Below are 90,288 nucleotides of genomic sequence, written 5' to 3' on the forward strand. Positions count from 1 at the left end.
AGGGAATGGCGACCGGCGCCGTGCCGGCAGCCACGCTGGCCGGCAGCTCGGCAAAGAAGTGGTAGGTGCGCGCGATGGCGCCCGAGCAGCCGGCGGTCAGGCGCACCGTCAATACCGGTTCATTGACCACGACCGATGAGCGCACGCGCACCGTGGGCGCCTGTCCAGCCACAACGGGCTGGAATGCCAGGCGCAGGCGCGCGCTGTCGATTTGGGTTTCGCCCTGCAGGGCATCGGCGGCGAAACAGGCCGCATCGAGGCCGACACCGGGATCGGTGCGGACTTCGAAGACGAGATCGATCGGCTGGCCCAGCACCACCCGGCCCTGGGCAGGGCCCAGCGACAGCGCAGACGCATGACCTGCCGCCAGACCCCAACCAATCCCGATTAATGCGTTACTGAATTTCACATTTATTTCTGATATTTCGTCAGCATTCTTGCATACGTCGATTGGCGCGGGCCACAGAGATAATGCCGCCATGACTATCGAATTTTCCACCGTAGGCGTCGTTGGCTCTGGGGCCATGGGACGCGGCATCGCCCAGATCGCAGCCCAGGCGGGCAGCCAGGTCTGGTTGCACGACGTGTCTCCCGGCGCCGCCGAGGCCGCGCGCAGCAGCATCCAGGCCCAGTGGCAGCGGCTTGCAGACAAAGGGCGGATGGAGGCCGCCCAGGTGGCCGAGCTGGGCCAGCGGCTGCACATCGCCGGCGGCATGGCCGACTTGGCGCCGTGCACGCTGGTGGTCGAGGCCATCGTCGAGCGGCTGGACGCCAAGCAGGCCCTGTTTGCCGCGCTGGAGGGCGTGCTGGCCCCCGGCGCCGTGCTCGCCACCAACACCTCTTCGCTGTCGGTCACCGCCATCGGCGCCGGCCTGAAGCGCCCCGAGCGCCTAGCGGGCTTTCACTTCTTCAACCCCGTGCCCCTGATGAAGGTGGTCGAAGTGGTGGCTGGCCTGCAGACCGACCCGGCCGTCTGCACCGCATTGGCGCGCTTTGCGCAGCAAATGGGCCACACGCCCGTGCAGGCGCAGGACACGCCGGGCTTCATCGTCAACCACGCGGGCCGCGGCTTTGGCACCGAGGCGCTGCGCATCGTCAGCGAAGGCGTGGCGGACTTCGCCACCATCGACCGCATCCTGCGCGACCAGGCCGGCTTCAAGCTCGGCCCGTTCGAACTGATGGACCTGACCGCGCTCGACGTGTCGCACCCGGTCATGGAGTCGATCTACCGCCAGTACTACGACGAGCCGCGCTTTCGCCCCAGCCCCATCACCGCCCAGCGGCTGGCCGGCGGCATGCTGGGCAAGAAGACCGGCGCCGGGTTTTACCGCTACGCCGATGGCGTGGCGCAGCTGCCCGCGGAGCCGGCCACCCCGGTCGTGGCAGAGATCCCGCCCATCTGGGTGTCGCCGCGCGCGGCGCGCCGTGCCGAGCTCTACCATCTGCTCAAGGACCTGGGCGCGCCCATCGAGACCGGCACCTCGCCCTCGCCCACGGCACTGACCCTGGTGGCGCCGCTCGGGTTTGACGTGACCACCGTGGCCGTGGTCGAACGGCTCGACCCGGCGCGCACCATCGGCATCGACATGCTGATCGACGACGCCAGCACGCGCCGGCGCGTGCTGGCCACGAACCCGGCCACGCGCGTGGACATCCGCAACGCCGCGCACGCGCTGTTCGCGCGCGACGGCAAGGCCGTGAGCGTCATTCGCGACAGCGGCGGCTTCGTCACGCAGCGCGTGGTGGCGACTATCGTCAACATCGCCAGCGACATCTGCCAGCAAGGCATCTGCAGCCCCAAGGACCTCGAAACCGCCGTCACGCTGGGCCTGGGCTACCCGATGGGGCCGCTGGCGATGGGCAACCGTTGGGGGCCGACCAACATCCTCGAAGTGCTGTTCAACCTGCAGACCGTCTACGGCGACCCGCGCTACCGCCCCAGCCCCTGGCTGCGCCGGCGCGGCGCCATCGGCCTGAGCCTGCTGCACGAAGAAGAGTGATGCGCGCCGAAGCACCGCGCCCACCCCACCGCCCACCCCGCCCATGCCCGCAGAACTCCACAGCACCAGCGAGGGCCAGACCCTCGTCCTGACCCTGAGCAACCCGGGCCTGCGCAACGCGCTCGACCCGGCCCTGTACGCCGCCGGCGTCGAGGCGCTCAACGGCTGCGAGCGCAGCGCCGACGTGCGCTGCGTGGTCATCACCGGCGCAGGCGGCATGTTCAGCGCGGGCGACGACCTGCACCGCCTGCAGGCCCACCGCGCGCTGGGCGCCGAGGTGCCGGCGCAAAGCCTCGACGGGCTGAACCACTGGATCGAAACCCTGCGCACCTACCCCAAGCCCGTGATTGCAGCGGTCGAGGGCGCGGCGGCGGGAGCGGCCTTCTCGCTCGCGCTGGCCTGCGACCTGATCGTGGCCGGGCGCGACGCGGTGTTTTCGACGGCCTACAGCCGCGTGGGCCTGTCGCCCGACGGCGGCGCGAGCTGGAGCCTGGCGCAGGCGCTGCCGCGCCAGCTCGCGGCCGAGCTGCTGCTGTGCGGCGACGGCATCGCGGCCGAGCGGCTGCACGCGCTCGGCGTGGTCAACCGCCTGGCCGCGCCCGGCCAGGCCCTGGCCGCAGCCCTGGCCCTGGCGCACGAACTCAACGCCCGCGCGCCCAACGCGCTGGCCAGCGCCAAGGAGCTGCTGGCCGAGGCGCCGCAGCAGACCCTGGCCGAGCAGCTGGCGGCCGAGCGCGCGCACTTTCTGCGCAATCTCTACCACCCGCATGCCGGCGAAGGCATCGCCGCGTTCCTCGAAAAGCGCGCTGCGCGCTACTGAATAAATAGCTCCTCGCGCTTACACCATAAGCGCCAGAGGCCTATTCATTCAAACTCCGGAAAACCTGGCCGGCACCGCCCACGCGGCGCGGCGGGCCGGCAGGGCGCGCCAGGCACGCTGGCGACAGGCCGCGCCACGCCGCGCCGGTCCCCCGCGTGACAATGAAGCCCTCCCCAGTCACCCACAAGACAGCCCATGGACGACCCGATTCTTACCATCGATGAACGTGAAGCGATCAACTCCGGTCGCTGGTTTTCTTCCCTCTCCCCCTCCCTACGCCACGACATACTGCGATGCGCCTACGTCAAACGCCACAAGGATGGCAGCCTCATCGCTGCACGCGGCGACCCGCCCGAGGAGTGGGTGGCCTGCGCCAAGGGCGCGGTGCGCGTGAGTTCGACCTCGATCTCGGGCAAGCAGATCACGCTGACCTATGTCGAGCCGGGCATCTGGTTTGGCGACGTCTCGATCTTCGACGGCGACCGGCGCACGCACGATGCCTATGCGCACGGCGACACGACCACGCTGTGCGTTGCCAAGGCCGACTTCAAGAAGATCCTCGACACGCATGTCGAGCTCTACGACGCACTCTTGCGCCTGCATGCGCGGCGCATCCGCCAGCTCTACGGCCTGGTCGAAGACCTCAACACGCTGCCGCTGCGCGCGCGCCTGGCCAAGCAGCTGCTGCACCTGGTGCGCAGCTACGGCATTCCCAGCCTGGCGCACGGCGACGAGGTGCGCATCGGCCTGCAGCTGGCGCAGGAAGAGCTGGCGCAGTTGCTGGGCGCCTCGCGCCAGCGCGTTAACCAGGAACTCAAGGCCATGGAGCGCGAGGACACCATCCGCATCGAGCCGGGCGGCCTGGTGGTGCGCGACCGCAGCGCCCTGATGCGCATCACTGAAATGGAGCACTGAATCCCCATGGGCAATTTCGACCACTTCATCGGCACCCGGGCGGTCTCGGGATCGCACGCGTTTGACACCGCCGCCCTGAGCGCCTGGCTCGCGCAGCACCTCGAAGGCTTTGCCGGCCCGCTGGAGGTCGAGATGTTCAAGGGCGGGCAGTCCAACCCGACCTACAAGCTCAACACGCCGGGCAAGAGCTATGTGATGCGCTCCAAGCCCGGCCCGGTGGCCAAGCTGCTGCCCTCGGCGCACGCGGTCGAGCGCGAATTTGCCGTGATGCGCGGCCTGCACGGCACCGGCGTGCCCGTGCCGCAGATGCATGTGCTGTGCGAGGACGAGACCGTGATCGGGCGCGCCTTCTACATCATGGAGTTCATGCAGGGCCGCGTGCTCTGGGACCAGGCCCTGCCGGGCATGGCGCCGGCCGAGCGCGGCGCCATCTACGACGAGATGAACCGCGTCATCGCCGCGCTGCACACCGTGCCGTTTGCCGAGCGCGGCCTGGCCGGCTACGGCAAGCCGGGCAACTACTTCGATCGCCAGATCGGGCGCTGGAGCAAGCAATACCTCGCCTCGGTCACCCAGCCCATCCCCGAGATGGACCGGCTGATGGAATGGCTGCCCGCGCACATGCCGGCGAGCGCGCGCGATGAAAGCAAGGTGTCCATCGTGCACGGCGACTACCGCCTCGACAACCTCATGTTCCACGCAACCGAGCCGCGCGTGATCGCCGTGCTCGACTGGGAGCTGTCCACGCTGGGCCACCCGCTGGCCGACTTCAGCTACCACTGCATGGCCTGGAACATCCCGACCGGCATGTTCCGCGGCATCGGCGGGCTGGACCTGGCGTCGCTGGGCATTCCGAGCGAGGACGACTACATCGCGCGCTACTGCGAGCGCACGGGCCTGGCCACGCCGCGGGAGCTGCGCGCCGACTGGAACTTCTACATGGCCTACAACATGTTCCGCATCGCCGCCATCCTGCAGGGCATCGCCAAGCGCGTGGAGGCGGGTACGGCGTCGAGCGCGCAGGCCAAGGCCTCGGGCGAAGGCGCGCGGCCCATGGCCGAGCTGGCCTGGGCCTTTGCGCGGCGCGGCTGAGCCGCAGGCCACCCATTTTTTTCACGGAGGACCCCATGGACTTTGACTATTCACCCAAAACCAAGGAGCTGCAGGCCCGGCTGCTCCAGTTCATGGACGCGCACATCTACCCTGCCGAAGCCCAGTACACCGCCGAACTGGCCGCCAACACGGCGGCGGGAAAGCGCTGGAGCGCGCTGTCCACCATCGAAAACCTCAAGCCCAAGGCCCAGGCCGCCGGCCTGTGGAACCTGTTCCTGCCGGTCGACAGCGCCGCCGCCTCGGGCTACGAGGGCGCGGGCCTGACCAACCAGGAATACGCGCCGCTGGCCGAAATCATGGGCCGCGTGCCGTGGGCCAGCGAGGTGTTCAACTGCTCGGCACCCGACACCGGCAACATGGAGACCATCGCGCGCTATGGCGACGAAGCCAACAAGGCGCGCTGGCTCAAGCCCCTGCTCGAAGGCAAGATCCGCTCGGCCTTCGCCATGACCGAGCCCGACGTGGCGTCGAGCGACGCCACCAATATCGAAACGCGCATCGAACGCCAGGGCGACGAGTACGTCATCAACGGCCGCAAGTGGTGGATCTCGGGCGCCGCCGACCCGCGCTGCGCGGTGTTCGTCACCATGGGCAAGACCGACCCCGAGGCCGCGCGCCACTCGCAGCAAAGCATGGTGCTGGTGCCCGCCGACACCCAGGGCATCACCATCATCCGCCCGCTCAACGTGTTCGGCTACGACGACGCGCCGCACGGCCACGTCGAGATGACTTTCGAGAACGTGCGCGTGCCGGTCAGCAACATCCTGCTGGGCGAGGGCCGCGGCTTCGAGATCGCCCAAGGGCGCCTGGGCCCCGGGCGCATCCACCACTGCATGCGCCTGATCGGCCTGGCCGAGCGCGCGCTCGAACTGATGTGCAAGCGCGCCAGCAGCCGCACCGCGTTTGGCAAGACCGTGGCCCAGCAGACGGTGACGCAGGAGCGCATCGCCGAAGCGCGCTGCAAGATCGACATGGCCCGCCTGCTCACGCTCAAGGCCGCCTGGCTGATGGACACCGCCGGCAACAAGGTCGCGCGCACCGAGATCGCCATGATCAAGGTGGTGGCGCCGAGCATGGCGTGTCAAGTGATCGACTGGGCCATGCAGGTGCATGGCGGGGGCGGCATGTGCGACGACTTCCCGCTGGCCTACGCCTACGCGGGCGCGCGCACGCTGCGCTTTGCCGACGGCCCCGACGAAGTGCACCGCAACGCCATCGCCAAGTGGGAGCTGGGCAAGTACGGCGCCTACGGCAGCGACGCGGGCGTCCCCGTGACGCGCGGCGCCTGAGCCTTCCCGTCGCACCCGGCCCCGGCCGGGCGGCCCGGCAAAAACCCCTGGCGCTGCCACAGCCCAGGGGTTTTCATTTTTGATAGCTGCCAGCGCTTGCCAGTCCAGCGTTTGAAGCACTTTTCGCTCATATTTCAGAGCCAGTATTCCCACAGCCGCGCAAAGCCCTCCTGGAAGCGCAGGTGCAGCGGCCGGCGCTCCCACTGCTCCAGCGTCACCGCGTCCGACGCCGCCAGGTCCTTGCGGAACATCGCGTCCACCTGCTGGCCGAACTCCGTGCCCAGCACCACAGCATTGAGCTCGTGGTTGTGCAGGAAGCTGCGCCAGTCGAGGTTGGTCGAACCCACCGTGGCCCACACACCATCGACCAGCGCGGTCTTGGAATGCAGCACGCGCCCGCGCCGCTCGTAGATTTTCACGCCCGCGCGCAGCAGTTGGCCGTAGTAGTTGCGCCCGGCATGGAACACCAGCCACGAGTCGGTCTGGCTCGGCAGGATCAGTGTCACCTCGACGCCGCGCCGCGCCGCCCCTTCAAGCGCCGCGAGCAGCTGCGGGTCGGGTGCGAAATAGGCATTGGTGATCTGTATGCTGGTTTCGGCACTGTCAATGGCCGACAGCAGCGTGGCGTAGATCAGGCTGAAAGGCTCCTCGGGCGAGCTGCCAATGGCGCGCACGACGTCGTGCCCGACACGCTGGGGCTCCGGAAACCACTGCCGCACCTCAAGCGGATCACCGCCCTGCTGCACCCAGGTCGCCAGGAACAGCTTTTGCAGCTCGGCCACGACCGGCCCCTCCAGCTGCAGATCGGTGTCGCGCCAGGCGAGCTGGCCATTGGGGCGCGCAGGCCTGAGCCCCTTGAACGAACCGCTCGAATACACGCCGCTGATATTGATGCCGCCGAGGAACGCGGTCCGGCCGTCCACGACCAGCAGTTTGCGGTGGTCGCGCTGGTTCAACTCCCACTGCTTGCGCGCCATCAGCGGATTGATCGGGTTGAATTCGAGCACGCGCACGCCAGCGTCGGCCATTTGCGCAAAGAAGTCCGTGGGCGTGCGTATGGTGCCGACGCTGTCGCGGATCAGATTGACCTGCACACCCTCGCGCTGCTTGGCCACCAGCGCGCTGGCAAACCGCTGGCCAACCTCGTCGTCGTCGAAGATGTAGGTCTCCATGTGGATGTGGTCGCGCGCGCCCTCGATGGCGGCGAGCATCGCGGTGTAGGTCGCGGGTCCATCGCGCAGCAGCTGCACGCGGTTGCCGGTGGTGAGCGGGCTGCCGACGATGGCCTCTTCGAGCGCCAGGTGGCGTTCGAAGATGTCGGTGTTCGGGCTGCGGCTGCGCAGGCGATCGAGCACGGCCTTGCTTTGCGCGGCCGACAGCGGGCCCTGCACGCCCTCAAGCAGCACAGTATTGGCGGGCCGGGCCAGGTCTGGCACGACCCTGGGCAGGCTGCTGCAGGCGCTCACGCCCAGCAGGCAGCAGGCCGCCAGGGCACGCAGCGCGCGCCATGCGGCTGGCAGCTGTGCGCGAATCGGGAAAGAAGGCAACATGCGCAGTCCTTGTCGAAGCGGTCCGGAAAGCAAAAAACTTTCGTCCCGAGATGCATCTTAGGACGTGCGCAGGGCCTTTTCAGCAGGGCACTCCCAAGCCGGGCACATGCGCTTGCCCGGCAGCCCAGCCACGGCCCGCGGCACGCCTTGCATTTCGCTCTTGGCGCGCTGCCTGAACACGCCCACCGCTTTCAAGCGGCCCGGTCCTGCCGCCGCGTCAGGCGTCCCCTGCGCCGCGCTGTGCCTGCAGCCAGTGCGCCGCGCCCTGCCCGGCCTTCCACCCTGTGGCCATGCAGGCGGTGAGCAGGTAGCCGCCTGTGGGTGCCTCCCAGTCGATCATTTCTCCGGCGCAGAACACGCCGGGCAGCGCGTCCAGCATGAGCTGTTCATCGAGCGCCTCGAAGGCCACACCGCCGGCCGTGCTGATGGCTTCGTCGAGCGGGCGGGCGGCCACCACGGTGACCGGCAGCGCCTTGATGGCGGCGGCCAGGCGCGCTGCATCGGCCACCCCCTCCTTGCCCAGCTGCTCGTAGAGGATCGCCATCTTGATGCCGTCGAGCCCCAGGCGGCTCTTGAGATGGCTGGACAGCGAGCGGGTGCCGCGCGGATGGCGCACCTCGGCCAACACGCGCTCGGGCGAGTGGTCGGGCAGCAGGTCCAGCGCGAAGGTGGCGCTGCCGTGGGCCTCTATTTCATCGCGCAGCAGCGCCGACACGGCATAGATGAGGCTGCCTTCCACGCCCGTAGCAGTGGCCACGAATTCGCCGCGCCGGCTGAAATGGCGCCCCGCGCTGTCCGTGAACGCAAGGGCCACCGACTTGAAGGGCTGCCCCGCAAAGCGCTCGGTGAAGTGCGGCGTCCATCCGACGGCCGGGGCCATGCCCTGGCCCACGAGCTCCTTGAGAAACGCGCGGCGGGTCTCGCCCGCGGGTTCCAGGCCCTGCCCGAACACGTCAAAGCCGCAGTTGGCCGGCCGCAAGGCGGACACCGCAATGGCACGCGCCGCCAGCCAGGGCGCCCAGGCGCCGTCCGAGCCCAGGCGTGCCCAGCTCGCGCCCCCGAGCGCCAGCACCGTGGTGCGTGCGGTCACCCGCACGCTGCCGGCGGGCGCCGTGAATTGCAGTGCGCCGCTGTCGTCCCATCCCGTCCAGCGGTGGCGCATGTGAAAGCGCACGCCCAGGCCGCGCAGGCGCTGCAGCCAGGCCCGCAGCAGGGGGGCTGCCTTCAGGTCGGCAGGGAAGACGCGGCCCGAGGTCCCGACGAAGGTGTCGATGCCCAGCCCGTGGGCCCAGGCGCGCACCTGCGGCGCGCCGAAATGCTCCAGCAACGGTGCAATCCAGGCCTGCCGCTCGCCATAGCGCGTGGCAAAGGCGTCCTGGGGTTCTGCGTGCGTGAGGTTCAGGCCGCCCTTGCCCGCCAGCAGAAATTTGCGCCCCACGGTGGGCATGGCATCAAACAGGTGCACCGCCAGGCCGGCTTGCGCCAGGGTCTCTGCGGCCATCAGCCCGGCGGGCCCGGCGCCGATGACGGCCGCCTCGCAGGTGAAGGGGGCGGATTCGGAGGAAATTAGGGTGTTCATGGTTGGATGTGCGCCTGCGCCACGGGCATTTTTTGCTATCACGCTCATAGCGCTCAGCCCTAGGGCCACTGCGGTGCAGACGCTGGTTTCTGTCACAATGACCGCACTTTATCCCGACCGCCCCCCATCTAAGGAAAGCGCCATGGCAAGCGAACTGATCAAACACCTTTCTGACACCAGCTTTGAAGCCGACGTGCTGCAAGCCGCCACCCCCGTGCTGGTGGATTACTGGGCCGAATGGTGCGGCCCGTGCAAGATGATCGCGCCGATCCTCGACGAAGTCGCGGGCGCCTACCAGGGCAAGCTCACGATCGCCAAGATGAACGTCGACGAGAACCGCGAAATCCCCGCCAAGTTCGGCATTCGCGGCATTCCCACGCTGATGCTGTTCAAGGACGGCCAGCTCGCAGCGACCAAGGTCGGCGCCATGAGCAAGGCGCAACTGACGGCCTTCATCGACCAGCAATTGGCCTGATACCGCGTCCTTGCTGTCCGCTGCGCCCCTGCCGGTGCAGTGGATGCCCAGCCCCATCCCTCCCGCACTCCCCAGCATTTACGGTGCATCGTCCCAGCGACAACCCAGGCCCACCACTTTTCCTGTCATAATCTGCGCTGATCACGGGCTCGCACGCATTGGCAGCCCTTTCGAGATCCCAGGCATGCCGGGGCTGCAAACAGCAGCCACTCCAGCACCTCGCCTTCCCCCCTGATTCACACCAGCTCCGCCAAGGAGTCACCCCATGCACCTCAACGAACTCAAGGCACTGCACGTGTCTGAAGTCCTCAAGCAGGCCGAAGAGCTTGAAATCGAAAACGGCGGCCGCATGCGCAAGCAGGAATTGATGTTTGCCATCATCAAGAAGCGCGCCAAGGCGGGGGAGCAGATCTTTGCCGACGGCGTGCTCGAAATCCTGCCCGACGGCTTTGGATTCTTGCGCAGCCCCGACACCAGCTACACCGCCAGCACCGACGACATCTACATCTCGCCCAGCCAGGTGCGCCGATTCAATCTGCACACGGGCGACATGATCGAAGGCGAAGTGCGCACGCCCAAGGACGGCGAGCGCTACTTCGCCCTGACCAAGCTCGACAAGGTCAACGACGGCCCGCCCGAGCAGAACAAGCACAAGGTGATGTTCGAAAACCTGACGCCGCTGTTCCCCAAGGAGCAGATGCGCCTGGAGCGCGAAGTCAAGAGCGAAGAGAACATCACCGGCCGCATCATCGACATCATTGCGCCCATCGGCCGCGGCCAGCGTGCCCTGATCGTCGCCCCGCCCAAGAGCGGAAAGACGGTGATGATGCAACACATCGCCCACGCCATCACGGCCAACAACCCCGACGTGCACCTGATGGTGCTGCTGGTGGACGAGCGCCCTGAAGAAGTGACCGAAATGCAGCGCACGGTCAAGGGCGAGATCATCGCCTCCACATTCGACGAGCCCGCCGCGCGCCACGTGCACGTGGCCGAGATGGTGATCGAGCGCGCCAAGCGCCTGGTCGAACTCAAGAAGGACGTGGTGATCCTGCTGGACTCGATCACCCGCCTGGCCCGTGCCTACAACAACGTGGTGCCCTCGTCGGGCAAGGTGCTCTCGGGCGGTGTCGATGCTGCAGCGCTGCAGCGCCCCAAGCGCTTCTTCGGCGCCGCGCGCAAGGTCGAGGAAGGCGGTTCGCTGACCATCATCGCCACGGCGCTGGTCGACACCGGCAGCCGCATGGACGAGGTGATCTTTGAAGAGTTCAAGGGCACCGGCAACTGCGAGATCCACCTGAACCGCCGCCTGTACGAAAAGCGCGTATTCCCCGCCATCGAGCTCAACAAGAGCGGCACGCGCCGCGAAGAGTTGCTGCTGGCGCCCGAGATCCTGCAGAAGACCCGCATCCTGCGCCAGTTCATGTACAACATGGACGAGATCGAGTCGATGGAACTGATGATCAAGAACATGAAATCCACCAAGAGCAATGTGGAGTTCTTCGACATGATGCGCCGCGGTGGCTGAGCCTTGCTCAGGTGTGCAATAATCGAGGGCTTTTTCTGCGGAAAGTACGCACAATGCTCACCGGCGCAAGGGTTGCACCGGGTTGTGCACGGCTACCGCACTTGACCCATAAGGATTGATCATGAAAGAAGGCATTCACCCCAACTACCGCGAAGTTTGCTTCCAGGACATGTCCAACGGCTTCAAGTTCGTGACCCGTTCTTGCGTGAACAGCAAGGAAATGATCAAGATGGAAGACGGTCGCGAACTGCCGCTGTTCAAGCTGGATACCACCAGCGAATCGCACCCCTTCTACACCGGCACGCAAAAGTCGGTGGACAACATGGGTGGCCGCGTGGAACGCTTCCGCAACCGCTTCGGCAAGACCGCGGCGAAGTAAACCCCGCTTCTCCCGCCAAAAAGGCAGCCCGGGCAACCGCGCTGCCTTTTTGTTTGCGTTTATTCTCGACCGGACCTCCATTTGCCCCTTTGAGCGCGTGAACCTGCCTACCCCTGCCATCGTCCCCCAAAGCGCCGTGCGCCGGCTGCCGCGCTGGGCACTGCTGCTGCTGTGCCTGGCCTACATCGTTCCCGGCTTCGTGGGGCGCGATCCCTGGCGTGGTGCCGACATGGCCGCCACGGGCTACATGCTGGAGCTGGCGCAGGAGCGCAGCAGCTGGTGGGCACCGCTGCTGGGCGGCATGCCCCCCGACACCGACGGCCTGCTGCCCTACTGGATGGGCGCCTGGGCCATGCAGCTCGCCCCGTCAGGCATTTCGCCAGAACTGGCGGCGCGCCTGCCGTTTGCCGCCTTGCTCGCGCTGACGCTGGTGGCGACCTGGTACGGCGTGTACTGCCTGGCGCGCAGCCCGGGAGCGCAGCCCGTGGCCTTCGCGTTTGGCGGCGAAGCCCAGCCCCGGGACTACGCACGCGCCATGGCCGACGGCGGCCTGCTGGCGCTGCTGGCCTGCCTGGGTCTGGCGCAGCCCTCGCACGAAGCCACGTCCTACCTGACCCAGCTGTGCTGCACGGCGCTGGTGTTCTTTGCGCTCGCGGCTGCGCCGTACCGCACCGCCGCCCCGCTGCTGGCGCTGGTAGCGGGCCTGGCGGGCCTGGTGCTCAGCGGCGCGCCGGCGCTGGCGCTGCTGTATGCGCTGGGCGGCGCGGCGCTGTGCCTGTGCTCGCCCGCCAGCAGCGGCCAGCCCCAGCGGCAACTGCGCGCCATGGGCCTGGTTTTGCTGGCAGCGGCACTGGCAGCGGCCGTCCTGGCGTGGTCGCTGCAGCTGTGGCGCTGGCGCATCGACAGCGCCTATGACGACCCCAGCGAGTGGGCCAGTTTTGCGCGCTTGCTGCTGTGGTTTTGCTGGCCCGCCTGGCCACTGGCGCTGTGGACGCTGTGGCGCTGGCGCAAACAGATTGCCAGCCGCCAGCTCCACCGCCACCTCCTGCTGCCGCTGTGGTTCGCCCTGGTGGCCGTGGCCGCGGCGTTCACTACGCAGCCATCGGACCGCGCGCTGCTGCTCGGTCTGCCTGCCATGGCGACCCTGGCGGCGTTTGCGCTGCCCACGCTGCGCCGCAGCGTGGCGGCGCTGATCGACTGGTTCACCCTGCTGTTCTTCTCTGCCTCGGCCATTGCCATCTGGGTGGTCTGGACTTCCACGCAAACCGGCGTGCCGGCCCAGCCTGCGGCCAACGTGGCCAAGCTCGCGCCGGGCTTTGTACCGGAATTTTCGGCCTTCACGCTGGCCGTGGCCCTTGCGGCCACCGCGGCCTGGTGTGCGCTGGTGGCCTGGCGTACCGGCCGCCACCGCGCCGCGATCTGGAAGAGCCTGGTGCTGCCTGCCGCCGGCGCCACGCTGGGGTGGCTGCTGCTGCTGACGCTGTGGCTGCCCATGCTCAACTATGCCCGCAGCGATGCGCCGCAGGTCCAGAGCATCCTGCAGGTGGTCGGACAGCCGCCCTGCGTGCTCGGCGCAGGGCTCAACCGCAGCCAGATCGCAGCGCTGCGCTACCACGGCAAGCTCATCGTGCAGCCGGCCGAAGGCACGGCGCACTGCCCCTGGCTGCTGGTGGCGGACCGCCGTACCCCCAGCGCGCCATCAGCCGGTGTGGATGGGCAGCAGTGGACACTGGCGGCCCAGCTCGCGCGCCCGACCGACAGGAGCGACTTCATCTGGGTGTACCGGCGCAGTAGCCCCTGAATGTCCGAGCGCGGCACCCTCATCCGCCACGCGCTCACCGTGCTGGCTGGGCAACTGGCCGTCATGGCGTTCGGCGTCACCGACACCATCGTGGCGGGCCGGCATTCCGAGGCTTCGCTGGCGGCGCTGTCCATCGGTTCGGCCATTTTCGTGAGCGTCTATGTCGCCCTGATGGGCGTGCTGCAGGCCCTGCTGCCGGTGTGGGCCGAGCAGCGCGGTGCCAAGGCGCCCGCCCGCATGGGCGCGTCTTTCCGCCAGGCCCTGTACCTGTGCGCGATGGCGTCGGCGCTGGGCATGGCCCTCCTGCTCTCTCCCGCTGCCGTGCTCGAATGGACCAGCGTGCCGCCTGCCCTGCGCACGCCGGTGACCCAGTACCTGGCCGTGCTGGCGCTGGCCCTGCCGCCGGCCTTGCTGTTCCGCATGTTCAGCACACTCACCCAGGCGCTGGGCCACCCGCAGCTGGTCACCTGGCTGCAATTGGCCTCGCTGTTCATCAAGCTGCCGCTCTCGGTCTGGTTCACGTTTGGCGGTGCCGGCGTGCCGTCGCTGGGCGCCGTCGGCTGTGCCTGGGCCACGCTGGCGGTCAATTACGCCATGCTGGGCCTGGGGGTGTGGCTGCTGCGCACGCAGGAGCTGTATGGCCCACTGCGCATCTGGCAGCGCATGGAGCGCCCCGACTGGCGGCAGATCGGTGCGCTGGCGCGGCTGGGCATACCGGCAGGCCTGGCGGTCACGGTCGAGGTCACCTCGTTCACGCTGATGGCGCTGTTCATCGCACGCCAGGGCATGCTGGCATCGGCAAGCCACCAGATCGCGGCCAACCTGGCCGCCGTGCTCTACATGGTGCCGCTGTCGCTGGCGATTGCGGCCAGCGCGCGCGTGGGGTTTTGGCGCGGCGCGGGCGACGACGACCGGGCACGCGCCGCAGCCTGGATGGGATTTCGGCTTGCAGCGCTGATGGGCATTGGGCTCTCAGCTCTGTTATTCATAGCAAGAGGCCGCATTGCAGCGGTCTATTCGCCACAGGCAGAGGTGATTGCGCTCACGGCACAGCTGCTGGTGTGGGTGGCGCTGTACCACCTGGCCGACGCCGTGCAGACGGTGTGCGTGTTTGTGCTGCGCTGCTACCGCATCACGGTGGCGCCCCTGTTGGTGTATGGCGTCTTGCTGTGGGGCGGTGGCCTGGGCCTGGGGTATGTGCTCGCCTACCGGGGCCTGGGCGCCTGGGCGCCGCGGCCCTCGCCCGCGCCGTTCTGGGCTACCAGCGCGTTGGCGCTGGCGGTCACGGCGGTGTTCTTCACGGGAATGCTGCGGCGCGCGGTCAGGCCGCAGCCGCGCTGACGACACCCGGTAGTTGGGGAACGCTCAGCCGGTTGGCCGGGAAATGCACGGAAAAGGTCGCGCCCTTTCCGGGCACGCTCTCGATCTGCAACGAAGCGCCATGGCGCTGCAGCACATGCTTGACGATGGCCAGCCCCAAACCCGTGCCGCCGGTCTCGCGCGAGCGGCTGCGGTCCACACGATAAAAGCGCTCGGTCAGGCGCGGGATGTGCACGGGATCGATGCCCGGGCCGGTGTCGGCCACCGAAAACACCGCCCCGCCATCGGGCGCCCGGGTCCACGACACCCGGATCGTGCCGGGGGTCGGTGTGTAGCGCACCGCATTGCCGACCAGGTTCGACAGCGCGCTTTGCAGCTCGGCCGGAACACCTGCGATCTCTCCGAGGCTCTGCAGCACCTGCGGCGGCGGAAACTCGAGTGCATGCACGCGCCGGGGTTCGGGCGCCAGCAGGGCCGACAGCGCGCGCGCCTCGTCCTCGCAGGCCCGCAGCAGCTGTGCCACAGGCGTCCACTCGGCCAGACCGGGCAACGGGCTGCCTTCCAGGCGCGAGAGCGCCAGCAGGCCACTGACCACGCTTTGCATGCGCGCCGCCTGCTGCGCCATCAGTGCCAGGTAGCGCTGCTGCTCCTCGGACGGCAGGGCCAGTGTCTGCAATGTTTCGACAAAGCCGCTGAGCACGGTCAGCGGGGTGCGGATCTCGTGCGAGACGTTGGCGACAAAATCGCGCCGCATGGCGTCGGCCTGCTCCAGCGTCGTCACATCGCGCGACAGCAGCAGGCTGCGTCCCTGGCCATAGGGGTGCAGCTGCACCGACAGGCGCACCGGGCGCGAGGGCGTGCTTTGCCGGCCCGCGATCACCACGGCCGAGGCGAAGTCACGTCCGGCGTAGTAGGCGCTGAAATCGGGGTGGCGCACCAGGTTGCCAATCGACTGCAGCAGATCGCGCTCGGCATCGATGCCGAAATGCGCCGCTGCGATCTGGTTGCACCACTCGATGCAGCCTTCGGCGTTGAGCAAAATCACGCCGTTGGGCGAAGCCTGCAGCGCAGACAGCACTTCCTGCAGGCGCTGCTCGCTTTCTTGCACCTGGCCCTGCATCTGCCGCAGCAGGCGGCGCACCCGGTCGCTGGCCTCGCCCCACAGGCCGTAAAGGCGGGGTGCCTGCGCCAGGTCACCATGGCGCAGCCAGCGCAAGACGCGCCCACCGCGCACCATGTCCCAGACAAACCAGATCCACGCCGCCGCCGCTGCGCCCACGGCCGCGCCCCATGGCCCTGCCTTCCACCAGCCCACCAGCCCACCCGCGAGTTGCCACGACAAGAAAACCACAAAGCGAAAGAACATAGAGGCCTGGACGGATAGAAAAAACGGCGGCAGGCCCAGCCGTTCAGGCCCGCGCCAGCGCCTGCGGCTGCGCCGTGAGGCGGTAGCCTGCGCCACGCACCGTCTCGACCATCACACTGCCCCCACCCAGCGACTCGCGCAGGCGCTTGACGTGCACATCCACGGTGCGTTCCTCGATGAACACATGGTCGCCCCACACCTTGTCGAGCAGCTGCGAGCGGCTGTGCACGCGCTCGGCATGCTTCATCAGGAAGTGCAGCAGCTTGAATTCGGTCGGCCCGACCTTGAGCGCCTGGCCCTCGAACGTGACGCGGTGCGTGGCCGCATCGAGCGCCAGGGCGCCGATGGCCACGCTGTCGGCCACCTGCTCGGGCGCACGCCGGCGCAGCACGGCGCGGATGCGCGCCAGCAACTCCTGGGTGGAAAACGGCTTCGTGATGTAGTCGTCCGCGCCAGCGTCCAGGCCTGCCACCTTGTCGGGTTCGTCGCCGCGCGCGGTCAGCATCAGGATGGGCACGGCCTTGGTGCGGCCATCCGCGCGCCACTTGCGCGCCAGCTGCAGGCCGCTCTGGCCCGGCAGCATCCAGTCGAGCAGGATCACGTCGGGCAGCACGGCATCGAGCTCGCGCTGCGCCGACTCGCCGTCCTCCGACCAGATGGGGGAAAAACCGTTGTGGCGCAGGTTGACGGCGATCAGCTCGGCAATCGCGGGCTCGTCTTCGACGATCAGGACGCGGGGCAACTTTTTCATGGGTGTCGGCCGACCTTCACAGTACGGCCGATTCGATCTGGTCGAGCGAGGTGTGGCGCACGTCCTTGCCCTCGACCAGGTAAATGATCAGCTCGGCCATGTTCTTGGAATGGTCGCCGATGCGCTCGATGGCCTTGGCCAGGAACAGCAGGTCAAGGCTGGCCGAAATGGTGCGCGGGTCTTCCATCATGTAGGTGATGAGCTTGCGCACGAAGCCGTCGAACTCTTCGTCGATCAGGTCATCTTCCCGCAGAATCGCCACCGCCGCCTTGGTATCGAGGCGCGCAAAGGCATCGAGCGCCTTGCGCAGCAGGCCCGAGGCCAGATCGGCCGCCACGCGCAGGTCCATGGTGGGCAGCGAGCGCGGTGCGCCACCCTCGATGATGGACTGCACCATGCGCCCCATCTTGTGCGCCTCGTCGCCCATGCGCTCGAGGTTGGCCGTGGCCTTGGAGAACGCCATCAACAGGCGCAAATCGCGCGCCGTCGGTTGGCGCCGGGCGATGATGGTGGAGAGTTCATGATCGATCTCGACCTCCATGGCGTTGACGCGGCTCTCCAGCGCCACCACCTGCTGCACGGCCTCGAGGCTAAAGTGCGACAGCGCATAGATCGCGTGCTGGATCTGCGACTCCACCAGACCGCCGAGCTCCATGACCCGCGCCGAGATGTTCTTGAGTTCGCTGTCGAACTGCGATGAGAGGTGTTTTTCAGCCATGCCAATCCCTTTCAGCCAAAACGGCCGGTAATGTAGTCCTCGGTCTCCTTGCGCTGGGGCTTGAAGAACATCTGCTCGGTTTCGCCGAACTCCATCAGGTCGCCCAGGTACATGTAGGCCGTGTAGTCGCTGCAGCGCGCCGCCTGCTGCATGTTGTGCGTCACGATCACCACTGTGTACTCGCTCTTGAGCTCGGCGATCAGTTCCTCGATCTTGGCGGTGGAAATCGGGTCCAGCGCCGAGCACGGCTCGTCGAGCAGCAGCACCTCGGGCTTGATGGCAATGCCGCGCGCAATGCACAGGCGCTGCTGCTGCCCGCCCGACAGGCCCGAGCCGCTCTGGGCCAGCTTGTCCTTGACTTCGTTCCACAGCGCGGCCTTGCGCAGGGCCCACTCGACGCGGTCGTCCATGTCGGTGGCGTTGAGGTTCTCGAACAGCTTCACGCCAAAGGCGATGTTGTCGTAGATCGACATCGGAAACGGCGTGGGCTTCTGGAACACCATGCCGATCTTGGCGCGGATCAGCGCCACATCCTGTTTGCTGGTCAGCAGGTTTTCGCCGTCCAGCACGATCTGGCCTTCGGCGCGCTGCTCGGGATAGAGCTCGAACATGCGGTTGAAGGTGCGCAGCAGCGTGGACTTGCCGCAGCCCGAGGGCCCGATGAACGCGGTCACCTTGTTCTCGGGAATATCGAGGTTGATGCCCTTCAAGGCATGGAACTTGCCGTAGTAGAAATTGAGGTCGCGCACCGTGATCTTGGGGGCGCTTGTCGCTTTGGGGCTGGGGGACATGGAAGCTTCCTTGTTTTATTTCTGGCGCGTGAGAACGCGCGCCAGAATGTTGAGCCCGAGCACGGTCACGGTGATCAGGAACACGCCCGCCCATGCCAATTGCTGCCAGTTTTCGTAGGGGCTCATCGCAAATTTGAAGATGGTCACCGGCAGGCTGGCCATGGGCTTGGACAGGTCGGAGTTCCAGAACTGGTTGTTCAGCGCGGTAAACAGCAGCGGCGCGGTTTCACCCGCAATGCGCGCCACGGCCAGCAGCACACCCGTGATCACGCCGGCCCGCGCCGCGCGCAGGGTCACCAGCGTGATCACCCTCCACTTGGGCGCGCCCAGGGCATAGGCGGCCTCGCGCAAGCTGGCCGGCACCAGCACGAGCATGTTCTCGGTGGTGCGAATGACCACCGGAATCACGATCAGCGCCAGGGCCACGATGCCCGCATAGCCCGAGAAGCTGCGAAAGCGCGCCACCACCACGGCGTAGACGAACAGGCCGATCACGATGCTGGGCGCCGACAGCAGGATGTCGTTGACGAAGCGCGTGACCGACGCGAGCCAGCCGCGGGGGTCGTATTCCGCCAGGTACACGCCGGCCATGATGCCGATCGGCGTGCCGATGAAAGTCGCCATCAGCACCATGACGAACGAGCCAAAAATGGCGTTCGAGATGCCGCCGACCTCGTTGGGCGGAGGCGTCATCTCGGTGAACAGGGCCAGGCTCAGGCCGCCCAGGCCCAGGCGCACGGTCTCCCACAGGATCCAGACGAGCCAGAACACGCCGAACACCATGGCCGCCAGCGACAACGCCAGGGCAACGCGGTTGACGCGCTTGCGCCGCGCATACATGGCCTGCCGCGCGCGGGTCTGCTCGGCGGCGGAGATCAGCTTCTGTGCCGTGCCGCTCATGCGCGCGCTCCTTCGTTCTTTTGCAGGCGGGCCAGCAGCACCTTGGACAGCGCGAGCACCACAAAGGTGATGAAAAACAGCACCAGGCCCAGGTAGATCAGCGACGCCTGGTGCAGGCCCTCGGCCGCCTCGGCAAACTCGTTGGCCAGCGCCGATGTGATGCTGTTGGCGGCCTCGAACACCGACAGCGAATTGAGCTGGTTCATGTTGCCGATGACAAACGTCACCGCCATGGTCTCGCCCAGCGCACGCCCGAGCCCGAGCATGATGCCGCCCAGCACTCCCGTCTTGGTATAGGGCAGCACCACCTTCCACACCACCTCCCAGGTGGTCGAGCCCAGTCCATAGGCCGACTCCTTGAGCAGCGGCGGCGTCACCTCGAACACGTCGCGCATCACGGCGGCGATGAACGGGATGATCATGATCGCGAGGATGATGCCCGCCGACAGCACGCCGATGCCCACCGGCGGACCCGACACGAAGGCCCCCAGGAAGGGCACGCCCGACAGCAGGCTCTGCAGGGGCTGCTGCACAAAACGCGCCAAGATGGGGCCGAATACCATCAGGCCCCACATGCCGTACACGATCGACGGCACCGCCGCCAGCAGTTCGATGGCGGTCCCCAGGGGACGCTTGAGCCAGGCCGGCGACAGCTCGGTCAGAAACAGGGCGATGCCGAAACTCACCGGCACCGCGATCAACAAGGCAATGAACGACGTGACCAGCGTGCCATAAATCATGACCAGGCCGCCATAGTCATTCTGCACAGGGTCCCACACGCTGCGCGTGAGAAAGCCCAGGCCATACTTTTCGATGGAGGGCCAGGCACCGATGACCAGCGACGTAAGGATGCCCAGCAGCAGCGCCAGCGTCAGCAGCGCCGCGCACCGGGCCAACAGACCGAACAGCTTGTCTGCCAGCCCGCCCGAAATGAGCGGCCGCGGCCGGGGAGGCGCGGTCTTCACCGCGCCTGTCCCGGCGATGTCGGGAGGCGGAATCTGGTGGGCGGGCAGTGGTGTGGACACGTCGGTGCCTTGAAAGAATGCAATGGAACACAGGCCGGCACCAGGCCGGCCCGGGGAATCACTTCAGCGCAATGGCCTTGCCCGAAGTGTCCTTGATATCGCCCCATGACTTCATGATCTGGGTCTTTACGACATCGGGCATGGGCACGTAGTCCAGGCTGGAAGCCGTCGCATCACCCGATTTGTACGCCCACTCGAAGAACTTCAACGCCGTGGCGGCCTGCGCGGGCTTGTCCTGCGATTTTTGCATCAGGATGAACGTGGCCGACGTGATGGGCCACGATTCCTTGCCGGGCTGGTTGGTCAGGATCTGGTAGAAGCTCTTGGCCCAGTCGGCACCGGCCGCGGCAGCCTTGAAGGAGCCTTCGGTGGGCGACGCGAAGGTGCCGGCGCTGTTTTGCAGCAGGGCATAGGTCATCTTGTTTTGCTTGACGTACGCATATTCCACGTAGCCGATGGAGTTGGGCAGGCGGCCCACGAAAGCGGCGACGCCTTCGTTGCCCTTGCCGCCCGCACCCGTGGGCCAGTTCACGGCCGTGCCTTCACCGACCTTGGTCTTCCATTCGGCATTGACCTTGCTCAGGTAGTTGGTGAAGCCAAAGGTCGTGCCCGAGCCGTCGGCGCGGCGCACGGGAGCGATGGCCGCGTCGGGCAGGGCCAGGCTGGGGTTCAGGGCCTTGATGGCCGCATCGTTCCACTGGGTGATCTTGCCCAGATAGATGTCGCCCAGCACCTGGCCGCTGAGCTTGAGCTGGCCGGGTTCGATGCCCTTGATGTTGACCACGGGCACGATGCCACCGATCACCGTGGGGAACTGCACCAGGCCCTTCTTGCTCAGCTCGTCGTCCTTGAGGGGCGCATCCGAAGCGCCGAAGTCCACCGTCTTGGCTTCGATCTGGCGCAGACCCGCGCCCGAGCCCACCGACTGGTAGTTGATCTTGACGCCCGTGGCCTTGTGGTAATCGGACGCCCACTTGGAGTACAGCGGCGCCGGGAAGCTCGCACCGGCGCCCGTGGCCTCTTGCTGCGCCCAGGCGCCAGAGAATGCACCGGCGGACACCACGCCAGCCACCAGAATTCGAATCGCGGACATTTTCATGAAAAGACCTTTGGGTTGAGAAAGTGGGGTTGAGGCGACTCTAAAAGGCCTGTGTGACATTGTTGTGACACACGGAAATGCCGTCATATCCCCGGATGAAACAGATGTCACAGCCCTGTCACAGCACCTGCCTAGGCTGCCGCCACGGGCCGCTCCCGCAAAGGCTGGCCTGCAAGAAATTCAAAAACCATAGCTGAATGCGCTCGTTTTCATTGGTTTTCAGACACAAAACTATCTGAAACACAGAAAAAACCAGCGCTGGTAGCTCACTTTTTTGAACCTTCCTATCCGGCCACCGCAGAAAACGTCCACCGTGTTCACCCCTCCGCCCCTGCCCTCCAAGCGCCCCGCCCTCCCCTCCCTGAGCCGCCGGCGCTGGCTGCAGTGCACGGCGCTGGCCGGCGCTGCGCCCGTCGCCTGGTCGGCGCCGGCGCCGGCGGGCCGCGCCGTCACGATCGCCCAGATCGCCGACCTCTCGGCCGCGCAGCAAGACGTGAGCCGCGATTTTCTGACCGGCTCGCGCGCCGCCTGGCAAGAGCTCAATGCCCAGGGCGGCCTGGCCGGCCGGCCGGTACAGCACCTGGTGCTGGAGACCGACGGCAGCGCCGCCGGCCTGCAGGCCGCATGGCACAAGGCGCAGGCCACGGCGGACTGCGTGGCGCTGTCGGGCTGCGTGGGCAACGCCGCCGCCGCCGGCCTGGCCACCCTGCAAGCGCGCTCGGGCACCGGCACGCCGCTGGCCCAGGTGGCGCCGTGGCTGCACGGCACCGAAGCCTGGCCAGACGACACGGTGTTCGACATCTTTCCGGGCTACCAGGCGCAGATCGCGCACGCCCTCAAGACGCTGGCCAGCATGGGCGTGCAGGACATGGGCGTGGCCTACGGCAGCGCCAGCATCCAGCAGCAGTCGCAGGCCGAGATCGCGCGGGCGGCGCAAACCCTGTCGGTGCGCATGCAGCCCCTGCCGCTGGCACGCCGCGACGCGGCCCGCGCCGCGCAGCGCCACGCCCTCATCCTGTTCGTCGGAGGCACGCCGGAGCTGCACGACTTCACGCGCCAGATCCAGCTGCCGCCCGGGCGCCAGTGCTATGTGGTGGCGCTGGCCGATGTGAACCTGCAGGTGCTGGCACAAATGAAAGGCATGCCGCACAACACCTCGGTGATTGCCACGCAGGCCGTGCCCCTGATCACGTCTCCCCTGCCAGTGGTGCGCGCCTACCGCAGCGCCCTGGCGCGCTTGTACGACGAACCGCCCACGCCGCTGGGACTGGCCGGCTTCATTGCAGCGCGCTACACCGCCGAGGCCCTGGCGCGCGCCGAAGGCCCTTTGACGCGTGCCAGCGCGCTGGCGGCCCTGCGCCGGCGCACCGACACCCACATCGGCGGCTTCACCGTCGCCTTCCAGGGCAAAAGGCGGGCCAACGCCTACGTCACGCAAACCATGCTGACCCCGGACGGCCGCATCGTCGGCTGACGCCCTCGGCGAATGCTATGCTGCGCCGCCACAAAGCCGGCACCCCAGGCACCCCCCATGCACCACGGAACATTGCTCGCCGCTGTCGATCTCGGATCGAACAGCTTTCGCCTTGAAATCGGCCGTTTGGAGCACGGCCACATCCAGCGCGTCGAATACCGCAAGGAAACGGTGCGCCAGGGCGCGGGGTTGGACGAGCAACTCAACCTCAGCGCGCAGGCCATGCAGCGCGGCTGGGACTGCCTGGCCCGCTTTGCCGAGCGCCTGGCCGGATTTGCCCCCGCGCAGGTGCGCGCCGTGGCCACGCAAACCCTGCGCGAGGCGCGCAACCGCGACGCGTTCCTGCAGCGCGGCAGCGAAATCCTCGGCCACCCCATCGAAGTGGTGTCGGGCCCCGAGGAGGCGCGCCTGATTTACCAGGGCGTGGCACGGCTGCTGCCGCAGTCGGACGAACGGCGCCTGGTGGTGGACATCGGCGGACGCTCGACCGAGCTGATCGTCGGCCAGCAATACCAGGCGCACGCCGTGGCGTCGTTCCCGGTGGGCAGCGTGGCCTGGTCCTGGCGCTACTTTGCCGATGGCGCTTTCACCCCGCAGGCGTTCACCGCCGCCGAGGTCGCCGCCAAGGCCGTGCTGGACGAGGCACAGGAGAGCTTCTGCCGCGGCGCCTGGGACGTGGCCTATGGCTCCTCGGGCACGGTGGGCGCCGTCGGCGAGATCCTGGCCGCGGCCGGACAGCCCGCGGGGCGCATCCAGCGCGCCGACCTCGACTGGCTGCAGGAGCGCCTGCTGCGCGCCCAAAGCGCGGATCGCGTGCGCCTGGACGGCCTCAAGGAAGACCGCCGCCCCGTCATTGGCGGCGGCATCAGCGTGCTGCGGGCCGTGTTCGACCTGCTGGAGATCGACGAGATGCGGGTGGCGCAGGGCGCCCTGCGCCAGGGCGCGCTGTACGACCTGGTCGACCGCGAGCAGCCGGAGACCGACCTGCGCGCGGCCACCGTGCGCGCTTTGATGCTGCGCTTTGGCGTGGACGGCGCCCAGGCCGAGCGCGTGCGCCAGGTGGCCTGTGCGCTGTTTTCCCAGCTGTGCCCAGGCGACGCGAGCCCAGCGCTGCGCAAGCTGCAGTGGGCCGCGCAGTTGCACGAAGTGGGCTGCCGCATCGCCCACAGCGACTACCACCGGCACGGCGCCTACATCCTCGACAACACCGACGCCGCCGGCTTTGCCATGCCCGAAATGCACCGCCTGGCCCTGCTGGTGCTGGGCCACCGCGGCAAGCTCAAGAAAATCGAAGCCGAGCTGGGCGATGCCGGCACGGCGCTGCCGCTGCTGTGCCTGCGCCTGGCCGTCGCGCTGTGCCACGCGCGGCGCGACCCCGATATACAGGGGCTGGCGATCGCGCAACAAGGGCAGCGCATCGTGCTGAGCGCGCGCGCCGGATGGGCGGCGGCGTTTCCGCAGTCGGCCCACCTTCTGCGCGAAGAAGTGCTGGCCTGGCAGAAAACGCCGTGGGAGCTGGCCCTCACGGTGCCCTGAACAAGGTCCTTGAACGCGGCCGCAGGCACCTTGCGCGCCACGGCGCGGCACAGCGGGCGGCGTTGGAACGTGGTTACAGGAAGTCGGCCGACTGCACGGCCAGCACCACGGTTTCGAGCTGGTCCATCCGCTGGCGCTGGCGCAGCCACCACACCGAGCCCTTGCGCACCGCGCACTCGCCGGACGTCTGACCCAGCAGCTGCGCAATCGTCTGCCCGAGCACCGGCTGGTGCCCCACCACGAGCACCGCGCCGCGCGCACGCGGCCACTGCGCGAGCTCCAGCAACTCCGCGGGGCTTGCGCCGGGCAGCAACTCGGCGCGCAGCTTGTATTTGCGGCCCAGGGCCTGGGCGGTCTGCTCGGTGCGACGCGCCGGGCTGCACAGCACGCGCAGGCCGTTGGGGAGTTGGCGGTCCAGCCATGCCGCCATGCGGGCGGCCTGCTTTTCACCGCGCGCGGTCAAGGTGCGTTGCAGGTCGTCCATGCCCTCGGGCGCATCCTGCGCTTCGGCGTGGCGCCACAGGATCAGGTCCATCATGCGGGCCCCCTCAATCCGCCTGCGCGGTGGAGCGCGACACGGGGCCGTAGCGTTGCATCAGGGCGTCCTGCGCCCCCGTGCCCCCGTCTGGCCCGTGGACGCGCTCATACCGGCCATCGGCCTGCAGACTCCAGGCATCGCGGTCATCGCAGAGGTAGGCCACCAGGCACTCGTCAATGATGCGCTGGCGCAGTTGCGGGTCGGTCACGGGCCAGGCAATCTCGACGCGGCGCAGCATGTTGCGGTTCATCCAGTCGGCGCTGGAGAGGTAGAGCTCTTCGTCTTCCCCGCAGCGGTAATAGAACACGCGCGAGTGTTCCAGGAAGCGGCCAATGATGGAGCGCACGCGGATGTTGTCGCTCAGCCCCGGCACCTGCGCCGGCAGGATGCAGGCGCCGCGCACGATCAGATCGATCTGCACGCCGCGCTGGCCGGCCAGCAGCAGCGCATGCACCAGCGCCTCGTCGGTGAGCGCATTCATCTTCGCCACGATGCGCCCGCCCTGCCCCCGGCTGGCGGCCAGGCCGACCTGCTCGATTTTTTCGAGCGTGCGCCGGTGCAGGTGGAACGGCGCCACCAGCAGGCGGCGCATGCGCGGCAGGCGGTTCTGGCTGGCCAGGTGGTTGAACACGCTGTCCATGTCGGCCGTGGTGTCCTCGTCGGCCGTGAAGTAGCTCAGATCGGTGTACAGGCGCGCCGTGCTCGGGTTGTAGTTGCCGGTGGACAGGTGGCCGTAGCGGCGCAGGTGCCGGCCTTCGCGGCGCGTGGCCAGCAGCATCTTGGCGTGGGTCTTGAGGCCGACGACGCCATAGACCACCTGCGCACCCACGGACTCGAGCGCCTCGGCCCAGTTGATGTTGGCCTCTTCGTCGAAGCGCGCCTTGAGCTCGACCACGGCCATGACCTCTTTCCCTCGGCGCACCGCTTCCCGCAGCAGTTCCATCATCTGCGGGTCGGACCCTGTGCGATAGATGGTCTGCTTGATGGCCACCACCTGCGGATCGTTGACCGCTTCGCGCAAGAATGCCAGCACGCCGTCGAAGCTCTCGAACGGCTGGTGGATCAGCACGTCGCGCCGGCGCATCTCGGCCATGATGGATTCGCCGGCCAGCATGCGGCGCGGCGCGGCCGCCTGCCAGGGCGCAAACAGCAGCTCGGGTGCCTGCACCAAGTCGACCAGCTGCGCCAGGCGCACGAGGTTGACCGGCCCGTGCACGCGGTACAGCGCGCCGGCCGGCAAACCGAACTGCTGCAGCAGGAAGTCCGACAAAAACCGGGAACAGCCGGACGAGACCTCCAGCCGCACGGCCTCGCCATAGTTGCGCTGCTGCAGGCCTTGGCGCAGCACGGTGCGCAGGCTGCGCACATCCTCTTCGTCCACCGCCAGATCGGAGTGGCGTGTGACGCGGAACTGCGAAAACTCCGTGACCTGCCGGCCAGGAAACAACTCCGCCAGGTGTGCGCGCACCACACTCGACAGGCTGACGAACTGCGCCCCTCGGGGCGCCACGCCGGCGGGCATGCGGATCAGGCGCGGCAAGACACGCGGCACGCGCACGATGGCAATCTCGTTCTCACGCCCAAAGGCGTCGCTGCCCTTGAGGCGCACGATGAAGTTCAGCGTCTTGTTGGCCACCTGCGGAAACGGGTGCGCCGGATCGAGCCCCACGGGCACCAGCAGAGGGCGCACTTCGCGGTGGAAATAGCCCCGCACCCAGCGGCGCTGCGCCGCGCTGCGCGCGCCCTGCGAAACGATGCGGATGCCCTGCGCCTCGAACGCCGGCACCAGCACGTCGTTGTAGAGCGCGTACTGGCGGGTTACCAGGGCGTGCGCCTGGGCGGAGATGGCTTCGAACGAGACCGCAGTGCACGCCCCCTTGGTGTCGCCGTTGCGGGCCGCTGCCACATGCGGGGCTGCGCGCACCTCGAAAAACTCGTCCAGGTTGGACGACACGATGCACAGGTAGCGCAGGCGCTCCAACAGGGGCACATCGGGCCGCACGGCCCAGTCGAACACGCGCTCGTTGAACGCCAGAATGCTGTGGTCCCGGTCCAGCAACGCAGCCGCAGGGCGATCTTCCGCCCCCTCGCTCACCGGCTCGGCCCATTCTGGCTCTGCCTCTGGCGTTCCAGCAGGCACGGCGTCCGGTGTGGATGGCGCATCGCCGGTGGAAAACGGCGGTTCGGTTCTTTGGGCGCACTCGACGGGCATGGACACATTCCAGGACACTGACAAGCTGGAAGTATCAAAAGCAGATATGACAACTTCATGACATGACATATGACACCCCTGCGGGCGCGGTGCGCCGCGGCGGACCGCCGCCCCCAATCACTGAGCGCCCAGGAAATGCTTGCGGTAGCGCGGCGCCAGGTCGGCAATGCGCATCATCATCGGCAGGTCCGCCGTGTTGAAGTCGGGGTCCCACGCGGGCGCACCCAGCACCCGGGCGCCCAGGCGCAGGTAGCCCTTCAGGAGCGCGGGGGGCTCGATGCGCAGCGAGCCATCGAGCCGCTCCACCGGCAGCGCCAGGCGCGGCAGCACCTGGTGCTCGATCGGCGCCAGATGGGTCTGGCGCAGCTGCTCCCAGATGCTGGCTGCGGCATGGCCACTCACCACCCCCTGGTGCAGCATGGGAATGCTGGCGCACCCCATCATCGTGTCGAGCCGGTTGCGCACCATGAAGTCCGCCAGCGCCCCCCACAGCGCCAAGATCACGCCGCCTTGCCGGTGCCCGGGGTGCACGCAGCTGCGCCCCAGTTCCACCATGCGATCGCGCAGGCCCCGCAGGCGGGTCAGGTCGAACTCGGTGTCGCTGTAGGTGCAACCCACACGGCGCGCCTGGGCTGGCGTCAACACGCGGTAGGTGCCTATCACCTGCTGGCTGCGCGCATCGCGCACCAGCAGGTGCTCGCAAAAGTCGTCAAACAGATCGATGTCGTGGCCCGGCTCGGGGCTGCTCAAGCGCGCGCCCATCTCGGTGGCAAAGACATCGAACCTCAGGCGCTGGGCCTCGCGCACTTCGTCCTGGTGCCGCGCCCAAGCCACCGCATATTCCGTGCGGCCCTCGGCGGGCGCCGGCACGCCCGCCACTCTGGGCAGCGGATGAAGCGCCTCCCGCACGGCAGGTGCCAAAGGCAACGGCCCGGCGGGGTGGGGTAAATCGTCCATCAGGTTCTCCTGTTCTGCCGGACGCCTGCTGCGGCATCCGCCGTGTGACCCACAGCCCGGCACCACGCCCGGCCTCTCGATCAACAGTCTGAAAGACGGTCATGACGCGCCCATGTCCGCTGCGCGGCAAATTCATGACACCCATAACACTTCGGTGCGGCACCCAGCGGCTCCAACACAAGGCGAAAAACCCGGGCCATGCCTGCGTAACAATTGCATGCGCCTAGCCCAAAATCCCCCTGCGCTGATACACTTTCGTACACTTTCCAGCCCACTTGCGACCGCCAGCGGCGACATGTCCTTTTTGCACGACGCACCCGTTTTTTCGGAAGTTATCGACCCTGTCGACGCCCCCTTGCAACGCGCGCTGCGCGAGCAGCAAGTGCTGCTCGACAGCGCGGGCGCCGGTATCGTTTTCATCCGCAAGCGCCGGGTGGTCCGCTGCAATCCGCGTTACGCAGAGATTTTTGGCTACCGCTCGCAGAATGAGCTCGTCGGCTACAACAGCGAAGGCTTCCACCCCCACCGCGCCGCGTTCCAGGAGCTGGGTCGCGCGGCCTACCCGGTGCTGTCGGGCGGACAAACCTACCGCACCGAGCGCACCATGCGCCGGCGCGACGGCGCGCTGTTCTGGGCACGGCTCACGGGCAGCCTCATCAACCCGCAGGACACATCCGAGGGCTCCATCTGGATCATCGACGACATCGATGACCAGCGCAGCGCCCAGGCCCTGCTGGACGCAGCCCTGTGGGAAAAGCAGGCACTGTTCGACAACGCCATGGTCGGCATCGTATTTCTGCGCGAGCGCCGCCTGACGCGCTGCAACCAGCATTTCGAGCAAATGCTTGGCTACAGCCCGGGCGAACTGCTGGGCAGCCTCTCGCGCCGCTGGTACACCAGCGACGCCGAGTGGGAGCATGTCGGGCAGCGCTGCTATGGCCCGCTGTCGCAGGGGCTGTCGTTCGAGGGCGAACTCACGCTGCGCAAAAAGGACGGCTCGACCGTGGTGTGCGAGGTGCGCAGCAAGGCCGTGGACCCCGCGCACCCGCAACGCGGCACGGTGTGGATCACCATGGATATCACCGAGCGCCAGCGCTCACAGGCCGCATTGGCGCGTGTCCACGAGGAACTTGAGCAACTGGTGCTGGAGCGCACCCGCCAGCTCAGTGAAACGGTCGACAACCTGCACCGCGAAATCAACGACCGCCGCCAGGACCAGGAGCGCATCTATTGGCTGGCCCATTACGACGCCCTGACCGGACTGCCCAACCGCGCGCTGCTGGCCGAGCGCAGCCAGCATGCCATCCACGCGGCGCAGCAGAGCCAGACCCCGCTGGCGGTCATCTTTCTGGACCTGGACCACTTCAAGCATGTGAACGACTCGCTGGGCCACCGTGTGGGCGACGCGCTGCTCGTGGCCATTGCCAAGCGCCTGCGCTCGGTCGTGCGCGACAAGGACACGGTGTGCCGGCTCGGGGGCGATGAGTTCATCCTGCTGTTGCCCGGCGCCAATGCCCGGGGCGCGGCGCGCGTCGCCGACAAGCTGCTGCAGGCCTCGCGCCTGCCCTACCAAATCGACCACCACGAACTGACGATGGCGCCTTCGATGGGCATCGCACTGTTTCCTGATGATGGCGCGGACTTCGACACGCTGAGCCAGTGCGCCGACGTGGCCATGTACCGCGCCAAACTCGACGGGCGCAACACCTACAGTTTTTTCACGCCGCAGATGCGCGCGCTGTCGGTGCGTGCGCTGCAGCTGGAGAATGCGCTGCGCCGCGCCCTGGAGCGCGGACAGTTCACGCTGGTCTACCAACCGCAGATTTGCCTGGACTCGGGTGTTATCACGGGCGTCGAAGCGCTCCTGCGCTGGCACCATCCCGAGTTGGGGCCCATCGCGCCGTCCGAGTTCATTCCGATCGCCGAAGATTGCGGCCAGATTCTCCCGATTGGCGAGTGGGTGCTGCGCACGGCGCTGGCGCAATTGCAGGCCTGGCGCGCGCAAGGCGTCGAGCTCAAGACCATGGCGGTCAACCTCTCTGCGGTGCAGTTCCGCCAGCCCCAACTGCCCGAGCTCATCACGCGCATCCTGGAAGAAACCGGGCTGCCCGCCGACTCGCTGGAGCTGGAGCTGACCGAGGGCGTGGCCGTGGACGACCCGCGCGCCGCCATCGACACCATGGACCGCCTGCACGCGCGTGGCGTGCGCATGTCCATGGACGACTTCGGCACCGGCTATTCCTCGCTGAGCCAACTCAAGCGCTTCCCGATCTACAAGCTCAAGATCGATCAGTCGTTCGTGCGCGATTTGGGCGAGGACAACAACGACCGCGCCATCGTCAGCGCCATCATCCGCATGGCGCAGGCCCTGGGCATGCAGACGACCGCAGAAGGCGTCGAGACACACGAGCAGCTGAGCTTCCTGCGCGAGCAAGGCTGCACCGAAGCACAAGGCTATTACCACGGCCGCCCCCTGCCTGCCGCCCAGCTGCTGGAGAGGCTGCGCCGCTAGCCAAGCGCAGGTCCCCAGCCGGGATAGGCGTTCAGTGCCCCAGGATCTTGGACAGGAAGTCGCGGCTGCGTTCGTTTTCGGGGTGGTTGAAAAATGCCTCGGGCGTGTTCTGCTCGACGATCTGCCCCTGGTCCATGAAGATCACCCGGTCGGCCACGGCCTTGGCAAAGCCCATTTCGTGCGTGACGCAAATCATGGTGATGCCCTGGTTGGCCAGCTCGATCATCACGTCGAGCACTTCCTTGATCATTTCCGGGTCCAGCGCCGAGGTGGGCTCATCGAACAGCATGATTTTGGGGGTCAGGCACAGCGCGCGCGCAATGGCCACGCGCTGCTGCTGCCCGCCCGACAGCTGCAGCGGGTACTTTGCGGCCTGCTCGGCGATGCGCACACGCTCCAATTGCTGCATGGCGCGCGCCTCGGCCTCCTTCTTGGGCAGCTTGCCCACCCACATGGGCGAGAGCGTGAGGTTTTCCAGCACGGTGAGGTGCGGAAACAGGTTGAACTGCTGGAACACCATGCCGACCTTTTTGCGCACATCGTCAATGACACGCACGTCGTCGCTCAGCTCCACGCCATCAACCACCAGCCGGCCCTGCTGATGCTCTTCGAGGCGGTTGATGCAACGGATCAGCGTGGACTTGCCCGAGCCCGATGGCCCGCAGACGACGATGCGTTCGCCGCGCGCCACATCCAGGTCGATATCGCGCAACACATGGAAGCTGTTGCCGTACCACTTGTTGACTTTGTCGAAGGTGATGATGGATTCAGGCATGGGCATTGGTGGCGGGGCTCAGCGTTGCCGGCCCTTGTTGGCCTGCTTTTCCACCCAGCGGCTGTAGCGCGACATGGAGAAGCAGAAAATGAAATAGATCAGCGCAATGAACAGGTAGCCTTCGATCTTGAAAGGCCGCCAGTTCGCGTCGGAGTTCAGCGCCAGGTCCAGCGCGCCGGTCAACTCGTACAGGCTCACGATGGCCACCAGCGACGTGTCCTTGAAAATGGAGATGAAGCTGTTCATGATGCCCGGCACCACCAGCGCCAGCGCCTGCGGCAGCACGACCTTGCGCTGGGTCTGCCAGTACGACAGCCCCAGCGTGGCCGCGGCCTCCACCTGGCCCTTTGGAATGGCCTGCAGCCCGCCGCGAATCACCTCGGCCAGATAGGCCGCGGCAAACAGCGTGATGCCCACCAGCACGCGCACCAGAACATTGACCGTGAGCCCTTGCGGCATGAACAGTGGAAACATGAACGAGGCCATGAACAGCACCGAGATCAGCGGCACACCGCGCACCAGTTCGACGTAAATGGTGCAGGCGCTGCGAATGGCAGGCAAGGACGACACCCGCCCCAACGCCACGAGCAGCGCGATCGGAAACGCCAGCGCAATCGACAGCGTGGACAGCAGGATGGTCAGCGGCAGCCCCCCCCAGCGGTCGGTCTCGACACGCGACAACCCGGCCACGCTGCCATGCATCAAGGCAAAAAACACCGACAGCACCAGCACCCACAGCACCGGCAGCCAGGGCCGCCAGAACGCGCGTGTGCAGCTGGCCACCAGCAGCGCCATCACCAGCAGCGTGGCCACCAGAGGACGCCATTGCTCTTCGTACGGATAGCGGCCAAAGAGGATCAGGCGGTATTTTTCGGCGATCACGCCCCAGCAGGCGCCCGCACCCGGTGCGCGGCAGGCCTCGACCTGGGGCAGCCAGACCGCCTTGACCAGCGCCCAGTACAAGACTTGCGGCACATACCACAGCAGCAGGCCACCGACCAGCACGGTGGCCAGTGAGGTCTGCCAGTCTCCCAGCAGATTGGTGCGCACCCAGGCCAGCGCTCCCTCCGTTTTGATGGGGGCTGGACGCGGTGGAATCGGGACAAAGGTTTGGGCGGCCATGGTTCAGCGCTCCCGGATGGCGGCGCGCGCGTTGTACCAGCCCATCAGCAGCGAGGTGAGCAGCGAAGTGCTCAGATACACCGCCATGACGATGGTGATGCACTCCACCGCCCGGCCCGTCTGGTTCATGGCGGTGTTGGCGATCGACACCACGTCGGGGTAGCCGATGGCCACGGCGAGCGAGGAATTCTTGGTCAGGTTGAGGTACTGGTTGGTGAGCGGCGGGATGATCACGCGCAGCGCCTGCGGCAGCGTGACCAGGCGCACCTCCTGCCCCCGGCTCAGGCCCAGCGCAGCAGCCGCCTCCCCCTGCCCGCCCGGCACCGACATGATGCCGGCACGCACCACCTCGGCAATGAAGGCCGTGGTGTAGACCGTCAGGCCGAGCAGCACGGCCGTGAATTCGGGGGTGACGGCGCCACCGTTTTCGATCGAAAAATCCCCTTTGAAAGGCACGTCGAATGCCGCCGGCGCCCCGCCCAGCCACCATCCCAGCAGCGTCGCCAGCAGCACGATGGCCGCGGGTGCAAGCCACAGGCTGGGCGGCTGGCCCGTGGCCTCGAAGCGCCGCAGGGCCCAGCGCCTGTACCCCCAGGCCAGCACGACGCCCCCCACCAGCCCGCCCACCGCCCAGCCATGCCCGGCAGACCAGACAGGAATCGGAAAGTTGAATCCGCCCTTGCTCAGGAAGAACGGTCCGAGCTTCCAGGCGTCGACCGTGGAAGGCAGAATTTCGGTGAGCAGCAGGTACCACATCAGCAACTGCAGCAGCACCGGAATGTTGCGAAAGCACTCTACATAGGCGGTGCACAGCCCGCGCACCAAGGCGTTGCGGGAAAACCGCCCAACGCCGATGAGCGTGCCCAGCAGCGTGGCGAGCGCGATGCCCACCACGGCCACGCGCAAGGTGTTGGTGATGCCCACGCCGAAGGCGCGCCAATACGACTCGGCGGAGTCGAACGGGTACAGGCTCTCGCCGATGGAGAACCCCGCAGGCTGGCTCAGGAAGTCAAAGCCGCTCTGGATGCCCCGCACCCGCATGTTGAGCAGGGTGTTGTGCGCCAAAAACCAGATTCCAAGGCCGATCAGCACTACGGCCAGAAGCTGGTACACCGCGCCCCGGAAGGCTTGGCTGCGCCAGGACCATGTGCGCTTTTTGGGCGGGGCAGTTGGAAACATGGGCACCAGATCTCGTTGAGAGCAACAGCGCTGCAGAGCCTGCAGCACCCTCCGTGGCCTGGGCTGCGCCGGCGCACACCGGCTGGCCAAGGCCCGCTGTATGCGCGCTCAGCGCACGGGATCGGCGTACATCAGGCCGCCGTTGTTCCACTGGTTGTTGAGGCCGCGCGGCAAGCCCAGGGCCGATTTGGGCCCGACATTGCGCTCGAAGATCTCGCCGTAGTTGCCCGTCGCCTTGAGTGCGTTGGCCATCCAGTCCTTGCCCAGGCCCAGCAGCTTGCCCATGTCTTCCGTCACGCCCAGGATGCGCAACACCACCGGGTCCTTGCTGGTGGTTTTCATCTGCTCCACATTGGCCTGGGTGATGCCGTATTCCTCGGACTCGATCAGGCCGTAGATCACCCACTTGACGATGGCGAACCACTCATCGTCCCCGCGGCGCACCATCGGTCCCAGGGGCTCCTTGGAGATCAGGTCGGGCAGGATGGTGTGGTCCGCCGGGGTGGCGGCCTGCTTGTTGCGGATCGACGCCAGGCCCGAAGCGTCGGTGGTGTACGAGATGCATCGGCCCGAGAAATAGGCCGCCACGGCGGCCTCCTCCTTCTCGAACACCACGGTCTTGATGTTGAGGCTGTGGGCCTTGGAGTAGTCGGTCAGGTTCTTTTCGGTGGTGGTGCCGGACTGCACGCACACCGTCTGGTTCTTGAACTGCTTGGCGCTCTTGATGCCACTCTTGACTGGCACGATGAAGCCCTGGCCGTCGTAGTACGTGACGACCGTCTGGTTCAGGCCCAGCGATGCATCGCGCGTGAGCGTGAAGGTCGTGTTGCGCGAGAGCACATCGATCTCGCCCGATTGCAGCGCCGTGAAGCGCTGCTGCGCCGTCAGCGGCACGTATTTCACCTTCTCTGCATCTCCAAGCACCGCCGCGGCCGTCGCGCGGCAGATGTCCACGTCCAACCCCGACCATTTGCCCGTGGAGTCGGCCGCCGAAAAACCCGCCAAACCCGTGTGGACGCCACAGACCACCTGCCCGCGCGACTTGATGCCGTCGAGCGTTTTGCCCGCATGGGCTGGCAAGGCAAGCAGCGTGCTGGCCGCTGCCAAGGTGATTGCTGCCCACTTGAATTCGCTGATTTTCATGGCGGTCTCCGATGTGTGAAATGTCACAAAAAGCCGCCGCGGTGCGCGGCAGCCCTGGAGTCGCACCTTAACGAAAGCACTCTGTTACTTGCATCGGGGTTTACACGCGCGCCGGTGCAAACCCGCACAGCCGACGCTTTGAACCCTTGACCAGGGTGAGGATGCCAGGCCCGCCATGCGCGCCCGCGCATCCACCGCTGCGCCGGCAGAATTCAAGTCAAATGGGCCTCAAACGCTGATGGATAAAGCGTTGATAGCTATCAATATGATTGCAATCAACCGCGCCGGGCGGCGTCGGCCAGCCGCTCTGCGCAGGCGCGGGCCTGGGCTGCGTCGCGCGCCTCCACCATCACGCGCAGCAGCGGCTCGGTGCCACTGGCGCGGATGAGAATGCGGCCTGAGCCGCCCAGCTCGGCCTCGACGGCCCGGGTTTCTTCGGCCAGCAGGGCATTGCATTTCCAGTCCTGGTCCGGCGGCAGGCGCACGTTCAACAGCACCTGCGGGAACAGCACCAGATCGGCCAGCGCCTGTGCCAGGCTCTGGCCCGTGCGCACGCAGGTCTGCAGCACCTGCAAGGCGCTGACCAGGCCATCGCCGGTGGTGTGCTTGTCGAGCACCAGCAAGTGGCCCGAGCCCTCTCCGCCCAACATCCAGTGGTGCTGGGCCAGCGCTTCGAGCACGTAGCGGTCGCCGACCTTGGCGCGCACGAACTTCACGCCGCGCGCCTGCAGGGCCAGCTCCACCGCCATGTTGGTCATCAGCGTGCCCACCACCCCGGGCACATGCTCATCGCGCCCCATGCGCTCGCACACCATCAGGAACAGCAACTCATCGCCGTTGTACAGGCGGCCATCCGCGTCAACCATCTGCAGCCGGTCGGCATCGCCGTCGAGGGCGATGCCGAAGTCGGCGCGGTGCGCACGCACCGCCTGCACCAGCGCGGCCGGGTGCGTGGCGCCCACGCCGTCGTTGATGTTGACGCCATCGGGGGTGCAGCCGATGGCAATGACCTCGGCGCCCAGCTCATGGAACACCATGGGCGCAATCTGGTAGGCCGCGCCATGGGCCGCGTCCACCACGACCTTGAGGCCGCGCAGCGTGAGGTCGTGGGAAAAGGTGCTCTTGCAGAACTCGATGTAGCGGCCTGCGGCATCGTCGAGCCGGCGCGTCTTGCCCAGCGAAGCCGAATCAGCCCACACCGGGGGCTCGTCCAGCGCGGCCTCGACCGCCAGCTCCCAGGCGTCGGGCAGCTTGGTGCCCTGGGCGCTGAAAAACTTGATGCCATTGTCGGGAAAGGCATTGTGGCTGGCAGAGATCACCACCCCGAGGCTCGCGCGCTGGGCGCGGGTGAGGTAGGCCACGCCGGGTGTGGGCAAGGGCCCGAGCAGCACCACGTCGACGCCGGCGGAGTTGAAGCCGGATTCGAGCGCGCTCTCCAGCATGTAGCCCGAAATGCGCGTGTCCTTGCCGATCAGCACCGTGGGGCGCTCTTCGGTCCGCTTCAGTACGCGGCCGACGGCATGCGCCAGGCGCAGCACAAAATCGGGGGTGATGGGCGCCTGGCCGACGGTGCCCCGAATGCCGTCGGTGCCAAAGTATTTTTGAGTCATGGAGTCGGTGTGACGCTGCTGTTTTGTCGCATTTGAGTCTAGCGCACGGCGCGGCCGCCCATGTCCCTCTCGGCCCGCAGTGCCCACAAAGCTAAAAAGCCCCGCGAGGCCGTGGCCGGCATCGCGGGGCTGCGCAGGGGGCCAAGGGCCGGGGTCAGGGCTTGGCGTTCTTGAGCAGGAACTCCAGCACCAGCTTGCGCTCGCCGTCGTCCAGGCCGGCCCGCGGGAACATGCTTTGCGTGATGCCCAGCCACTGCGTGCCGTTGAACTGGCCAGGGTCGCGCGGGCCATGGCAGACCGTGCAGCGCTGGTAGAAGATCTTCTCGCCCGGGCTCAGCGACGCCATCGACTTTTCCTTGAGCGCCACCGCGCGGTCCAGGCCATAGAACTTCTCGTCGAATTGGACCGTCCGCTTGACCGACTTGGAAGGCTCGAAGGCGCGCGTCGGGCTTTCCGGGTCCTTGCACTTGCGCAGCTTGGCCAGGCAGGTGTCTGCCGTGGTGGCCTGGCTCAGCGCGCTGGCACGCCGGCTGCTAGTCAGGAAGTTGACCAGGCCGTTGTTGCAGCGCCCCTTGCTGTCGAGTTGCGGCCAGCCGCCTTCGTAGATGCTGACCACGCCGGGCATGATCTTGTCGGACAGCACGGCCCCGACGACGATGGAGCCGCGGTCGTTGTAGAGCTCGACCAGGTCACCATTCTTGATGCCGCGCTCGCGGGCATCCTGCGTGTTCACGACCAGCGGCTCGCGCCCCTGCACCGCATACAGCTTGCGCAGCGGCTCGGCGTTGGCCATTTGCGAGTGCAGGCGGTAGAAGGGGTGCGGGCTCACCACATGCAGCTCGCCCTTTTTCGCGTTGCCCAGGTACTCGGCAGGTTCGAGGAACTTGGGCATGGGCGGGCAATCGTCGAGCTGGAGCTTGTCGATGGTGGCGGAATACATCTCGATCTTGCCGGTGGGGGTGTGCAGCGGGTTCTTCACCGGGTCGGTGCGGAAATCGCCGTGGCGCACCCACTTGCGCGCCTCCTCGGGCACCTTGATCTCGGCCACGCCGGCCTCCCAGAACTTCTCCCACGGCAGTTGCGCCGCGGCCGAGCTGCCTTCGTAGGCCAGTTTGACGTAATCGAGCGAGGTGAGGCCTTCGGTGAAGGCGTATTCGACGCCGCACAGCGCCGACAGGCGGCGGAAGATTTCAAAGTCGTCGAGCGCATCGCCCACCGGCGCAATCACCTGCTTCATGGCAAAGATCTTGTCGATGCCATAGGTGCCGCCCGAAGAGATGTCGTTGCGCTCGAGTGTGGTGGTCGCCGGCAGCACGATGTCGGCCCAGCGCGTCGAAGCCGTCCACCAGCAGTCTTGCACCACGATGGTGTCCACCGTCTTGAACGCACGGATCAGCTCGTTGATGTCCTGCTGGTGCGACAGCAGGTTGTTGCCAGCGTTGTAGATCATTCCGACATGGTCGGGATACTGGTAGGTCGTGCCGTTGTAGGTGAACGATTTGCCGGGGTTGTTCAGCATTTCGCTGATGCGGGAGGCCGGGCAGATTTTCTTGACCGGGTTGCGGCCTTGCGACATGCCGCGCGGGCCCGTGCCACCCGACTGCGGCATGCCGCCGCCGCCGTAGTGCCAGCTGAAGCCCACGCCCTGACCAGGCAGGCCGATGTTGCCGACCATGCAGGCGAAGTTGACGATGGCCCAGTACGGCATTTCACCGTGGTGCGCGCGCTGGATGGCCCAGGAGCCCGCGAACTGCGTGCGCTTGCTGGCAAACAGGTCGGCCAGTTCGCGGATCTTGGCGGCGGGAATGCCGGTGATCGCGGCGGCCCACTCGGGCGTCTTCGCTGGCGTGCCATCGGCGTCCTTGCCCAGCAGGTACGCCAGGAAGCGGTCAAAGCCCACCGTGTATTTGTCGATGAACGCCTGCTTGTGCTTGCCTGTCGTGTAGACGTGGTAGCCCATCGCCAGGAACAGTGCCGTGTCGGTGTTGGGAACGATCTTGACCCACTCCGAACCCATTTTCTCGTCGGTGGTGGTGACCTGCGGGTTGATCGACACAAATTTCACCCCCGCCTTCTTGATCGCGTCCCAGTGGTCGTACATCTCATGGTCGGCCACGGTGTATTCAATGCGGTTGTTCTTGTTCGGGTCGCAGCCGATGAACACAAACACTTCGGTGTTGTCGCGCACCTGCTCCCAGGCGGTCTGGGCCGAATACACCTCCATGTCGCCGATCACATACGGCATGATGATTTGCGCCGCACCCCCCGAATAATCGCCCGTGGTGACCGAGCAGCCGCCCAGCAGGTTGAAAAACCGGCCCTGCAGCACGTTGGGGCGAAAAATGCCGGCATGCGACCAGCCGCCATACGAGCTGCTGAACACGCCCTCGTTGCCGTGTTTTTCGATGGTGTCGAGAATGGCCTTGGCGGTCAGGCCCAGTGCGACGTCCCAGCTCACCTCGACGAACTCTTCCTTGCCGCGCAGCTCGGGCTTGCGGTTGCCCTGCAGTCCGTCCAGGTAGGACTTGCGCACCATCGGTGCCTTGATCCGGGTCTTGTCATAGGTGCGGCCCAGCACCCCCAAGGTCAGCATCTCGGTCGAGCGGGCGTCGGCGCGCGTGGGGGTCACTTTTTCCAGTCGGCCATTTTTCACCGATGCGATGAAGGGGCCGTAATGGGTGGCATGCGCCACCGTGCCCGTCCAGGTGGCGTAGGCAATGCCAAGCGCCGAGGTCGCAGGCGTTTGCGCAAAAGCCCGGGCAAAAGGCCCCACCGGAAACAGGCTGGCAGCCAGACCTGCCGTGCCGACCGCGCCAGCAGCGCCGAGTAGATTGCGTCGAGACAATGCCATTTGCAACTTTCTAAGTCCTTGAAGTGGTCTTAGGGTAACCCCTGAGACATTTAATGACAAAAATCAAGGGACCAGTTGCCAACACCAATGAACTCGGCATGCGCCAGGTCAACATCCCGTCACATTGGCTGCGCAAAAAACCGCAACAGCGCCACCAGACCACAGGCACGGGCACGTTGTCACGCCCGACGCGGTACCAGACGCCGCCAGGGAAAAGACGCGGTGCTCGTCACGGCGCACCCTGCTTGGAGGGTCCTGGGTCGGACAGTCGTTCTATGGGCGGTGCGGCACAGGGCTTGCAGCCGCTGCCGTGCCCGATTCCATAGCGCGCCAGACCGCCAGGGCCTGCACCGTTTCGCGCACGTCATGCACGCGCACGATGCGCGCACCGCGCTCCACGGCGAGCAGCGCAGCGGCCACGCTGGGCTGCAGCCGCTGGTCCACGTCCAGCCCCGTGACAGCGCCCAGCGATGATTTGCGCGACCAGCCTGCCAGCACCGGATAGCCCAGCGCCAGCAGCTCCCGCTGGCGTGCCAGCAGCGCGAAGTTCTGTTCCACGGTTTTGCCGAACCCAATGCCGGGGTCCAGCACAATGCGGGTCTTTTCGACCCCTAGCGCTTGCAGGGCATGCGCTGATTGCTCTAAAAACAGGAGCACTTGCGGCAGCACATCGCCCACCATGGGCGCAAGCTGCATGGTCTGGGGGTCGCCGTGCATGTGCATCAGGCAGACACCGCAGCGCGGGTGCCGTGCCACCACCTGCGCCGCGCCGGGCTGGCGCAAGGCCCAGATGTCGTTGACGATGTCGGCACCCAGGTCGAGCGCCGCCCGCATGACCTCGGGCTTGTAGGTGTCGATGGAGATCGGCGCGCCCAGGCCGACCGCGCCGCGCACCAGAGGCAGCACACGCGCCAGTTCCTCGTCCAGGCCCACGGCCGGGCTGCCGGGGCGGGTGGACTCGCCGCCGATGTCGAGGATGTCGGCACCGTCCTTGAGAAGCTGCTCGCAGTGGCGCAGCGCCGCAGCAGCCGAGCCATGGCGCCCCCCGTCGGAGAAGGAGTCCGGCGTCACGTTGACGATGCCCATGGTGAGCGGGCGTGTCAGGTCCAGGGTGAAACGGGTGGTTTGCCAGAGCATGGGGTTCCAGAAAAAAGAAAACAAAAACGGGGCTGCAAGCCCCGTTGTGGTGGTGAAGGCGCCTTGCGTCAGGCGACCGTGGGCGCAGGCTCCGCAGCGACGGCGGGCGAGCCACCGCTTGGGCCATCGCCCGAAGACGGCGGAGGCGTGCGCGGCGTCCAGTCCTTGGGTGGCCGCGGTTCCTTGCCGGCCATGATGTCGTCCAGCTGCTCGGAATCGATGGTCTCCCATTCGAGCAGGGCCTTGGCCATGGCGTGCATCTTGTCGCTGTTGTCTTCAATCAGCTTGCGCGCCAGGGCGTACTGTTCGTCGATGATCTTGCGCACTTCCTGGTCGACCTTCTGCATGGTCGACTCGCTCATGGTCGTGGTCTTGGTGACCGAGCGACCGAGGAACACCTCGCCCTCGTTTTCGGCATAGACCATCGGGCCCAGGGCATCCGTCATGCCGTAGCGCGTGACCATGTCGCGCGCGATGGACGTGGCGCGCTCGAAGTCGTTGCTGGCGCCCGTGGTCATCTGGTGCATGAACACTTCCTCGGCAATGCGGCCGCCAAACAGCATGCTGATCTGGTTCAGCATGAATTCCTTGTCGTAGCTGTAGCGGTCCTGCGAGGGCAGGCTCATGGTCACGCCCAGAGCACGGCCGCGCGGAATGATGGTGACCTTGTGCACCGGGTCGCACTTCGGCAAAAGCTTGCCGATCAGCGCGTGGCCCGACTCGTGGTAGGCCGTGTTGCGGCGCTCTTCCTCGGGCATGACCATGCTCTTGCGTTCCGGGCCCATGAGGATTTTGTCCTTGGCCTTTTCAAAGTCCTGCATCTCCACGGTGCGCGCGTTGCGGCGCGCAGCCATCAGGGCCGCTTCGTTGCACAAGTTGGCCAGATCGGCGCCCGACATGCCGGGCGTGCCGCGCGCGATGATGCCGGGGTTGACGTCCTGGCTCACCGGGATCTTGCGCATGTGCACATTCAGGATCTGCTCGCGGCCGCGGATGTCGGGCAGCGTGACGTAGACCTGGCGGTCAAAACGGCCGGGGCGCAGCAAGGCCGCATCCAGAATGTCAGGGCGGTTGGTGGCAGCCACCACGATCACGCCGAGGTTGGTTTCGAAGCCGTCCATCTCGACCAGCATCTGGTTGAGGGTCTGCTCGCGCTCGTCGTTGCCACCGCCCAGGCCGGCGCCGCGCTGGCGGCCCACGGCGTCGATTTCGTCGATGAAGATGATGCAGGGGGCATTCTTCTTGGCGTTCTCGAACATGTCGCGCACGCGGGCCGCGCCCACGCCGACGAACATTTCGACAAAATCCGAACCCGAGATCGAGAAGAAAGGCACCTTGGCCTCGCCGGCGATCGACTTGGCCAGCAGCGTCTTGCCGGTGCCCGGAGGGCCGACCAGCAGCAGACCACGCGGAATGCGGCCGCCGAGCTTCTGGAACTTGTTCGGGTCCTTCAGGAAGTCCACGACTTCCTTGACTTCTTCCTTGGCCTCGTCGCAGCCGGCGACATCGGCAAAGGTCACGGTGTTGTTGTTCTCGTCCATCATGCGCGCCTTGCTCTTGCCAAAGCTGAAGGCGCCGCCCTTGCCCCCGCCCTGCATCTGGCGCATGAAATACACCCACACCCCGATCAGCAGCAGCATCGGCCCCCAGCTGACCAGCAGCGTCATGAGGAGCGAGCCCTCTTCGCGCGGCTTGACGTCGAACTTGACGTTGTTGTTGATGAGGTCGCCGACTAGGCCACGGTCAAGGTAGGTGGCGGTGGTGCGGATGCGGCGGTCATCGTTGGTGACGGCCACGATCTCGGTGCCGCCCTGGCCTTCCTGGATGGTGGCGCTCTTGATGCGGTTGCCGCGCACTTCTTCCAGGAATTCCGAATAGCCGACATGGCCTGCGGCAGCACCGGCGCGCGTGTCAAATTGTTTGAACACGGTGAAGAGCACCATGGCGATGACAAGCCACACGGCAATTTTTGAAAACCACTGATTGTTCAAGCGGGACTCCAGAGAGAGTGGCGGGAAACAGGCATGACCTATGTGGACCCGATTTTAGGCGTTTCAACCCGAGGCCCTTGGGCAATGCCCCCTCGCGGCCATGGGCGGAATGCGGACTTTAGGGGCCAGCGACGGTGTTGTTGACCTGCGGCAAGCTTCAGGCCGTGCTTTTGAGACCGATGCCCACCAGAAAGGTTTCCGAGGATTTGTCACGCGATGCCTTGGGCTTGACCGGCTTGACCACGCGAAAGGTGTCCTTGAACAGTTGCACCAGCGGCGCATAGGCGCCGCCATGGAACAGCTTGACCACCAGCGCACCCTCGGGCTTCAGGTGCTGGCAGGCGAAGTCCACCGCCAGCTCGACCAGGTGCGCAATGCGTGCGGCGTCGGTCGATCCGATACCCGAGAGGTTGGGCGCCATGTCCGAGACCACCACGTCCACCTGGCGGCCCTGCAGCGCCTGCTCGAGCTGCTGCAGCACCTCGGGCTCGCGGAAATCGCCCTGCAGGAACAGCACACCCTCGATGGGTTCCATGGGCAGGATGTCCAGGGAAATGATGCTGCCGTTGAGCCCCCCCGCGGCCGCGCCCGTCGGCGAGAGGCGGCGGCGCACATACTGGCTCCAGGCACCCGGCGTGCTGCCCAGGTCGACCACGGTGTGGCCGGGACGGATCAGTCCGAACTGTTCGTCGATTTCCTTGAGCTTGTAGGCGGCGCGCGCGCGAAAGCCCTCCTTGTGGGCCAGTTTGACGTAGGTGTCGTTGACATGGTCGTTGAGCCACGCCTTGTTCACCTTCTTGCTTTGGGTTTTGACTTTCATGCTTCTTTCATCCTGCCTCGATAATACGGCCCATGCCCCAAATTGAACTCACTCCGGCCGAGCGCCGGGAACAACGCGCCCAAGCCCACCACCTGGCCCCCGTGGTCCTGATCGGCGGCGATGGCCTCACCCCTGGCGTGCGCAAGGAAATCGATGCCGCGCTGAACGCCCACGGCCTCATCAAGGTGCGCGTCTTCAACGATGACCGCGCCGCGCGCGAGCTGATGTACCAGGAACTGGCCGCCGACCTGAACGCCGCTCCCATCCAGCACATCGGCAAGCTGCTCGTGCTGTGGCGCCCGCAGCCCGAAAAAGAGCGCGCCGCCGCCGACGAGGACCGCATGCCCGGCCCGCGCGACGTGAAGGTCATGAAATACAGCAAGCGCGGCGGCCAGCGCCCCGAGATCAAGACCCTGCGCGTGCTCGGCAACCAGCGCCTGACCTCGGGTGGCCAGATCAAGCGCGCCAAGCCGAAGAAGAAATCCATCAAGAAGCGCCAGGCCGACTGACGACATGAGCGCGACCGCCCCTGCCGCCACGGCCGCCCAGCGCCATGTGATCTGCATGAAATGGGGCCGCAAGTACGGCCCCGAGTACGTCAACCGCCTATATGCGATGGTGCGCCGCCACCTGAGCGGCGACTTCCACTTCGTCTGCCTGACCGACGACAGCGCCGGCATCCGCAGCGAAGTGCAGTGCCTGCCGATTCCCCCACTGGACCTGCCTGCGGGCATTCCCGAGCGCGGCTGGAACAAGCTGGCGACCTTCCAAGCCGACCTGCACGGTCTGCGCGGCACCGCGCTGTTCCTGGACGTGGATGTGGTCGTCACCGGCAGCCTGGACGACTTTTTCACGCAGCCCGGTGAATTTCTCATCATCCACGACTACAAGCGGCCCTGGCGCATCACCGGCAACTCGTCGGTCTACCGCTTCGAGCTGGGCGCGCATCCGGACGTGCTGGCGTATTTCCGCGGCCACTTTGCCGAGATCCGTCGGCAGTACCGCAACGAGCAGGCCTACCTGTCGGATTTCCTGCACAAACAGGGCAAGCTGGCCTACTGGCCCAAGGACTGGTGCCCCAGCTTCAAGTACGACGGCATTCCGGCCTGGCCGACCAATTACTGGAAAGCCCCGTTCGTGCCCCCGGGCGCGCGCATCGTCATTTTTCATGGGGAATGCAACCCGCCCGACGCGCTCGCGGGCCGGCGCAACCGGCGTTTTCGCTTCATCCAGCCCGCCACCTGGGTGGCCGAGCACTGGCACGAATAGACGGGCGGCGTGCCGGGATCAGGCCGCCTGTTTTGCAGGGCTGCGCAGCGTGTGCCACAGCACCGTGAACGCGCAGGCCCATTGCGCCAGGTACAGCACGCTGCCCACGCTGTGCCACAGCCGCAGGTCCTGGCGCGCCACGATGCGCGGCGCCACGCCGAACTGCGACAGCAGCGCCAGCAACAAGCCACCGACTATAAAAACAATAGCTGCTTTCGCCCATGGGTATTGGGTTACAGAGCCTTTTGGCCTTGAAACAAGCAGTAAAAGCATGCAGCACACCACCGACACCCAGGTCTGCGCGGCAAACAGGCGCGCGGCCATTCCGCCCGCCAAGGCGGGCGTGGGCAGGTGGGCGAACAGCAGCGGCACGACCAGGAATCCCACGGTGCTGAGGCTGCCCCACCACAGGGCGGCAATGAGCGCTGGCAATCGGGCACGCATGACCGGGATTCGCCTTGCCGCGCCTCAGGCGTAGCTGACGCCGACGATCTCGTAGCGGCGGATGCCGCCCGGCGCCTGCACTTCGGCGGTGTCGCCGGACTCCTTGCCGATCAGCGCGCGCGCGATCGGGCTGGAGATGTTGATCAGGCCCAGCTTCAGGTCGGCCTCGTCTTCGCCGACGATCTGGTACTTCACGGCGTCGCCCGTGTCCTCGTCTTCCAGCTCAACGGTGGCGCCAAACACCACGCGCCCGCCGGCGTCCAGCGTGGCCGGGTCGATGACCTGGGCCACGGAGAGCTTGCCCTCGACCTCCTGGATGCGGCCTTCGATGAAGCCCTGGCGGTCCTTGGCGGCCTCGTACTCGGCGTTCTCGCTCAGGTCGCCCTGGGCGCGCGCCTCGGCGATGGCGGCAATCACCGCGGGTCGGTCCACGGTCTTGAGGCGGTGCAACTCGGTCTTGAGCTTTTCAGCACCGCGCTTGGTAATCGGAATGGTGGCCATGTCTTGAGTCTCCACATACTTGATGCGCCGCACAGGGCGCGGCGAAATCCGCGTCGGGCATACATGCCATTGCGACGCCCCAAAAGCAAACCGCCGCACGTTGCCGCGCGGCGGTGTTGGTTCAGGCGGCCATTATGCCGCTTTTGGAAATGCTCACGCCAGCAGTTGGGCGTGCATTTCCTGCACCGAGATCACGTCCAGTTGCTCCAGGTGCTGCATGCCTTCGACGGCCGCTTCGGCGCCGAAGATGGTCGTGAAGGTGGTCACGCGCGCCAGCAGCGACGAGGTGCGGATCGCCCGCGAGTCGGAGATGGCGTTGCGGCGCTCCTCCACCGTGTTGATGACCATGACGATCTCGTCGTTCTTGATCATGTCCACGATGTGCGGACGGCCTTCGGTCACCTTGTTGACCACCTTGACCGGCACGCCCGCGGCCTCGATGGCCGCCGCCGTGCCCTTGGTCGCCACCAGTTCGAAGCCCAGGGCCACAAGCTGGCGCGCGATGTCGACGGCACGCGGCTTGTCGGCATTCTTCACCGTCATGAACACGCGGCCCGAGGTCGGCAGCTTGGTGCCGGCACCCAGCTGGCTCTTCACAAAAGCCTCGCCAAAGGTCTTGCCCACGCCCATCACCTCGCCGGTGGACTTCATCTCGGGGCCGAGGATGGTGTCCACGCCGGGGAACTTGACGAAGGGGAACACGGCCTCCTTCACGCTGAAGTACGGCGGCGTCACCTCGTGGGTGATGCCCTGCGACGCCAGCGTCTGGCCCACCATGCAGCGCGCGGCCACCTTGGCCAGCTGGATCCCGGTGGCCTTGCTGACGAAGGGGACCGTGCGCGAGGCGCGCGGGTTCACTTCGAGCACATAGATCACGTCCTTCTTGGCGCCGTTCTCTTCCACTTCCTGGATCGCGAACTGCACGTTCATCAGGCCCACCACATTCAGGCCTTCGGCCATGGCCGCGGTCTGGCGCTTGATCTCGGCCACGGTCGCGGCCGACAGGTAGTACGGTGGCAGCGAGCAGGCCGAGTCGCCGCTGTGCACGCCGGCCTGCTCGATGTGCTCCATCACGCCGCCGATGAAGGTGACGCCCGCAGAATCGCGCACGCAGTCCACGTCGCATTCGATGGCATTGGAGAGGAAGCGGTCGAGCAGCACGGGCGAGTCGTGGCTCACCTTGACAGCCTCGCGCATGTAGCGCTCGAGGTCGCGCTGCTCGTGCACGATTTCCATGGCGCGGCCACCCAGCACGTAGCTCGGGCGCACCACCAGCGGGTAGCCCAGCGCAGCGGCCTTCTCCAGCGCCTCGGGCTCGGTGCGCGCGGTGGCGTTGGGCGGCTGGCGCAGGTTGAGCTTGTGCAGCAGGGACTGGAAGCGCTCGCGGTCTTCGGCCGCGTCGATCATGTCGGGGCTGGTGCCGATGATGGGGACGCCCGCGGCCTCCAGGTCGAGCGCGAGCTTCAAAGGCGTCTGGCCACCGTACTGCACGATCACGCCGACGGGCTTTTCCTTGTCGACGATCTCGAGCACGTCTTCGAGCGTGACGGGCTCGAAGTACAGGCGGTCGGACGTGTCGTAGTCGGTCGAGACGGTTTCGGGGTTGCAGTTGACCATGATGGTTTCATAACCGTCCTCACACATGGCGAGCGCCGCGTGCACGCAGCAGTAATCGAACTCGATGCCCTGGCCGATGCGGTTCGGGCCCCCGCCGAGCACCATGATCTTGTTGTTGGTGGTCGGCTCGGCCTCGCACTCGCCGTCGCCGTTGCCTTCGTAGGTCGAATACAGGTAGGCGGTGTCGGTGGCGAATTCGGCGGCGCAGGTGTCCACGCGCTTGTACACGGGGCGCACGTTCAGCGCATGGCGGGCTTCGCGCACGGCCTTTTCGGTGATCTTGAGCAGCTTGGCCAGGCGGCGGTCGGAGAAGCCCTTTTGCTTGAGCGTGCGCAGCGTGGCGGCGTCGAGCGCGGCCAGGGCGCCCTCGCCTTTTTCGGCCACCAAGCGGTCGATGTCGAGCTCGATCTTCACGATCTGCTCGATCTGCACCAGGAACCAGCGGTCGATCTTGGTGAGTTCAAACACCTCATCGACCGACAGGCCCATGGCGAAGGCGTCGCCCACGTACCAGATGCGCTCGGGGCCGGGCTCGCCCAGTTCCTTTTCAAGCACTTCGCGGTCCTGCGTCTTCTCGTTCATGCCGTCCACGCCCACTTCCAGGCCGCGCAGGGCTTTCTGGAAGGATTCCTGGAAGGTGCGGCCCATGGCCATCACCTCGCCCACGCTCTTCATCTGGGTGGTCAGGCGGCTGTCGGCCGTGGGAAATTTTTCGAACGCGAAGCGCGGGATCTTGGTGACCACGTAGTCGATGCTGGGCTCGAACGAGGCCGGCGTGGCACCGCCCGTGATGTCGTTCTTGAGCTCATCGAGCGTGTAGCCGACGGCCAGCTTGGCCGCCACCTTGGCGATCGGAAAGCCCGTGGCCTTGGAGGCCAGCGCCGAGGAGCGCGAGACGCGCGGGTTCATCTCGATCACGACCATGCGGCCGTCGTTGGGGTTGATGGCGAACTGCACGTTCGAGCCCCCCGTGTCCACGCCGATCTCGCGCAACACGGCCAGGCTGGCGTTGCGCAGGATCTGGTATTCCTTGTCGGTCAGCGTCTGTGCGGGGGCCACGGTGATCGAGTCGCCGGTGTGCACGCCCATCGGGTCGAGGTTCTCGATCGAACAGACGATGATGCAGTTGTCCGCGGTATCGCGCACCACTTCCATCTCGAACTCTTTCCAGCCGAGCAGCGACTCTTCGATCAGCAACTCGTTGGTGGGCGAAGCTTCGAGGCCGCGCTTGCAGATGGTCTCGAACTCCTCGGGGTTGTAGGCGATGCCGCCGCCGGTGCCGCCCAGCGTGAAGCTGGGTCGGATCACGGTGGGAAAACCCATTTCCTTTTGCACCGCCCAGGCTTCGTCCATGCTGTGGGCAATGCCCGAGCGCGCCGAACCCAGACCGATCTTGGTCATGGCATCCTTGAACTTCAGGCGGTCCTCGGCCTTGTCGATGGCTTCGGGCTTGGCCCCGATCAGCTCGACCTTGTACTTGTCGAGCACGCCGTTGTGCCAGAGGTCCAGGGCGCAGTTCAGCGCCGTCTGGCCACCCATGGTCGGCAGGATGGCATCGGGGCGCTCCTTGGCGATGATCTTCTCGACCGTTTGCCAGGTGATGGGCTCGATGTAGGTAACGTCGGCGGTGGCCGGGTCGGTCATGATCGTCGCGGGGTTGCTGTTGATCAGGATGACCTTGTAGCCCTCCTCGCGCAGCGCCTTGCAGGCCTGCACGCCCGAGTAGTCGAACTCGCAGGCCTGGCCGATGATGATGGGACCGGCGCCGATGATCAGGACGCTTTTGATGTCTGTGCGCTTAGGCATTCTTGTGTATCTCCATCAGGTCCGTGAAGCGGTCAAACAGGGTGTCGATGTCCGACGAGCCAGGCGAGGCCTCGGGATGGCCCTGGAAGCTAAATGCTGGGCGGTTGGTGTGCTCCAGGCCTTGCAAGGTGCCATCGAAAAGGCTCAGGTGCGTGGCCCGCAAGTGGGAGGGCAGCGCGTCCAGCTCGACCGCAAACCCGTGGTTCTGGCTGGTGATGCTGACGCGGCCGGTGGCCAGCTCTTTCACCGGGTGGTTGGCGCCGTGGTGGCTGTGGACCATCTTGAACGTCCTAGCGCCGGCGGCCAGGGCCATGATCTGGTGTCCCAGGCAGATACCGAATGTGGGAACGCCGCTGTCCACGATGGTGCGCACTGCCTCGATGGCGTAGGTGCAGGGTGCCGGGTCGCCCGGGCCGTTGGACAGGAACACGCCGTCGGGCTGCAGCGCCAGCACATCGGCCGCCGGCGTTTGCGCCGGCACCACCGTCACCTTGCAGCCGCGCTCGGCCAGCATGCGCAGGATGTTGCGCTTGACACCGAAGTCATAGGCAACGACATGGAACCGGGGTGCGGTCTGCGTGCCGTAGCCCTGACCCAGCGTCCATTCGGTTTCTGTCCAATCGTAGGAGGTGCCGGTCGTCACCACCTTGGCCAGGTCCAGGCCGGCCATGCTGGGCGCGGCCTGCGCAGCGGCAATCGCTTGGTCGATGTGTGCCTGCGTCACGGCTTCGCCCACGGCCAGGCCAACGATGGCGCCGTTTTGCGCGCCTTGGCTGCGCAGCAGACGGGTGAGCTGGCGGGTGTCGATGTTGGCGATGGCCACGGTCCCCTCGCGCACCAGGTACGCGGACAGGGTTTCGGTGGAGCGAAAGTTGCTGGCCAGCAACGGCAGGTCTTTGATGACGAGGCCTGCGGCTTGGACTTTATGGGATTCGACGTCCTCGGCATTGACCCCGTAGTTGCCGATGTGCGGATACGTGAGCGTCACGATCTGCTGGCAGTAGCTGGGGTCGGTGAGGACTTCCTGGTAGCCGGTCATGGAGGTGTTGAACACCACCTCGCCGACGGTGGTGCCAGTGGCACCAATCGAATTGCCGATAAAGACCGTGCCGTCTGCGAGCGCCAGGATGGCGGGCGGGAAGGTTCCCTGTAGAGACAAAAGCACTGGGTACTCCGGTTTGGTTACGGTTACGCCCAGCGGCGCAAGAGACAAGTCTCTTGCAAAAGCTTTTGTGGGGGTCGGCTAAGAAGCTGCGCTAGGCGTATGTGGGTGCGGAAAAGCCGCCCATTATAGCCAGCGCAATGCCGCCAATGCCGGCCGAACGCGGGAAAACCCGGCCTCTTACCGGGTTTGCGCCGACGCCGCGAAGGCGCCGACCGCGCTGGCGTGCAGGCAGATCGCGGCCGCGGCGGCCACGTTGAGCGACTCCTCGCCGCCCGGCTGGCCGATGCGCACCGACAGCGCCGCGCGCGCCGCGACGGCCTCGCCCACGCCCTGCCCTTCATGGCCCAGGGCCCAGGCGCAGGGCCAGGGCAGGTGCTGCTGCTGTATCAGCGCGCCTTCGTGCGAGCTGGTCACGATGAGCGGCATCTGCAGGGCCTCGAGCGCATCGGGCTCCAGTGCCTCGACCAGGCGCAGACCGAAATGCGCGCCCATGCCGGCGCGCAGCACCTTGGGCGCCCACAGCGCTGCCGTGCCCTTGAGCGCCAGCACCTGGCCAAAGCCGAAAGCGGCGGCGCTGCGCAGGATGGAGCCGACGTTACCGGCGTCCTGCACGCGGTCCAGCACCACGGTGGCGGTCGAGGGCGCCAGCGCGGGCGCGGCGGGAACGTCCATCAGGTAGCCCATCTGCGCGGGCGACTCCAGGCCGCTGATGTCGGCAAACAGCGCATCCGCGAGGACTATTATTTTGATAGCTGTTTGCGCATACTGGGCGGGCGCCAAAGGCCAAAAAGACTCCGAAAACACGGCGACGGCGGGCGCCAGGCCGCGGGCCAGCGCCGCGCGGCACAGGTGGTCCCCCTCCAGCCAGACGCGGCCCTGCTTGCGGTAGGCCGTGCTGTCCTGCGCCAGGCGCCGCAGGTCCTTGACGAAGGCGTTGTCGCGCGACTGGATGTGGGTGACCTGGGCGGACGTCATGCAGGGCTCCGGCGCAAAAGCTGCGCCACGGGCGCGAACGAGCTGCGGTGCAGCGGGCTGGCGCCGTGCGCGCGCAGCGCCGCCAGGTGGGCCGCCGTGCCATAGCCCTTGTGGCCGGCGAAGCCGTACTCGGGGTACTGGCCATGCACCTGCGCACACCAGCGGTCGCGGTGCACCTTGGCCAGGATGGACGCGGCCGAAATGGCTTGGACCAGGGCGTCGCCCTTGACGATGGCCTCGGCGGGCACGTCGAGCACCGGCAGGCGGTTGCCGTCGACCAGCACCATCACGGGCTTGAGGCGCAGGCCGAGCACGGCGCGGCGCATGGCCAGCAGGGTGGCCTGCAGGATGTTCAGGCGGTCGATTTCTTCGACGCTGGCCTCGGCAATGCTGCAGCACAGCGCCTTGGCGCGGATCTCGTCGAACAGCGCTTCGCGCCGCGCGGCGGTGAGCTTCTTGGAATCGGCCAGGCCCGCGATGGGGCGCAGGTCGTCGAGGATGACGGCCGCCGCCACCACCGGCCCGGCCAGCGGGCCGCGGCCGGCCTCGTCCACCCCGGCCATCAGGCCGGGCGGGTGCCACTGCAGGCAGTGCTGCTCAGGGGTGGAGGATTTTGCGGATCGCATCGGCGGCCAATTGGGGAGTGTTGCGCTGCAGGCTATGGTGCAGCGCGGTGAAGCGCTGCGCCAGCGCAGCCATGCGTTGGGGGTTGTCATGGCGGTCGTCGAACCACTGCAGCACGGCCGCGGCCAGAGCCTGCGGCGTGGCGGCGTCCTGGATCAGCTCGGGCACGACGAAGTCGCCACACAGAATATTGGGCAGGCCCACCCATGGCTGCAACTGCTTGCGCCGCATCAGGCGCCAGCTCAGGGGGTGCATGCGGTAGCCGATGACCATGGGGCGCTTGAACAGCGCAGCCTCCAGCGTGGCCGTGCCGCTGGCGATCAAGGTCACGTCGCAGGCGGCCAGCACCGTGTGCGACTGGCCGGTGACGATGTGCACAGCGTCGCCGAGGCCGCACTCCTGCGCCATGCGCGCGATCCGATCGCGCAGCGCGGGCACCGCCGGCACTACCATTTTGATAGCTGGATGCGTTCGCCTGATAAGCGCTGCAGCCTGAAAGAACGAAGGAGTGATGTACTGCACCTCGGCCCGCCGGCTGCCCGGCAGGATGGCCAGGACCTCGTCGTCCAGGCCCAGTCCGAGCCGCGCGCGCGCGGCCGCGCGGTCGGGCTCCATCGGGATGACGGCGGCCAGCGGATGCCCCACGTAGGTGGCGGCAATGCCGTGGCGCGCCAGCAGTTCGGGCTCGAACGGGAAGATGCACAGCACATGGTCGGTGCTGCGGCAGATTTTCTCGACCCGCTCGGCCCGCCAGGCCCAGATCGACGGGCAGACGAAATGCACGGTCTTGACGCCGGCGGCGCGCAGGTCGGCCTCCAGGCCCAGGTTGAAGTCGGGCGCATCGACACCGATGAACACGTCGGGCTTGTGCTGCAGCAGGCGCGCGCGCAGCTGCTTGCGGATGCCGATGATTTCGGCCAGGCGGCGCAGCACCTCGAAGCTGTAGCCGTGCACGGCCAGCTTCTCGCTCGGCCACCAGGCGTCAAAGCCGCGCTGCACCATCTGCGGGCCACCGATGCCCTGGCTGGGCAGGTCGGGCCACAGGCTGCGCAGGCCATCGAGCAGCAGGCCGGCGAGCAGGTCGCCAGACGTCTCGCCCGCCACCATCGCGACGCGAGGTACTGAATGGGTCATGGGGTCAACGCGCGATGCCGCGCGCGGAGGTGTCAAGAAAGGCCAGCAGGAGCGCGATGTCGCCCTCTGCCTCCGGGTGCATGCCGGGCAGTTCGGCAATGGCGCTGCGCGCGGCCTCGAAGGTCAGGCCCTGGCGGTACAGCAAGCGGTGCATCTGCTTGATGGCGGCGATGCGGGCGGGCGAGAAACCACGCCGGCGCAGGCCTTCGAGGTTGAGCCCGCGCACGGCCAGCGGGTTGCCGTCGACCATCATGAAGGGCGGCACGTCCTGCGAAATGTGGCTGGCAAAACCGGCCATCACGTGCGCGCCGACCTGGGTGAACTGGTGCACCCCGGTCAGGCCGCCAATGATGGCGTGGTCGCCCACGTGCACGTGGCCGGCCAGCGTCGCGTTGTTGGCCAGGATGGTCTGGTCGCCCACCACGCAGTCGTGCGCGATGTGCACGTAGGCCATGATCCAGTTGTCGTTGCCGATGGTGGTCACGCCCCGGTCCTGCGCGGTGCCGGTGTTGAAGGTGCAGAACTCGCGGATGGTATTGCGGTCGCCAATCACCAGGCGCGTGGGTTCGCCTGCGTACTTCTTGTCCTGCGGCGCGGCGCCGAGCGAGGCGAACTGGAAAATGCGGTTGTCGCGGCCGATGGTGGTGTGTCCCTCGATCACGCAATGTGCGCCCACGGTGGTACCCGCACCGATGGTGACCTGGGGACCGATCACGCAGTACGGGCCAATGTGGACCGAGCTGTCGATGCGCGCCTGCGCGTCAACCACAGCGGTGGGATGGATGCTGCTCACGGAAAATTCACCTCAGAAGCATCAGGCCACGGAGCGCATGGTGCACATGAGTTCGGCTTCGCAAGCCACTTCGTCACCCACGCTGGCCACACCCTTGAACTTCCAGATGCCACCGCGCACGCGGTCGATGGTGATGGACAGGATCAGCTGGTCGCCCGGCTCTACCGGGCGCTTGAAACGCGCGCCGTCGATACCGACGAAATAGTAGATGTTGTTTTCATCTGGCACCTTGCCCATGGCATCAAAAGCCAACAGGCCCGCCGCCTGTGCCAACGCTTCGAGGATCAATACACCAGGCATCACAGGGCGACCGGGGAAATGCCCCATGAAATACGGCTCATTGAACGTGACGTTCTTGATGGCCTTGATGCGGGTGTTGCTCTCAAGCTCGATCACCTTGTCCACCAACAGAAACGGGTAACGGTGGGGCAGTTGCTTGAGAATTGCGTGGATATCCATCATCGAGTTGTTCTTCCGTTCATGCTGCCTTGAGGGTCTGCTCCAGCGCCTTGATGCGCTCGCGCAAGCTGTGCAGTTGTTTGAGTGTCGCAGCGTTCTTTTCCCAGCGCGCATTGTCGTCGATGGGGAACATGCCGGTGTACTGCCCAGGCCGGGTGAGCGAGCGAGTGACCACTGTGGCCGCAGAGATGTGCACGTTGTCCGCCAGCGTCAGATGCCCGAGCACGATGGCGCCGCCGCCGACCGTGCAATGCGCGCCGATGGTGGCGCTTCCGGCCACACCCACGCAGCCGGCCATGGCCGTGTGGCGGCCCACGCGCACGTTGTGGCCAATCTGCACGAGGTTGTCGAGCTTGACACCATCCTCGATCACGGTGTCCAGCAGTGCGCCGCGGTCGATGCAGGTGTTCGCGCCGATCTCGACATCGTCGCCAATGCGCACGGCGCCCAGCTGCTCGATCTTCACCCAGGCGCCGCCTTCGCTGGCAAAGCCAAAGCCATCAGCACCAATGACCACGCCCGCATGCACGATGCAGCGCGCGCCGATGTGGCAGTCCTCGCCCACGGTGACGCGCGACTTGAGCACGGTGCCCGCGCCCACGTGGGCGCCACGCTCCACGACGCACAAAGGGCCTATCGATGCGCTGGGATGCACGAGGGCCGCGCTATCGACCACCGCGCTGGCATGCACTCCCGCCACCGGGGGCGGCGCGTGGTGTTTCTTCCAGAGCTGCGTGGCACGGGCGAAATACACATAGGGATCGTCCGCAACAATGCACGCGCCCCGCGCCAGCGCGGCATCTCGCAGCGCGGGCGCCACAATGACACAGGCCGCCTTGGAGGCGGCCAGTTGCTGCTGGTAGCGCGGGTTGCTCAGGAAGCTCAGGTCCCGGAGCCCCGCCACATCGAGCGGCGCAAGCCGATCGATGGGTAGGTCGGGGTCGGCTTCGAGGGTTCCGCCCAGTGCCTCGACGAACTGCGCAAGACGCAGGCTCACTGGGCCCCCACCGCACGCAGCCCGTGCTTACTTGCCGGACGCCGCATTGAGTGCCTTGAGCACCTTCTCGGTGATGTCGTGCTTGGGGTTGATGTACACGGCCTCTTGCAGGATCACGTCGTACTTTTCAGCTTCGGCCACCTGCTTGACCACCTTGTTGGCGCGCTCCAGCACCTGGCTGAGCTCTTCGTTCTTGCGCGCGTTCAGGTCTTCCTGGAACTCGCGGCGCTTGCGCTGGAAGTCGCGGTCCTGGTCCACCAGCTGGCGCTGGCGCGCGGTGCGCTGGCTCTCGGCCATGGTCGGGGCATCACGCTCGAACTTCTCGGTCGCAGCCTTCAGCGTGTTGCCTTGGTCGATCAGTTCCTTTTCGCGGCGGGAGAATTCCTGCTCCAGCTTGGCCTGCGCGGCCTTGGCGCTGTTGGCTTCCCGGAAGATACGGTCGGTGTTGACAAAGCCAGCCTTGAACTCCTGCGCATGTGCCGGCGCAGCGGCCACCAGGGAACCCAAAAGCAGGGCCAGGGAAAAATGGCGAGAAAGAGATTTCATTAGAAGGACGTTCCAATCTGGAATTGCAGTTTCTGGATTCTATCGCCGGCGAACTTGCGCACCGGCTGGGCAAAGGCAATGCGCAACGGGCCCAGCGGGGATATCCAGCTCAAGCCGATTCCCGCGGACGCACGCATTTCACTGAAATTTACTTTCTCATGGTCGCCGTACACGTTGCCCACGTCGACGAAGGTGAACACGCGCAGCGTGCGATCATTGCCCGCGCCGGGGAAAGGCGCAATCAGTTCCGCATTGAGCGTGACTTTTTTCGGCCCGCCCAGCGACGAGCCTGTCACGTCGCGCGGCCCCAGGGTGCCCTGGTCAAAACCCCGCACCGAACCCAGGCCGCCCGAATAGAAGTTCTTGAACACCGGGAAAGGACGGCCATTCATGCCCTTGCCCAGACCCAGCTCACCATTGAAGGCCAGGGTGAACTTCTTGTTCAGGGGGACATATTGCTGGTACTGGTAGTTGGCGCGCACATAGCGAGCGTCGCCAGCCACCGACCATTCGGAATTGAGGCGCTGGTAGCGGCCTGAATTGGGTGCCAGAGCACTGTCGCGGTCGTCGCGCGTCCAGCCAATGGTGAGCGGCACAGACGCGCTGGTGAAGCCAAAGCGGTCTGCATAGTCCAGGTAAGCGGCTGGGATGTTGGTACCTGGCTTGATTTGGGTCTGCTCCAGGCCACCACCGAAGAACACGGTATCGGTTTCGCTGAATGGGACGCCGAAACGCATGCTGGCGCCCGTGGTGACCAATTCGTAATTTCCGCCTTGGTCCTGGTACGGCTTGTCGGTGCGGTAATACAGGTCCAGCGTGCGCGAGACGCCATCCGGCGTGAAATACGGGTTGGTGGTGCTGAGCACCAGGGTGCGCCGGTACTTGCTGGTGTTGACTTCCACACCCAGGAAGTTGCCGGAGCCGAAGGCGTTTTCCTGCTTGATCGCAAAAGACAGGGCAATCTTTTCGGCGCTGGAGAAACCTGCGCCCAGTTGCAGGGAACCCGTGGGCTTTTCGGCCACGGTGATCAGCAAGTCCACTTGGTCGGGGGCGCCGGGCACTTCCTGCGTCTCCACATTGACCTCGGTGAAATAGCCCAGGCGGTCCACGCGGTCGCGCGAGAGCTTGATCTTGTCGCCGTCGTACCACGACGCCTCGAACTGGCGGAATTCGCGCCGCACCACTTCGTCGCGCGTGCGGTTGTTGCCAGCCACATTGATGCGCCTGACGTAAGCACGGCGCGCTGGCTCGGCCTGCAGCACGAAGGCGACGCGGTTGTTGGCGCGGTCGACCTCGGGCACGGCTTCGACCCGCGCGAACGCAAAGCCGAAATTGGCGAAATAGTCGGTGAAAGCTTTGGTGGTGGCCGCCACTTCGTCGGCGTTGTACGGCTCGCCCGGCCGGATGGTGACCAGCGACTTGAACTCGTCTTCGCGGTCGAGGTAGTTGCCTTCGAGCTTGACGCCCGAGACCACATAGCGCTGGCCTTCGGTGACATTCACGGTGACCGAGATATCCTGCTTGTCGGGCGAAATGGCCACCTGGGTGGAATCGATGCGGAACTCCAGATAGCCGCGCTGCAGGTAGTAGGAGCGCAGGGTTTCCAGGTCGGCATTGAGTTTGGTGCGTGCGTAGCGGTCGGACTTGGTGTACCAGCTCAGCCAGCCGCCGGTGTCCTGCTCGAACAGGCCCTTGAGCGTGGATTCGCTGAACGCCTGGTTGCCGACGATGCGGATGTCCTTGATGCGCGCCGGCTCGCCCTCGACCACGGTGAAGGTGAGGTTGACGCGGTTGCGCTCGATCGGTGTCACGGTCGTCACCACGTCGACTGCATAAAAACTCTTGTTCAGGTACTGGCGCTTGAGTTCCTGCTCGGCCCGGTCGGCCAGCGCCTTGTCGAACGGGCGCCCCTCGGCCAGACCGACGTCGCGCATGCTCTTCTTGAGCGCTTCTTTGTCGAATTCGCGCGCACCGGCAAAGTCCACATCGGCGATGGTGGGGCGCTCTTCGACCACCACCACGAGCACGTTGCCACTGGCTTCCAGCCGCACGTCCTTGAACAGCCCCAGCGCAAACAGCGCACGGATCGCTGCAGCGCCTTTTTCGTCGCTGTATTCATCGCCCACGCGCACCGGCATGGAGGCAAAGACGGTTCCCGGCTCGACGCGCTGCAGGCCCTCGACCCGGATGTCCTGGACCTTGAACGGCTCCAGGGCCCATGCCGCCTGGGCGGCAAAAATCATGGCGGCAACGGCTGACGCGGTGCGCACGCCAAAGCGATGGATGTGTTTTTTCATGAATGAAGCCGGTGCCGCCAAGGCCACACACTGGCGGACAGAAGATTAGCCAAAGAGCCGGGTGATATCGTTGAACAAGGCGATGGACATCATGAGCAGCAGCACCGCAATGCCGCCGCGCTGCAAGCGCTCCATCCAGGCGTCGGACACGGCCTTGCCGGTCACGCCTTCCCAAAGATAATACATCAGGTGCCCTCCGTCGAGGACGGGCAAGGGCAGCAGGTTCAGCACCCCCAGGCTGACGCTGATGAGCGCCAGAAACACCAGGTACTGCGTCAGCCCCATGCTGGCCGAGCGACCTGCGTAGTCGGCAATCGTCAGCGGTCCGCTCAGGTTCTTGAGCGATGCCTCGCCTACCACCATGCGGCCCATCATGCGCACGGTGAGCAAGGACACCTCCCAGGTGCGCGTGACCCCGCCCCACAGGCCCTCAAGCGGCCCATACTGCACCGTGGTGAATTGCGGCGCCGCGCCGACATAGGCGCCGATGCGGCCTATGGCGCCGGTGGCCTCCTGCAGCACATCGGGAGTGACCTCCAGGTCCAGCGCCTGCCCGCCGCGCTCCACGCGCCATGCCTGGGACAGGGGCTGCGCGCCGCGCACCGAAGCGCGTATCAGCTCGCGCAATTGCTGCCCATCCACCACGCTGGTGGCGCCGATGCGCAGCACGAGGTCTCCGGCGCGCAGGCCGGCACGCTGTGCCGCCCCCCCCTGCACCACCTCGCCGATGACCGGGCGCGTCCAAGGCCCCAGGATGCCGACCTTGCGCAGGAGTTGCGCGTCGGCCTGGCTCGCGTCGACCTGGTCCAACGGCAGCACCACCGAACGCAGCGCGGCGCCCGGCCGGGGCTCCAGCTCCAGCCGCACGGGCACGCCGTCGAGCGTGGCACGGGTGAGCAGCCAGCGCAGGTCCTCGAACGAGCGCACGGGGCGCGCATCGTCTGCGCCCAGAGCGGCGCTGCGCACCAGTTCGCCGCCGTGCAGTCCCGCCGATTGCGCGACCGAGCCTTCGACGGGGCTGGCCAGGTAGGCCATGGGCTCCTCGACTCCGCTCCAGTTGACGGCGGCATAGAGCACGATGGCCAGCAGCAGGTTGGCTGCCGGCCCGGCCGCGACGATGGCGGCGCGCGCGCGCAGCGGCTGGGCATTGAAAGCCAAGTGCCGCTCCTCGGGCGGCACCGGGGCCTCGCGTTCGTCGAGCATGCGCACATACCCGCCGAGCGGGAACGCACCGAGCACGAATTCGGTGGGCGAGTTCGGGGGCTGCCAGCGCAGCACCGACGGGCCGAAACCCACCGAAAAACGCAGCACCTTGACACCACAGGCCACGGCCACGCGGTAGTGGCCGTATTCGTGCACCGCGATCAACACCCCCAGTGCAACGATGAAAGCAACAGCGGTCAGCATGGTGGGCGCTCCAGGGTCAGGACCGGGATTCAGGTTGCCATGCGGCCCGCGCTGCGCAGCGCCGCAGCGCGCGCGCGCGCATCGAGGGCCAGCAAGGCTTCCAGGGAATCCGGATTGGACGGCTGCACAGCCTCCAAAGTTGCAAGGTTGACGGCGTGGATCTGGTCAAAGCGGATGCGTTGCTCCAGGAACTCGGCCACGGCCACCTCGTTGGCGGCATTGAGCACCGCCGTCGTGCCCGCCGGTGCGGCGAGCACCTCCCACGCCAGGCGCAGGCCCGGGAAGCGCTCGGGGTGGCCATGGTCGTCGATGGCCTCGAACGTCATGGCGCTGAGCGCATGAAAGTCCAGCGCCGCAGCCCCAGAGGCCACGCGCTCGGGCCAGGCCAGGCCGTACGCGATCGGCACGCGCATGTCGGGCGTGCCCAGTTGCGCGACGACCGACATGTCGCGGTACTGCACCATCGAATGGATGGTGCTTTGCGGGTGGATCACCACATCAAACTGCGCGGGCGCCAGGCCGAACAGGTAGCGCGCCTCGATCACCTCCAGCGCCTTGTTCATCATGGTGGCCGAGTCGATCGATATCTTGCGCCCCATGACCCAGTTGGGGTGGGCGCAGGCTTCGCTGGGCGTGACGTCGCGCAGGCTGCCCGGCGCGCGCTGGCGAAACGGTCCGCCGGACGCCGTCAGGATGATCTTGTCCACGCGCTGCGCCCACATGGCGGGGTCTTCGGGCAGCGACTGGAAAATGGCCGAATGTTCGCTGTCGATCGGCAACAGCGTGGCGCCGCCCTCGCGCACGGCACGCAGGAAGACCTCGCCGCCGACGACCAGGGCCTCCTTGTTGGCCAGCAGCAGGCGCTTGCCGGCACGCGCGGCCGCCAGACAGGGCGCCAGGCCGGCCGCGCCGACGATGGCCGCCATCACGGCATCGACTTCTGAATGGGATGCTATCGTTTCAAGAGCATCCTGCGCCTGCAGAACCTGCGTTTCAAGCCCATTTACCTTGATTTTTTCGGCCAGCAAGCGGGCGTGCGGCGCGCTCGCCATCACGGCATAGCGCGGCTGGAACTGCGCGCATTGCGCCAGCATCAGGTCCACCTGGGTGCAAGCACTCAGCGCAAACACCTCAAAGCGCTCGGGGTGGCGCACCACCACGTCAAGCGTGCTGGTGCCAATCGAGCCGGTCGAGCCCAGAACCGTCAGGCGTTGTTTCATGCGTGTACTAGGGAATAGATCATCATTGCCAGCGGCAGCGTGGGCAACAGCGCGTCCACGCGGTCGAGCACGCCGCCGTGCCCCGGCAGCAGCCCGCTGCTGTCCTTGACCCCGGCGCTGCGCTTGATGAGCGACTCGACCAGGTCACCGACCACGCTCATCGCGGCCATGAACAGCACGGCCACCAGCAAGAGCCACCAGCCCTGGCGCACCAGGCGGGTATAGAAGCTGGGCACGGCGGCCTGCAGTGCGGCATCGGCGGCGACCCAGACCAGCGCCAGCAGCAGCACCCCCGCGATGCCGCCCCAGACGCCTTCCCAGCTCTTGCCGGGGCTGATGCTGGGCGCAAGCTTGTTTTTGGTGAAGCGCAGGCCAAAGGCGCGGCCCGCAAAGTACGCCGCGATGTCGGCAGCCCAGACCAGCAGCAGCACCGACAGCAAAAAGTTGACGCCGGCCATGCGCGCCTGCACCACAGCCAGCCAGGCCAGCCACAGCGCCAGCACGCCACCCACCAGCCGAAATGCGGCGGGAATGCGCGGCCAGCCTGGCACGCCCGCATGCAGCAGCCAGGCGCCGCCCAGAACCCACATTGCGCCGCCCACCACCCACAAGGCGGTCAGGGGGCGCTGCAGCCAGCCCAGGCTCCAGCTCAGGGCGCACAGTGCGACACAGGCTGCGCCCACAGCGCACGAAGCGGCCATACCCAGTGCATTCAGGCGCCCCCACTCCCAGGCGCCCGCCGCCATCAGCACCAGAACCACGGCGGCGAACGGCCAGGGCGACGGATAGAACAGTGCGGGCAGCAAAATCGCCAGCAATACCAGGGCAGTGATAACGCGCTGTTTCAGCATGGGGCCCTTCAGGTGCGCACCGCAGGCGGGTGCTCGGACACAACTTGGTCGGATGTTTTACCAAAGCGGCGCTCGCGCGCTTGGTAAGCGGCGATGGCGTTATCTAAATCTGCCTCGGCGAACTCCGGCCAGAGGCGGTCGCTGAACACCAGCTCGGAATAGGCGGCCTGCCATAGCAGAAAATTGCTCAGGCGCATCTCGCCGCCCGTGCGGATCAGCAGGTCGGGATCGGGCACATGGGCCAGGGCCATCGCCCCGTTGAGGCTGGCCTCGGTGATCGGTTCGCCGCGCGCCGCCAGCGTGGCCGCAGCCTGCGCGATATCCCAGCGCCCGCCATAGTTGAAGCACACGTTGAGCACCAGGCGGGTGTTGTGGGCGGTGCCGGACTCGGCCTGCTCAAGGCCCCGGCGCACCTTGTCGGACAGACCGGCGCGCTCGCCGACGAAGTGCAGGCGCACGCCATCGCGCCCCAGTTGCGGCACCTCGCGCGCCAGCGCCAGTGCCAGCAACTCCATGAGGCCGGAGACCTCGTCCGCGGGCCGGCTCCAGTTTTCAGAGGAAAACGCAAACACCGTGAGAACGCCGACGCCGCGGCGCGCACAGGCCTGGGCGCAGCGCCGCAGCGCATCGACGCCCTGCTGGTGCCCCGCCAAGCGCGGCAGGAAGCGGCGCTTGGCCCAGCGGCCGTTGCCATCCATGACGATGGCAATGTGGTGGGGCAGCCCCGGCGCGGGGGCAAGAGATGCGGGCAAGGCCGTCGGCCTCAGACGGCCATGATGTCGTGCTCTTTGGCAGCCACCAAGGCATCGATGGCGGCGATGTGCCGGTCGGTGACCTTCTGGATGTCCGCCTCGGCGCGTTTCTGGTCGTCTTCGGATGCGAGCTTGTCCTTGACCAGCTTCTTCACCGCCTCGTTGGCGTCGCGGCGCAGGTTGCGCACGGCAATCTTGGCCGATTCACCTTCGTTGCGCGCCAGTTTGGTCATTTCCTTGCGCCGCTCCTCGCTCATCGGCGGCATGGGCACGCGGATCAGGTCGCCCATCGAGGCCGGGTTCAGCCCCAGATCGCTTTCGCGGATGGCCTTTTCAATCTTGGCGCCCATGCCCTTCTCCCAGGGCTGGACGCTCAGCGTGCGGGCGTCGAGCAGCTGCACGTTGGCGACCTGGCTCAGCGGCACCATGGAGCCGTAGTAATCGACGTGGACCGAATCGAGCAGCGCCGGGCTGGGACGGCCGGTGCGGATCTTCAGCAGGTTGTTCTTGAACGCCGTGATGGACTGTTCCATCTTGGCTTCCATGTTGTTCTTGATATCGACAGTCATGTTTTCTCCTCAAGTCCGGGGCCTGCGTGCACGCCGCACACCGCGTGGCGCGCGCGCAGCCGTCAAGCGTAAACCAGCGTGCCTTCGTCTTCACCCATCACCACGCGCTTGAGCGCACCGGGCTTGACGATCGAGAACACCTTCACAGGCAGCTTCTGGTCGCGGCACAGGGCGAAGGCCGTGGCATCCATGATGCCCAGGTTGCGGGCCATGGCCTCGTCGAAACTGAGTTTCGTGTAGCGCGTGGCCGTGGGATCCTTGTGCGGATCGGCGGTATAAACTCCGTCCACCTTGGTGGCCTTGAGCACCAGCTCGGCACCGATTTCGGCGCCACGCAGCGCGGCCGCCGTGTCGGTGGTGAAAAAGGGGTTGCCGGTGCCGGCAGCGAACACCACCACCTTGCCTTCTTCGAGGTACTGCAGTGCCTTGGGACGCACATAGGGCTCGACCACCTGCTCGATGGAGATGGCCGACATCACGCGCGCGGTGACGCCTTGCTTGACCATGGCATCGGCCAGGGCCAGCGCGTTCATCACCGTGGCCAGCATGCCCATGTAGTCGGCGGTGGCGCGGTCCATGCCGACCGCCCCGCCCGCGACGCCGCGAAAGATATTGCCGCCACCGATCACCACGGCGACCTCGACCCCCATGCGGGTGACCTCGGCCACCTCTTCCACCATCCGGACAATGGTGGCGCGGTTGATGCCGAACGCATCGTCCCCCATCAGCGCCTCACCAGACAGCTTGAGCAAAATACGCTTGTAGGCTGGCGTAGCGATGGACATGGGGGATTCTCCGTGGGTCAGATGCGGTAAGGGATGGCGGCTGGGGTCTGCGATCAGGCGGAAGCCTTGGCGGCGGCGACCTGGGCGGCCACTTCGGCGGCGAAGTCGTCGACCTTCTTCTCGATGCCTTCACCGACGACGTAAAGGGTAAAGCCCTTGACGGTGGTGCCGGCGGCCTTGAGCATCTGCTCGACGGTCTGCTTGTCGTTCTTCACGAAGGGCTGGTTGAACAGCGAGACTTCCTTGAGGAACTTCTGCACGCCGCCCTCGATGCGCTTGGCCACGATTTCATCGGACTGCACGGGCTTGCCTGCGGATTCGGCAGCCTTCTTGTCTTCGTCGGCCTTGGCGGCTGCCACCGAGCGCTCTTTTTCGATCAGCTCGGCCGGCACGTCGGCGCTGGTCAGGGCCACGGGCTTCATCGCGGCGATGTGCATGGCCACGTCCTTGGCGGCCACTTCGTCGCCTTCGTACTCGACCACCACGCCGATGCGCGTGCCGTGCAGGTAAGACGCCAGCTTGCTGCCGCCCGAGAATTGCTTGAAGCGGCGGAACGACATGTTCTCGCCGATCTTGCCGATCAGGCCCTTGCGCACGTCTTCGAGCGTGGGACCGAAGCTGTCTTGCTCATAGGGCAGCGCGCCCAGGGCGGCCACGTCGGCGGGGTTGTGCTGGGCGATCAGGTCGGCAGCGGCCTGCACCAGGGCGATGAAGCTGTCGTTCTTCGTGACGAAATCGGTCTCGCAGTTCACTTCGACCAGTGCACCCGTGGTGCCGTTGATCGTACTGGCTACCACCCCTTCGGCGGTGACGCGCGAAGCGGCCTTGCCGGCCTTGCTGCCGAGCTTGACGCGCAGCAGCTCTTCGGCCTTGTCCATGTTGCCCTCGGCCTCGGTCAGGGCCTTCTTGCACTCCATCATGGGGGCGTCGGTCTTGGCGCGCAGTTCGGCGACCATGCTTGCGGTAATTGCAGCCATCTGTGTTTCTCCGTATTCAATTCAATCGGTTCAAGATAAAAAAAGGGGGCCAAATGAGCCCCTCTTTTTCTCGCGATGCTTCGCGCGGCCCGGGGCTTAGGCGGCGGATTCTTCCACTTCCACGAACTCGTCCGAGCCTTCGCTGACCACGGCCTTGGCGACGTCGTTGAGCGCATCGTTGCGGCCTGCGAGGATGGCATCGGCAATGGCGCGGGCATAGAGGTCCACGGCCTTGGCCGAGTCATCGTTGCCGGGGATCACGTAGTCGATGCCTTCGGGGGAGTGGTTGGTGTCGACCACGCCGATCAGCGGGATGCCCAGCTTCTTGGCTTCGGCGACGGCGATCTTGTGGAAGCCCACGTCGATCACGAAGATGGCGTCGGGCAGCGCGGCCATGTCCTGGATGCCGCCGATGTCCTTCTCCAGCTTCTCGATTTCGCGGGTGAACATGAGCTGCTCTTTCTTGCTCAGCGACTCGAGGCCCGCTTCTTGCTGGGCCTTCATGTCCTTGAGGCGCTTGATCGAAGTCTTCACGGTCTTGAAGTTGGTCAGCATGCCACCCAGCCAGCGCTGGTTCACGAAAGGCACGCCAGCGCGCGCGGCTTCGGCGGCAATGGTGTCGCGGGCCTGGCGCTTGGTGCCGACCATCAGGATCGTGCCGCGGTTGGCCGACAGCTGCTTGGCGAACTTGGCCGCGTCCTGGAGCATCGGCAGCGACTTTTCCAGGTTGACGATGTGGATCTTGTTGCGGTGGCCGAAGATGTACGGGGCCATCTTGGGGTTCCAGAAACGGGTCTGGTGACCGAAGTGGACACCGGCTTCCAGCATTTCGCGCATGGTAACGGACATGAGAATTCTCCAAAGGTTGGGTCTAAAATCCAGCCCTTCCATTGCGGCCCGCCAGGGGCAGCAACACCTTGATAGGGCTGGTTTGCTATTTGCCTTGCCAAAGCGCAGCCACCCCAAGCGCCACGCGCCACAAGCTTCCACGGTCCAGCAAAACCCAAAGATTCTAGCACAGCCATGCTCCAAGACATTGACACCACGCGGCGCATGCTGCAGGCACGCCAGACCAGCGCCACTGCCGAAATGGAGCGCTGCATCGCCGCAGCCCAGGCACCCGCGTGCGCGCCGGCATGGACGCGCACGCTGTTCGATGCGGCCCGCGCCACCGCGGCCGACCCAAAAGTGCAGCACCTGCCGCTGGCCGGCCTCGCGGTGTCGGTCAAGGATCTGTTCGACCTCCAGGGCCAGCCCACCCCGGCCGGCAGCGTGGTGCTGGCCGACGCCCCCGCCGCACAGGCCGACTGCGCTGCCGTGGCGCGGCTGCGCGCGGCCGGCGCGGCCCTCATCGGGCGCACGCACATGGTCGAGTTCGCCTTTTCGGGCGTCGGCACCAACCCGCACTGCGCTACGCCGGCCGCCTGGGACGCGCGCAGCGGCGCGCTGCCCGGACCGGCCCGCGTGCCGGGCGGCTCCTCGTCGGGTGCGGGCGTGTCGGTGGCCACGGGCGCGGCCTTCATCGGGCTGGGTTCGGACACCGGCGGCTCGATCCGCATTCCGGCCGCGCTCAACGGCATCGTCGGCTTCAAGAACACGGCCCGGCTCGTGCCGACCACGGGCGCCGTGCCGCTGTCTTCGACGCTCGACACCGCCTGCGCCGTGACGCGCTCCGTGCGCGACGCGGTCACCGCGCACGAGATCCTGGCGGCGCGGCGCGTGACGCGCAGCCCGGCGCCGCTGTCGGCATGGCGGCTGGCGGTGCCCCAGAGCGTTTTTCTCGATGGACTGGACCCGACCGTGGCCCACGCCTTCGCGCGCACGCTCGACACCTTGCGCCAGGCCGGCGCGCCCATTGTGGAAATGGCTTTGCCCGAGGTGGGCGAACTGGGTGACATGCAGGCCAACGGCAGCCTCTCCGCCGCCGAAAGCCATGCCTGGCACCGCCAGCTACTGGCGGCGCGCGGCGATCGTTATGACCCGCGCGTGCGCAGCCGCATCGAACGCGGCGCCACCATGCTGGCAGCCGACTACATCGACCTGCTGCGCGCACGCCGCGACTGGATCGCGCGCATGGAGACCGCCATGGCCGGGTTCGACGCCCTGCTCTCGCCCACCGTGCCCATGGTGGCGCCCCCCATCGCCTTGGTCGCTCCCGCCGACGGCCGGGACCCGGACCACGACGCGGAACGCGATGCCGCGTTCTTCAGCGCCAACGCCCTACTGCTGCGCAACACCAGCGTGGTCAACATGCTCGACGGCTGCGCGCTGTCGCTGCCCTGCCACGTGGCCGGGGAACTGCCCGTGGGGTTGATGGTCTGGCATGCTGCACTGCACGATGATGCGGTGCTTAATGTGGGCCTGCAGGCCGAGAAAATACTACAAAAACAATAGCTGCTAGCGCAGGACTGCATTGCGCTAGAGGCCAAAAACACCCTCATTCATGAACATTGCCATTGTGGGCGCCGGCATCGTCGGTGTCACCACTGCGTACGAGCTTGCCCGCGACGGGCACAGCGTGAGCGTCTTTGAAGCGCGCAGCAGCGCCGCCGAAGAGGCCAGCTTTGCCACCGGCGCACTGCTGGCGCCCGGCCCCCTCGTACCCTGGGCGGCCCCGGGCGCGACCCAAGGCCCCTCCGTCTGGGGCGCACGGGCCACGCTGCGCCTGGGGCGTGCGCTGTCCTGCACCGACCTGGACTGGCTGCGCCGCTGGCGCCGCGCGGCGCGCGCCTACGCACACAGCGCCACACCTCAGCCGCCGCTGCAGGCGCTGGAGCGCCTGGCGCGCTACAGCCACGCCCGGCTCCATGCGCTGTCCGATGCGCTGGAGCTGCAGTTCGAACGCAGCACCGGCATGCTGCTGCTGCTGCGCACGCCCGCCGACGCCACGGCGCTGCAGCCCGTCGTGCAGGCGCTGCGCGACGCCGGCACCGTGGCCCACGAAATCGATGCCGATGCCGCCCGCCGCATCGAGCCCGGCCTCTCGAGCGAGACCCCGCTGGCCGGCGCCCTGCACCTGCCCGGCGGCGAGGCCGGCAACTGCCGCCAGTTCGCCCTGCTGCTGCGCCAGGCCGCGCAGCAGCTCGGCGCGCAGTTCCACTTCAACACCCGCATCACCGCACTGGCCCACACGCCGGCCGGCGTGCAGGTGCAGGGCGAAGCCACCGCGCGGCGCTTCGATGCGGTGGTGCTGTGCGCGGGCGTCGCCTCCGCTGCCCTGCTGCGCCCGCTGGGCCTGCGCCTGCCGCTGGTGGCGCTGCACGGCTGCTCGATCAGCGCGCCCCTGCGCGAGGCCCTGCACGCGCCGCACAGCGCGGTCGTCGATGCGCGCCACCAGGCCAGCATCGTGCGCCTGGGCCAGCGCGTGCGCGTCAGCGGCGGCGCCGAACTCGGGCGCCGCGGCACCGATCCGCACGGCGCCACGCTGCGCATGCTCTACCGGGTGCTGAGCGACTGGTTTCCGGGCGGCGCCCAGCTCTCGGGCAGCCTCCAGGTCTGGCGCGGCGCCCGCCCCACCCTGCCCGACGGCCCCCCGGTGGTCGGCGCCAGCGGCCGGCCCGGGCTGTGGCTCAACCTCGGCCACGGCGCCAGCGGCTGGACCCTGGCCTGCGGCAGCGCCCGGGCGCTGGCGGACGCCGTGGCCGGGCGCGCGCCCGACGTCAGCCTCGACGGGCTGGACGCCCAGCGTTTTTGAGCGCGCCGGCCACGGGCCCAAAGGCACAATGCGGTTTTCGTCCCCAACCCGCACCGCCCATGCACCGCATCACGCCCGGCCACGCGCGCCCGCTATTTGGCACGGCCGCCACGCAGCGCATTGAACGCCTGTGCGCCACCCCGCTGCCCGCACACACGCTGATGCAGCGCGCGGGCCTCGCCGTGGCGCACCTGGCACGGGCGCTGGCGCCGCACGCGCGCACGGTCTGGATCGCCTGCGGCCCGGGCAACAACGGGGGCGACGGCCTGGAAGCCGCCATCCACCTGCACCGGCACGGGCTGCAGGTGGTGGTGACATGCTTGGGCACCCCTGAACGGGCCCCCGAAGACGCCCGGCAAGCGTGGCAGCGCGCACGCGCCGCCGGGGTGCCATTCAGCGACGGCGCGCCGGCGCAACTGGGCCCGAACGACCTGTGCATCGACGCCCTGCTCGGACTGGGCCTGGCGCCCGGCGACCGCCGCGCCGCGCCCGACCCGCAGAGCCCGCTGCTGAGCGTGCTGCGGCAACTGCGCCGCAGCGCAGCCCCGCTGCTGGCCGTGGACCTGCCGAGTGGCCTGCAGGCGGACACCGGCCAGTACGCCCCCGGGTTTGCTGCCGACACCCCACCGGATGCCGTGGCGCCGGCCGCGCGCCACACGCTGAGCCTGCTGACGCTCAAACCCGGGCTGTTCACCGGCGCGGGGCGCGATGCCGCAGGCACGGTCTGGTTCGACGACCTGGCCTGCGACCCCGGCGGGGAGCCCGCCAGCGCCTGGCTGGCCGGCCCGCCGCCCGCCGCGGCGCGCCCCCATGCCAGCCACAAAGGCAGCTACGGCGATGTGGCCGTGGTCGGCGGCGAGGGTCTGCAGGCCCGCGGCATGGGCATGTCGGGCGCAGCGCTGCTGGCGGGCCGCGCGGCACTGCACAGCGGCGCGGGCCGTGTGCTGCTGGCCCCGCTCGATGCCGGCAGACTGGAGCTCGATCCGCAGCAGCCCGAGCTGATGCTGCGCCATTTCGGCGTGCTGCCCCTGGAGCACCTCACGGTGGTGTGCGGCTGCGGCGGCGGCGAAGCGGTGCGCGCCGTGCTGGCGCCGGTGCTGGCGCGCGCGCCGCGCCTGGTGCTGGACGCCGACGCGCTCAATGCGGTGGCCGCCGACACGGCGCTGCAGGAAGCGCTGGGCGCGCGCGCGCAGCGTGGCCAGAGCACGGTGCTCACCCCCCATCCCCTGGAAGCCGCACGCCTGCTGGGGCAGGAGACGGCCGAGGTGCAGGCGCACCGGCTGGCGGCGGCGCAGCGGCTGGCCGAGCGCTTCGCCTGCGCCGTGGTGCTCAAGGGCTCGGGCACCGTGGTGGCCGCGCCCGGACGGGCGCCCCACATCAACCCCACCGGCAACGCGCGGCTGGCCACCGCGGGCACGGGCGACGTGCTGGCCGGCATGGTGGGCGCGGGCCTGGCCGGCGGTGCCAGCGCACCGCAGGCCGCCGTGGCCGCCGTGTTCGCGCATGGGCTCGCCGCCGACCAGTGGCCCGCAGAGCAGGCCCTGACCGCCAGCCGGCTGGCGGTCCATGGCATGGGATTTGAATGAAAAAGGCCTCTAACGCTTTCTGGTAAAGCACTGGCAGCTATATTTTATGTAGCACACCCATCGGAAGCCCGTGCCGACGGCGCAGCCCCGGCACGCGGCGGGCGCGGCGCCGCCATCGCCACGCCACCTCAGGAGCGCGTGCCGCGCCCTTTGCCCTTCGCCCCCTTGGCGGGCCTGTCCCCGTCGCCGGCCTGGGCCGCCTTGGTGAGCAACGCCGCCTTCTGGGTGGAAGGCTTGCCGGGCTTGCGGTAGACCTCCGGCTCCTCCAACTCCAGGTGCTCGGGGACGGCAGGCGAGGCCGGCGCTTCCGGCGCCGCTGCATGGTGCCGCTCCCCCTTGCCTGCGCCGCGCCCGCCGAAGCGGTCCTTGGACGACCGCGGGGACACGACCTCGCCGTCGGTCACCAGGCGGAAGTCGATGCGCCGCCCGTCCAGATCGACGCGGCTGACCTGCACCCGCACCCGCGTGCCGATGGCATAGCGCGTGCCGCTGCGCTCACCGCGCAGCTCCTGGCGGGCTTCATCGAACTTGAAGTACTCGCCGCCCAGCTCGGTGATGTGCACCAGGCCTTCAACGTACATCGCGTCCAGCGTCACAAACACACCGAAGCTCGTGGCCGAGCTGACCACGCCGCTGTACTCCTCGCCCAGGTGCTCGCGCATGTACTTGCACTTGAGCCAGGCTTCCACGTCGCGGCTGGCCTCGTCGGCGCGGCGCTCGTTGGCGCTGCAGTGCAGGCCGGCGGCCTCCCAGGCCTGGGTTTCGACCAGCGCGGCGCCGGTTTCCTTCTTGCGCGGCTTCTCGCCGGGCGCCGTGGGCGGCGCCACGCGGGCCGCCAGGCGCTTGGCCAGCTTGGCGTGCGCCTCGCCCGGCGTGGGCAAGGCCGGCAGGCGGTACTTGGTGTTGCCGAGGATGGCCCTGATGACGCGGTGCACCAGCAGATCCGGGTAGCGCCGGATGGGGCTGGTGAAGTGCGTATAGGCCTCGAATGCCAGGCCGAAGTGGCCGCTGTTGGCCGGCGTGTAGATCGCCTGTTGCATGGAGCGAAGCAGCATGGTGTGGATCTGCTGCGCGTCAGGCCGCTCCTTGGTGGCCTCGGCGATGGCCTGGAACTCGGCCGGGCGCGGGTTGTCGCCGATCGTCATGCCCACGGCCATGGCCTTGAGGTAGTTGCGCAGGATGTCCTGCTTTTCCGGCGTGGGGCCTTCGTGCACGCGGTACAGGCCGTGCTGCTTGCCCTGGGCGATGAAATCGGCGCTGCAGACGTTGGCGGCCAGCATGGCCTCTTCGATGAGCTTGTGCGCATCGTTGCGCGTGCGCGGCACGATCTTTTCGATGCGGCCGTTGTCGTCGCAGACGATCTGCGTCTCGGTGGTCTCGAAGTCCACCGCGCCGCGCTCGCGCCGCGCGATCAGCAGGGCGCGGTACACGTCGTGCAGGTTCAGCAGGTCGGGCACGCGCTCCTTGCGCTTGGCGGCCTCGGGGCCGCGCGTGTTGGCCAGAATGGCCGCCACCTCGGTGTAGGTCATGCGCGCATGGCTGAACATCACGGCCGGGTAGAACTGGTAGGCGTGCACCTCGCCTTTGGCGTTGACCAGCATGTCGCAGACCATGCACAGGCGCTCGACATCGGGGTTGAGCGAACACAGCCCGTTGGAGAGCTTCTCGGGCAGCATGGGAATCACGCGGCGCGGGAAGTACACGCTGGTGGCGCGCTCGTAGGCGTCGATGTCGATGGCGCTGCCGGTTTGCACATAGTGGCTCACGTCGGCAATGGCCACCAGCAGGCGCCAGCCCTTGCCGCGCCCGACCTTGGCGGGCTCGCAGTAGACGGCATCGTCGAAGTCGCGCGCATCTTCGCCGTCGATGGTCACCAGCGGCACATCGGTCAGGTCTACGCGCTGGCGCTTGTCCTGCACGCGCACCTTGTCGGGCAAAGCCGAGGCCTCGGCCAGGCAGGCCTCGGAAAATTCGTGCGGCACGCCGTACTTGCGCACCGCGATCTCGATCTCCATGCCGGGGTCGTCGACCTCGCCGAGCACTTCGGTGATGCGCCCCACGGGCTGGCCAAACAGTGCGGGCGGCTCGGTGAGTTCCACCACCACCACCTGGCCCGGCTTGGCCATGGCCAGCGCGCCCGAGGGGATCAGCACATCCTGGCCGTAGCGCTTGTCTTCGGGCGCGACCAGCCAGACGCCGCTTTCCTGCAGCAGGCGGCCGATGATGGGCTGCGGCGGGCGCTCGATGATCTCGACCACACGGCCTTCGGGCCGGCCACGCCGGTCCTGGCGGACGATGCGCACGCGCACACGGTCCTTGTGGAGCACGGCACGCATCTCGTTGGGAGGCAGGAAAATGTCGACTTGGCCGTCGTCGCGGATCAGATAGCCGTGGCCATCGCGGTGCCCCTGCACACTGCCTTCAATTTCGTCCGAAGAATGCGCAGGACTTGTGCTGGAATTCATTTTTTTACTATACAATCTTAGACTTTCCTGAAATGCCCAGGTGGCGGAATTGGTAGACGCACTAGTTTCAGGTACTAGCGAGTAACATCGTGGAGGTTCGAGTCCTCTCCTGGGCACCAAAACACTGAAAAGCCGTTGCAYATGCAACGGCTTTTTTGCTTTCTGGTCCGTGCCGCCCTCAAAACCCCGGGGCACGCTCGAMAGGCATGCCAAGCGCTCCCAGGGAACGCACKCCCGCTCACGCGGGCCTGCGGCTGTGTCACTGCTTGCGCAGCAGCGCCTTCAACACGTTTTGCAGACGGCGCGCGCTGGCGGCGTCGCTCGCACTGGCAAATACCGTGGCCGCGTCCTGGCCCCAGGTTTCGGTGGGGGCCGGGTCGTTGCGGCGCGTGAGCAGCTGCAATTGCAGCATGCGGCGTGCCGACAGGTGCTCGGCCGGCGTCGGCGCTTCGGCGGCAATTTCCAGCCGCAGCAGCGCTTGCGAGGCATCGCCCGCAGGCGCCTTGCCCAGCGCCTGCGTCCAGGCACCGCGCACGGCGGGCGTCACGCGGCCACCGATTTCCTGCGCCGATGGCAGCAATGCGGCGTCGCGCTTTTCCCACGCCGTGAGCAGCTGCGTCAGCGCCTCGCCGTGGGCCTGGGCGGCGAGCTTCTTGAGTGCCTGCTGCGCATGCTCCATGGCGTCACGCTGGGCCCGGAATGCCGCATCACCGAGGCGCGGGCCGCGGTCTTCGTAAGCCGGGCGGTCGCCAAAGCGGCCGCTGCGCATATCGTCGCGCGGACCGCGCGCGTCGGGCCGGCCGGCATCGCGGCCCGGACGGGCGTCGCGCCGGTCGCCGGGACGGCCACCACGGCCCAGCGCTGCCGGAGCCTCCTTGCGCATGCCGGGGCGGTCGTCGCCCCGCACCGCCACGACCGGACGTGCCAGAGGCTTGGGCGCAGGCGCCGCGCCCTCCGCCGGGGCCTCGGCACCGGATTCGGCGTCGGGTGCGGATTCCACTTCGGTTTCGATAGCTGCCTGCGCTTCACTGGCGGGCGCTGGTGTCTGATTCGGCTTGGATTTCTCCTTCGCATCGGCTTCTGCCCGCTCCTGCGCCTGGCCGCGCAGAGCGGCCTCAAGCGCCGCCATCGCAGCGCGAATCTGCTGGACATCGCCCGTGGCGTTGGCCGCGTCGAGCGCCTTGGCCGCATCAAGCACGGCGCGGTCGCGCGCCGTGGGTTCGCCCGCGCCCTTCTCGCGCTCGGCGGTCTTGCGGTTGAAGGCCTCGTCGATGGGCTTGCGGAAGGCATCCCAGAGCTTTTGCTCGTGCTTGCGGTCCAGCGGCACGCCTTGCGCCTCGGCCTGCCAGCGCTGCTGCAGGGCCTTAATGGCGTCGATGCGCAGCGTGGGTGCGGCGCCCAGCGCGCCGGCCTCTTCGATCATGGCGTGGCGGCGGGCCAGGCTGTCCTTTTGCGCGGCTTCGAGCGGCGCGGCGGCGGCGGCAATGGCCTGCTTCCACAGCGGCTGCAGCTCGGCAAAGATTTTTTCGCCGACATGGCCGCCGGCGCGCCAGCGGTCGCCAAACTGGTGCAGGGCCCGGTTGACGGCCTTCCAGTCGCCCGAGGCGGCCGGGGTCTCGGCCCAGGCCTTGACCTCGTCGATCAGTGCCATGCGCTGCGCCTTGTGCTCGGCGGCGTCGGTGCGCACCTTGTCGAGCCAGGCTTCCACGACCTTGTGCGCGGCATTACAGGCTTCATCGAATTTCTTCCACAGGCCATGGTTGGGCGTACCGCCCTGGTCGGCCTGCTTCCATTGCTCGCGCAGCTGGCGCAGCGTTTCCTGCATCTTGCGCCCGCCAAGCGACTGGCCCTCAGGGCGCTTGAGCAGGGCCTCGGCCTTGGCCACCAACTCCTCGCGCACCTGGTCCGCGCTCCAGCGCTGCCAGCCTTCGAGCTCACCGGCCGCCACCAGCGCGGCATGCACCTGTTGTTCGAGCGCTGCGTCGATGTGCCGGCCATGCTCCTTGAGCACGCCGCGCAGCGCCGCCGCCGCGCCCACGCTGGCCTTGCCATGGCCTTCGGCCGTTTCCTGCTCCAGCTTGGCCAGCGCGTCGCGCACGGCTTGCCCGGCCTTGGCAACCACGGCCGGGTCGGCCTTGGGTTTGGGCGCACGGGCCGGGCGTTCGACCGCAGCGGGCGCTTCGACAGGCACGCCGCGGGCGATGCGCAGTTCATCGGCCCACACGGGCACGGGCGGCAGCGCGGCCTGGGCGTCTTCTGCCGCCGCCACGGCCTGGGCCACGGCGGGCTGGAAGGCATCCCAGACCACGAGCAGCTGCGTGCGCGACGCATCGAGCAGCGGCGGAAAGCGCGCTTCCACGCTGGCCCAGCTGGGATCGCCCGAGAGGGCCTCGGCCTGGTCTTGCCAGTGCTGCACGTCGGCGCGCAGCACCTCCAGCGCTGCCTGCGCATCGCGCCAGGACTTGGTCGACAGCACTTCGATGCGCTGGGCCAGCAGCACGGCGGCCTCGCGCTGCACCTGCACGCGGTGCTGGAGGTCTTCGATCACCTTGACGCGGTCGGCCAGCTGCACCTTGAGCAGCGACAGCGGCTCGCGCGACAGCGGTGCGCCGGCTTTGGCCGCATCGCGCTGCCAGGCCAGGGCGTCGGCAATGTTGAGCTTGGAGGCGGCCAGCAGTGCCTGGGCCTTGTCGGCCCATTCGGCCGCGATGGCTTCCTGGTTCTTGGCGCGGCGCAATTCGTCGATGCGCTCGCGCACCGCGCGGGCCGCGCCCTTGTCGCGGCCGCTGAGCTCCTTGAACACTTCCTGCAACTGCTCAGGCGCGGGCTGCGTGGTGAGCCATTCGCGGATGCGCGAGGCGCGCTCACCCGACGTGGCGGCCGAAAAGGCGCCACCGGTCAGCGCGTCGAGCGGGTGCGCTTCGGGAGTTTTGGCGGGGGCCGGATGGGTTTCGGGTGCGTCGGACATTGTGTTGCGGGAGAGAAAAGGAAACATGGATTCAGTCGGGAACGGACGCGCGGGAACAGCCCCGGGCGCGGCCACCATCGCTACGGAGATTCAGCGTCTGGATGGTAGGCCAAACGGCTATTTTCGCTGGTATTTGATCTGTGCCTCTTCCCCACGTCAATGCAGGGCCAGAGTGAGCTCCGCACGGGGCGTCCACTGGGGTGTCGGGGGCAGCGTCTTGGCGGCGCCCAGGAACAGGCGATCAAGCGGCAACTGGCGCGAGGCCAGGTAGTCACGCACGGCCACGCCGCGCGCCAGCGCCAGTTCGCGCATGGCGTCGTCGGGCACGGCCATGCTGTCCAGAAGCATGGCCTCCATCTCGGCCTGCGGCAGGTCTTTGGCCATGCCGACCAGGTTGCGCGGCTTGCGCATGTCGGCGCGGCGGTACAGCTCCTTGAGCAGGGCCGGGTACTCCTGCGGCTCCACGGCCGCCACCGTCTCTGCCGCCTGGCCCGTGCGCTGCGCGGCGCGGCGCTTTTGAGCCAGCAGGGCCTGCTGCAGGCGCTCGCGTTTCCAGGCATCGCGCTCCATCTCTGCACTGGCCTCGCCCACCACGGTCATGGTCAGAGACGGCCGGTCGGTCAGCGCGCGCGCCACCTTGTCGAGCGCCTGGCGCGCACTGTCGTCGAGGTGCGCGCTGCCCGGCGCGAAGGCGACCGCGCTCGGCGACTCGCCCCCGCCCCCGCCCAGGGCATGGGCGAGCAGCGAGAACGGCGCCGTCACCGCCTTCAGAATCAGGTTGCCGATGGCCTTGAAGATCACCGGCCCGAGGCGGAACGCCGGGTCGTTGAGTGAGCCACTGATCGGCAGGTCCAGGTCGATCACCCCATTGCGGTCGGCCAGCAGCGCCACGGCCAGCCGCACCGGCAGGCTGGCCGGCGCGCCTTCGACGGGTTCGCCAAAGGTGAGCTGGTTGAGCACCAGCTTGTTGCTGGCCGTGAGCTGGCCGTTGGGCAGGACCTGGTAAGCGACATCCATGCTGAGCTTGCCGCGCTCGATCCCATGGCCCGCATACTTGATGGTGTAGGGCGACAGCGGCGGCAGCTCCAGATCGCGCATGTGGCCCTGAATGTCCAGCGCCAAGGGGTCGACCAGAGGGTTGAGCTTGCCTACGATTTCCAGGGACGCCGTGCCCTCGGCGCGACCACGCAACTCCAGATCGGCCATCGCGGGAGCGCTGGTGCCGCTAGGCTTGACGGAAGAAAACGCACTGAGCTGGCCGCTGAGGTCGCTGAGATCGGCCGAATAGTTGGGCTTGATGAAATGGTCCACGAAATGGACCTGGCCGCCCGTGAGCTTGAGCGGGCCGATGCGAACCACCGGCTCCGCGCCCCGGCCGTCGGGTGCAGCGGCCGCAGCGCCGCGGGCAGACTCGGCCGAGCTCGGCTTCTTCACCAGCTCCTGCAGGTTCAAGCGTCCGTTTTCCTGCACGATGACGCGGGCGAAGAAGTCGCTCAGCGCGGTCTCGCGGACGTCCACCGTGGTCGGCCGCCCCGGCACCAGCGCCACCTGCAGGCCGCGCACGCTCAGCGACTTCCAATTCAACAGCTCGTCATCGCCTGCCCCCAGGCCGCGCGCCGTGCTCGCTCTGGCCTCGGTCGCCGCCGCCGCCTGCGCCATGCGAACGCGCACCTCGTCGAGCGCGGCATCGCCCCGGACGGTGATGCGCGGGCCGGCGCCAGACTGGGCATAGTGCACCTGCCCCTTGAAGCTGCCGTCCGCACGGCGGATGGCCACATTGAGCGATTCGGCGAAATAGGGCTCGAACGCATGCAGCGGCACATGGGTGGCCAGCACCCTGCCCTGCGCGGTCAGCGGAGCCAGACCGAGCGTACCCTCGTACTCCACACGGCCCGGATCGGCGCGCCCCGCGCCCAAGCGCGCCGACAGGCGCAGCGCCGACGGCGGTGCGGACTGCGCCAGCGGGGCAAAGTCCTTCAGCCGCATCTGCAGCGAAGACAGCTGGAACGCCACGGGCGTGGCCTGCGCTGCATCGCGAAACGCCAGCGCACCGCCGTCCACCGACACATCGGCCAGTTGCACACTCCACGGCGCGCCCTGCACCGCAGCTGTCTGCGGGTGGCGCGCGCCCTGGGCGGCCGGGTGCGCCGCCTGCCAGTGCTCGAACATCCAGCGGTGGTCGGCACCGCGCTCCAGCCGCAGACGCGGTTGCGTCAGCGCGAGCTGGCCCACGCGCACCGTGCGCCGTGCCACGTCCACCTGGGCATCGGCGATCTGGAGCCGTGGGAATTCGGCCAGCGAATCCTTTGCGCGCATCGCCATGCCCGCAGGCAGCGGGCCGCCAGCGGCACAACTGGAACGCGGCGCACAGGCAAGCGCCACGCCGTCGAGCGTCAGCCGGGCCACATGCGCGACCACCGCCGGGCCATTCCAGGCCACGCCCAAGTCCGCATCGAGCGCACCCTGCAGGCGCGGCGCCATCCACTGGCCCAGATAAGGCGCCGCCAAAGCGAGCGGCAGCGCACGCACCGAGGCTGCCACCTTGGCCTGCCGATCTGTCGCCTCGCCTTCGAACACCACGCGCGCATCCGTTGGCCCGGCGCCGCCTTCCGCCACCTGCGTCTGGCCAGAAAACCGCAGTGGCTTGGACCAGGGCAGCGCCACGGACGACACATCCAGCTCCAGCCCCCGCAACGCGACCTTGGCCGGTGCAGGCAGGCTGTCGTCCTGCCAATCCACCTGCGCACCCCGCACGGCCAGGCGCGCCACGGCCAATTGCCAGCCAGCAGCGCCAGCCCCGGAGTCGGCCTGCGCGGGGGTGACGCTGGCCACCGCGGATGGCGGATTTGCAGCGTGCGCTCCACCCCAGTCCAGGTTGATCTTCCCGGCGCGGTCCTTGCGCACCGCCAGGCGCGGCGCATCGAGCTGCACGGCGCCGATGCGTGCGATGCGTGCGAGCGGCTGCAGGTCGGTCACATCCACCGCCAAGGCATCGAAGGACAGCAGTTCGTGCTGCAGCGTGTCGGTCACACGGACCTTGCGTGCCTGCAGGCGGCCCCCCAGCTTGACCACCGCGCTCGGGGCATGGACGAAAGACAGGCGCAGGTCGGCGTCCACCACGCCAGCCTGCAGGCGCAGCGGCAGGCTGGCGGGCAGATAGGGAAGGTAGGGGGCCAGATCGAGCCCCGACAGGCGGATCGTGGCCTCTGCTTTCTGGCTCTCGCTGAACGGCGTGGCCTCGGCCTGCGAGTCGAATGCACTGCCATTGAGCGTGAACGCCAGGTGCGGGGACACCTTGACTTCGCGTTGCGATGCCAGGTTGCTCAAGAAGGGGATTTGCAGCTCCAGGCCTCGCAACACATGCGTGCGCCCCACGGTTTCGTCCTGGAAGTCTACCGAACCGCCATGCACCGCGATGTTGTAGAGCGCAAACTGGGGTGGCGCGGCCTGCGGATCGGCCTGCTGCTGAAGCCGCGCCACGATGTCGTCGATGTCGTAGCGGCCCGGCGCCCGCTGCGCGAGCCGAACGGTCAGGCCATCGATCTGCACCGCGTCCGCCACGGGCGCCAAGCGCAGCAGGGACTGCAGCTCTGCATCTATATAGATGCGCTGAATGTGCAGCTGGGGCGAGCCGCCATCGGTGGCGGCCACCGCGAGGTCGTACACGCTCAACTCCAGCGTCCAGGGCACGAAATCGACCCGGCCTATCGTGACCGGGCGACCCAGCTTGTCGGACGCCAGCTTCTGCGCTTGACTGCGCACCAATGAAGGCACGGCCAGCCACCCCACGGCCCAAACCAGCACAAGGCACCCCAGCGCCCAGCCCAGGCGCCGCACCCAGCGGTGGCTCGTGATGTGCAGAAAGTTCATGCCGCCAGCCTTCAGGAATAACCCGGTGAGTCAAGATGCCAGATTGGACCAGAAGACGCGCAGTGCGTGCCCCACTTTCGCTAAACAAGAAAGCCCGGCGAACCGGCGCAGAGCCAGCCCACCGGGCCTGACGGCTGACACAACGGTCTTTGCCATCGGGTTTGCGGCACGGAGAGGAAGTCCGGGCAGCAAGGGGACAAGGTATTGCCCCCGAGGGTGCTTAGGAAGCTTCTCCACCACAGCCTTCGCACTGCATGCGGTCGGCGGGCGAGTCTGCATTCGTTCAGCAATACCCGCAAAAGCAGGCAAACCAACGATAGCAAAAATGCCCAGATGGCTCAAATATTGATGTCAATTGTGTGAAAAAAGCGATTGAATTTTCCGTACTGCGCCGCCGTGCAATTTCTGCGCCCTCTCCCGGCATTTGCACGCCATCCCGTCAAAAAACTGCATTTAAACACAGTTTTTATATTCTTTTTTTGTATAAAAATAGAAGTTAACAGTGTTGACGGGCTATTAAATGAACTCCTAGAATCCGCCAGCCCCGAAACGGGCTAGTACAAACCCCAACCGCTGCCGAATCCGGCTAAGTCAATTCTGTGTTTCAGGTGCTGCGCGCCGAACACGAATCTGATGGCGTACCAATCCAGGCAAGGTCTCCGGATTCCGCTTCACTTCGGTGGTGCATCGTCTCTCCGGGCCCTGCCGCAGAAAGGAAAGCTATGACAGCGTCAGGAAATATGGTCTCTGGCTTGCGCACTATTGCCGCCGACGTGATCGCAGGTTTTCTTGAAATTACCCACAACAGCTTCGCCCTCCTGGGCTTGGCTGTGGCCTTCTTGGCCATCACCTTGGTCGCACGCCCCGACCTGCGCCAGAGCGGAGAGGAACAGCTCATGGGCTGGTTGCAGTCGCGCCAAGCCATCGCGCTGAGTGCGCTCACCGAGTCCGAACCCGAGCCGAGCGAACGGGTGCTGGCAGCCAACCCGCAGGATCTGCCCAAGGAGCAGGCCAAAGTGGCCTACTGGCTGAGCAAGAAATACCGCGTGGCGCCCGAGCCGCTGAGCCTGCTGGTCGCCGAAGCCTACGAGACCGGCGGCCGCGCCAAGCTCGACCCCACCTTGATCCTGGCCGTCATGGCCGTGGAGTCGAGCTTCAACCCGTTCGCCCAGAGTTCCGTCGGAGCGCAAGGCCTGATGCAGGTCATGACGCGCATCCACACCGACAAATACGAAGACGTGGGCGGCCAGCTGGCCGCGTTCGACCCCGTGACGAACCTGCGCGTCGGCGTGAAGGTCCTGCTCGAATGCATCGCCCGCGCCGGCTCCGTCGAAGGCGGCCTGCGCTACTACGTCGGTGCGGCCAACCTGCCCAGCGACGGTGGTTACGCGGCCAAGGTGCTGGCGGAACACGCGCGACTGCGCCAGGTGGCCGGTGGGCGCGCCGTGCCCGCAGCACCGCCGCGCATGCTGGCAACCAGCGCGACACCGGCACCGTCGGCGCCGGCTGCCCCTCCTGCGGCCCTGCGCCCCGAGAATGCGCCCGCCGGCACGGGCGAAAAAGTAGCCTTGCTGTCGGCATTCTGAGCAAGGCCATCGTCCGCCCGTGCCGACCGGCGGGCTGTCTGTCAGCTACACTTGCACGGCACGCGACTGGCGATAGGCGCGGCGCCCCGCTCGGGATGCGCCGCCGCTGACGTGGAACCCGCAGAGGCTTTGGCCTCTGGCAAACCACTGGGGAGCGTGCCGCTGTGGGCTCCGGCCTGGAGTGATTCAGCCGTTCGCCTGGGCAGCCCTTGTTTCAAGGGACACCAGTTCACAGGACTGCCACCATGTACCAACGCAATATTCTTGTCGAGCACACCGACCCCGAACTCTTTGCCGCCATCCAGGGCGAAAACCAGCGCCAAGAGCACCACATCGAGCTGATCGCCAGCGAAAACTACGCCTCTCCTGCCGTCATGTGGGCCCAGGGCTCGCAGCTCACCAACAAATATGCCGAAGGCTACCCGGGCCGCCGCTACTACGGCGGCTGCGAATACGTCGACGTGGCCGAACAGCTGGCCATCGACCGCGTCAAGCAGATCTTCGGCGCCGACGCCGCCAATGTGCAGCCGCACTGCGGCGCCTCGGCCAACGAAGCCGTGTTCCTCGCGTTCCTCAAGCCCGGCGACACCATCATGGGCATGAGTCTTGCCGAGGGCGGCCACCTCACGCACGGCATGGCGCTGAACATGAGCGGCAAGTGGTTCAACGTCGTCAGCTACGGCCTGAACGACAAGGAAGAGCTCGACTACGACGCGATGGAGCGCAAGGCGCACGAGTCCAAGCCCAAGCTGATCATCGCCGGCGCATCGGCCTACAGCCTGCGCATCGACTTCGCCCGCTTTGCCAAGGTGGCCAAGGACGTGGGCGCGATCTTCATGGTCGACATGGCGCACTACGCGGGCCTGATCGCCGCCGGCATCTACCCGAACCCAGTGCCGCACGCCGACGTCGTCACCTCGACCACGCACAAGAGCCTGCGCGGCCCGCGCGGCGGCATCATCCTGATGAAGGCCGAGCACGAAAAGGCCATCAACAGCGCCATCTTCCCGGGCCTGCAGGGCGGCCCGCTGATGCACGTGATCGCGGCCAAGGCGGTGGCCTTCAAGGAAGCGCTGCAACCCGAGTTCAAGCAGTACCAGCAGCAGGTGCTGAAGAACGCGCAGACCATGGCCGAGACGCTGACCGAGCGCGGCTTGCGCATCGTCAGCGGCCGCACCGAAAGCCACGTCATGCTCGTGGACCTGCGCGCCAAGGGCATTACCGGCAAGGAAGCCGAGGCCGTGCTGGGCAACGCCCACATGACGATCAACAAGAACGCCATCCCCAACGACCCAGAAAAGCCGATGGTTACCAGCGGTATCCGCGTGGGCACGCCCGCGATGACGACGCGCGGCTTCAAGGACGAGGAAGCGCGCCTGACCGCCAACCTGCTGGCCGACGTACTCGACAACCCGCGCGACGAAGCCCACATCGCCGCCGTGCGCGCCAAGGTCAACGCGCTGACCGCGCGCTTCCCGGTCTACCGCTGAGCATGCCTGGCGCGCCCCTGCCCCCCGCCGCGCACCGCCGCTTCCCGCTGCGGGAGCGGACGCGGGCCGGGAGCGGCCGGGCGCTGTACGGAGCGCCGACATGAAGTGCCCGTTTTGCAGCCACCAGGAAACGCAGGTCGTCGAGACCCGGGTGTCCGAGGACGGCGACTTCATCCGCAGGCGCCGCCAGTGCGGGGCCTGCGAGAAGCGCTTCACGACCTATGAACGGCCCGAGGTCAACTTTCCCGTCGTCGTCAAGAAGGACGGGCGCCGCACCGAATACACGCGCACCAAGCTGCTGGGCTCGTTCAGTATCGCGCTGCGCAAGCGCCCTGTGAGCACCGCGCAGATCGACTCCGCCATCGAGCGGATCGAAGAAAAGCTGCTCAACCTGGGCCAGCGCGAGGTCCCGTCCAGCCGCATTGGCGAGCTGGTGATGCGCGAACTCAAGAAGCTCGACAAGGTGGCCTACGTGCGCTACGCCAGCGTCTACCGCAGCTTCGAAGACATCGACGAATTCAAGACGCTCGTGGACGAGGTGCGCTGACGGCGCTGCGCCTGCGGCCGGGCGCAAGTCCCAGCGGCTGCGTGCACGCCGCTCCATGGGCGAGGCGCACTCCCGAACCGGCGGACCGCCTGCAGGCTAGCCGCCTAAAATTGGGTATTTTTGCCCTCAGGCCCTGATGCAGCCTACGCCAGCAGCTCTATTTTTATAGCGCCCTGCCCCGGGCGCCGCGCTACAGCAGCGAGGCCTTGATCGGCGCGAGCGTGGCGTGCACGTCGCCACACTGCGCCCGGTGGCGCAGCGCGTGGTCCATCAGCACCAGCGCCAGCAGCGCCTCGGCAATCGGCGCGGCGCGGATGCCCACGCACGGGTCGTGGCGCCCCTTGGTGACGACCTGCACGGACTGGCCATGGATGTCGATAGACTCGCGCGGGCTGATGATGGAGCTGGTCGGCTTGATCGCGATCTGCACCTCGATGTCCTGCCCCGTGCTGATGCCGCCGAGCATGCCGCCCGCGTTGTTGTTGCGGAAGCCCCCGGGCGTGAGCGAATCGCCGTGCTCGGTGCCGCGCTGCGCCACGCTGGCAAAGCCGGCGCCGATCTCCACCCCCTTGACGGCGTTGAGGCCCATCATGGCGTAGGCGATGTCGGCATCGAGCTTGTCGAACACCGGCTCGCCCAGGCCGACGGGCACGCCCGTGGCCTGCACGCGGATGCGCGCGCCGCACGAGTCGCGGGCCTTGCGCAGCGCATCCATGTACTCCTCCAGGTGCGCCACGTCGGCCGTGGGGGCGAAGAACGGGTTGTGCGGCACATGCTCCCAGCCCTCAAACGGGATCGCGCGCTCGCCGATCTGCACCATGCAGGCCCGCAGCTGCGTACCGAACTTTTCCGCCAGCCATTTCTTGGCCACAGCGCCGGCCGCCACCGTGGGCGCCGTCAGGCGCGCGGACGACCGCCCGCCGCCGCGCGGGTCGCGGATGCCGTACTTGTGGAAGTAGGTGTAGTCGGCATGGCCGGGGCGAAAGCTCTCGGCGATGTTGCTGTAGTCCTTGCTGCGCTGGTCGGTGTTGCGGATCAGCAGCGCGATCGGCGTGCCGGTGGTCTGGCCTTCGTACACGCCCGAGAGGATCTCGACCGCGTCGGGCTCATTGCGCTGCGTGACGTGCCGGCTCGTGCCGGGGCGGCGGCGGTCGAGGTCGGCCTGGATGTCGGCCTCGCACAAGGCCATGCCGGGCGGGCAGCCGTCGATCACGCAGCCAATGGCCGGTCCGTGGGATTCACCAAAGTTGGTGACGGTGAAAAGGGTGCCAAAGGTGTTGCCGCTCATGGGCCGTGATTATCCCCGAGCGGCGGCGCCGCGGCAGCGGCCTCGGCTGCAGACCGGTCACTCCCAAAAAAATAGCTGCAGACGCTTGCCTGGCAAGCGCTGCAGCCCTTTTTTTACCGAAACCACGGATCAGGTGGAGGCGTTCTGACCCTCGGCCGGCCAGTCGCGGATGTAGGCCTTGAGCATCTTGTTCTCGAAGTTCTGGCTGTCCACCACGGCCTTGGCGACGTCGTAGAAGCTGATCACGCCCATCAGCATCTTCTTGTCCATGACCGGCATGTAGCGCGCGTGGCGGTCGAGCATCATGCGGCGCACCTCGTCCATGTCGGTCTCGGTGGTGCAGGTCAGGGGGTGGTCGTCCATGGCCGAGCGCACCAGCCGCGTGCCCAGGCTGCCGCCGTTCTTCACCACGGCCTGGATCACCTCGCGGAAGCTCAGCATGCCCACGAGGTCGCCGTGCTCCATGACCACGAGCGAGCCGATGTCCTTGTCTGCCATGACATCGACGGCATGGGCCAGCGGCTCGTCGGGCGTGACGGTGTAGAGGGTGTTTCCCTTGACGCGAAGGATGTCGCTGACTTTCATGGTGTTCTCCGGGGCCGCTGCGGTGGCGCTGTTCTGGTGCCTGGGAAATATAGCCCACAATGCCACGGCTTTTCGTTCGCCGCCCCACCTTGGAGACATTCATGCCCGGCTACGCCGACCCTGGTTTTGACACGCTGGCCCTGCACGCAGGCGCCGCCCCCGACCCCGCCACCGGCGCGCGCGCCACGCCGATCCACCTGACGACCTCGTTCGTCTTCGAGTCGAGCGAGCACGCGGCCTCGCTGTTCAACCTGGAGCGCCCCGGCCACGTCTACAGCCGCATCAGCAACCCGACGACCGCGGTGCTGGAGCAGCGCGTGGCGGCGCTCGAAGGCGGCGTGGGCGCGATCGCGGTGGCCAGCGGCCAGGCTGCGCTGCACCTGTCGATCGCCACGCTCATGGGCGCGGGCAGCCACATCGTCGCCAGCACGGCGCTGTATGGCGGCTCGCAGAACCTGCTGCACTACACGCTGCGCCGCTTCGGCATCGACACCACCTTCGTGCAGCCCGGCGACATCGACGGTTGGCGCGCCGCCGTGCGCCCCCAGACCAAGCTGTTCTTTGGCGAGACGGTGGGCAACCCGGGCCTGGACGTGCTCGACATCCCCACCGTCAGCGCCCTCGCGCACGAAGCCGGCGTGCCGTTGCTGGTCGATTCGACGCTGACCTCGCCCTGGCTGATGAAGCCGTTCGAGCACGGCGCCGACCTGGTCTACCACTCGGCCACCAAATTTTTGTCGGGCCACGGCACGGTGGTCGGCGGCGTCGTGGTCGACGGCGGCAGCTTCGACTGGGACCGGTCGGGCAAATTCCCCGAACTCAGCGCGCCCTACGGCGGCTTTCATGGCATGGTGTTCAGCGAGGAAAGCACCGTCGGCGCCTTCCTGCTGCGCGCGCGCCGCGAAGGCCTGCGCGACTTCGGCGCCTGCATGAGCCCGCACACGGCCTGGCTGATCCTGCAGGGCATCGAGACGCTGCCGCTGCGCATGGAGCGCCACATGCGCAACACGCAGCAGGTGGTCGAATTCCTGGCCGGCCAGCCGTTCGTTGCGCGCGTGGGCCATCCGATGTTGGAGTCGCACCCGAGCCACCTGCTGGCACAAAAGCTGCTGCCGCGCGGCGCCGGCTCGGTGTTCAGCTTTGACATCGCCGGCTCGCGCGCGCAGGGCCAGAAGTTCATCGAGGCGCTCAAGGTCTTCAGCCACCTGGCCAACGTCGGCGACTGCCGCAGCCTGGTGATCCACCCGGCCAGCACCACGCACTCGCGCATGGACGACGCGGCGCTGGCCGCGGCCGGCATCACGCAGGGCACGATCCGCCTGTCGATCGGGCTCGAGGATGCGGATGACCTGATCGACGACCTGAAACGCGCGCTGAAGGCGGCAGAAAAGGCAGGTGCGTGATGTACGTCGACGTCCACGGCCACACCGCCTACTGCTACACCGGCGGCAAGGATTTCAATCCGGCCCAGCCCACCGCGGTGCTGGTCCACGGCGTGCTCAATGACCACAGCGTCTGGGCGCTGCAAAGCCGCTACCTCGCCCACCACGGCTGGAACGTGCTCGCCGTCGACCTGCCCGGCCACTGCCGCAGCGCAGGCGAGGCGCCGGCCAGCGTCGAGGCGGCGGCCGATTTCGTCGCCGCCCTGCTCGATGCCGTGGGCGTGCCCAAAGCCGCGCTCGTGGGCCACAGCTGGGGCTCGCTGATCGCGCTCGAGGCGGCGGCCCGCCTGGGCGCGCGCGCGAGCCACCTCGTGCTGGTGGGCACGGCCTTCCCGATGAAGGTGTCGCCGGCCCTCATCGACGCGGCGCTGAATGCGCCCGAGAAGGCGCTGCGCATGGTCAACGTGTTCTCGCGCAGCACGCTCGCCCCGCCGTCGGGCGCGGGCGCCTGGGTCTATGGCGCGGGGCTGGCCCTGGGCCGGCGCGTGCTGCGCAGCAACCCGCAGGTCAACCTGTTCCACCGCGGCTTCATGGCCTGCGACAGCTACGCCAACGGCGAGGCCGCCATCGCGCAGATCGCCTGCCCCGTGCTGTTCGTGCTCGGCGCGCAGGACCAGATGACCACGCCCAAGGCCGCACAGGGCCTGATCGCCGCCGCGCGCGCGGCCGGAAAGAGCGTGCAGGTGGTCAGCCTGCCCGTGGGCCACCACCAGATGACCGAGGCGCCCGACGGCACGCTGATGGCCATTCGGGACTTCTTGAACGCATGAGCCTGCCGCCCGTTGAATCCAAAAAACAGTTTTGCCGGACTGCAACCGCGCTGATTGCGGTCAGGCGGGCCGGATGTTCTGGTTGGTGCTGAACAGGTTGGCGGGGTCGTATTGGCGCTTGATCTGCGCCAGCCGCTCGTAGTTCTGGCCGTAGGCCGCCTTCACCCGGTCGCTCTCGTCGTCGGTCAGGAAGTTGACATAGACACCGCCGCTGGCAAAGGGCGCCGACGCCTTGAAGAAGTCGCGCGCCCAGCCGATGCAGCGCGCGTCATCGGCCCGGTCGTCCCAGCGGCCGTGCACGTTCATGACGTAGCGGGCATCGCGGTGGGCATAGGCTGCGGCATCGGGCGCCGGCCGGGTGGTGGCGCCGCCAATGGCGCCAAAGAATATCTCGCATTGGGGCGATGGCAAGGTGGCGATGGCGTCGAGTACGGCATCGAACAATCCGTCCTTGAGTTCCGAAAAATTGTGCGACTTCCAGTAGTTGCGTGCGCCGGGCGCGAGCAGCGGGTCAAAGGCTTTCTGCCAGGCCACGTAGGGCATCACGTCGACGTGGGTGCCGGCCGGCGTGCCCCAGCGGTACAGCGGCTCGACCAGCGTTTTCCCCTGCGCCGGGTCGCCGGTGTAGAGCAGCGCCAGCACGATGACCTCCTGGCCGTGGACGCTTTCGGGCAGAAACGGCAGCGGCGGTGCCTTGCGCAGAACCACCCACACCGCCAGTTCGTCGGGCGCCTTGTCCATGAATTCGCGGTACTGCTGCAGCACCCGCTTTGCCTCGGCCATCGGAAAGACGATCAGACCCGCCAGCAGGTTCGGGCCCACGGGATGCAGCCCGAACTCGAAACGGGTCACCACGCCGAAATTGCCGCTGCCGCCGCGCAACGCCCAGAACAGGTCCGGATGCTCGGTGGCACTGGCGCGCAGCACCTCGCCCGCCGCCGTCACCACTTCGGCCGATTCCAGGTTGTCGACGCTCATGCCGTATTTGCGGCTGAGCCAGCCAAAGCCACCGCCCAGCGTGAGACCGGCGACGCCGGTGGTGGAGTTGATGCCGAGCGGCGTTGCCAGCCCGTGGGCCTGGGTGGCGGCATCGAAATCGGCCAGCGTGGCACCGCCCTCAATGGTGATGCGGCGGGCGGCGGCATCGACCTGTGCGGCCTTCATCTGCGAAAGATCGATGACGATACCGTCGTCGCACAGTGCGCTGCCGGCAATGTTGTGCCCGCCGCCGCGCACCGCGAGTGGAAGGCCCTGCTCTCGCGCAAAATTCACCGCATGGACCACATCGGCGGTGGTGGCGCAGCAGACGATGGCGGCAGGGTGCTTGTCGATCATCGCGTTCCAGACCTTGCGTGCGGTGTCGTAGGCCAGGTCATTCGGAAGAATGACCACTCCCTGAAGCCCCCCTTTCAGCGCCTCGGCCTGCGTGGGTTGCAGATTTTTCATGGCTTTCTCCTTCGCTGCAGCGGAATTCGCCCTCTGCACAAAGGATGGAGAAAGGCCGACCGGCACTCCTGATCACTTGCGTGAGAAATTCACCGCTGGTGCGATTTAGCACCACGCTGCCCCGCCTGCAAGGCCGTCCGCCATTTGGAATAAAGAGTTACCTTGACTTACCTGAACCTGCTCAACAGGCCCATCCTTTCAATTTTCCAAGGCGCTGCCTGCAAGTCCGAACCCCCGGTGTTCAGACGCCACCTGCAGGGCCTTCAGTGGCTCTTGGAAACGGCAGTGGATGCCCTCCGCAGTGCCGCGATGGGCCTGCCACGCCAAGGTGCGGTGACGCAGCACCCTGACACGGCGCATCGGTGGCTCAATCACCATCCAGCGCTTTGCCCATAAGCGTCAGCAGCTATTCTTTTTGAAGCACATCCGACAGATGCAGTTGCGCCAGCCCGGCGCTGCCCCACAGCGGCTCCAGGCTGTCGGCGCGAAGCAGCAGCAGACGCTGCAGCAAGGGCTCCAGCAGGGTTCTTTCGGGATCGGCCAGCAGCACATAGCGCGGTTCGGAATCATCGGCAGCGCTCTGTTCCAGGTCGCTGGTTCGCCCCACCCAATCGAGCGCCGTCAGCGCATCGAGCACCGGCGCCAGTGGCAGCACGTCCACGCGCAGCAGTTGCGCGAGCTGGCTGGCGCGCAGGCCTTTGCCGATGTGGCGGCGCGCGCGCTGCAATTCCTGCAACACCTCGACCGCCAGTTGGAACTGCCAGCCCTGGCCGCTGGCGCGCCGCGCCACCCCCGCCAGCAGGCTCGGCAGGTAGGCCGTGACCACCGCGCCCAGCAGCACGATGACCCAGGCGACGTAGATCCAGACCAGCAAGATCGGCAGCGTGGCGAAGGCGCCGTACATCACCGAGTAGGTCGGCACCGTGCTGATGTAGAGGGCCAGCGCCTTCTTCGCCAGCTCCATGCCCACGGCCACGAACAGGCCGCCCACCCAGGCGTGGCGCCACTTCACCAGGGTGTTGGGCACGTAGTGGTAGAGACCCGCCATGCCGGCAGCCAGCACCAGGAACTCGATCGAGTCGAACAGCAGGCGCACGCCGCCGGGCAAGGTCTGCACCAGGCCGCGCGAGGCCGACACCACGTACGACGACAGCGCCAGGCTCGCGCCCAGCACCAGCGGGCCCAGCGTGATCGCGGCCCAGTAGATCAGCACGCGCTGGCCGAGCGGGCGCAGGCGGCGCACGCGCCAGATGTTGTTGAGCGTGCGGTCGATCGTGAGGATCAGCGCCAGCGCCGTCGCCAGCAGGATGCTGAAGCCCGCCACCCCCAGGCCGCTGGCCTGCGCCGCGAACTGCGTGAGGTAGCCCAGCACCTGGCGCGCGATGGTCTCGGGCACCAGGCTGTCGACCAGCCAGCGCTGCAGCCCGCCCTGCACCTTGCCGAAGATCGGGAACGCGGTGAACACGGCCAGCGCCACGGTCACGAACGGCACCAGCGCCAGCACGGTGGTGAAGGTCAGACTGCTGGCCGTGAGCCCGAGGCGGTCCTCGCGAAAGCGCTCGCGCAGCGTCTGGGCGGTGGTTTGCCAGGGAAAGCGCGAAAGGTCGGCGAGCAGGGCCTCCAGCCGCTGCACCGCCGTCTGTAGGGACAAGGACATGCTCGCTATGATGCCACCGCCATGACACTCCAAAACTCCACCCCCGGCCCCCTTGCCACGCCCCTGGCGACCGCCGCCCCCCTGGTGGACAGCACACGCCGCGTGGCCGTGGCCAGCCTGCTGGCGCTGATCGCGTTGAACCTGGCCTGGGAGCTGTTCCTGGCCCCGCTGCGCCCGGGCGGCTCGTGGCTGGCGCTCAAGGCGCTGCCGCTGTGCATTCCGCTCGCCGGCTTCCTGAAGAACCGCATGTACACCTACCGCTGGGTCAGCCTGCTGGTGTGGCTGTACTTCACCGAAGGCGTGGTGCGCGCCTGGAGCGACCGAGCGCCCGGCAACTGGCTGGCGCTGCTCGAAGTGGCGCTGTGCCTGGTGCTGTTCATCGCCTGCACGCTGCACATCCGCCTGCGCCTGCGCAGCGCCAAGCCAGCCA

73 protein-coding genes, 1 tRNA gene and 1 riboswitch are annotated in these 90,288 nt (G+C 67.2%); of the genes, 25 read left to right on the forward strand and 49 right to left on the reverse strand.

Annotated features, from left to right (window positions below; all coding sequences use genetic code 11):
• Window positions 1-481 (reverse strand): FimV family protein (locus tag B2J89_RS00005; protein ID WP_371809011.1); only part of this gene is annotated, 481 nt, incomplete at its 3' end.
• Between B2J89_RS00005 and B2J89_RS00010 the strand changes: the two genes are divergently transcribed.
• The 5 genes from B2J89_RS00010 to B2J89_RS00030 all read left to right on the forward strand — a co-directional run bounded on the left by B2J89_RS00010 (window position 480) and on the right by B2J89_RS00030 (window position 6,137).
• Window positions 480-2,000 (forward strand): 3-hydroxyacyl-CoA dehydrogenase, encoded by a 1,521-nt coding sequence (locus B2J89_RS00010; RefSeq protein ID WP_169167179.1) that lies wholly within the window; start codon window positions 480-482, stop codon window positions 1,998-2,000. The two genes, B2J89_RS00005 and B2J89_RS00010, sit on opposite strands and share 2 nt — an antisense overlap.
• 43 nt (window positions 2,001-2,043) lie before the next feature.
• Window positions 2,044-2,820: an oxepin-CoA hydrolase, alternative type gene (locus tag B2J89_RS00015; protein WP_169167180.1), complete on the forward strand. Its 777-nt coding sequence runs from the start codon at window positions 2,044-2,046 to the stop codon at window positions 2,818-2,820.
• A 195-nt stretch (window positions 2,821-3,015) separates the two neighbouring features.
• Window positions 3,016-3,735 carry a Crp/Fnr family transcriptional regulator gene (locus tag B2J89_RS00020; RefSeq protein WP_169167181.1) on the forward strand — a complete coding sequence of 240 codons (720 nt, stop codon included), beginning with the start codon at window positions 3,016-3,018 and terminating at the stop codon, window positions 3,733-3,735.
• Window positions 3,736-3,741: 6 nt separating this feature from the next.
• Window positions 3,742-4,827: a phosphotransferase gene (locus B2J89_RS00025; protein WP_169167182.1), complete on the forward strand. Its 1,086-nt coding sequence runs from the start codon at window positions 3,742-3,744 to the stop codon at window positions 4,825-4,827.
• 35 nt (window positions 4,828-4,862) lie between these two features.
• The gene (locus B2J89_RS00030; RefSeq protein ID WP_169167183.1) at window positions 4,863-6,137 is read left to right on the forward strand and encodes an acyl-CoA dehydrogenase family protein; all 1,275 of its coding nucleotides are present in this window, start codon (window positions 4,863-4,865) and stop codon (window positions 6,135-6,137) included.
• 134 nt (window positions 6,138-6,271) lie between these two features.
• On the opposite strand, the gene cls is transcribed toward B2J89_RS00030, so the two are convergent.
• Window positions 6,272-7,687, reverse strand: coding sequence for a cardiolipin synthase (cls, locus tag B2J89_RS00035; RefSeq protein WP_169167184.1), 1,416 nt, complete (start codon window positions 7,685-7,687; stop codon window positions 6,272-6,274).
• Between the two features lie 217 nt (window positions 7,688-7,904).
• Window positions 7,905-9,266: a TIGR03862 family flavoprotein gene (locus B2J89_RS00040; RefSeq protein ID WP_169167185.1), complete on the reverse strand. Its 1,362-nt coding sequence runs from the start codon at window positions 9,264-9,266 to the stop codon at window positions 7,905-7,907.
• Between the two features lie 142 nt (window positions 9,267-9,408).
• Between B2J89_RS00040 and trxA the strand changes: the two genes are divergently transcribed.
• The 5 genes from trxA to B2J89_RS00065 all read left to right on the forward strand — a co-directional run bounded on the left by trxA (window position 9,409) and on the right by B2J89_RS00065 (window position 14,790).
• Window positions 9,409-9,741 carry a thioredoxin TrxA gene (gene trxA, locus B2J89_RS00045; protein ID WP_169167186.1) on the forward strand — a complete coding sequence of 111 codons (333 nt, stop codon included), beginning with the start codon at window positions 9,409-9,411 and terminating at the stop codon, window positions 9,739-9,741.
• Between the two features lie 265 nt (window positions 9,742-10,006).
• Window positions 10,007-11,269 (forward strand): transcription termination factor Rho, encoded by a 1,263-nt coding sequence (rho, locus tag B2J89_RS00050; protein WP_169167187.1) that lies wholly within the window; start codon window positions 10,007-10,009, stop codon window positions 11,267-11,269.
• A 121-nt stretch (window positions 11,270-11,390) separates the two neighbouring features.
• The gene (locus B2J89_RS00055; RefSeq protein WP_169167188.1) at window positions 11,391-11,648 is read left to right on the forward strand and encodes a type B 50S ribosomal protein L31; all 258 of its coding nucleotides are present in this window, start codon (window positions 11,391-11,393) and stop codon (window positions 11,646-11,648) included.
• Window positions 11,649-11,745: 97 nt separating this feature from the next.
• Complete coding sequence (locus B2J89_RS00060) at window positions 11,746-13,449, forward strand: hypothetical protein (protein ID WP_169167189.1); 1,704 nt, start codon at window positions 11,746-11,748, stop codon at window positions 13,447-13,449.
• Entirely contained in the window at window positions 13,450-14,790 is a 1,341-nt protein-coding gene (locus B2J89_RS00065; protein ID WP_169167190.1) for an MATE family efflux transporter, read from the forward strand.
• Here the strand turns inward: B2J89_RS00065 and phoR are convergent.
• From phoR to pstS, 7 genes are read right to left on the reverse strand one after another with little or no spacing between them, the layout of a single operon-like run.
• Window positions 14,771-16,135 (reverse strand): phosphate regulon sensor histidine kinase PhoR, encoded by a 1,365-nt coding sequence (gene phoR, locus B2J89_RS00070; RefSeq protein WP_169167191.1) that lies wholly within the window; start codon window positions 16,133-16,135, stop codon window positions 14,771-14,773. The two genes, B2J89_RS00065 and phoR, sit on opposite strands and share 20 nt — an antisense overlap.
• Before the next feature lie 43 nt (window positions 16,136-16,178).
• The gene (gene phoB / locus B2J89_RS00075; RefSeq protein ID WP_169167192.1) at window positions 16,179-16,886 is read right to left on the reverse strand and encodes a phosphate regulon transcriptional regulator PhoB; all 708 of its coding nucleotides are present in this window, start codon (window positions 16,884-16,886) and stop codon (window positions 16,179-16,181) included.
• Between the two features lie 16 nt (window positions 16,887-16,902).
• Window positions 16,903-17,604 carry a phosphate signaling complex protein PhoU gene (phoU, locus tag B2J89_RS00080; RefSeq protein ID WP_169167193.1) on the reverse strand — a complete coding sequence of 234 codons (702 nt, stop codon included), beginning with the start codon at window positions 17,602-17,604 and terminating at the stop codon, window positions 16,903-16,905.
• A gap of 11 nt (window positions 17,605-17,615) precedes the next feature.
• Entirely contained in the window at window positions 17,616-18,395 is a 780-nt protein-coding gene (pstB, locus tag B2J89_RS22435) for a phosphate ABC transporter ATP-binding protein PstB (RefSeq protein ID WP_169633160.1), read from the reverse strand.
• A gap of 15 nt (window positions 18,396-18,410) precedes the next feature.
• Window positions 18,411-19,295, reverse strand: a complete 885-nt coding sequence (pstA, locus tag B2J89_RS22440; RefSeq protein ID WP_169633159.1) for a phosphate ABC transporter permease PstA — start codon at window positions 19,293-19,295, stop codon at window positions 18,411-18,413.
• A complete protein-coding gene (pstC, locus tag B2J89_RS00090; RefSeq protein WP_371736053.1) occupies window positions 19,292-20,320 on the reverse strand; it encodes a phosphate ABC transporter permease PstC in 1,029 nt (342 codons plus the stop codon). The genes pstA and pstC overlap by 4 nt, the downstream gene beginning before the upstream one ends.
• Window positions 20,321-20,378: 58 nt before the next feature.
• Entirely contained in the window at window positions 20,379-21,419 is a 1,041-nt protein-coding gene (gene pstS / locus B2J89_RS00095) for a phosphate ABC transporter substrate-binding protein PstS (protein WP_169167194.1), read from the reverse strand.
• Between the two features lie 313 nt (window positions 21,420-21,732).
• Here pstS and B2J89_RS00100 point away from each other — a divergent pair, with 313 nt between their 5' ends.
• Window positions 21,733-22,893 carry an ABC transporter substrate-binding protein gene (locus B2J89_RS00100; protein ID WP_371809012.1) on the forward strand — a complete coding sequence of 387 codons (1,161 nt, stop codon included), beginning with the start codon at window positions 21,733-21,735 and terminating at the stop codon, window positions 22,891-22,893.
• A gap of 57 nt (window positions 22,894-22,950) precedes the next feature.
• On the forward strand, window positions 22,951-24,429 hold the full coding sequence (locus B2J89_RS00105) for a Ppx/GppA phosphatase family protein (RefSeq protein WP_169167195.1): 1,479 nt from the start codon (window positions 22,951-22,953) through the stop codon (window positions 24,427-24,429).
• 73 nt (window positions 24,430-24,502) lie between these two features.
• Here the strand turns inward: B2J89_RS00105 and B2J89_RS00110 are convergent, their stop codons facing one another.
• From B2J89_RS00110 to B2J89_RS00120, 3 genes are all read right to left on the reverse strand, one after another.
• Window positions 24,503-24,967 carry a histidine phosphatase family protein gene (locus B2J89_RS00110; protein ID WP_169167196.1) on the reverse strand — a complete coding sequence of 155 codons (465 nt, stop codon included), beginning with the start codon at window positions 24,965-24,967 and terminating at the stop codon, window positions 24,503-24,505.
• A 10-nt stretch (window positions 24,968-24,977) separates the two neighbouring features.
• A complete protein-coding gene (gene ppk1 / locus B2J89_RS00115) occupies window positions 24,978-27,179 on the reverse strand; it encodes a polyphosphate kinase 1 (RefSeq protein ID WP_169167197.1) in 2,202 nt (733 codons plus the stop codon).
• A 117-nt stretch (window positions 27,180-27,296) separates the two neighbouring features.
• Window positions 27,297-28,136: a GNAT family N-acetyltransferase gene (locus B2J89_RS00120; RefSeq protein WP_169167198.1), complete on the reverse strand. Its 840-nt coding sequence runs from the start codon at window positions 28,134-28,136 to the stop codon at window positions 27,297-27,299.
• Window positions 28,137-28,431: 295 nt separating this feature from the next.
• On the opposite strand from B2J89_RS00120, the gene B2J89_RS00125 reads away from it, so the two are divergent.
• On the forward strand, window positions 28,432-30,648 hold the full coding sequence (locus B2J89_RS00125) for a bifunctional diguanylate cyclase/phosphodiesterase (RefSeq protein ID WP_169167199.1): 2,217 nt from the start codon (window positions 28,432-28,434) through the stop codon (window positions 30,646-30,648).
• Between the two features lie 31 nt (window positions 30,649-30,679).
• Here the strand turns inward: B2J89_RS00125 and B2J89_RS00130 are convergent, their stop codons facing one another.
• The 9 genes from B2J89_RS00130 to B2J89_RS00170 form a co-directional block, all read right to left on the reverse strand.
• Complete coding sequence (locus tag B2J89_RS00130) at window positions 30,680-31,423, reverse strand: amino acid ABC transporter ATP-binding protein (RefSeq protein WP_169167200.1); 744 nt, start codon at window positions 31,421-31,423, stop codon at window positions 30,680-30,682.
• Window positions 31,424-31,441: 18 nt separating this feature from the next.
• Window positions 31,442-32,545, reverse strand: coding sequence for an amino acid ABC transporter permease (locus tag B2J89_RS00135; protein ID WP_169167201.1), 1,104 nt, complete (start codon window positions 32,543-32,545; stop codon window positions 31,442-31,444).
• A 3-nt stretch (window positions 32,546-32,548) separates the two neighbouring features.
• The gene (locus B2J89_RS00140) at window positions 32,549-33,724 is read right to left on the reverse strand and encodes an amino acid ABC transporter permease (protein WP_169167202.1); all 1,176 of its coding nucleotides are present in this window, start codon (window positions 33,722-33,724) and stop codon (window positions 32,549-32,551) included.
• A 108-nt stretch (window positions 33,725-33,832) separates the two neighbouring features.
• The gene (locus B2J89_RS00145; protein WP_169167203.1) at window positions 33,833-34,867 is read right to left on the reverse strand and encodes an amino acid ABC transporter substrate-binding protein; all 1,035 of its coding nucleotides are present in this window, start codon (window positions 34,865-34,867) and stop codon (window positions 33,833-33,835) included.
• A gap of 275 nt (window positions 34,868-35,142) precedes the next feature.
• Window positions 35,143-36,477 (reverse strand): phosphoglucosamine mutase, encoded by a 1,335-nt coding sequence (glmM, locus tag B2J89_RS00150; RefSeq protein ID WP_169167204.1) that lies wholly within the window; start codon window positions 36,475-36,477, stop codon window positions 35,143-35,145.
• 154 nt (window positions 36,478-36,631) lie between these two features.
• On the reverse strand, window positions 36,632-39,328 hold the full coding sequence (locus B2J89_RS00155) for a molybdopterin-dependent oxidoreductase (RefSeq protein ID WP_169167205.1): 2,697 nt from the start codon (window positions 39,326-39,328) through the stop codon (window positions 36,632-36,634).
• 273 nt (window positions 39,329-39,601) lie between these two features.
• Window positions 39,602-40,465, reverse strand: coding sequence for a dihydropteroate synthase (gene folP / locus B2J89_RS00160; protein WP_169167206.1), 864 nt, complete (start codon window positions 40,463-40,465; stop codon window positions 39,602-39,604).
• Window positions 40,466-40,533: 68 nt separating this feature from the next.
• On the reverse strand, window positions 40,534-42,456 hold the full coding sequence (gene ftsH / locus B2J89_RS00165) for an ATP-dependent zinc metalloprotease FtsH (RefSeq protein WP_169167207.1): 1,923 nt from the start codon (window positions 42,454-42,456) through the stop codon (window positions 40,534-40,536).
• A 157-nt stretch (window positions 42,457-42,613) separates the two neighbouring features.
• Window positions 42,614-43,276: an RlmE family RNA methyltransferase gene (locus B2J89_RS00170; protein WP_169167208.1), complete on the reverse strand. Its 663-nt coding sequence runs from the start codon at window positions 43,274-43,276 to the stop codon at window positions 42,614-42,616.
• A gap of 32 nt (window positions 43,277-43,308) precedes the next feature.
• Between B2J89_RS00170 and B2J89_RS00175 the strand changes: the two genes are divergently transcribed.
• Window positions 43,309-43,785 (forward strand): YhbY family RNA-binding protein, encoded by a 477-nt coding sequence (locus tag B2J89_RS00175; protein WP_169167209.1) that lies wholly within the window; start codon window positions 43,309-43,311, stop codon window positions 43,783-43,785.
• A gap of 4 nt (window positions 43,786-43,789) precedes the next feature.
• Entirely contained in the window at window positions 43,790-44,545 is a 756-nt protein-coding gene (locus B2J89_RS00180) for a glycosyltransferase (protein ID WP_169167210.1), read from the forward strand.
• Between the two features lie 18 nt (window positions 44,546-44,563).
• Here the strand turns inward: B2J89_RS00180 and B2J89_RS00185 are convergent, their stop codons facing one another.
• The 20 genes from B2J89_RS00185 to rpsB all read right to left on the reverse strand — a co-directional run bounded on the left by B2J89_RS00185 (window position 44,564) and on the right by rpsB (window position 65,313).
• Entirely contained in the window at window positions 44,564-44,989 is a 426-nt protein-coding gene (locus tag B2J89_RS00185; RefSeq protein ID WP_169167211.1) for a DUF4149 domain-containing protein, read from the reverse strand.
• 24 nt (window positions 44,990-45,013) lie between these two features.
• Entirely contained in the window at window positions 45,014-45,490 is a 477-nt protein-coding gene (gene greA / locus B2J89_RS00190) for a transcription elongation factor GreA (protein WP_169167212.1), read from the reverse strand.
• A 153-nt stretch (window positions 45,491-45,643) separates the two neighbouring features.
• Entirely contained in the window at window positions 45,644-48,913 is a 3,270-nt protein-coding gene (gene carB / locus B2J89_RS00195) for a carbamoyl-phosphate synthase large subunit (protein WP_169167213.1), read from the reverse strand.
• The gene (gene carA, locus B2J89_RS00200) at window positions 48,906-50,078 is read right to left on the reverse strand and encodes a glutamine-hydrolyzing carbamoyl-phosphate synthase small subunit (RefSeq protein WP_169167214.1); all 1,173 of its coding nucleotides are present in this window, start codon (window positions 50,076-50,078) and stop codon (window positions 48,906-48,908) included. Before carA ends, carB begins: the two co-directional genes overlap by 8 nt.
• Before the next feature lie 177 nt (window positions 50,079-50,255).
• Entirely contained in the window at window positions 50,256-51,053 is a 798-nt protein-coding gene (locus B2J89_RS00205) for an RNA methyltransferase (protein ID WP_169167215.1), read from the reverse strand.
• Window positions 51,050-51,679 (reverse strand): ribonuclease HII, encoded by a 630-nt coding sequence (rnhB, locus tag B2J89_RS00210; RefSeq protein ID WP_169167216.1) that lies wholly within the window; start codon window positions 51,677-51,679, stop codon window positions 51,050-51,052. The genes B2J89_RS00205 and rnhB overlap by 4 nt, the downstream gene beginning before the upstream one ends.
• Entirely contained in the window at window positions 51,651-52,811 is a 1,161-nt protein-coding gene (lpxB, locus tag B2J89_RS00215) for a lipid-A-disaccharide synthase (protein ID WP_169167217.1), read from the reverse strand. Before lpxB ends, rnhB begins: the two co-directional genes overlap by 29 nt.
• A gap of 4 nt (window positions 52,812-52,815) precedes the next feature.
• Window positions 52,816-53,604 (reverse strand): acyl-ACP--UDP-N-acetylglucosamine O-acyltransferase, encoded by a 789-nt coding sequence (lpxA, locus tag B2J89_RS00220; protein WP_169167218.1) that lies wholly within the window; start codon window positions 53,602-53,604, stop codon window positions 52,816-52,818.
• Between the two features lie 21 nt (window positions 53,605-53,625).
• Window positions 53,626-54,066: a 3-hydroxyacyl-ACP dehydratase FabZ gene (gene fabZ, locus B2J89_RS00225; protein ID WP_169167219.1), complete on the reverse strand. Its 441-nt coding sequence runs from the start codon at window positions 54,064-54,066 to the stop codon at window positions 53,626-53,628.
• 16 nt (window positions 54,067-54,082) lie between these two features.
• Window positions 54,083-55,060: a UDP-3-O-(3-hydroxymyristoyl)glucosamine N-acyltransferase gene (gene lpxD, locus B2J89_RS00230; RefSeq protein WP_169167220.1), complete on the reverse strand. Its 978-nt coding sequence runs from the start codon at window positions 55,058-55,060 to the stop codon at window positions 54,083-54,085.
• 27 nt (window positions 55,061-55,087) lie between these two features.
• Window positions 55,088-55,606 (reverse strand): OmpH family outer membrane protein, encoded by a 519-nt coding sequence (locus B2J89_RS00235; RefSeq protein WP_169167221.1) that lies wholly within the window; start codon window positions 55,604-55,606, stop codon window positions 55,088-55,090.
• Window positions 55,606-57,903, reverse strand: a complete 2,298-nt coding sequence (gene bamA, locus B2J89_RS00240; RefSeq protein ID WP_169167222.1) for an outer membrane protein assembly factor BamA — start codon at window positions 57,901-57,903, stop codon at window positions 55,606-55,608. The genes B2J89_RS00235 and bamA overlap by 1 nt, the downstream gene beginning before the upstream one ends.
• A gap of 45 nt (window positions 57,904-57,948) precedes the next feature.
• On the reverse strand, window positions 57,949-59,310 hold the full coding sequence (gene rseP, locus B2J89_RS00245; RefSeq protein ID WP_169167223.1) for an RIP metalloprotease RseP: 1,362 nt from the start codon (window positions 59,308-59,310) through the stop codon (window positions 57,949-57,951).
• 29 nt (window positions 59,311-59,339) lie between these two features.
• Window positions 59,340-60,530, reverse strand: coding sequence for a 1-deoxy-D-xylulose-5-phosphate reductoisomerase (gene dxr, locus B2J89_RS00250; protein ID WP_169167224.1), 1,191 nt, complete (start codon window positions 60,528-60,530; stop codon window positions 59,340-59,342).
• Window positions 60,527-61,381, reverse strand: a complete 855-nt coding sequence (locus B2J89_RS00255; RefSeq protein ID WP_169167225.1) for a phosphatidate cytidylyltransferase — start codon at window positions 61,379-61,381, stop codon at window positions 60,527-60,529. The genes dxr and B2J89_RS00255 overlap by 4 nt, the downstream gene beginning before the upstream one ends.
• Before the next feature lie 8 nt (window positions 61,382-61,389).
• Window positions 61,390-62,133: a polyprenyl diphosphate synthase gene (gene uppS / locus B2J89_RS00260; protein WP_256368385.1), complete on the reverse strand. Its 744-nt coding sequence runs from the start codon at window positions 62,131-62,133 to the stop codon at window positions 61,390-61,392.
• Between the two features lie 11 nt (window positions 62,134-62,144).
• On the reverse strand, window positions 62,145-62,702 hold the full coding sequence (gene frr, locus B2J89_RS00265; protein ID WP_169167226.1) for a ribosome recycling factor: 558 nt from the start codon (window positions 62,700-62,702) through the stop codon (window positions 62,145-62,147).
• A 62-nt stretch (window positions 62,703-62,764) separates the two neighbouring features.
• Complete coding sequence (gene pyrH, locus B2J89_RS00270) at window positions 62,765-63,487, reverse strand: UMP kinase (protein WP_169167227.1); 723 nt, start codon at window positions 63,485-63,487, stop codon at window positions 62,765-62,767.
• A 53-nt stretch (window positions 63,488-63,540) separates the two neighbouring features.
• On the reverse strand, window positions 63,541-64,464 hold the full coding sequence (gene tsf, locus B2J89_RS00275; RefSeq protein ID WP_169167228.1) for a translation elongation factor Ts: 924 nt from the start codon (window positions 64,462-64,464) through the stop codon (window positions 63,541-63,543).
• 96 nt (window positions 64,465-64,560) lie between these two features.
• Entirely contained in the window at window positions 64,561-65,313 is a 753-nt protein-coding gene (rpsB, locus tag B2J89_RS00280) for a 30S ribosomal protein S2 (RefSeq protein WP_169167229.1), read from the reverse strand.
• Window positions 65,314-65,487: 174 nt separating this feature from the next.
• On the opposite strand from rpsB, the gene B2J89_RS00285 reads away from it, so the two are divergent.
• The 3 genes from B2J89_RS00285 to B2J89_RS00295 are packed head-to-tail and all read left to right on the forward strand — an operon-like array spanning window position 65,488 to window position 69,744.
• Window positions 65,488-66,858 (forward strand): amidase, encoded by a 1,371-nt coding sequence (locus tag B2J89_RS00285; RefSeq protein ID WP_169167230.1) that lies wholly within the window; start codon window positions 65,488-65,490, stop codon window positions 66,856-66,858.
• 49 nt (window positions 66,859-66,907) lie between these two features.
• Entirely contained in the window at window positions 66,908-68,158 is a 1,251-nt protein-coding gene (locus B2J89_RS00290; protein ID WP_169167231.1) for an FAD-dependent oxidoreductase, read from the forward strand.
• Between the two features lie 59 nt (window positions 68,159-68,217).
• Window positions 68,218-69,744, forward strand: a complete 1,527-nt coding sequence (locus B2J89_RS00295; RefSeq protein ID WP_169167232.1) for an NAD(P)H-hydrate dehydratase — start codon at window positions 68,218-68,220, stop codon at window positions 69,742-69,744.
• Between the two features lie 128 nt (window positions 69,745-69,872).
• Here B2J89_RS00295 and rnr read toward each other — a convergent pair whose 3' ends face one another.
• Complete coding sequence (rnr, locus tag B2J89_RS00300) at window positions 69,873-72,209, reverse strand: ribonuclease R (RefSeq protein ID WP_240964663.1); 2,337 nt, start codon at window positions 72,207-72,209, stop codon at window positions 69,873-69,875.
• A 34-nt stretch (window positions 72,210-72,243) separates the two neighbouring features.
• Between rnr and B2J89_RS00305 the strand changes: the two genes are divergently transcribed.
• Window positions 72,244-72,328, forward strand: a tRNA-Leu gene (locus B2J89_RS00305).
• A gap of 140 nt (window positions 72,329-72,468) precedes the next feature.
• Here B2J89_RS00305 and B2J89_RS00310 read toward each other — a convergent pair.
• Together B2J89_RS00310 and B2J89_RS00315 are read right to left on the reverse strand one after the other, a co-directional pair.
• On the reverse strand, window positions 72,469-75,177 hold the full coding sequence (locus tag B2J89_RS00310; RefSeq protein ID WP_240964664.1) for a DUF349 domain-containing protein: 2,709 nt from the start codon (window positions 75,175-75,177) through the stop codon (window positions 72,469-72,471).
• Between the two features lie 156 nt (window positions 75,178-75,333).
• A complete protein-coding gene (locus B2J89_RS00315) occupies window positions 75,334-79,047 on the reverse strand; it encodes a DUF748 domain-containing protein (RefSeq protein ID WP_169167234.1) in 3,714 nt (1,237 codons plus the stop codon).
• Between the two features lie 722 nt (window positions 79,048-79,769).
• Here B2J89_RS00315 and B2J89_RS00320 point away from each other — a divergent pair.
• From B2J89_RS00320 to nrdR, 3 genes are all read left to right on the forward strand, one after another.
• Entirely contained in the window at window positions 79,770-80,633 is an 864-nt protein-coding gene (locus B2J89_RS00320) for a lytic transglycosylase domain-containing protein (protein ID WP_169167235.1), read from the forward strand.
• A 52-nt stretch (window positions 80,634-80,685) separates the two neighbouring features.
• A riboswitch (ZMP/ZTP riboswitch) is annotated at window positions 80,686-80,844 on the forward strand.
• 34 nt (window positions 80,845-80,878) lie between these two features.
• Window positions 80,879-82,123 (forward strand): serine hydroxymethyltransferase, encoded by a 1,245-nt coding sequence (glyA, locus tag B2J89_RS00325; RefSeq protein ID WP_169167236.1) that lies wholly within the window; start codon window positions 80,879-80,881, stop codon window positions 82,121-82,123.
• Between the two features lie 100 nt (window positions 82,124-82,223).
• A complete protein-coding gene (gene nrdR, locus B2J89_RS00330; RefSeq protein ID WP_169167237.1) occupies window positions 82,224-82,670 on the forward strand; it encodes a transcriptional regulator NrdR in 447 nt (148 codons plus the stop codon).
• 190 nt (window positions 82,671-82,860) lie between these two features.
• Here nrdR and aroC read toward each other — a convergent pair whose 3' ends face one another.
• Together aroC and B2J89_RS00340 are read right to left on the reverse strand one after the other, a co-directional pair.
• Window positions 82,861-83,958, reverse strand: coding sequence for a chorismate synthase (gene aroC / locus B2J89_RS00335; RefSeq protein ID WP_169167238.1), 1,098 nt, complete (start codon window positions 83,956-83,958; stop codon window positions 82,861-82,863).
• Window positions 83,959-84,087: 129 nt separating this feature from the next.
• Entirely contained in the window at window positions 84,088-84,543 is a 456-nt protein-coding gene (locus tag B2J89_RS00340) for a CBS domain-containing protein (protein ID WP_169167239.1), read from the reverse strand.
• A gap of 101 nt (window positions 84,544-84,644) precedes the next feature.
• Between B2J89_RS00340 and B2J89_RS00345 the strand changes: the two genes are divergently transcribed.
• On the forward strand, window positions 84,645-85,946 hold the full coding sequence (locus B2J89_RS00345; RefSeq protein ID WP_169167240.1) for an O-acetylhomoserine aminocarboxypropyltransferase: 1,302 nt from the start codon (window positions 84,645-84,647) through the stop codon (window positions 85,944-85,946).
• Complete coding sequence (locus B2J89_RS00350) at window positions 85,946-86,755, forward strand: alpha/beta fold hydrolase (RefSeq protein ID WP_169167241.1); 810 nt, start codon at window positions 85,946-85,948, stop codon at window positions 86,753-86,755. The genes B2J89_RS00345 and B2J89_RS00350 overlap by 1 nt, the downstream gene beginning before the upstream one ends.
• Window positions 86,756-86,815: 60 nt before the next feature.
• Here B2J89_RS00350 and B2J89_RS00355 read toward each other — a convergent pair whose 3' ends face one another.
• Together B2J89_RS00355 and B2J89_RS00360 are read right to left on the reverse strand one after the other, a co-directional pair.
• Window positions 86,816-88,201 (reverse strand): FAD-binding oxidoreductase, encoded by a 1,386-nt coding sequence (locus B2J89_RS00355; RefSeq protein WP_169167242.1) that lies wholly within the window; start codon window positions 88,199-88,201, stop codon window positions 86,816-86,818.
• A gap of 406 nt (window positions 88,202-88,607) precedes the next feature.
• On the reverse strand, window positions 88,608-89,858 hold the full coding sequence (locus B2J89_RS00360; RefSeq protein ID WP_169167243.1) for a YihY family inner membrane protein: 1,251 nt from the start codon (window positions 89,856-89,858) through the stop codon (window positions 88,608-88,610).
• Between the two features lie 21 nt (window positions 89,859-89,879).
• Here B2J89_RS00360 and B2J89_RS00365 point away from each other — a divergent pair.
• On the forward strand, window positions 89,880-90,288 hold a 409-nt coding region (locus B2J89_RS00365; protein ID WP_169167244.1), incomplete at its 3' end, for a DUF2069 domain-containing protein.

This window comes from Acidovorax sp. SRB_24 (assembly GCF_012931925.1).

Bases quoted from the DNA above. Each gene is read 5' to 3' on its own strand.
- B2J89_RS00010 (WP_169167179.1), top strand. From the start codon at position 480: ATGACTATCGAATTTTCCACCGTAGGCGTCGTTGGCTCTGGGGCCATG.
- B2J89_RS00015 (WP_169167180.1), top strand. From the start codon at position 2,044: ATGCCCGCAGAACTCCACAGCACCAGCGAGGGCCAGACCCTCGTCCTG.
- B2J89_RS00020 (WP_169167181.1), top strand. From the start codon at position 3,016: ATGGACGACCCGATTCTTACCATCGATGAACGTGAAGCGATCAACTCC.
- B2J89_RS00025 (WP_169167182.1), top strand. From the start codon at position 3,742: ATGGGCAATTTCGACCACTTCATCGGCACCCGGGCGGTCTCGGGATCG.
- B2J89_RS00030 (WP_169167183.1), top strand. From the start codon at position 4,863: ATGGACTTTGACTATTCACCCAAAACCAAGGAGCTGCAGGCCCGGCTG.
- cls (WP_169167184.1), bottom strand. From the start codon at position 7,687: ATGTTGCCTTCTTTCCCGATTCGCGCACAGCTGCCAGCCGCATGGCGC.
- B2J89_RS00040 (WP_169167185.1), bottom strand. From the start codon at position 9,266: ATGAACACCCTAATTTCCTCCGAATCCGCCCCCTTCACCTGCGAGGCG.
- trxA (WP_169167186.1), top strand. From the start codon at position 9,409: ATGGCAAGCGAACTGATCAAACACCTTTCTGACACCAGCTTTGAAGCC.
- rho (WP_169167187.1), top strand. From the start codon at position 10,007: ATGCACCTCAACGAACTCAAGGCACTGCACGTGTCTGAAGTCCTCAAG.
- B2J89_RS00055 (WP_169167188.1), top strand. From the start codon at position 11,391: ATGAAAGAAGGCATTCACCCCAACTACCGCGAAGTTTGCTTCCAGGAC.
- B2J89_RS00065 (WP_169167190.1), top strand. From the start codon at position 13,450: ATGTCCGAGCGCGGCACCCTCATCCGCCACGCGCTCACCGTGCTGGCT.
- phoR (WP_169167191.1), bottom strand. From the start codon at position 16,135: ATGTTCTTTCGCTTTGTGGTTTTCTTGTCGTGGCAACTCGCGGGTGGG.
- phoB (WP_169167192.1), bottom strand. From the start codon at position 16,886: ATGAAAAAGTTGCCCCGCGTCCTGATCGTCGAAGACGAGCCCGCGATT.
- phoU (WP_169167193.1), bottom strand. From the start codon at position 17,604: ATGGCTGAAAAACACCTCTCATCGCAGTTCGACAGCGAACTCAAGAAC.
- pstB (WP_169633160.1), bottom strand. From the start codon at position 18,395: ATGTCCCCCAGCCCCAAAGCGACAAGCGCCCCCAAGATCACGGTGCGC.
- pstA (WP_169633159.1), bottom strand. From the start codon at position 19,295: ATGAGCGGCACGGCACAGAAGCTGATCTCCGCCGCCGAGCAGACCCGC.
- pstS (WP_169167194.1), bottom strand. From the start codon at position 21,419: ATGAAAATGTCCGCGATTCGAATTCTGGTGGCTGGCGTGGTGTCCGCC.
- B2J89_RS00105 (WP_169167195.1), top strand. From the start codon at position 22,951: ATGCACCACGGAACATTGCTCGCCGCTGTCGATCTCGGATCGAACAGC.
- B2J89_RS00110 (WP_169167196.1), bottom strand. From the start codon at position 24,967: ATGATGGACCTGATCCTGTGGCGCCACGCCGAAGCGCAGGATGCGCCC.
- ppk1 (WP_169167197.1), bottom strand. From the start codon at position 27,179: ATGCCCGTCGAGTGCGCCCAAAGAACCGAACCGCCGTTTTCCACCGGC.
- B2J89_RS00120 (WP_169167198.1), bottom strand. From the start codon at position 28,136: ATGGACGATTTACCCCACCCCGCCGGGCCGTTGCCTTTGGCACCTGCC.
- B2J89_RS00125 (WP_169167199.1), top strand. From the start codon at position 28,432: ATGTCCTTTTTGCACGACGCACCCGTTTTTTCGGAAGTTATCGACCCT.
- B2J89_RS00130 (WP_169167200.1), bottom strand. From the start codon at position 31,423: ATGCCTGAATCCATCATCACCTTCGACAAAGTCAACAAGTGGTACGGC.
- B2J89_RS00135 (WP_169167201.1), bottom strand. From the start codon at position 32,545: ATGGCCGCCCAAACCTTTGTCCCGATTCCACCGCGTCCAGCCCCCATC.
- B2J89_RS00140 (WP_169167202.1), bottom strand. From the start codon at position 33,724: ATGTTTCCAACTGCCCCGCCCAAAAAGCGCACATGGTCCTGGCGCAGC.
- B2J89_RS00145 (WP_169167203.1), bottom strand. From the start codon at position 34,867: ATGAAAATCAGCGAATTCAAGTGGGCAGCAATCACCTTGGCAGCGGCC.
- glmM (WP_169167204.1), bottom strand. From the start codon at position 36,477: ATGACTCAAAAATACTTTGGCACCGACGGCATTCGGGGCACCGTCGGC.
- B2J89_RS00155 (WP_169167205.1), bottom strand. From the start codon at position 39,328: ATGGCATTGTCTCGACGCAATCTACTCGGCGCTGCTGGCGCGGTCGGC.
- folP (WP_169167206.1), bottom strand. From the start codon at position 40,465: ATGCTCTGGCAAACCACCCGTTTCACCCTGGACCTGACACGCCCGCTC.
- B2J89_RS00170 (WP_169167208.1), bottom strand. From the start codon at position 43,276: ATGAAAGTCAAAACCCAAAGCAAGAAGGTGAACAAGGCGTGGCTCAAC.
- B2J89_RS00175 (WP_169167209.1), top strand. From the start codon at position 43,309: ATGCCCCAAATTGAACTCACTCCGGCCGAGCGCCGGGAACAACGCGCC.
- B2J89_RS00180 (WP_169167210.1), top strand. From the start codon at position 43,790: ATGAGCGCGACCGCCCCTGCCGCCACGGCCGCCCAGCGCCATGTGATC.
- B2J89_RS00185 (WP_169167211.1), bottom strand. From the start codon at position 44,989: ATGCGTGCCCGATTGCCAGCGCTCATTGCCGCCCTGTGGTGGGGCAGC.
- greA (WP_169167212.1), bottom strand. From the start codon at position 45,490: ATGGCCACCATTCCGATTACCAAGCGCGGTGCTGAAAAGCTCAAGACC.
- carB (WP_169167213.1), bottom strand. From the start codon at position 48,913: ATGCCTAAGCGCACAGACATCAAAAGCGTCCTGATCATCGGCGCCGGT.
- B2J89_RS00205 (WP_169167215.1), bottom strand. From the start codon at position 51,053: ATGACGTCCGCCCAGGTCACCCACATCCAGTCGCGCGACAACGCCTTC.
- rnhB (WP_169167216.1), bottom strand. From the start codon at position 51,679: ATGCGATCCGCAAAATCCTCCACCCCTGAGCAGCACTGCCTGCAGTGG.
- lpxB (WP_169167217.1), bottom strand. From the start codon at position 52,811: ATGACCCATTCAGTACCTCGCGTCGCGATGGTGGCGGGCGAGACGTCT.
- fabZ (WP_169167219.1), bottom strand. From the start codon at position 54,066: ATGATGGATATCCACGCAATTCTCAAGCAACTGCCCCACCGTTACCCG.
- B2J89_RS00235 (WP_169167221.1), bottom strand. From the start codon at position 55,606: ATGAAATCTCTTTCTCGCCATTTTTCCCTGGCCCTGCTTTTGGGTTCC.
- bamA (WP_169167222.1), bottom strand. From the start codon at position 57,903: ATGAAAAAACACATCCATCGCTTTGGCGTGCGCACCGCGTCAGCCGTT.
- rseP (WP_169167223.1), bottom strand. From the start codon at position 59,310: ATGCTGACCGCTGTTGCTTTCATCGTTGCACTGGGGGTGTTGATCGCG.
- dxr (WP_169167224.1), bottom strand. From the start codon at position 60,530: ATGAAACAACGCCTGACGGTTCTGGGCTCGACCGGCTCGATTGGCACC.
- B2J89_RS00255 (WP_169167225.1), bottom strand. From the start codon at position 61,381: ATGCTGAAACAGCGCGTTATCACTGCCCTGGTATTGCTGGCGATTTTG.
- frr (WP_169167226.1), bottom strand. From the start codon at position 62,702: ATGACTGTCGATATCAAGAACAACATGGAAGCCAAGATGGAACAGTCC.
- pyrH (WP_169167227.1), bottom strand. From the start codon at position 63,487: ATGTCCATCGCTACGCCAGCCTACAAGCGTATTTTGCTCAAGCTGTCT.
- tsf (WP_169167228.1), bottom strand. From the start codon at position 64,464: ATGGCTGCAATTACCGCAAGCATGGTCGCCGAACTGCGCGCCAAGACC.
- rpsB (WP_169167229.1), bottom strand. From the start codon at position 65,313: ATGTCCGTTACCATGCGCGAAATGCTGGAAGCCGGTGTCCACTTCGGT.
- B2J89_RS00285 (WP_169167230.1), top strand. From the start codon at position 65,488: ATGCTCCAAGACATTGACACCACGCGGCGCATGCTGCAGGCACGCCAG.
- B2J89_RS00290 (WP_169167231.1), top strand. From the start codon at position 66,908: ATGAACATTGCCATTGTGGGCGCCGGCATCGTCGGTGTCACCACTGCG.
- B2J89_RS00295 (WP_169167232.1), top strand. From the start codon at position 68,218: ATGCACCGCATCACGCCCGGCCACGCGCGCCCGCTATTTGGCACGGCC.
- rnr (WP_240964663.1), bottom strand. From the start codon at position 72,209: ATGAATTCCAGCACAAGTCCTGCGCATTCTTCGGACGAAATTGAAGGC.
- B2J89_RS00310 (WP_240964664.1), bottom strand. From the start codon at position 75,177: ATGTCCGACGCACCCGAAACCCATCCGGCCCCCGCCAAAACTCCCGAA.
- B2J89_RS00315 (WP_169167234.1), bottom strand. From the start codon at position 79,047: ATGAACTTTCTGCACATCACGAGCCACCGCTGGGTGCGGCGCCTGGGC.
- B2J89_RS00320 (WP_169167235.1), top strand. From the start codon at position 79,770: ATGACAGCGTCAGGAAATATGGTCTCTGGCTTGCGCACTATTGCCGCC.
- glyA (WP_169167236.1), top strand. From the start codon at position 80,879: ATGTACCAACGCAATATTCTTGTCGAGCACACCGACCCCGAACTCTTT.
- nrdR (WP_169167237.1), top strand. From the start codon at position 82,224: ATGAAGTGCCCGTTTTGCAGCCACCAGGAAACGCAGGTCGTCGAGACC.
- aroC (WP_169167238.1), bottom strand. From the start codon at position 83,958: ATGAGCGGCAACACCTTTGGCACCCTTTTCACCGTCACCAACTTTGGT.
- B2J89_RS00340 (WP_169167239.1), bottom strand. From the start codon at position 84,543: ATGAAAGTCAGCGACATCCTTCGCGTCAAGGGAAACACCCTCTACACC.
- B2J89_RS00345 (WP_169167240.1), top strand. From the start codon at position 84,645: ATGCCCGGCTACGCCGACCCTGGTTTTGACACGCTGGCCCTGCACGCA.
- B2J89_RS00350 (WP_169167241.1), top strand. From the start codon at position 85,946: ATGTACGTCGACGTCCACGGCCACACCGCCTACTGCTACACCGGCGGC.
- B2J89_RS00355 (WP_169167242.1), bottom strand. From the start codon at position 88,201: ATGAAAAATCTGCAACCCACGCAGGCCGAGGCGCTGAAAGGGGGGCTT.
- B2J89_RS00360 (WP_169167243.1), bottom strand. From the start codon at position 89,858: ATGTCCTTGTCCCTACAGACGGCGGTGCAGCGGCTGGAGGCCCTGCTC.